This window comes from Paenibacillus sp. MABNR03 (assembly GCF_050455445.1).
In the GTDB taxonomy this organism is placed as follows: Bacteria; Bacillota; Bacilli; order Paenibacillales; family Paenibacillaceae; genus Paenibacillus; species Paenibacillus xylanilyticus.
In genome coordinates this window covers 1-115,343 of record NZ_JBCIYR010000009.1, presented here as the reverse complement: position 1 = coordinate 115,343, position 115,343 = coordinate 1, and the positions used below count along the sequence as shown (strand labels likewise).

The following is a 115,343-nucleotide window of genomic DNA, read 5'->3' as shown; positions in this document are numbered from 1 at the left end:
AATGGACTGCAGCCGAACAGACTCTGGATGGAGAACAATACGTTTTTCCTGGAGCCGGGCAATATCCATCAGATCATTCAGCAATGTGGACATGCGCCTGCCGATCTGGACCAACAACCTCATATCCTGTACACTGGCCTCTTGTAGGGTTGCCTTCTCGTTACTGATTATGGTTTCTGCAATATTGATTATGCCATGCAGTGGTGTACGCAGCTCGTGGGAGGTATTGGCCAGGAATTCATCCTTCATCTTGTCACTAAGTTCCAACTGAAGAGCATAACGTTCATTTTCCATGGTATGGCGGAAGTACTTTTTGAACCAGTAGGATGAGAAGCAGATAATGGCTGCAATCATATCCATAGGATAAAATGTCGCAGGCAATCCGGCTGCATGCTGTACGATGCCCCAGACGCAGCTGGACAGTATGGCCAGAGCGGCCAAAATCAAAAACAGGCCATCGGGCAGCCTTTGAATTTTTATTTTGATAATCATCCATAAGGCTACAGCTAACTGCAGGTTGAATATGGCATAAAATACCCCTGCTGATTGTGTAACTGCCGGGAAAGGCATAAGAATCAGACTGCAAATATATACAGCACCGACCGCGTAGAGTACCCTGCAAACTTTGGTATGCTGTTTGAAGAAGCTGTGCGTCAGGCTAAGAATCAATGTGGACAGAAGAATATAAGCAGCTAGCCGGATTTTGACTGTCCACGCGTAGCTGAACGGCAGCCACTGAGCGAACAGGTTATCATTGTCTGTTGAGATCGATATGGCTGCGACAAGCAGCAGCAGCGCGAATTTCAAGAATTCTCTTTGGCCTGGTTTGAATAGGAAAAGAATAAAGGCATATATCATATGCAGCAGCATAATGACGATTGTAAACAACTGGAATCCAATGGAATACCAGCGTTTGGTATCTATCGCAGCCTGAGTACCGAACTGAACGGAAGAGACAATTCCTCCATGAACCTGCTCTGCAAAAGGCCGGATCTCCACGAAAAGTTCAATTTCCGAAATACCGTGAACATTCTCAGGCGCAACGTAGGAGGCCGTATATGTACTGAACTCCGGATGACCAAAGGAACGTGGGACATAGGCAGGATCAAATTGCCCAAATTCGGCGGCTACCTTGCCGTTAATGGTGACCCGGGAGGCAGATTGAATCTTGTTGAACCAAAATGTGTATACCTCATCTGGCTTAAGATTAACAAGCATTCGCAATCTATAAGTACCCGGCTCGGAGGCACTTCTTTCCTTGTAGACATCTTGCTTTTTCCAGTCCCCTGGTACTTGTATGGATTGCGGTTTTTTGAATAATTCCGGGGAGGTTCCTATGTCCGCTTGTCCCGGATAAAAATCCCATTCTCCATCCAGGGTAATAGGTTTCGAAGAACTAAGATCCAATGAAGACAGATCCAAAACGCCTTTATCAATCATCGGCCGCTCAGCGGGCTGTGAGTAGTCAAACCACACTAGTCTGAGGGCGGTGAGGATAACGATAAAAGAAATCAGGAGCATTATACTTCTCGGTTTTAAAACAAATGTTGTCCTTTTCATAACTTCTCATATTCGACAAATTTCCCGAAAAACCTTTATAAAAACATGTATTGCATTCGGCAGCCTTTCAGTTGAATTTAACGGTATGAACGCTTCCACGCCAAAGGAAATTGCCAACGCAACGACGGGCAGTAATGGTCGATTCGATATTTGAATATAATGGTTGGTATAGTCTTTGTGCGACCATTTCCCTTCGCAAATTGAGGGGATATAAAAAAACCTCCCGGATCCTTAACAAGGGGTCCAGCAGGTTTTTTAGGTTGTTGATGCTAGGCTTTATTCAAGGGTTAAACCATGTCTCCTCTCCGAAACGGCACGTTTCCTATAGTAGACCGCAATAGTCATGAGGACAAGCATCTCAGAGAGCGGTACAGCAAGCCATACACCAGTTACACCCCAGAATGATGGAAGGACTGCGATTAATGCAATCATGATGATCATTTCACGTGCAACTGTAATCCAGATTGCCATTTTAGCATTTCCAACCGATTGGAAGTAGGTGCTCATAACAAAGTTAATCCCCATAAACAAGTAGGCAAAAGTAAATATTCTTAACCCGTATACAGCGCTATCGGTGACACTGGTACTAAAGTTTCCGAAGATTTGCACAAAATAAGGCGCTCCCCATTGGACGACAAGCAGCAGAATGACACCACAGGCCAGAGCCGTTCGGGAGGCTATGCGAATGGTTTGCTTTTCGCGTACCAGCTGTTTCGCCCCGTGATAGTAACTGATCAGCGGCTGTGCAGCAGATGCCAGACCCAGAAATGCCAGCAAGACTACTCCGTGGATATAATTCAGTACTGTAAAGGATGCCACGCCATCCGTACCCGCAATGCGGTCCAGTGAAATGTTGTGTGAAACGGAGAAGACAGACATGCCGAGTTCCGCAAGAAAGCTGGGAAAACCAATAAGGACAATGGTGCCCAGCAGTTTGTTATTCCATCTGAACCGGGTGAAGGTAAGGTTATTCGATTTTTTGAAAAAGTGAGACAGCAGGACAAGCAGGGCAAGAGACGCCGAGACGATTGTACCGATGGCAACACCTTGCACTCCCCATTCGAGCACATATAGAGTCACATAATTGAGAACGATATTGGCTACAGCAAATGTAATCTGTGCATACATGGAGGTATTGGGATCACCGTCGTTACGAACAAAAATGGTAAGTGCATTCTCAATGGTGAAAACAAACCCGAACAGCAGCATGATGTTCATATAGTCAGCGGCATATGGGAATGTTTCGGCATTGGCGCCCAAGGCATAGACCAACTGATCCTTGAAGGTAAACGCAGTATATCCTATAGCTATCGTAATCAGCAGAATAATCGTTATGGATTTCGTAAATATTTGTTTGGCCGTGGTGATATCCCTTTTGCCCATATAGGTTGAATACAGGGTTGCCCCGCCCATGCCAATCCACAGCGACATGGCAACGAAGAGGGTGTATACCGGTGAAGCAATGCCAATTCCGGCGAGCGCTGTAGATCCAAGTTTGTGTCCAACCATGATGCCATCGATAATAAAGTTAAAAGCTACGACCAGCATCCCCAGTATGGATGGCACAAGATAACTTACAAAAGCTTTTCCAACGGATTGCTTTTCCAGGGGATGCGTCCAATTCGTATTCATAATGACCTCCGTTTAGTAAACTGAATGTTCGTTTTATAATAAATAATACTGAACGTTCGTTCTGTATAATAACACGTGTTGAATTTGCTTGGCAACTTTTCCTGAGAACCATCGTTTAGATAATAGAGTTAATCAGCGTTAATGCAGTTTTATCGATAAAGAAAAGAGGGAACTGTGATATGAAGCAAAATAAATATGATGAAGCTGAGTTTTTCAGCGAATATAGCCAGATGGCTCGTTCCACTCAAGGGCTGAAGGCTGCAGGTGAGTGGCATGAGCTTCAAATGATGCTGCCCGAGCTGAAGAACAAAAACGTGTTGGATCTGGGATGCGGCTTCGGATGGCACTGTCGGTACGCACGAGAGCAGCAGGCAAAATCAGTTATTGGGGTGGATTTGTCTGAGAAGATGCTGGATCGTGCACGGGAGATGACGGATGATTCGCAGATCGAGTTTAGGCAAATGGCGATTGAGGATATTGAGTTTGAGCCTGAACAATTTGATGTGGTGATTAGCTCACTTGCACTGCACTACATTGAACGTTTGGACCAGGTATATGCTCGAATCAATACATCCCTCGTCCAGGGTGGTACATTTGTATGTTCAGTGGAACATCCGATCTTTACAGCCCGTGCTGCTCAAGACTGGCATTATGGTCCCCAAGGCGAAATTATGCACTGGCCCGTGGATGATTATCATCAGGAAGGCGAGCGCATTGCCAATTTCCTGAATCATGACGTGGTTAAATACCACAGAACATGGGCGACCCACCTGAATGAACTGATTAAGGCAGGATTTGTGATTCAGCAGGTGGCCGAATCCAAACCTTCGCCTGAGATGATGAACCAATATCCTGGCATGCGAGACGAGAATCGTCGTCCCATGTTTCTTATGATTGCTGCGGTCAAGGCTTGAGATGTCTGCACGATTGATTCGAAAAGTTAGTCCCAAGCGGCATAGCTTGGATATGGATTGACCAGTATGGTTCGGCTCGTTGGAACCCTGCTGGTTTATTTTTATTTAGAAAGAGAAATGAGAGAAAATGATCAGACCGGGAACCAAACTGGAAATGAACCAGTCTTATTAAGTGAGGTGAACATCCGTTGGACTATCAATTTCTGGCCCAGGCCCAGACGATCGACAATTACACACTCAGCAGCATGATGGATGACTATGGGAATGATGTGTGGAACTATGCTTACTTTTTGACCAGAAGTACAGAGCAGGCAGACGAAATATCACAGCAAGTATTTATTCAGGCATATTCCGGGATTAAACACTTTCGCGGGGAGTGTTCCCTGAAAACCTGGTTGCTCACCATTACCAGAAATACGACATTTACATACCGGAAATCGAGGTTTTTTCGCAGCAGTTTATGGGGGGAGACACTACCGATTGAATCAGAACAGGGTCCTTCACATATTCATGAGATGACGCCTGCACAATATGCCCATCCCTCAGCTGAAGCCGAGGTAATAAGTAGGGAGCATGTACATGAAATATGGGACATCGTCATGGCTCTGCCGGATAAGTTTCGTGAGATCTTGTTGCTGCATCTAAAATACGAGCTCACCATGAACGAAATTGCTGAAATGCTGAGAATCAGTACAGGCACGGTGAAATCGAGGTTATCACGGGGCAAAGATAAAGTGCGGAAGCAATGGGAGGAGAGAAATAGATGAGGTTCAAGGATGAGGACTGGGAAAAAGAAATCCGCAAGGAGCCATTTGCATCGTCTCCTTTTCAAGACCAGCACAAGCAGAATGTACTTCGTCAGGTGGAATGGATGAAAACGGGTGAGGAACATGTCAATGATGCTCCAGATCACAAACAGAAACAACATATTATGAAGCGGAACCGTCGAACTGCTCGTTCACGTCCCCGGAAAGTTGTTGTAGTGACGACAGTTGCGGCAGTAGCTGCAGCAGCTATCTTATGGAATGGACAGGTTCTGGAACCCATTGTAGAGAGGGTGTATCCTCTATCTGCTCTGCAGCTCTCGGATGACCCTAGCATGAACCTGCTAACAAGTGAGATGAAGCAAACTGTGGCTATGTCGATGAGAGACTATCTAGGTAAACAACTGGAAGTCCATTATGCTAAGAAAGGGCCAATTACTGGCTGGGTATATATCGAGGCTGGCGACGTGAATAAATCAGAGTATGCCAAGATGTGGCTGGATGGGAAGACTGGAGCACTGGTGGAAGCCGATATGCGAAGTGAGATGTCTGGCAACGAGCTGGAGCACCGATTTTTGCGTCAAGTCCCTGGTCTTCTTAAAGGAATTAACAGTGATCCAACGTTGAAGCCGATCTCAGCCAGACGTTATGTGAAGATGAAGCAGGGTCAGGAGAAGCCTGTATGGTTCACCACATTATTTTTGGAGAACGGGAAGGGCAGTGGCAGCATTGAGTGGACACGGGATGAAGCAGTTTCGGTTTCTGGTACGGTGAGTAGCGACACAGTATCCACAGATCTGATAACCAATGCGAGAAGCTCGATTGAAGCCTTGTCTGGTGAGCCAGCACCAGCTTTGAAAAGTGTAACGTTTACTCAAAATGATAAGCAGCTTGAAGAAACAACGGCCCTCTATTTTGGTGATCGGTATTTGGTAAGGAGTGTTGGTGGGAGATATAGCAATGAATATACTGTAATGGATTTTCAGAGGGGCGTTCCAGAACTCGTCACCATAGAGGATCAAGAGCAATATATTGAGAAATTACTTACCTTGGACGAAAAAATAATCAGGCAGAATGCAGAACCCATAATCCAAAAAATGTTCGGTATTGATCTTGATAAATATGTCTTTGAGCGGAATACAAACAATATTGGCATGGCAACATTCCGCTTGGAAGAGATGGCCAATACGATTCAAGTTCGTTATGAAGAAGATGCACGCATTACCATGATTACAATATCAGATCTATAAGTTTAATCCGTATGGTACAATCCTAATAGCTGAGGAATTGAACATAAGGAGAGCATAATGAAATATTTGGTGAGTTCATGTCTGGCAGGAGTAGCTTGCCGTTACAACGGAACAGCGAGTCTGGATGAGAAGATTCAGGAGCTCGTAGCGCAAGAGCAGGCCATGATGGTCTGTCCGGAACTGCTCGGTGGATTCTCCACCCCGCGGGAACCGGCAGAAATTATCGGAGGTACAGGTAAGGATGTGCTCGCAGGCACAGCCCAGGTGATTGAGAGAGGTGGCAGGGACGTTACAGATCTGTATATTAAGGGAGCCTATCAAACGCTGGAATGGGCCAAAAGACTGGATGTTACTTGTGTAGTGTTGAAGGAATTCAGTCCTTCCTGCGGCACACAAGCCATCTATGATGGTAACTTCGCTAATCACAAGGTACAAGGTGAAGGCGTCACATCCGCTCTGCTTCGGCAAGAAGGCTATGAAGTCATTTCGGAAATTGAATTCATGGAACAATTGTAAACTGTACAGCGTAAGGAACAAGCCGCCCAGGAGAATAATCAACTTCGAAGTGGCTTTTTTCTTTGTAACAACACAATACTTACTTTTAAATACTGAGAAACAATAATGTGCGTACTTTTAATTTGTGGTTATAGATTCTAAACTAATACTTAAGCAAATGATGAAAATAATGAAGACACCGAGAGTCAGCATACCATTCAATAATAAAAGAGAAGGAAGTGGAGTTTCATGGAGCCTACAACACAAGCAATGAAAAAGGAAGAAATTTTGAACGCGTATCATTTCCGGCATGCAACGAAGGTATTTGACGATTCACGCAAAATTTCGGATGAGGATTTTGAATTTATTCTGGAAACAGGAAGGTTATCACCGAGTTCGATCGGATTCGAGCCATGGAAGTTCTTGATCGTGCAAAAACCGGAGCTCCGCCAGCGCTTGTCTGAAGTATCCTCCGGGGCTCAGAAGCAATTGGCGACGGCAAGCCACTTTGTGATTATCCTGGCCCGTTCGGACGCAAGTTATAATTCCCCCTATGCGGAGTACATGCTCAAGGAAATTAAGGGCATGCCGGATGACGTATTTGAGTTAACAAGTGCGGCATATGGAAATTTTCAAAACAACCAGCGTCTGCTTGAGAACCCAAAAACTCTATTCGATTGGGCATCCAAACAGACTTACATTGCACTCGGCAACATGATGACCTCGGCAGCTCTTATTGGCATCGATTCTTGCCCGATTGAAGGTTTCAGCTACCAGGATGTGCATCGTATTCTCGAAGAAGAAGGTTTGCTGGAAGATGGAGCATGGGATATCTCCATGATGGCGGCCTTTGGCTATCGAGCAGAGGATCCCAAACGTGAGAAGTCTCGGCAGCCCATGGACAAGATTGCACAATGGATTGAGTAAATAACTTCGTATAAAGTAGGCCTCTGTTATCTCCCGTCACGTCAAGGAGGTATCAGGGGCCACTTTTGTAATGGCCTACGATTAGATAAAACTCTACACTTAAAAAAATCTTGCATATACATAGATGTCTATGTATAATGAGAGCATGCCAAAATACAATGCATTCGCACTAATCGCAAGGATCAGGGATCATGTGAACAAACGAATTATTCAGGAACTGGAGCAACACGATATTACAGGCATTGTTCCATCCCACGGAGATATTCTGATGTTTCTGTACCTTGAAGATTCACTATCCATTAAGATGCTGGCTGAACGCGTTCATCGTACACAGCCAACGGTGACTGTCCTGGTGAACAAGCTGGAGAAGCTCGGCTATGTGGAACGCAGCAAGAGTCCGGAAGACAGCCGGGTGAAGTTTATTCGTCTCACAGAGCAAGGACGGCAGTTAAAGCCCATTTTTGAACAAGTATCGGAGACGATTCGTGACATGGTCTATGGCGATATGACGGATGAGCAAGCAGAACAGCTGGAGAGTCTATTGATTGGAATCGTCCATAGACTATAAAAAAGAGAAAAAATTTTTTTGGGTAAAAACATAGATATCTATGTATAAAGTTGTGTACCATTGGAGTCCATATGAAGCAACATAATATAACACCAATCTGGAGGGATTTTATTCATGAAACATCTTATCGTATATGCACATCCACACGCAGACAGCTTCAATCGCGCCATTCTGAATACAGCAGTAGAGGCACTTGAAGGCCAAGGCCATGATGTTGTTGTTCGTGATCTGTACGCCTTGGAATTTCAGCCGGTATTAAGCGCAGCTGATACGGCTTCCATGCGTGCGGGACAGATTCCACAGGATATTGCTGCTGAACAGCAGTATGTCACGGATGCCGATGCAATTACGTTTATCTACCCAATCTGGTGGACTGGGCTGCCGGCAATTTTGAAAGGGTACGTTGACCGGGTATTTGCTTATGGCTTTGCTTATGCTTCAGGCGAAGCAGGAATCGAGAAGCTGTTAACAGGCAAAAAAGGACTGATCATCAATACACACGGTACACCTAGTGACATATATGACCAGATTGGCATGACTGCTGGTATGAAAATGACTTCCAATGTCGGAATCTTTGATTTCGTAGGAATTGAGTCCGTGGATCATTTGTTCTTTGGCAGTATCGGATATCTGGATGATGCGGCCTATCAGTCCATGCTGGAGCAAGTGAAGCAAACGGTAAGCACCAAATTCTAACGAATACTAATGCAACAATTGGCAGGTCGATTCGCACGATGAATCGACCTGTTTGGTTTGCAAAATAGAAGAAAGGGGGTATAATCGTACCCATGGAACCTTTACTCATATTTAAAGCTTTGTCCAACGAGACACGCAGGCAGATACTGTCATGGCTCAAAGATCCGGAGCAGCATTTCTCACCTCTGGAATTGTCCCAGCATCCCGATGGAGGGAAGAGCGGGATCTGTGTCGGAACCATTCAGATGAAGGCTGGATTGGCTCAATCCGTCATATCCAGTTATTTGCTGACCATGCTCAAAGCCGGGCTGCTGCTCTCCGAGCGCAGGGGCCAGTGGACGTATTATCGCCGCAACGAAGAAACCATTCGTCAATTTGCCGAGTATGTACAGCACGAGTTATAAAGCCGGACGCCAGGACGGAAGCAAGAATGCAGCAGCAGGCGGGGATTCCGTCCGGATGTAAACGGCGAAGAACAATGCTGTTACTCCTATTTTTATGTGTTTTTACATCTATATATCTGGATATACAAAAATATATCTCACCAAAGGAGAACTTCTCATAATGACTACTGATAACCAAGTTTCATCCCATAAACAACATATTAGCGACGTTAAGCTGTCCATCCTGGATCTGGCTCCTGTCGTTGTGGGTGCTACACCTGCAGATGCGCTCCGGAACAGTCTGGATCTGGCACAGCATGCGGAGCGTTGGGGATACCATCGCTACTGGGTGGCTGAGCATCATAATATGCCCGGTATTGCCTCTTCCGCTACATCGGTAGTCATTGGATACCTGGCAAGTGGCACGAACACCATCCGTCTTGGTTCCGGTGGCATCATGCTTCCCAACCATGCACCACTCGTTATTGCCGAGCAGTTCGGTACACTGGAATCGCTGTACCCGGGCCGCATCGATCTGGGACTGGGGCGTGCACCAGGGAGTGACCGCCGCACATCACTAGCATTGCGCAAAGACCTCAACAGCGGAGAAGATTTCCCGGAATTGCTGGCTGAGCTTAGAGCATACTTTGATGCTTCTGCCACTTCCTATCATGCACCTGTTCGCGCGGTGCCAGGTGAAGGGCTGAACATCCCGATCTACCTGCTCGGTTCCAGTGATTTCAGTGCACGTTTGGCAGGGCAGCTCGGATTGCCATTTGCTTTTGCCAGCCACTTCTCGCCGGATTACACCCGCATAGCGCTTGAAACATATCGAAGCAGTTTCCAGCCTTCTGACACGCTGAAGGAGCCGCATGTTATTGTAGGTGTGAACGCGGTTGTTGCAGATACGGACGAAGAAGCCGCATGGCTGGGTACAACCATGCAGCAGCAGTTCCTGAACATCATCCGCGGGACGACAGGACTGGTGCAGCCACCAGCCGACATGGAAGGCAAATGGACTGACCGGGAGAGAGCCGGTGTGGAGCAGACGCTGAAAGCAGCCGTCAAGGGCTCGCCTGAAACGGTACGTAGACAGCTTGAATCGTTCATTGCCCAGACACAAGCGGATGAGCTTATTATTACATCCATGATCTATGACCACCAGGCACGTCTGCATTCTTACGAATTGATCGCGCAATTGGCGGGCAAAGCTTAAGTTTGGCAGCATCTGTACAAAAGCTGAAATAACGGATTCATGAACGGTTCGTCTCGCAAGGAGGCGGGCCGTTTTTATATATAATGGGTACATTCCAATAGATATATGAGGCAGTCCTGATTTTTTAGGGTAAAATGACATTACGGTCTATTTTGAAACGGTTAAATGTGCCATGCGTATAAACCAAGAGCATTATACATATGTTGGCTTGTACAAGGTGCTTTATTCGCCATGAGAATGAAGCATCAGTTGGACAGCTTATTTTTTATCATGATCATGATACATAAGAGAGGAAGACATGCCATGGAGCAACCCGAACAACCCCGCATTTGGCCGGATCGGTTTAAGCGGTTTTTTCTAAACAACAAGTTTGTCCTGTTTTTGCTCATTCTGCTGCTGGTCGGATTGAACGTGATGGTGCTAACGAAGATATCCTTTGTTCTGCATCCGTTAGCAGTGCTGATCAAGACAATAGTACTGCCGATCATCCTGTCCGGTATCCTGTACTACCTGCTGAATCCGCTGGTTGATGTAATGGAAAAGTGGAAGATCAAGCGCGGGTGGTCGATTTTGATCCTTTACCTCGCGATTGGCGGCATTTTGACGGTAGTGGTACTGGCAGTCATTCCGGTGCTTCGCAATCAGATTATGGGACTTATCGCCAACTTCCCGATGTACAGTGAGAATGTCAGACAGCAGTTCGAGGAGCTGACAGGCAGTCAGCTGTTCGGTCAGGTCCAGGAAACGGTGAATCTGAACTGGCAGGATTGGTGGGGAACGATCTCCGAGAAAGCGACGGAAATTCTGAATACCACCTGGAACAAACTTGGCGGTTTTCTTGGTGCCTTTACCGAGACGGTGTTATCCATTGTAACGGTTCCGTTTATTCTGTTTTACCTGCTTAAGGACGGCAAGAAGCTTCCGGAGAAAATCCTGTCGTTTTTGCCGATCAAGAGCCGTACCGGTGCCATGGACGTACTTCACGATATTAACCACCAGATCAGCTCGTTCATCCGTGGACAAATTATTGTAAGCTTCTGTATCGGTATCCTGCTCTATATCGGCTATATGATCATCGGTCTGGATTATGCACTGATCCTGGCGATTATCGCTTCCTTTACCAGCGTGGTGCCGTATTTGGGGCCAGCAATCGCAATCACGCCTGCACTGATTGTGGCTCTGGTCACTTCTCCAGTTATGCTGCTGAAAATGGTGGCTGTATGGACGATTGTGCAGCTGATTGAAGGAAAATTCATCTCTCCGCAGATTATGGGCAAAACGCTCAAAATCCATCCGATCACGATTATCTTTGTCATTCTGACATCAGGAAATCTGTTTGGTGTGGTGGGCATTCTGCTGGCCGTTCCGGGTTATGCGGTGCTCAAGGTTTGCGTATCCCATATCTTCAACTGGTTCAAAAGCCGTTCCGGCCTGTATGATCCGAATAACAACAACCTGCTGTAAGTGCGCTTATATATGGAAAACGGTGCCCTTATTTAAACAAAACCCCCGCCTATCGGCTAGAAGCCGAGGGACGGGGGTTTTGTTTGATGAATAGGCTGGCCATAGCCTAGCCATGTTTAATATGCTGGAGCGTTTGCAGGAAGATCTGCTCAATATGCGTATCATCCAGGGAGTAATACACCGTCTTGCCTTCCTTGCGCCGCTTGACGATCCGCATGTTACGAAGTGATCGCAGCTGGTGTGAAATGGCCGACTGTCCCATATCGAGCAGCACCGTCAGATCATGAACACATAATTCCTTTTGCAGCAGCGCATCAATAATACGTAGACGTGTTGGGTCGCTGAACGCCTTGAACCAATCTGCCATCTCGGAAGAAGTCTCCCGATCTATAAGTGAAGTGCGAATGGACTGCACGTCCGCTTCCGTTCCCGAGCAGGCTGCATCACATTCACCTGGCGCTTTAACCGGTTGTTCCATTTCCTATCACCGCCTATGTTAACTCAACATTTTTTGCATATCAGGAATTGATGCATGATTACAACTATACGCCTATTATATCGAAAAACCGTCTAAAGCGAAATGATTACTATTAGCATATTCTGTATGAAAAATATCACCCTCCATTGTTGACACTAAAGTTTTAAGGTGCATATAATAGGGGTAACAACACATATGAATGAATGCTCATATATTAACTTTATCCAATACGAGTCAGTTATAATCTTGTTTTCGTACTGCAAAGGGGAGAATTCACATGGGAACCGGACAGGAACAAGTGAAAAGGGAACTGCTGCTGGATGGATTGGACTGTGCCAATTGTGCGCTGAAGATTGAAAATGGTGTCAAAAAAATCAAGGGAATAACGGATTGCTCCGTTAATTTCGTAACCAAAACCTTGTCGATGCATACAACTTCCGATATGGATGAGCAGGTTGTGGAAGAAGCTAAGCGCAAGGTCCTGCGGCTGGAGCCGCATATTCGCATCTCGGAAAAGGGGAAACCATCGATTGGCAATCATGCTTCTGCCGAGGCGGTAAGCCGTTTAAACGGCCATAGGCACGTACAGGCAGGCACCGAAACCGAAGCCGATGGACAGGATCACGATCATGCGGGTCATTCTCACGACCATGAACATCATCATGGAACACATTATCATGGCGTTCAGGATCACGCGCATGACCCTGGCAAGCATGAAGGTCATACCCACAGCCATTCACACGGTCATGAACATGACGCGCATGCAGGGCACTCGCATGAACATGGTTCAGGACAGACGAAAGTACTGCTTGCACGGCTTGCTGCAGGTTCCGCACTGGTTGCTGCTGCGATCTGGTCCCCGCTGGAAGGTTGGGCACAGCTCGCGCTCTATGTGGTCGCTTATCTGATCGCAGGGGGAGATATCGTTCTCCAGGCGTTTAAAAATATCATCAGAGGCCAGGTATTTGATGAATACTTCCTGATGTCGGTGGCCACGATTGGTGCCTTTGCCATTGGGGAATATCCGGAAGGGGTAGCGGTCATGCTCTTCTATCAGCTCGGGGAGCTGTTTCAGGGTATGGCGGTTAACCGATCACGCAAGTCGATTGAGTCACTTATGGATATTCGTCCGGACTATGCCAATATTCTGACCGGATCTGGCGACGAGACCAAACGCGTCTCTCCGGAAGAAGTGCGCATCGGTGATCGAATTGTTGTCCGAGCAGGCGAGAAGGTTCCACTCGATGGAATCGTGAAGGCAGGTCGGTCCATGGTGGACACGTCTGCTCTGACTGGTGAATCTGTGCCTCGTGAATTGGAACCCGGAAGCGATGTATTGAGCGGGTTTGTGAATAAGAACGGTATGCTGACGATTGAAGTGACCAAAACATTTGGTGAATCGACGGTATCCAAAATTCTGGACCTGGTGCAAAATGCAAGCAGCCGCAAGGCAAAGACGGAGCATTTTATAAGTAAGTTCGCCCGTTACTACACGCCAGTTGTTGTTATTCTTGCAGCATTGATTGCATTCGTTCCGCCGCTGGTGCTTAGTGGTGCAACGTTTGCCGATTGGATCTATCGTGCACTGGTCTTTCTGGTCATTTCCTGTCCGTGTGCGCTGGTGGTCTCCATTCCGCTTGGATTCTTCGGCGGGATCGGGGCGGCTTCACGTAACGGGATTCTCGTGAAGGGCAGCAACTACCTTGAAGCATTGAATGATGTGAAAGTGGTTGTTTTCGATAAAACGGGTACACTAACCAAAGGTGTATTTAAAGTCACAGCTATTCGCCCTGAGGGCGGTCGTACGGAAGATGAATTGATGGAGCTTGCCGCAATGGCCGAAGCCCAGTCCAATCATCCAATTGCTGAATCCATTCGCGCAGCGTGGGCGAAACATATTCGTACACAGGGTGTAGAAGATTATGACGAAGTTGCCGGACACGGGATCAGAGTCAGTGTGGATGGCCGTGAAGTACTTGCGGGTAATGCCAAAATGATGGATCAGGCGGGTATTCTCTACACCAAGCCAGAAACGGTGGGCACCGTCATACATGTTGCTGAAGCAGGTGTATATGCCGGTCATCTGATCATTTCGGATGAAGTGAAGGAGGACGCAGCAGCAGCCATTCAGGCACTGAAGAAACTTGGCATCCGCAAAACAGTGATGTTAACGGGTGACGCCAAAGCTGTTGGGGAGGCTGTTGGTCGTGAGCTGGGTGTGGATGAAGTCTACGCTGAACTACTGCCGCAGCACAAAGTCGAACGGTTGGAACAATTGGAAGCTGCCAAGTCTCCGAAGGAGAAGATGGTTTTTGTCGGGGATGGCATTAATGATACACCGGTGCTGGCACGTGCGGATGTAGGTGTGGCAATGGGTGGACTCGGTTCGGATGCGGCCATTGAAGCAGCAGATGTGGTCATCATGACCGATGAACCATCCAGACTGGCAAGTGCGATACGCATTGCGAAGCGTACACGAAGAATTGTATGGCAAAATATCGGGTTCGCATTGGGTGTCAAAGCCATCTTCCTGCTGCTGGGTGTGTTCGGCATTGCTACCATGTGGGAAGCGGTATTCTCCGATGTGGGTGTTACGGTCCTGGCTGTACTGAACGCCATGCGTGTGCTGCGTGTGAAGAACATCTAAGTTTCCGAAACGAACGACACGGCTCTTCGTATATACGTAGAGCCGTTTTTTTATTTTTATGGCTGCATGAGGTTTACAGGGAAGTTTGATGAGAAGGGGAGAGCATTTTGGCAGGAGCAATTGTAGGATTAATTTGCGGAGTATGCTATTTCGTGCTGGGCATCATGTTGTTTAAGAAACCACCGAAAAAGATTAATGGCATATATGGTTATCGTACCCCGCGCGCAATGAGTGATCCTGAATTATGGGACGAAGCGCAGCGTTATAGTGCCAATCTGATGATGCAGTTTGGTGTCATTATTACGGTGTTTGGAATTCTCGGGTTCTGGTTTACGGACGTGCAGGCACTGGTACTCAGTCTGTTTGCAGTGGCATTCTATACCATCAGACTGTTTACCAAAGTTGAAGGACGCTTAAAGGAATTGCAGCATGCTCAGCAGCGGAAGCAGAATGAGCAAGGCGCGTAAAGGGATGCCGACATATTTTATATGATCTGAACCGAAGATCCGCGAAAGCGGGTCTTTTTGCGTTCGGGTAAAATGTGTTGATTTTCCATGTATAAAATCTAACGTTGACGTTAACGTTATAATTATATATAATTATGTACATAACATTATAGACATATAAAAGTGAGGTGAAGGAAATGAGTTTGTACAAAATCGACGACGTGGCCAAGGAATGTGGTTTGACGAAGCGCACCATTCGGTATTACGAGGAGATTGGTGTCATGCCTTCACCTCAGCGGACGGACGGTGGCACGCGGCTGTATACGAGAGAGGATATTGATTATCTGAAAAAGGTCGTGCGTGCCAAGGAAGTACTTGGCTTCTCGCTTCAGGAACTGCATACGTATATTGCAACGGCAGATGTACTAAATGAGCAGCGGTTTGATTACCAGCAGACAACCGAAGTCAGGGAACGGATTGAGAAACTCACCAGGATGGAAGACACGCTGGATGGTCAGCTTCAGCTGATCGAACAGAAACTCCAGAGCATTCACGCCGTACAGGAGGAACTGAAAGAACTGCGTGAACGGGTACAGAGCGGGATTCAGCGATTACAGAGTCATGAAGCTGCAGGCCAACCGGAAGGCGGATAAGGAAGTTGGGTCATTTTATACTCAATAAAACAAATCGTACATGCACCGGCGATCCGGTGTCATTTTGTGCCGTTTTGTTTCATCCACTTTTGAAAAGGGAATGAAAATTTCATTATTTACAATTCAAGCTGATAATTAACCAGGAGGTATCATGTATGAAAAGAGAACCATCATTACCTGACGAACTGCCGTCATCACGTGGAGGCTTACTGTCCCAACCAAGAGCCGTATGGGCTGTAGCCTTCGCGTGTATTATTTCGTTTATGGGACTGGGATTGGTTGACCCCATCCTGCCAGCCATTGCAGATCAGCTGCATGCATCCAAAAGCCAGGTTTCATTGCTGTTTACAAGCTATAACGCCGTTACGGGGATTGCCATGTTGATTACAGGCGTTGTATCCAGCCGGATCGGCGTCAAATGGACTTTGTTAAGCGGGATATTGCTTATCATTATTTTCTCCTTTCTGGGCGGGACCTCAGACACCGTAGGTGCACTGGTGGGTTACCGTGGCGGTTGGGGGCTGGGTAATGCCCTGTTTATCGCAACGGCGTTGTCAGCCATTGTTGGTTTGTCCACTTCAGGGACAGCCAAAGCAATTATTTTGTACGAAGCAGCGCTTGGTCTTGGTATCGCCGTAGGTCCATTGCTTGGTGGTGAACTGGGTTCCATCTCATGGCGCGGCCCGTTCTACGGTGTTGCTGTTCTGATGGCAATTGCCTTCATCAGCATTACGTTTATGCTGCCCAAAATGGCCAAACCGAAAACGCGCAGTTCCTTGTCCGATCCGTTTAAGGCGCTGAGTTATCCATCCCTGAAAACACTGGCGATTACCGCCTTCCTGTATAACTTTGGATTCTTCACATTGATGGCTTATTCACCTTATGTTATGGACCTGGATGAGCACGGACTCGGTTATGTGTTCTTCGGCTGGGGTCTGATGCTGGCAATTACATCCGTATTTGTAGCTCCAAGACTGCAGCGCCGATTTGGATCAGTACCTTCCATGAGTGTTATGCTTACTCTGTTTGCCATTGACCTGGTTGTCATGGCTGTGGGTACCGTGATGGGATCATCCACTACGGTTATTGTTGCGGTTATCGTTGCAGGGATATTCCTCGGAATCAACAACACGTTAATTACGACAGCCGTCATGGAAGCTGCGCCTGTAGAACGCTCAGTAGCTTCGGCTGCATACAGCTTCGTTCGTTTCCTTGGCGGTGCGCTGGCACCGTGGCTTGCAGGTAAATTGTCGGAATGGTTCCTGCCGGAAACGCCGTTTTATTTTGGCGCATTGATGGTACTCATTGGTGTTGTCGTTCTGTTGGTACGTCGAAGACATTTGCGTGATATCGATGCAGCCATTACACATTAATATATGGGGGGAATTAAAATGCTGGAACAAATACTAGTCGCTGTCGATGGGTCGGATCATGCACATAAGGCGCTGCAAACCGCTGTTGAATTAGCTGAAAGTTTGAAGCATTCCGCCAAGTTAATTATCGTGCATGTGAATCCTTCCATATCACTGAATGAGCCGGCTTTGGGAGTGGATCTCGAGGCACGAATTGCAGAAGAAGGGCAGCATATTATCGCACCCGTAACAGAGCTGATGTCCGGACGTTCAATCCCTTATGAGACGCTGTTGATTGCAGGAGATCCGGTGAATGAGATCTGCCGCGTCTCGCGGGACAGGAAATGCAACCTGATTGTCATGGGGACAGGCGGTAAAAGCGTGCTGGCGGAAATCGCCGCTCCCAGTGTCAGCCATGGTGTATTGAAACATGCAGAGTGCTCAGTATTAACAGTTAAATAAGAACTCTACAGAATATGGGCTGGGTTGATGACATCACTGTAGTGTATAAATAGATGAGGGATGAAAGCGATTTGGAAGGTTGTTTCCTATCGTCATGACGACCCATTGAATTCATTAGTCAGTTCGCAGCAATTGTGGAATGGGAGGATCAATAATGAAAAAACAGCATCTGTTTATTGGTGGCAAACCCACAGCATCATTAGAATATAAAGCCCTTCAGGCTCCGTACTCCGGAGAAACCTTGGCAGACGTGTCATCCGCTTCAGCAGAGGAAGCGAAGACTGCAATTGAAGCTGCTGTTCAGGCTGGCAAGGAGATGCGCTTCATGCCTGCTCACCGCCGTGCAGACATCTTGTACAAGCTCTCCGCCCTGCTGGAAGAGCGGAAGGAAGAAGCGGCGCGGGTCATTGCGCTGGAGGCGGCCAAGCCGATTACGGCTGCACTTGCGGAAGTGGATCGTACAGTGGAAACATACCGTTTTGCCGCAGAAGAAGCGAAGCGATTGACAGGGGAGACCGTTCCCCTGGATGCAGCCAAGGGGGGTGAGGGACGCATCGGGTATACCATGCGCCAGCCTCTGGGCGTCATTGGGGCGATAACTCCATTTAATTTTCCGATGAATCTGGTGGCCCATAAGGTTGGACCTGCACTGGCAGCAGGCAATACCATTGTGCTGAAACCAGCTGAGCAGACGCCGTTGTCTGCCTACTATATTGCCAGTCTGCTTCAGGAAGCCGGATTACCGGATGGTGCATTGAACGTAGTGAGCGGGGATGGCAAAACGATTGGTGATGTGCTCGTGGCTGACCCCCGCGTAGCCCATATTACATTTACGGGCAGTCCGGCAGTCGGGACGAGCATTCGCAGTAAGGCCGGATTGAAACGGGTGACCTTGGAACTCGGATCGAATGCTGCTGTTATTGTGGACCGGGATGCAAATCTCGACAAAGTGATCCCTCGGTGTGTGACCGGAGCATTTACGTATCAGGGACAGGTATGTATCTCTCTGCAGCGTATTTATGTGCACAGCGCTATTGCAGATGAGTTTACACGCCGCTTCGCTGAAGCCGCAAAACAGGTTGTGACAGGAGATCCAATGAACCCGGAAACCGTTGTTTCTGCACTCATTACAGCCAAGGATGTACAGCGGACACTGGAGTGGATTGATGAAGCGAAGCAGGCAGGCGCTACGGTAGCAGCAGGAGGAGAAGCAGAAGGAGGCGTGCTGCGTCCAACCGTGCTCGTTAACGTGCCGCATGATGCCAAGGTGTCTTGTCAGGAGGTCTTTGCTCCCATCGTCGTGATTAACACCATAGATTCGGCCCAAGAAGGCATTGAGCGCGTGAATGATTCCATCTACGGCCTTCAGGCGGGTGTGTTTACAAACGATATTCATACGGCACTCCATGCAGCTGATCACATTGAAGCCGGAGGCGTAATGATTAACGACATTCCCACGTTCCGTGTGGATCACATGCCGTACGGTGGCGTAAAGCAGAGCGGAATGGGCCGTGAAGGTGTTAAATATGCAGTCGAGGAAATGACGGAACTCAAGTTTGTTATGTTTAATAAAAATTAAAGATGTTTCTGAAAGTCAGCTGATATCTGATCTAACATATCTAACATGCAGTAATTAAAAAAGGTCCTGTACCAATGAAAATCGGTGCAGGATTCTTTCTTATCATTATCAAAAAAAATTGAAGAAATGTCTTTAAATTCTCTACTGACCCCAGGTTCACTTTGAATGAGAAGGGTATAAATACTTTACATACCGCAAATCTAACCAATATTGCTGTTTATAGTACAAAAGCATGTGTCTCCTTCTCCCTTAGACGAAGGGGCATAGCATTGCTGAAAGTATATTGTCACTAACTTATTTCACATAAAAAGCAGTATGAATTAAAACTTAGCAGGCCAGACAGGAGGTGTTTTGAATGGCGTATACAATGGCTGATGTATCCGGCATGTCCGGTATAAGCTTGAATGAGCTGGGACAGTATGTGAAATCGGGTTGGCTGACGCCTGCATTTGTGGGTAAAGACACGAATGACGTTTATGTTGAGCAACCGGAACTGTTGAAACTCCAGCAGATTTTGTTCTGTAAGGAACTGGGGGTAGAGCAGGAAGAAATCGGTTCAATGCTTCAGGAGGATCCTCGTGATATCATTCATATGATGCAGCAGCAGCGCATTCAATTGCTGGAGAAGACGCTCCATCTTCATGGTTTGATCCAGACTCTGGACAAAACGATCTCCCATTTGCAGGGAGAGCAGGAGCTTGAGGTTCGCGATCTATATCAGGGTTTTGTTAAAAAAGGACATCACAGCATGCTGCCGGAGTCACCAACCAATGAGTCGGTTGCCACCCAAGGATGGCATCGTGCAGAATCCGAGTCAGCCATGTCGTATGATGGTGAAATCAAAACAAAAGAAGATTACCTGGATTCTCAGGAGAAAATAGACCGAATCAACCGTGACTTGCAGCAGGCGATTGAAGATGGCCTGAGACCTGAAAGTCCGGAGGTCCAGCAGATTATTGGCAGACATCTGGAATGGATTAAGGGTTATTACACACCTACTGCCGAGATTTATCGGGATTTGGGCAATCTGTATGTTGAGCATCAAAATTTTCGCCAGATGTACGATGGTTACCATCCGAAGCTGGCCGAATTTCTGCGAGATGGAATGATGATCAAAGCGGAACAGGATTTAGCCTGATTGCATAAAGTAACCATGGGCGAGCAGAACATGGATGTGTATGGCATAACGAAAAGCACAGACCTATTAGGTCTGTGCTTTTCGTTTATAAGCAGGCCCGGATTGTTGTAACATCCTGTTTATTTGGATACGAGACCTCTGGCAAGTGTTTATAGCTGCTCTGTGAGCAGTTTCACTGCCTGTTCCAGGAAGAGGCGGTCTTCGTCATCGAAACGGTTCTTGATCGGGCTGTCGATATCGAGCACCCCGTACAATTCGCCGTTTTTGATAATGGGCACGACAATTTCACTGTTCGATGCGGCATCACAGGCGATATGGCCTGGGAAGGCATGAACATCGTCAACAACGAGCGTACGCCGCTCCGCAGCAGAAGTGCCGCATACTCCGCGTCCAAGCGGAATACGGATGCAGGCAGGCAGTCCCTGGAACGGACCAAGTACAAGTTCTTTTCCATCATACAGATAGAAGCCGACCCAATTGGTATCGGTCAAAAATACGTTGAGCAGCGCCGCAGCGTTTGCCAGATTGGCAATGGCGCTTGGTTCATCGCGGATCAGAGCACTTAACTGTCCCAGGACGGCGGTGTGCTGCTCGCTTCGTGTTCCTTCATAGGAAACAGCTTGAAACATGATGAATCACCCTCCCGAGCAAAAATGGTACTTATTTTTTAAGATAGTGCAGTGCTTGCCTTTAGTCAAGCGGAGGAATTCGGCAAAATTTTTACTTATAAAAGAAAACCCATGTAAATACATCCTGTTTCTCAGCTTCTCGCACGGGGTAATTACTTAGCAATCACGGAGGGCTATAACCCTGGAAGGAGCTTGGATTATGCACGCAGAGGTACAGAATCTTTTTGTACGGATTCATCTTCTCTATTTGGCCCAAAATCAGGATTTAACCGTTGGTGACGCACTGCCTTTATTGGAAGAGCGCGGTTATCGCGTCGGCGAGCGAGAGATCAAGCAGGAGCTTGAGCATCTGACTCAGGAGAACTTCCTGACCGCCCATGGGGACCAGTGGAGCCTGACAGGGACAGGCATTGAGGAGTTTAAGGAGATTACGGCTGTACTGGGCCGGGTTAGCGATGAGCTGCTGGCGGTGGATGAGAAGGCTTCAACCGCCTGAGGATGATTCTCTGGCAGGACAAGCTATGGCTGGACATGCTCGATTGAATCATACGTACAACAAGACCGGGACCCCATGCGGCCCGGTTTTTTTGACGTCAAACGGATGATTGAATGGTTGCCATTCGGCGCAGGTTATGTTTAGATGACTATTGAATCTTATGGTCTACAGAGATGGATCGGATCGGAGTGTCTTTTCATGTATAAATCCAAAGGGAGAATTCCCGAACTCGAGACAACACGTCTCCGTTTGCGCAAGATGCGCCGCCGGGATGCGGCTCAGATGTTCGCATACTGGTCAGACCGGGAGGTGACCCGCTATATGAATCTGGCACCGATGATCGGGACAAGTGAAGCTGCGGATATGATTGGATTGCTTAACCATATGGCAGGGGAAGAGGAGGCGATTCGCTGGGGCATTGAACTTAAGGAAACAGGCCGGCTCATAGGAAGCTGTGGGTACAATACCTGGCAGCTTGAAGGCGCATTCCGCGGGGAGATCGGTTATGAGCTGGGGCGTGATTATTGGCGGCATGGCTATATGACTGAGGTTTTTTCGGTGATGCTGCCCTTCGGGTATGAGACCATGGGGCTCAATCGGATTGAGGCGCTGGTGGATCCACGGAATGCCGCTTCAGGAGAGTTCCTGATCAACAACGGCTTCACGCAGGAAGGTCTGCTTCGTCAGGTACAGCATACGTCTACCGGATTTAAGGATATGGTGATGTATTCCCTGCTGTACGATGAGTGGCAGCGCAAGCATCGTAAATAAACAGAGAACGAAGAGAGAAGGGTTTGTGTGAATACAACCGGAGGTTTGAAACGCAGTTTCATCTTGGCGGGATTGTTGCTGGCAACCTTTTTGTCAGCGATAGAAGGTACGGTCATTGGTCCAGCGGGACCGACCATTGTCAGTGAACTGGGAAGTGTTCAGCTGCTTAGCTGGATCTTTACCGCGTATCTGCTCACGATGGCTGTCAGCACACCGATTTTTGGCAAAATCAGTGACCTGTACGGCCGAAAGCCTGTGTTCCTGATTGGCTGCGCGCTGTTTTTGCTCGGCTCACTGCTCTGCTGTTTGTCACAGAACATGGAGCAGCTGATTATTTACCGTGCAATTCAGGGGATTGGGGCAGGGGCGGTAGTGCCTGTTACATTTACGATTATTGGAGACATCTACCGTATTGAAGAACGAGGCAAGATTCAAGGCTGGATCAGTTCGGTATGGGGCATATCTTCCCTGGCAGGGCCGCTGCTTGGCGGTTACTTCGTCGATAATCTCGGCTGGCAGTGGATTTTTGGATTCAATGTGCCATTTGGCTTGCTTGCCATGTGGTTTGTGTTTCGTTATTTGAAAGAGGACGTATCCCCACGTACCGCCAAAATCGACTATGTGGGTGCGTTAACATTTACTGTTGGCATAACCGCATTGCTCTTTGTATTGTCGGCAGGTGGACAGTATTACGCATGGAGTTCTCCGCTCATTATGGGACTGAGTGCGGTGGCCGTTGTGTTCATGATCTTGTTTTTCGTTGTGGAAAAAAGAGCCCAGGCTCCGATGGTTCCCCTGCATCTGTTCCGTATTCGGGATATCCGTGTCGCTAATATTGCCGGACTGCTGACCAGTACGTTAATGATCGGCCTGACCAGTTATTTGCCGCTATGGGTGCAGGGGGTTCGGGGAGGCAATGCAACTGAATCCGGGCTGCTGCTGGCACCGATGTCTGTAGGCTGGTTAATCGGAAGCGTGCTGGCGGGTCGTCTCCTCATGAAGATTGGTTCACGCTTAACTGCTCTCATTGGATTAACCGGAATTGCCATCGGCTCAGGAGGACTTTTCCTGGTAGGAGGAACATCGCCGCAGGCCGTGCTGTTTATTTTAACCTTTATCTATGGGCTTGGCTTTGGCTTTGCGTTTACGATATTCACCATTATTGCACAGTCCTCCGTCGGATATCAGGAACGTGGTTCTTCAACAGCACTGCATACGTTCATGCGTACACTGGGCCAAACCATTGGTGCAGCCGTTTTCGGCACATGGTTGAATTACCGAATTTCGAAGTTGTCCAGTGAACAGAACTTGGCTGATGCCGGCATTTCTGATCGTGACCTGAATGAGCTGCTCGCACCGCATACGGATGCCGCCCTGTCTGGTGAAAAGTGGGCACTGCTCCGAAATGTGTTGGAAGGCAGTCTGCATTCCCTGTTTGTCATCATGTTTGTCATCGCAATTGTATCGTGGTTAACGACAGTAGCATTACGCAAACGTCTCATTGTACCGGAAGAGGGAGAGGTAAATATGCCGAAGCCGAAGCAGGCCCAGGTTGCTGGAAAATGAGCGTACAACACCGTGCGGTACATATCAAAGTTCTATCAACTGGTTAACTCATCTAGATAACAGAATGAATTTTCACGTCAAAGCAGCTGGTAATCAGCTGCTTTTTTGGTTATTTCCAGAAATGAATTTGATATAATTACAAGAAGTTATTATGTATTAATGAATTTATTTAAAATACTCATTTCTATAGATGGGGGGCCGGTATATTGAATAAGCCATGGACTCGATCTGTTTGGTTCGTTCCATTTCCCATTAAAATACTCGCAGCGATGCTGAGCGGAATATCCATTTCCCTGTATGTTGGAATCTCAAGATATGTAAAATTGGCGGACCGGGTTGAAGATACATATTACTATCCATTGTGGTATACATCGGTCATAAGCCTGCTTATTAACGCAGCCACAATTCTATTCCTGATTATGCCGTTCTCCTTGTTCGTAGACGGTTTGCTTGCTGCAAGAAAGAAGAGGGGACTGGAGATAAGGGCGATGGATGTGATCGTTTCTTATTTTCTGCTGGGTGTGGGATGTGGACTTGTATTTTCGATATTTGTATATAAGATGAGTGCTTTTCAGTATTTCGGTCCGTATTTATATGTACTGACCACTACGTTTGTCTTTTTGGTGTGGCAAACCAGTCTAGGATGGATATTCAAGCCCCGGAAGCACGGAAGAGAATAATACAGGATATGATGTTAAAATATAGGAAATCAATTGGTGAAGGAGGTGGGGATTTTGTTTCCCAATAATCTGAATTCGGCCAAGGAAGATGAAGCCAGGCATAAGTACGAAGAGACGCTTAGGGAGATTGAAGGCCACAGTGAGTCCAGCATGTCCAGATACATTGTACATTTGCTGATTGCAGGAGGACTTGTCATTGCAGCCCTCGCGGTATTGATGTGGATTCTATATAGTTGATTCAACAGGAATAACCGGTTGCGCCGCAGGATGGCGAACCGGTTATTTTACTTTCCATATTCATCAAGGTGTCCTTCAACCATTCGCAGATAAACGGTCTGCGCTATGCGCGAGCCTTTCCAACAACTCAGACAGCAACGTTTTGTCCCCCTCGCTCAGATCACTGACTGCACGATCAATCTTGTGTGCATACCCAGGGTAGATATCATCCATGGTTCGGTGGCCTTCCTCTGTCAGTTCCACAAATATAATCCGTCTGTCCTGTGGACAGTGTTTGCGATGTAAAAGTCCTTTTTGTTCCAGCTTATCAATGACATAGGTCACATTCCCACTCTGCAGCAGAAGCTGTGCGCCTACCTGTTGAATCGGCTGTGCTCCCTTGATATACAGTACTTCCAATACTCCGTATGCTGTTGGGTTGAAGCCATGCACTTTGCTACCGGATACAGCGTGTTCATTCAAGCTCTTGAATGTTTTGGCCAAGGTGCGGTACAGATGAAGTGAACGTTCGGTTCCGATTTCTTGTAATTCCAGCATGCTGATCCCGCCTTTTCAGATTAGTGATATAAGTTGAAATGAGTAGGGTTACGTTTGACGATTCAGAATGTCGCCATGTCCTTATTGTAAGCCTCTGTTTCCACGAAAAACATGCGATATGTCACAAGATTTGCATTTTTAGCATTTAAAATTTAATCATTTGCCTCCGGCCCAGGCAGCCTGTCCTGGAAATATCATCCTTCAGATACGGCCTCCTCTCCGTCTCTGGAAGGAGGCTGGGACAAGTACTGCTTTCTATAATTAAATACATATCAATATTCCGGTAAGGGTGGAGGAGAAGCAAAATGGAAATGACAATAAAGGGACAACATGAATTGAAGAATAACCGTCCTTTTGTAACACTGATGGTGGCACAGGCCGTCTCCAATCTGGGCGATTGGTTGCATCTGTTGGCCATTTTGACGTTGGTTGGCATCCGTTGGAATGCAACGCCATGGGAAATTACATTTACAACACTTTGTGCGGCTTTACCTGTACTGCTTACGGGTCCTTTTGCAGGTGCGCTGGCGGATCGGCTAAACCGAAAATGGTTGATGATTGTTGCGGACGGCGCACGAATTGTTATTGTAGCCGGGTTTATTTTTGCCGATCAGATCTGGCATGTGTATGTGCTGCTGATTCTCAAATCCTTGTTCGACGTTGTATTCTCACCCGCGAAGAACGGGAAGCTGAAGGAGATCGTGCCGCATGGCCAGCTGGCTCAAGCTGTTTCCATTAGTTCGGTTATCGAACAGATGTCCAAAATTATCGGCCCTGCGCTTGGAGGGCTGCTGGTAGCGGCCTTTGGGATCACCTGGTGTTTTGTTCTGGATTCAGTCTCGTTCCTGCTTTCGGGTATTATTCTGCTGTGGATTCCTGGCTCGCGGATGATCCAATCGGCCACACAGATCGTACAAGAAGGTAAGGATGATTCAGAAGGGGATATTGAGACCCGCCAAAATGGTACATTTTTAAACGATACATTGGAAGGCATTCGTATGCTTGCTTCTCTTCCACAGGTAGGCACTTCTCTCGTTCTGCTTGCATCTGCCATTCTGTTTCTGCAATTTGCGGACTCCCAGACGGTTGTCCTGTTCAGGCAGCTTCCCGGGATTTCAAGTGATTTACTGGGATGGTGCGTTGCAGCCAGTGGTGTTGGGACGTTAATCGCTGCGATGAGTGTGCGGAAATGGAAAAGAGCAGGACATGTGCTCAAAATGGGGCTCGGTACGTCGGTAACGGGGCTCGTTATTGGCGTAGCAGGAATGGTTGTCGGATTTTGGCCGCATGCTGGTCTGGCTGCTAATCTGCTGCTGGTGTCACTGTTTGCTCTAGCGGGGATCGGAATTGGGTTCGCTGTGGTACCCTTCCAGATTCTGCTGCAGGAACGGACTCCTGAAGCGATGACAGGACGTGTGTTTGGGACTGTAGGCAGCGTCATGACAGCAAGCAATATTATGGGCCCGGTTGTCGGTGGTTTTCTGGTCTCCTCTTTTGGTGTTATCCCGGCTTTTGTATGCTCTGGCATTTTGCTGACACTGCTCGGATTGATTTATGTATTGAAACGCAAACAGAGTAAGATCGATGGAAAGCTGGTGACTGAAGCGGTAACTGCAGGAGAATAATTAATGAGGAGCAGGCAAAAATTCCCTTAATTTTTACTAATCCGAAGGGGGAAATCATGAGATTTCACTCTAATTATAAAAAGCAGGGGCTTCGGAACCCCTGCTTTTTTGTGCGTAGTTATAGATATTTTTTTACCTTTCTAAATGGTCCCATAAAAACTTATCTATAATTCGATAGAAATGCTTAGATTGATCAAACCATTCAGCCAGCAACTCGATTACAATAAATGAAACAAACCAAAACAAGTGACCTGATCGGACAGGGAGTGAAAAATATGGAAATGGAAAACGAGGATACCGCATTGAAGCAGTCCATATTGGACGTACATATAACAGAGGCTGGATATGAATCCGGTCATTCGACGATACGAAGCATCCGAATCCAGGTGTACCCAGGTGAACTGGTGGGGATTATTGGTCCGAATGGTGCGGGCAAAAGCACGACCATCAAAACGATGCTTGGCTTGCTGGAGCACGCCGAGTATGAGATTGAAATCGGTGGAAAGGGCAGATATGCCTATATCCCTGAGCAACCGGTCTTTTACGAATATATGACGCTATGGGAACATCTTGATCTGGCCGCAGCCGCGTATGAAATGGAGGAAGAGGACTTTGTCGCGAGAGCGGAGGAGTTACTGGTTCGTTTCGGCATGGATCATGTGCGCGATGATCTTCCGGCCAGTTTTTCCAAAGGCATGCGTCAGAAAATGATGCTGATGATCGGATTTCTAGCCTCTCCTGATGTCTATATTGTAGACGAGCCGTTTATTGGACTGGATCCGCGGGCAACCAAGGATTTTCTGCAGCTGCTCGATGGTGAACGCCGGCGCGGGGCGGGTGTATTAATGTCCACGCATGTGCTCGATACGGCGGAACGAATCTGTGACCGATTTATATTGATTGCCGCCGGCAGATCCGCCGCTGAAGGGACACTGGAAGAGATCCGTGCTGTGGCCGAACTGCCCAATGCATCCTTATTCGACTGTTTTGATATATTGACATCCTGATCGGAGAGGAGAGAGAACATGGGAAAGGCCGATAGATATACGCCACTTGGTTTATATAGACGCAGGAGCAGGGAGCATTTTTACGAGCAGTTGAAGAATTTGAAACTGGCGGTTGACTGGACAGTATGGGTGTATCTGCTCGTTCCAGGACTGCTGTATCTGAGCGGGTGGTATTTGAGTTTATGGACCAAATCGCTGCCAACATGGGCGACTGAACTATCTTTGCCTATGCTGACAGGTCTGATTGACATCGTTATGCTTTCAGGCGGTGTACTGATCTTTGTGGAGGAAGCGGATGTACTGTTTTTGAAATCGAGACCGTTATGGATGCGGACTTTGATGAAGCAGGGGATTATCCGGGCTTGTATACAGCATCTGGGCAAAATGATTGTGATTACGGCCTTGATCGCTCCCCTGTTGTCACGTGTTTACGGTATGTCGCTCACCGATATGGTGCTCATTGCGCTCTGGTTCGGCGTGGTTGCTTCATTACAAGCTATGGCGCTGCACATAGTCAAGGTTCGATATACCGGATGGAGACGCTGGATTCAATTAACCTCTGCCGCAATTGCTATGGGGCTGTTTACAATTCATGCAACGACCTGGATGCACGGGGATATCTGGAGACAGCTTGCGGGAATCTTTGCCGCAATCCTTCTGCTTGTAACTTTGGCTCAAATGAGGTTAGTAATGAAAGGGACATTTGAAGGGGATGTACGAGAGGATTTACGTGGCAGATTGAAACTGACAGCACTTATGCTAAGTCGGTCTGTTTCCAAGCCAAAGGCGCCTCAAACACGAACGTTGATTTTCCGAAAACGGCGCAGGCTGCTGCGTAATCGTTCCATCTCCAATCGGACAGCCGAAACAGCTTTCAAGGCCTTCTTTCGAGATTCATCCACGATGAAATTGTATTTGCAGCTCGGTAGTCTCTCCACGGTAGCCGTAATGCTACCCCCTTTTCCCGTCAATGTTATTGTTTGCGGCTTATTGATCGTAATGCTGACCTTGCTGTTCTTCCGTTCATGGGATATTTTTGCGACTTCGGAATATGTTCAGCTCGTATCCTATGACCCGACAGCTTTGCACCGTGCAGGGTTGATGATGGTTCGGATGCTGTTTATCCCGCTGGGCATCCTCATGGGTCTTGCATTGGGAATAACCTGGCTCGGCTGGTTGGCAAGTGTCGTTGTTGCGGCAGCTGTTGTGGTCTTCGGACTCTTTTGTCTATATGTGGGGGGCTGGATTCGATTGACCCGTTCGGCTTGAAGTATTTCCTTTCAGAAGTTATCGCATATCGTTTCTCATAACTGACCATGCTATAGAAGATAGATCTCATGGATAAGAAAGCCAGGGATCAGCTGTAGCGAGGAGGAAGAGAACGAATGATGGATGATAGTGAACTGCAGGTACATTTTTCAGACGCTTCAGCATTGCTTGCTGCCGAAGACACGCTGAAGGAGCTCGGATATAAGCCGTATCAATCCGGGCCGCTGGAACTCTACATTCCGACCGATCGCCAGGACACACAGTCCGCGGTGGAGATTGTACAGTCACACGGAGGTAGCGCCGTATTCCTGTCGGAAACAGACGGGCTGGATCAATTTCAGGATATATCCATACCGGCTCATATTGTGAATGAGGACTGGCAGGAAGGTTATGCGAACGGAAACCAGGGTGGTGGGCTCCAACAGGGATTGCATAATCGGGATGATGACCCCACATTTGATGATTCAGTCGATGGATTTTCCGGCAGTGTCAAAGCGTAATCAAGAAGAAGAAAAACCTCGAGTTCCATATCACGTGGATTCGAGGTTTTTTGCTGATTATGGTCCGGTGCGGACGCTATATACTGTCATTTTTGTACTCAGCCGCGTGCATGCCAGCCGTGTATCCGGTAGAGAATGCAGCCGTGATGTTATATCCTCCCGTGTAACCATGAATGTCCAAAACCTCTCCGCAAAAGAATAGACCATGCAGCAGCTTGGATTCCATTGTTTTTGGGTATATTTCCTTTAAGTGCACACCTCCGCCAGTGACGAAAGCTTCTTTGAGAGAACGTGTCCCATCCACGCGGAAGGTAAAAGCCTTCATTAGTCCGCACAGCGTGCTGAGCATGCCTTTGGGAAAATGGTGGAACGTCAGATCTTCGCTAATCTCGGCACGTTTCATCAATAATGGAATCATGCGTTCAGGCACCCATGTTTTCAAAATATTCTTAACCGCCTTGCGTGACTCCTGTTCCAGCACCTGCTGAACCTTTGTTTCCAGTGCAGCTGGTGACAGGTCAGGAAACAGATCAATACTCATCATGACCTGCGAGTTGCCTGATTTCATCTGTACCTTGCGAATGAACTGGCTGCAGCGCAGCGCAATGGGCCCGGATACACCGAAATGCGTGAAGATCATGTCGCCACGATGCGAAATCACGGTTTTGCCTTTGGCGTCCAGTACGGATAACCCCACATCCCGCAAAGACAACCCCTGCAGTTCTCTGGATTGGATCCAGCTCTCACCGGAAACAATAGGTACCTCCGTCGGGTACAGTTCCGTAATCGTATGCCCGGCTGATTCAGCCCAAGGATAACCATCCCCAGTTGAGCCGGTTTGAGGTACGGATTTGCCTCCGGTAGCTATAATGACCGCATGCGCCATAACGGTTTTCCCCGAAGCGAGTTTAACACCCTGAACGTGCTGCCCATTATGAATGAGCTGTTTCACGGGCTCTTTGGTTCGAATCTCCACACCAAGGGAAACCACCTTGCCTACCAGAGCATCAACCACCGTTTTGGCTTTATCTGTAACAGGGAACATTCTTCCGTTATCTTCTTCTTTCAGGGCAATTCCCAGGTTTTCAAAAAAACGCATGATGCCCTGATTGTCCAGGTTTTGAAAGGAGCTATATAAGAAACGCCCATTACCGGGAATATGCCTAATCAATTCATCCGTTTCTTTGGCATTGGTCACATTGCAGCGACCACCACCGGAAATCCCGAGTTTGCGGCCGAGTTGATCTCCTTTATCCAGCAGAAGCACAGAGGCTCCATGCTCGGCAGCAGCAACACAGGCCATCAATCCTGCGGAACCGCCACCAATTACAATGACATCATACATATTTTATTACCCTCTTTTTTTATTGATTTTGTCTGTTTAATTATTCTACATCCAACCCTGACAAATGGGACTAAATAAACCATATATAGATACCCAGGATAGTGCTTCTCTATATGTTGTACATAAAATCGAAATATGCAGGATTATGGCTTAAATGGTCCATATTTTTGACCATTTATGATGAAGCAACTGTTCTATTATGCGGTCTCAAGGGATATATTGTAATATACTGTCGCCTATGTTTTAATCAGAAATACATGAGGGAATGTGCGGGCGAGGAGGGAGATGGCATGGTGGTTGCATTGAAGGACATTCTTTTACAGGTACTGCTTGCAGGTTCTGCGGTATTCCTGATTCCCTTATTTTATCTGGGGCTCAGTAGACAGGCAGCTGCCAAGGTTGAACGTAATGGCGTAATGCTCACCAGCCTAGCATTGACCAGTGCGGCGAGCATGCTGCTTTGTTTGCTGTTTGTCCATTATGCAGGTCCTGTGGATGTTCCCATATCTTTAGGGATTGTACCGCTTACGCTCGTCATACTGTACTGCAGGCCCGTCATAGGCCTTACGCTTACCCTTCTCCATGTGCTATTCTATTTTCTCTTAGCGCACCCCTACAACATGTACGAATTTCTCCTTCAAACGGGCATTCTTCTCTATCCTATTGTATGGTTGTCGGCCAGTCGATTCAAGCATTATACGCGTTCACGCAAAACAACAGTCGTCATCTCACTGATTACAGCGGAATTGATGCTTTCCGGTCTGCTATGCATTCCCTTATTGGATGATGGTACCGCACTCTCCTTATTTCAATGGATTACCATCACACTAGGATACACGATCGGTGCAATTTTCGCAGGCAGTTTTAGTATGCTCTGGATTGAGCATATGCATCATCATCAGGGGCTTGAACAACATTTGTCTGAAGTCCACCACAGATACATAACCGAGACGGAAAAACTTCATCAGATCCTGAACGCAGTTCCGCTATCCATTGCTACGGTGGACCCTGAAGGGACGGTGCAGTTTGTTAATGATACGATGGAACAAACGGCAAGAAATCAATTGCCTTGTACGACCACTTCCAATCTGATCGGTCTTCCTGCCAGCCAGTTTGTCGAACAAGGTCAGGCAGACAAGCTGGAGAACAGTATCCGCAGGGCTGTTGTCCATGGGGAGATCAACGGCATGACCGTACGCTACGGCTCCTATGTGTTTCAATCGCGGACCGTGCCGATTTACTCGCTTTCACTCGACCAGACAAGAGAGGTCACGGGAGCGATGCTGATTATTCAGGATATTACTGAGCTGGAAATGCTGCGAAGCGAACTGGACAATGTGGATCGTCTTAGCCTGGTGGGGCAAATGGCTGCTAGCATAACCCACGAAGTGCGAAATCCGATGGCCGTTGTACGTGGTTTTCTTCAATTGATGCAAGAGAAGAGTCCGCAGTCGCTGGATCACTATTATCGCATCGTACTGGAGGAGCTCGACCGGGCAAACAGCATCATCAATGATTTTCTCTCCCTCGCCCAGAACCGAATCTCAGAGAAAGAGGAGTCCCAGCTGCATGACATTATCCATGAACTGAGCCCCTTGTTATGGGCGGATGCGAATCTGCGTGGACAGAGCATTGAGCTCATGCTGGACCATAATGTGCCGAAGCTGCACCTGAATTCGAAAGAAATCAAGCAGGTGGTGCTCAATCTGGCTCGCAACGGTATGGAAGCCATGCCGGAGAAAGGGGTGCTGACGCTTGAAACGCGGATGGTGGATGATAAGGTAGAGCTATGTGTGCACGATACGGGTTTGGGCATACCTCGTTTGAAGCAGGAGAAATTGTTCGAACCTTTTTATACGACCAAGGCCAAAGGAACCGGGCTGGGCTTATCCATGTGTCGCAGCATTGTGGAACGGCACAACGGAACTATTACGGTAGAGTCACAAGAAGGTGAGGGAACGACCTTCAAAGTTTCGTTTCCGCGATAAGCGTTCAGCATATTTTGCCAGGGTACAAGACATACTATTATGAAAGAAGCCTTACCGCAGGCGGTGTCTCATCCTTGCTTTCATTGCTTGGGGATGTATAATAGGGATAGCAACATCATCAAAATCCATGTTTTGTATGCTGATAGCGATGATGAATGCGGATTACCCAGGTCTTTACATTTTCCCCAAAATAATAGAACAACCATTCATAAGGAGTGAAACAAATGTCGATGTCATTTGATCAATACATGAAAGATATGGTTCAACCGATGCGGGATGAGCTGACTCGTCTGGGTATTCAGGAATTGCGTACCCCTGAGGAAGTTGAGGCAAGTCTGCCGGATGCAAAAGGTACAGCACTGGTTGTCATTAACTCGGTGTGTGGATGCGCAGCAGGGCAATGTCGTCCAGGTGTATCCCAAGCACTTCAGCACGATATTACACCGGATCACCTGTACACGGTATTTGCCGGACAGGACAAAGAAGCTACAGCAAAAGCGCGTGAGTATTTTGCACCGTATCCTCCATCTTCACCTTCCATCGCTCTGATGAAAGATGGTGAACTCGTTCACTTTATCGAGCGTCACCAAGTGGAAGATCGTTCTGCGGAGGAAATCGCGGCTGAGCTCACCAATGCGTTTGACCGTTACTGCCGTTAAGCAGCTCAAAGCGCCCCGCCCTTCGGATGACCGATGCCGGGGCGTTTCATTTTGAAAAAATAAGGTTATTGAACCATTCGGACCTTTCAAGCTGGACATCAAATTTCATTATTATTAGAAACGGGGTGTGTTGAACGATGAGTTTGCAACAACAGATCATCGCTGAGTTGAAGGTTAAGCCTAGCATTAATGAAGAAGAGGAAGTCCGCAAACGCGTTGACTTTCTGAAATCGTATGTGAAAAACTCGGGCACCAAGGGACTGCTCATTGCCATCAGTGGCGGAATTGATAGTGCGGTAGCTGCAGCGCTGTGCAAAAAGGCAACAGACGAGCTTACGGCCGAAAATAACCAGGAATACAAAACACTGGGTGTGTTCCAGCCATACGGTGAACAATCCGATATTGATCACAGCTATGCGGTAGCAAAAGCGTTCGACCTGAAACATGTGGTGGAAACCAACATTGAAGATGCGGTTAACGAGATCGCACTGGAAGTGGAACAGGGTTTCAAATCGATGGGCAGCCCCCGTCATATGACTCCGCAGGGTAAAGGGAACGTCAAAGCAAGAACACGCATGGTGATGCAATATGCGCTTTCTTTTGAAGAAAACCTCTTGGTAGTGGGCACGGATCATGCATCTGAAGCAATCACTGGCTTTTACACGAAGTGGGGCGATGGAGCCGTTGACATTACACCGCTGAGCAGCCTGAACAAACGTCAGGTTCGTCAGCTTGCTGCTTATTTAGGTGTACCACAGGAGATTTTGGACAAAGCACCATCGGCAGGATTATGGGAAGGCCAAACAGATGAGAAGGAACTGGGCATCTCCTATGACGATAACAGTGACTATCTGGAAGGCAAGCAAATTAACCCTGCTGCGCAGGAACGTCTTGAAGCTTTCTATACACGCACTCACCACAAACGTAATGCCATCCCAGGCATCTAAAATGTGGCTGCTAAATTTACATGATGAATGGTTAAGTATGTGAACGAAAAAGAGTCACTGCGTCAGGCAGCGACTCTTTTTGCTGTATTATAAACGGCATTCATACAAGATGTGCTCCGGATTCTTATTTGAACATAAATGGTAATGTCGGCGAGGTACTCGCTTCTGGATGCACCTCCTGCTACAATAGAATACGTGTTCGGATTAGCAGCGGATTATAGAGACAATTAAAGATTCAATACAGCATAAAAGATTAAGCGGGTGAATCGTTAATGATATATGGAATTGGAAACGATGTGCTGGAGATTGGACGCATGCACAAGCTGCTGTCCGGTCGTCATGCCGAAGCATTTTTGAAACGAATTTTGACTCCGGCTGAGCGGAAACTGGCAGCTGAACGAGGGAGAAGGATAACTGAATTTGTGTCTGGCCGGTTTGCAGCAAAAGAAGCCGTATCCAAGGCATTTGGCTGCGGCATCGGTAGTGTTATGAGTTTTACGGACATCGAAGTGCTGCCTGACGAAAAGGGCCGTCCGGTTGCCACGTTGTCGAGCCAGGCATGGGAACGGCTTCAATTACCGTATGATCAACAGTATGATATTCATCTTAGCATTACGCATCAGACAGAGCTTGCAGCGGCGTTTGCCATTGTGGAGAAGACGGACAAGTAGACCGGAAGACGGGAGTTCATGAATAGGTAGGTAACAGGAGAGGACGGAAATATGGGTTTAATGGAACAAAAGCAACATTTCAGTGTAAATTTGCTGGATTGGTACATGATCAATAGACGGGACTTGCCTTGGCGTCGTCATCATAATCCCTATTTTACGTGGGTATCGGAAATTATGCTTCAGCAGACTCGGGTGGATACAGTTATACCGTACTTTAACCGTTTTATCGCCAATTTCCCGACAGTTCAGGCATTGGCTGAAGCGCCGGAAGAGGATGTATTGAAAAACTGGGAGGGCCTGGGCTATTATTCCCGTGCACGCAATCTCCAGGCGGCTGCTAGACAGGTAATGGAGCTGCATGGGGGAGAAATGCCGCAGGACAAACAGGCGGTATTTGCGTTAAAAGGAGTGGGCCCGTACACAGCCGGGGCCATTCTCAGCATTGCCTTCAACCAGCCGCAGCCTGCGGTAGATGGCAATGTCATGCGGGTACTGTCCCGATACTTCCTCATTGATGAGGACATTATGAAGGGCAGCACCCGGGTGTTGATGGAAGAGCTCGCAGGGGAGCTCATTCCGGAGGGGCAGGCGCGTGATTTCAATCAGGCGCTAATGGAACTTGGTGCGCTGGTGTGCACGCCAAAAGCGCCGCACTGCCTGACTTGCCCGGTCATGGAGCAATGTTCCGGACGCATCGCCGGACGGGAGCTTACGCTGCCGGTCAAGACCAAGGCGAAGCCGCCGCGCCCTGAGCAGCGGCTGGTCGCCCTGGTGGAGGGCCGCGGCAAGCATCGCGGCCAAGTGCTTGTGCGCCAGCGCCCAGCGACGGGCTTGTTAGCCCGCATGTGGGAGCTGCCGCATGTGCTGGCGGCGCCCGCCGCAGCCGGCAAGGCGGCGGGGCCGCTGGCCGATGAGCCGGCCATGGCATTGCTGGCCGGCAGTCTGTGGGCGGAGGGCTTCGCCGCCCGCCCGGAGGGGCTGGCTACTCATGCGGAGCATGTGTTCAGCCACATTGTATGGAACCTGCAGGTGTACAAGTGCACCGAGCAGGACCAGGGCAGTGATGAGCTTCCGCTGATCGCTGCGGAAGCCAGAGCCGCCTACGAGGTACAGGCGGCAACCAAGGAGATGGCTGCTTCCGTGCTTGATGCTGCTCGTTCAGCATCGGATCTGGACGGGGAAATACTTCCGGAAGCTGCCGAAGCATCCATCAACTCTGCCCTGACTCATACAGGCAAGAGGGACGGGCTCATCTATCGCTGGATCGGGCCCAAGGATATGGAGAAGCTGGCATTTCCTAATGTCTTTCTGAAGCTGCTCAGCAGTTATTTTTCTGGCGCCTATGATGAAGTGAGTGAATGATTGCTTAACTTAACTTAACTTAACTTGCCTCAACTACAACAAGAAATATATAGATCGTAAACTATAAAAGCAAACCACAAAACAAAAGAGCCTGATTCAGTCGCAATGACTGAATCAGGCTCTTCTTATAGGCAGGCAGTCTTATTTCGCTGCTGCGTAACGTTTGTTTACTTCATCCCAGTTGATTACATTCCAGAAAGCGCCAATGTAGTCAGGGCGTTTGTTTTGATATTTCAGGTAGTAAGCGTGCTCCCATACGTCCAGACCCAGAACCGGAGTCAGACCTTCGAAGAGCGGGCTGTCTTGGTTAGGTGTGCTGGTGATGGACAGTTTGCCGTCTTTACCAACAACGAGCCAAGCCCAACCGGAACCGAAACGAGTTGTAGCTGCTTTTGCAAAGTCTTCTTTGAATTTGTCAAAGCCGCCCAGTTCGCTGTCAATTGCAGCTGCGATCTCGCCAGTAGGAGCGCCGCCACCGTTAGGTCCGATGATTTCCCAGAACAGGCTGTGGTTAGCATGCCCACCACCATTGTTGCGAACCGCTGTGCGGATGCTTTCTGGTACGCTGTCAAGGTTAGCAATCAGATCTTCCAAGCTTTTTTCTTGCAGTTCAGGAGCGCTTTCCAGAGCTGCGTTAAGGTTAGTTACATAAGTATTGTGATGGCGATCGTGGTGGATTTCCATCGTTTGTGCATCGATATGTGGTTCCAGTGCGTCGTTAGCGTAAGGAAGTGCCGGTAATTGAAAAGCCATAGTGAAAATACCTCCTGAGATTTTAAATTTTTAAGTCAGCATTTTGCATAATTCGTTTCAAACCGCTCCCGGGTACAAGATGGAGACAAATAGAATCATTTCGATCTATATCTTGCTGATTGGAAGTCGCTCATTTGGATTTATGCAAATTGCCCAGGTACATATGTAATAATACCCTTGCCACTAATATTAAACCGCATTCGGGCTAATTAAGCAACATTTTTGTTTATTAAGTCCCCTGAGGCGTTGATCAAATGCATGACTCGAGATAACAAACATATTTTACCCATTATGAATATATTTATGTGGTTTCCAGTGAATTAATAGGCAAAAAGATTAATATTCGGATGTAAACGGTTACAATTAAGCGCTTTCAAAAGAAAATGCGTGTTTTATGGCGGAAAGTATGGTTTAATTGACGGAGAAGCGGTATTTTCTCGTTTTTTGTCATTATTCGAACATTGGGTTTTTGGTAAAAAGGGGTTCCCCTTTTTGTAAAACCTCATCTAAGCTAACGAAAAGGGAGATTTAAGACATGCACGTTCGTTCCTTTCAGTTGAGTGATGCAAGCCAGATGACGGAGCTTCTCCAGGTTGCACTATCGGAAGAGTGTTATGAGAACACGATGGGCCCGTTTGCCCGTCAATTGTCATGGGATTCTGACCTGATTATGGTTGCGGAAGAAGAGGGAGACCTCGTCGGCGCCTTGATCGGTACGATTGATCACAACCAGGGATGCATCTACCGTATTGCGGTCCATCCAGACTATCGTCGCCGTGGAGTCGGTAAAAAACTTGTCGAGGCCATGGAGCAACGTTTCCAGCAACGGAAAGTCAGCCAAATATGGGTCGCGGGTGATGAGCACAACAAAGCAGCCATGCCTCTGTATGAAGCTATGGGTTACGGTGCCAATCGGATATTAAGTGCTTTTCAGAAGCTTAGTATTTTGTCCAAAGCTTAGGTTTGAATGATTAAAAAAAGAAATAAAACAGATTTTCATTTTATATTAGGCATATCCTTTCAACGTAACCACGTGGGGATATGCCTTTCTATTTGTATGACGGTACTCTGCCAATTATGACTCAGGTATTGGTGTTCATAACCAATTGTTTCACTCTCGCAAATGAGATAGACTTAGAGGGAGTATTTTCGCCTTATTTGGAACAAAATTGATAAACGAGGTGTCCCTTTTGAACTCCAATATACCTTCTACAGAGCATATGAATGTCGAAGACCGCAGTGATAAGACAGGGTCTGAACAGCCGGGCAAGTCCTGGGCAGCAGAGCTGTGGGACTGGGTGAAGACCATCGTTATTGCTTTTGTGATTATGATGCTGCTCAACCTGTTTGTGTTTAATCTGTCGATGGTCAAGGGTCAGTCCATGCAGCCGACACTGGTCGAGCGTGACCGTTTGTTTGTGAACAAGATTGTATATGACTTTGGAAAACCATCCCGGTTTGATGTCATTGTGCTGCGGGACCCCAGTGAGGGTGTGGAGAAAAAGGATTTTTTGGTCAAAAGAATTGTTGGACTTCCGGGGGATACGGTTGAAGTTCGTGATCACCATTTGTACGTGAATGGAGAACAGCAGGCAGAGACGTATACGGATACCGAGGTGCAGGACCCTGATTTTGGACCGATCACGCTTGAGGACGATCATTATTTTGTGATGGGGGATAACCGTCATGAAGGCAAAAGCAAGGACAGTCGTGTATTTGGGAGCATCACGTCCAGTGAGATTGTTGGGAGAGCCGAGTTTATTTTCTGGCCGTTTTCTGAAATCAAGAAACTGTAAAATGTTGGGATGGGGAAACTTTGGACTGCATTTTGCGTCAAATATATTGCCCCTTATCCATTTAAATAGGGTATACGCGGATCGTATATCGATATAAACGCCTGTCCTCCCGAGTGAGGCGGGCGTTCACTGTTTAGTAAATAAGAGTGGAGAAGAAGAGAGGGAAGAGAACATGACGAGCGTACAGACCGGGGCGGCTCAGGCTGGTTCTGTGTGGGAACAGTTGAAACAGGAGATCAAGGCAGCTGCTCCCGGACTGGGCATTGATGATGTCGGTTTTGCTTCAGCAGAGCCCTTTGTGTCATTAAAATCACTGCTGGAGCAGCATCGGGCTAACGGTTATGAGTCTGGATTTGAAGAGCCGGATATTGAGAAAAGGGTGCGTCCTGCTTTGAAGGAAGGCGAGCCGGCCTCACTCATTGCGATAGCTGTGGCATATCCATCGAAGATGATCAATCCACCGAAGTCGGAGCCTGGCGCGTATCGTGGCATTTTGGCCCGTTCGGCATGGGGCCGGGATTATCACCATGTGCTGCGCGAAGCGATGGACAAACTGGTGAATTTTATACGTGAACGGGTACCGGAGGCCATGATTGAGAGCATGGTGGATACAGGGGCACTAGTTGACCGTGCAGTCTCCCAGCGAGCGGGCATTGGTTTCAGCGCCAAAAACTGCTCCATCATTTCACCCAAGTTTGGGTCATGGATCTATCTTGGTGAACTGGTGACCAACATTCCCTTCCAGCCGGATACACCGGTGACGGAAGATTGCGGGGAATGTACGAAATGCATCGATGCCTGTCCGACTGGAGCGTTGGTGGGTCCGGGGCAATTGAATGCACAGCGGTGTATTTCTTTTGTAACCCAGACGAAAGGGTTCGTGGATGAAGAGTTTATGTTAAAAATAGGCAACCGTCTGTACGGTTGTGATACATGTCAGATCGTCTGTCCGAAGAATCGGGGCAAAAACTGGGATCACCATCCCGATCTGCAGCCCGATCCGGAGATTGTGAAGCCGCTGCTGCTGCCACTGTTGGATATCGGCAACCGGGAGTTCAAGGAACGATTCGGTCAGAGCTCCGCCGCCTGGCGGGGCAAGAAGCCGATTCAACGCAACGCAGTCATCGCACTTGGCAATTTCAAAGACAAAAGCGCTGTGCCGAAGCTGTCGGAGGTACTGAAGCGTGATCCGCGTCCTGAGCTGCGGGGAACCGCAGCCTGGGCGCTGAGCAGAATTGGAGGAGAAGACGCAATGAGAGCAATTGGGGAAGCTGCCGCTAACGAACAAGATGGGAACGTACTAAGCATGCTGCAGAAGGCCAAGGAGCGACTCCGTTCGTCCGGGTCCTTACCCGATAAGCCCCAGGTTGGGCTAGTAAGTGACAAGCAGCAAGAAGAACAGAAGAATGAACCGGCTGATACGGATTTCAATCCGTCCGGGCAACCGAAAAAACAGGAGGCCGCTGCGTGGAAGCCTTCAGCCGTCACCGGACTTCATGGCACGCCGGTATATTATGATGAAGTGCTGACACCGATTGGTACACTTACCCTGTGTGCTACGGATAAAGGCCTGTGTCATATTGATTTTGGAGCATTTCATGTGCGTGAGGCTCACCTGCAGCAATGGGCCCGAACCTGGATTGGCGAGTATCGGTATGAGAAAAATGAAGAGAAGCTGAGCGAAGCTGCGAAGCAGCTTCAGCAGTATTTTGCCGGAGAACGAAAATCCTTCGAATTACAGCTGGATTTGCTTGGAACACCGTTCCAGCTACAAGTCTGGCAAGTCCTGTCCGATATATCTTATGGAGAGGCCTCATCACACCAGCAGGTTGCGGAAACGATCGGAAGGCCCAAAGCTGTTCGCGCAGTTCTGGATGCCATTAGCAAAAATCCGATTCCGATTATTATTCCCTGTCACCGCATCAGCGGAAAAGACGGTACCCTGGTAGGTTATGTAGGCGGTCTGCAAACCAAGGAGCAATTGCTCGCATTGGAGCAGCAATCGTAAGAGCGGGGGACGTTCATGAAGTATGTAAACGTGGAAAGTGTGGAGGCGGGTGAGTGTCTGGGCAAAACCGTGTATTCAGGCAATGGAACAGTCTTGTTGTCTGCGGGAGTCCAGCTCACCGTATTTATGGTTAATACGTTGAAGCGTATTGGCGTAACCATGCTGTACATCCAGGATGAAACGTATAAAGATGTGGAGACAGAAGACATTCTGGATGAAGCCACGAAGCGGGCCATTATCAACGAAATGAGCGTGACGCTGGAAGCGGTACGTTCCGGGAAGGACTGGAGCCCGAAAAAGGTTACCCTTAGCATAGACAAGCTGCTGAACGATGTTTTAAACGGGCGGGAACTGCTTGTCCAACTGACGGATATTCGAACTAAGGATAACGCCCAGTATGTACATGCCATGAATGTATGCTTGCTGTCCTCTGTCATAGGGCTGAATTTGGGCTTGAACTACAATCAGCTGAAGGATCTGGCGGTGGGTGCACTGCTTCATGATATCGGCAAAGTTGGAGAGCCTCCGGGCAGCGTATCTGCAGCCAATGCTTCTCTTCACCATACGTGGCGGGGGTTTGAAGTGATCAAGTCCAAACGGGAATTCAATCTTTTGGTGGCACATACCGCCCTTCAGCATCACGAGCATATGGACGGCACAGGTCTGCCAAGAGGTATTATGGGCAAGGACATTCATTTATTTGCCAAAATTGTTGCCGCCGCCAATATATATGACAATCTGATCAACGGCTCATCCGGCCGAAGCATGCTGCCGCATGAGGCTTGTGAAGAGATGATGGCGATGTCCGGCACGAAGCTGGATCGGGAAATTCTGATAGAATTTAACCGGAGCGTGTCCGTGTATCCGAATGGAACAGCTGTCCGGCTGTCCACCAAAGAGACTGGCGTAATTGTTCGGCAGCATCGGGGATTACCGGGCAGGCCTGTCATTCGGGTTGCCCGCGGCAGCACGCGTTATGATCTGGATGTTATCGAAGTGGATCTTGCCAAGGAAACAACCGTTTTCATCGAGACTGTAATGACCTAGGTGTCCATGGATCTTCCTGAAAGGCATAATCCATGTTGAGCTAAAGTTTTTGTCATCACAAATTTAACTATTAGCTGGAAAATCCGTTTGCTCCATTCGTGCGGAAATGCTATGATAATTTTCAGGAAATCCGGTCCGTGACACGTGTACAACCAGGCAAGTGAACATCAGGGGCTGACACGGATTATTAGGCTTTTTAGATTGCATACAGAGGTGTCTAAGAGATGGAAATAGCAATACCGATTATTACATTGATTGTAGGTCTGGTCGGGGGATTTTTCATCGGGGTGTACTACTTGCGTAAACAACTCGAGAAAATGCAAAGTGATCCCGATATGCTTCAGAAAATGGCGAAGCAAATGGGTTATAACCTGAATGGCAAGCAAATGCAGCGCGCCCAGCAGATGATGAAGAACCAGCAGCCTGGCGCGAAGATGCCTCAGCCGCAGCAGCATCCTGCGCGTAAAAACTCGGGCCGCCGAAAATAATAGTTGTAAGCAAGCAATTTGCATAATCGAATTATGCATAATGCTGTGGTGTAGAATGCTTACACCAAGGGGTTCGAAAGGAGGCGTTCGGCAGTGGCTGGCGTTAAAGATTATTTGAATTCAAAAGTATCCGACAATCGGGAGAAGATCGAGTACCATGTGGAACAGATCCTCAAGCTGATCGGAGAAGATAGCACGCGGGAAGGGCTGCTTGAGACGCCTGCACGCGTAACCCGGATGTATGAAGAGATTTTTGGCGGGTATGAAGTGGACCCGCGCGATGTACTCGGTGTGACGTTTGACGAGAATCATGAAGAGCTAGTCATTGTGAAGGACATTGTCTACTACAGCCAGTGTGAACATCACATGGCACCCTTCTTCGGCAAAGTACACATTGGTTATGTACCCAGCGGCAAGATTGTCGGTTTGAGCAAGATGGCCCGTTTGGTGGAGGCAGTTACCCGTCGTCTGCAGGTTCAGGAGCGTATTACTTCACAGATTGCCGACATTTTGAATGAGGCCGTTGAACCGCATGGTGTCATGGTTGTCGTGGAAGGTGAGCATTTGTGCATGTGTTCCCGCGGCGTGAAGAAGCCTGGCAGCAAAACGGTAACCTCCGCGGTCCGCGGCTCTTTCCGGGACAATACGGCACAGCGTGCCGAGTTTCTGTCACTGGTTAAGGACTAAGATTCAAACTGGACAAGCGATGTCCAATCATTGAAAATGGTTACCAATAAGCCGTGTTCCCTGGGAACCGGCTTATTTATATGAGTATGTTAAATAGATTCAGTGAGTTGAAACGAATCATGCAGCATGCTGATATAATAATTGTAAGTAAAGATGTATGGCAGAAGAGACGTACATACACATGACAACGATGGTTTGAACTCATCCTGTTTCAGATTCGGTTAGTCGGAGGCTATCTTATATGAGTGTACCGTTCAATTCAGAACAACCTGGGCAGTCGGGAGCAGTGCAACCGATTCCTTCCGATCCGTCATCTGGGCTGCATCGTTTACAGATTTGGGAAACGCCATTATTGCGGCACGGAAGCAGTGTGCTAGAAGCATTTGCATGGGAAGAGGTGATGTGCCGCCGAGTGGGCGAAGGCCATTTGCCGGTAGCTCATATTTGGCGCCATCCAGATGCCTTTGTAGCGGGTCTGCGGGATCGACGGCTGCCAGAGGCTGTGGAGGCGATGGAACGCATGAGAAGACGGGGAACAGCTGTCTGTGTTCGTCCCTCGGGTGGTGCTGCTGTTCCTCTTCATCCGGGCGTGGTTAACGTTTCTTTGATTTTGCCTAATCCGGGTCGGGCTATCAATATTCACGATGATTTTCGCGAGATGGCCTCGCTTATTGCCGAGTCGTTAACGCCGTGGTCGACTAAAGCACAGACCGGAGAGATCGAAGGAGCATTTTGTCCGGGGGATTATGATGTCAGTGTCGGCGGACTGAAATTTTGCGGAATTGCCCAGCGCAGACAGGCGAAGGCTTACATCATTACGGCTTTTATCATTGTGGAAGGGCACGGGGATAAACTGGCAGCGGATGTACGCAAGTTTTATCAGGATGCAGCAGGCGATTTGAAGGAAGGTTATCCCGATGTCCGGCCAGGCACGATGGCTAGTCTGCAGGAGCTGGCAGGCGTTCCTTCTGCCGCGGCTTATACCGCTTCCCTGGTTCGTACACTTCGTAATCGGTATCCCCTGGCGGAAACTGGACGGGTGTTGTCCCTGGACCGTGAGACAGTAAGACAGACGGCAGAACAGATGAAGCTCCGCTACGATTAGTATCGTGCGAGGACACTTGGAATTGGTTAATAGAGATGATATGATGTGATTTCGGAAGGAGAGTGCCAAGATGGAAACATTAAGATATACATTCGAATATGAGGTTGTATCTTCAGGCGAAAAGTCTGAATTCAGCCAAATGGCAACAAGCAAGGAAGAGGCTGCAGCGCTAATCGTTGCGCGGATTGCCGACCTGGAGTTCACAGGCGAAGAAGATATCAAACTGGGCGATCTGATTGCTATCAGCAAACAGGTTGGGGACAACTATGTTGCATGCGAGGGCTGTGCTTCCTAGTAGAGCGCGTCAGGGGACCTATCCAAATACAGCAAGTCTTCCGGAATCGGGAGGCTTGCTTTTTCATTGCTAATAAAAAGAGATATCTGGCAGTCTTCAGGCTGGAGATATCTCTTTTTTTATATTCCCGATTCAGATCTAGTAGGGCGGCCATAACAGCTTGCGTGCCGTTTCATAACGTTCAGCCACCGCAGGCCAGTAGACCACATTCCACCAGTCCTCAATATATTTCTTGCGCTCATTCTGATGTTTCAGATAGTAGGCATGCTCCCATACATCCAGCGGCAGGAGCGGCACGATGTCGGACTGGGACAGGTTCTGGTGCTTCTCTGCCTGTAAGATCTCCAAACGATGTGCCCGCGGGCTCCAGACAAGCAAGGCCCAGCCACCGCCCTCCACTTTGTTGGCGGCTTCGGTGAACTGATTTTTGAACGCCTCGTAACTGCCGAAATCCCGTTTGATCTGTTCCGCAAGCATGCCTGAAGGTTTGCCGCCGCCCCTAGGATTCATGATCGTCCAAAAGATGGTATGCAGGTAATGACCTGCACCGTTGAAGGCTAGTTCGCGTTCCCAATGTTTGACGAGTTCAAAGTTATTCTTTTTCCGCGATTCAGCCAGTTTCTTCTCGGCCACATTAAGTCCGTCCACATAGGATTGATGGTGCTTGTCATGATGAATGCGCATCGTCATTTCGTCAATATGCGGCTCGAGTGCATTGTATGCATAGGGAAGAGGCGGCAGGGTGTGTCCTCCAATGGGGACGGGCTTCTCTTTCACAGGAGGCGCAGACGGTAAAGTCATGCTCTCTGTGGCACCGGAAGAAGGCGATTGAACAGGGACGGCTGAAGACTGTGCCTGTGATGGAGGCGATGAAGGATTGGCTTTACCGACTACGGAAGCCGGCTCTTCCGCTGTTTCTTCCTCGGAGCGTCCTGTCCATTGAAGATACTGTTCCAGTGAGAAGTTCTCTTCATTTGCCGCATCCCGAATGACACCTGGCTGATTCAACGTATCCAGCACGCCGAGGAAATACTCCGATTCACGGATAAAGTGCAGAATGACAGCCTTGGCAAGCGGTACAGCCTGCACAGCAGCACTTTGCTCGAGCAGCACATACAACTGTCTGATGAACTCCCGCGATTGGGAACGTGCAGAGGCCACAAGCTGTTCCACACAGCGGATCATATAAGGGGCAGGTGGGTGGGTTCCGGGCAAAAGCTGTTTCAACAGCTGATTGGCCACTTTCTCACTATTTTCAAAAGTCGCCGCCCATTCCTCAAGCAGCTTTACATAAGAGGGCTCAAGTTCGGGAACCAGTGCCCGAATGACGAGCGTATGCTCTTTCTCCTGCTCTTTCCAGAATCGGATCTCCTCCAGAATACGCAGAGGCAGCAAGGGTCCATATGTAGACCAATTCATATACGGTGGACCTCCTTCAAGTGAAATTTTAGAAATCAGCCCATCAAGGAATGTCAGGCTCAAACCATTTATAATCGTCCCAAAAGTATATTCTTCAGCCATGTTGTCCTATGTGTACACAAAAAAAAGAGCCCCGCTGGGGCTCTTGAATCACCGGAAGGTAACTATTCTCCGGTATTGGTATTCTCCACATCATCGCTGCTTGTCTTCGTCACATGACTCAGGAACATAGAGACACGGCGAAGGTACTCCTTCGGATGTTCCCGGAAGATCAACTCATGATGCGCATCCTGTACAATCCATTCTTCCGAGTAGGTGTTGGTTTGGTTGGCGGCAAGGAGCTCCGCGATTGGATAGGGAGCCTTCTCATCTTCCGTACCGTGAATGAAGAAGATCGGGAACGGATAGTCTTTCTTTTTGACTTCCTGATACGGGATTTGCTGCAATCCGGTGCCGTTCAGAACCGGGAATAACAGATTCATGATCTGTAGGGTCGGCTGGCGCGGCAGATCGATCTGGTTATGGATGTTGTGATACAGCGTATCCGGCTCCAGCAGGAAGGTGCTGTCGAGAATCATGGCATCCACGTTCTCCGTCAACAGACCAGTCTGTAATGCGGTACCTGCGCCCATGGAGAAGCCCCAGACGACAAGCTCCTGAGCACCGCGCTGCTTGGCAAACTGAATCGCACCAAGCAATTGCTGGGACTCGGCTTTGCCGCCCGTGGCGACCGCCTTGTTCACCTGTGAGGCGAATCCGTAATCAAACATCACTACATTGAAACCGAGCTGGTGGGCGTAATGAGCCAGGTCATACATCGGTACCCAGGTTTCCTCCCGGTTGGCACCATATCCGTGACTGAAGATAATGGTTTTGTTGACTTCGGTGTCTGCGGGAATGTACCAGCCCTGCATCGTCCGGCTGCCGTCTGCTGCCGGGAACGTGATGTCTTCGTACTTCATATTCTTGGCCTGCATCGGGTTGGAGAATACAGGGGCTACGGTTGGATTGGATAAGACCCAGGCGATATAGCCGTGTAGTGCAATAAAACAAAAGAGCAGAAAAAATACAACGGAGAGCAGCAACGCTACGATAATATGTTTGAACCGGATCAGCCTCGGTGATAACGAAGAGGGCAGATCGGACACTTTCGTTTGCAGCGGGGCTTCGCTCTGGGATGTCGGAAACATGATTGCCCCTCCTTATTAAGATCAATTGAAGATAACAACGAGTTCAGATCGGGTAAAATGTCTTTTTATCCTTACAAGCATGTGCAGCAAAATCTTGTCTTTATATATCTTTATCGTATGTTTCCCTATAGTTAAAGTCAATTGATTGGAGGCATTTGTTACGCAATTGTTATATAGTTCGAAAGATATATGGGTAACATTTCCTGATGGTGCAGATTGCAGGGGATTTAGGCTTATAAAAAGAAAATATTTACACCTTATCCGGTTGTGTTTTGGCGCTTTTTGGTTTACAGATGAGATTGTTTCTCATATAATTTATGTAACCAAGTTTCATGTGATGAAACATGAGGAGGGCATTATGCCATGGAAGACCGCAAATTAACCGTCCGTGCTGTGGAACGGGCGCTGGATATATTATTGTGTTTTACCACCCGCAGTGATCTGGGACTCACGGAAATTGCCAGCCAGATTGGTTTGCACAAAAGTACAGTTCACCGTCTGATGGCTACACTGGAGGAGCGGGGATTCGTTATTCGTGATGCTGCCACAGAGAAATACCGACTCGGTATTCGAATCTGGGAGCTGTCTGCCCATATGTCCCGCAGTGATGATCCGGCCATATTGCTGCTTCCTGCGATGGAGCGGCTCAGAGATCGTCTGGGAGAGACCGTCAGTCTGTATCTTCGGGATGGCAGTGAACGGATACGAATTCAGGCCGTCCAGAGTGATCAGGCAATCCGCCGTGTGGCTCCGGTCGGCGTGCGGCTTCCCTTATCTGTAGGAGCATCCAGCAAGGTGCTAATGGCATTTGCGACGGAGGAGGACCGGGAGGAATTGATGAATAGCCCGGAATGGCCGGTATTTATCGATCCTGAGGTTTATCTGGCCCAGATGGGAGATATTCGGGAGAATGGATATGCAACCAGCTACGAGGAACGGGAGCCTGGAGCGGCTGCAGTATCCGTACCGATTATGGACCGTAAGGGAAATATCGCTGCTGCACTTTCGGTATCCGGACCCGTTAGCCGTCTGTCCCAGGAAACTTTGCATGAATATGCACCTGTGCTGAAGGAAGCGGCTGCGCAGATGGGCCTCATGTTGTCCTGATTTTGAATACAGTGGAAGATAAAGGGTTGTTTTTCTGATGGACTTGCGCTAGTCTGTAATGGACGGCCCGGCGGGGCTGGAATGATGAATTGAATATGGAACTGCGGTACGTATACCGCAACTTGTTAACGTTACTGGGGGAGTCCGAATTGTCCGGACTGAGACGGAATCGCATGAGATTCCGGACCCTTTGCACCTGATCTGGATCATACCAGCGTAGGGAAGTAATCGGCGATATAACCACGAACACCTGCATAATACTGCCTTTGGCATGTCTCCACTTGAGGGAGCATGGCATCAGGCTTGTTATGGGTGATGGACATGAGCCGGTTCCCTCGGGAACCGGCTTTTTTTATATACAGTGAACAGGCGAACGTCCGCTGCAAAGAAGGATTACATCTCCTGATGTGCGGGCCTGCGAGAATGGGGTTTAGTCCAGTCATTCAATAGCCTGTCAGCTTAATCTGCTGTAATGTCCTCTTTTCCGAAGTGTGGTCGCTCTTTCTTACCTATGCGTGGATGATTGGGCTGGGTGCGCAAGCCAACAAACGGACTAATCAATCCATGGGACCACCAACGAGGAGGAAGAGGTAGCGATGAGTACGGACAACAGAACAACGGGACAGAACCATTCAGAGCATATGTTGGAAAAGGAAACAGGGGCGGCCGGGCGGGTTCAGCCATTTCCCGGCAGCCGCAAAGTGTACATTCAGGGCTCACGTCCGGACATTGCTGTACCGGAGCGTGAAATTGCCCTTCATGACACGAATACTCCCCAAGGGGTGGAGCATAACGAGCCGCTGCGTGTCTACGATACGAGCGGCCCCATGACCGATCCCGGATTCCATGCGGATATCCGGGCAGGTCTGCCAGCTCTGCGTACACGCTGGATTACAGAGCGGAATGACGTTGAGGCATACCAGGGACGCACCGTCAAACCGGAGGATAACGGTTTGAAACCTGGAGGGAAGAGAGCCGGAGCTGAAGAGTACCCGGGCTTGCGCGGCAAACCGCTGCGTGCACAATCCGGACGATGTGTCACCCAGATGCACTATGCGAGAAAGGGCATCATTACACCGGAGATGGAATTTGCAGCCATTCGTGAGGGAGTGGAGCCGGAATTTGTGCGGCAGGAGCTGGCGAGCGGCAGAGCCATTTTGCCGTCAAATATTAATCATCCCGAGAGTGAGCCGATGCTGATCGGGCGCCATTTTCACGTAAAGATCAACGCGAATATCGGCAATTCGGCCGTTTCCTCTTCGATCGAAGAAGAGGTGGAGAAGATGACCTGGGCGGTTCGCTGGGGATCGGACACGGTGATGGATCTCTCTACGGGCAAGGACATTCATACCACCCGGGAATGGATCATCCGCAATTCGCCTGTACCGATTGGAACAGTGCCGCTCTATCAGGCGCTGGAGAAGGTGAATGGCGAAGCCGAGGCCCTGACCTGGGAACTTTATCGTGACACGCTTATTGAGCAGGCAGAGCAGGGAGTGGATTACTTTACGATCCACGCAGGCGTGCTGCTGCGTTATATCCCGATGACGGCCAAACGGATGACAGGGATTGTTTCCAGAGGCGGCTCCATTATGGCGGCATGGTGCCTTGCACATCATCAGGAGAATTTTTTGTACACCCACTTTGAAGAAATCTGTGAAATCATGAAAAGGTATGATGTGGCCTTCTCTCTCGGAGATGGACTCCGCCCAGGCAGCATTTATGATGCCAATGACGAAGCGCAGATGGCTGAACTTGCTACGCTCGGTGAACTGACGCAGATCGCGTGGAAGCATGATGTGCAGGTGATGATTGAAGGGCCGGGACATGTGCCGATGCACAAGATCAAGGAGAATGTCGACCTCCAGATGGAGATCTGCAAGGAGGCGCCGTTCTATACACTCGGACCGCTGACGACAGATATCGCACCGGGCTATGACCATATTACCTCAGCCATTGGGGCGGCGATGATCGGCTGGTTTGGAACGTCCATGCTCTGCTATGTGACGCCCAAGGAACATCTGGGCCTGCCGAACAAGGATGATGTGCGGGAGGGAGTTATTGCCTATAAGATTGCTGCACATGCCGCGGATCTGGCCAAAGGCCATCCCCGTGCACAGCGCCGGGATGACGCACTGTCGAAGGCCCGCTTTGAATTCCGCTGGCGGGACCAGTTCAACCTGTCACTGGATCCGGAGCGTGCGCTGTCCTACCATGATGAGACGCTGCCGGCTGAAGGGGCCAAGGAAGCCCATTTCTGTTCCATGTGTGGACCGAAGTTTTGCAGCATGCGCATCACCCAGGATATTCGTGCCTTTGCCGCAGACAAAGGGCTGTCCGAGAATGAGGCTGTGGCGGCTGGAATGCAGGAGAAGGCTGTGGAATACCGAACCCGATCCTAGGCGACGTTACAGCGCAATCTGGGCGGTCTAGAATGTATAAAAGCCGTTCTCTCCGCTATTGGGAGAAGAACGGCTTTTAGTTATGGAACCAGTTTGCTTCGCTGAAGAAGTAGATAGAGGGTCAAAATACAGGATATTTCTATCCGTTATAGGTTGATTGTCTCACAGATGTTTAATAAAATGAGTATAAGTAAAGACAAATAAGAGTAGCCAGGCCAATGGCTACTCCTGCACAGCATTTGCGGCAGGTATTCCTCCGAGTGCAGCTTAGCTCAGATGAAGTGACCCGTCAGGCCTGTCAACCTGTGGCGGGTCACTTCTTTTTCCGTTCGATGTATGTCAGGAGCGCAATAATTAACATTGCGAACACGATTACGTCGTTGAAAGAGAAGTTCATAGGATCACCTCCCACTGGAGGCAAGCCTATTCCCCACCACAAATTGGCTGTACATATGGATTATACCATTTGAAAGACTCTCATTCGAGAGTCTTTTTATCATGAAACAAAAGTACTTCACAGCTGAAGCTCTACATGTCAAAACTAACGATGAACGATGTTCAGGTGCTGCTCCAAATAGGTTGCAAGCGATGCCAGGGGACTGTAAATCTCCGTACCTGCATTTGCTGTTGCGCGAGCTGCTGCGGGAGCCATGGACAACTGAGCGGCAACCACCATTTTGTCTGGCGACTGAGCAGCCAATTGCTGCAAGCCCGTACTGACTGCCTCAAGATAGCCGTCCTTATCGCCCCGCATAATCAACTCAAATGTACCGGGAATTAACACGGCCTCTATTCTTGATGTATCCGCAACCTGCTGCCCGCTTGTTTCACCTTGCTGCAATGCTTTATTCACCCGCGTCATCGTTCCTTCAACGGTTGCCGGGTTGGTAAAAGCAAGGATGTATTCTTGGGAAGTCTGCTGCAGCTTCTGCAACAGTGGATCATCGATGCCGATGACGGGTATGGAAACATGCTGTGCTGCCTGCGCCAGTTCCGCAGCAAATAGGGTACAAGTGACCAGGATGGCATCTGCATGACATTGGGCAATCCATTGTAACGTCTGAGATACCTTCTCTTGCGTGACAGCTTCAGAGAAGTTGGCATCATGTTTGCGGCGATCCAGACCCGGATCGACATAATGCACAAGTTCTACTTCATAGGAGGCGAGTGTCTCTTCAATCAGTGCGATGTTGGAATAGTGAGCGTGAAAACAGCCGATCGTGATCATGGTGACATCCCCTTTACCAATGCTTTTAACCTGTGAGTGCAACAGATATTTAACTCATTATAGAAATGCAATTGGAAACTGTACAGATTTTTATGCCAAACGCCAATAACCGTCTCCCCGCCAAACGGCGGAAGGACGGCTCTATAATCAGGTTCGAATATGATCAGATGTACATTTTAGCGCATGGAAGGCGATGCATTCTTTTGTGCCATTTTTTGCTGCAAAATCTCATGAAAGGATAGACCTTGAGTGTTCTCATTCTCCTTTTTGGGAGCAGTGGTCGCCGTGTTGCGTGGATATTGGTGGTGGTACGGGATCATTTGCTGAATAGGCATGCGGATCATCTTGGTTCCTCCTTTGGTGCATGTTCGAATATGCACTCGTTATTGTTTTCTTATTTAAGGTTATGTATTTCCGATAGGCCCAGTTCCTCGTGCACAAATAGGTATATGTGACTTGTTAGACGAAACCGGGAAGTTATGACGTAATTCCAATTGGATTGTAGTGATTTTACCCCGTATTGAGAAGATGTAAACGGTTTGAGGGAAATTCAGGAATAAAGAACCTGATATAAATGGTTTGATATGGGAGGATGGAATCGGTTGTTAAGTGAATAGTCCCATTTTCGCGAATGTCAATTGAGCCCTTAAATAAGACAAATTGTCCGGAGAGTAGGTATCATTGAAGCTAACTAACTTGGTACCATAGTCGGTTGTCTTGGGTGTGAAGGGGAATGTTTTACACGTTTTCACACGTGAGACAAGGGAGATATACCAAACAAGCCGTCCGGAGAACCGGACGGCTTGTTGTTCATCAAACAGGAAGAGAAATAATGTTCATTACTGATCTGCACTTGGTTTAGCTTGTTTAACTGCAATATAGAGATCTACTTGGACATTGGCAGGGTCCATACTCCGCTCATCGTATAACTCGAAATCACCGGTAAACGTTCGCTCGTGCTGATGGTTCCAGGCCCATACGGCGCCCCATGCTTCACCTACAACTTCTGCCATTGGACCCTTTCTGGAGGTGAACACGGCGTATGTCGCAGGAGGTAATTCGATCGAGTTCATACCATCAGGCAGCGTTTCATCTGCAGCCACCTCATGACCTACGAGTATGGTGTATTCCCCGTGGATACCATCGGTATAATCCGCATAACAGCCATATCGGGCTGCCTCGGGAGCGGGGAGCGGCCCTGACGTGAAGTAACGATCCCACAATCCCTGAATGCAACCTTTACCGCTCATCTCAATGGCATTGGTCGTTCTGGCCGAAACACCAGCCAGGCGTTTCCCAGGAAGCGTAATATACCGAACGGGTTCAACGGAGTTCCTTTTTTCATTCCTTTCAGAAGTGGATCTATTCCATCGTTTCAAAAAAGGAAGCTGATTGCGCAGCATCGAGCGGGCCGATTCCTCGTCCGTACCTTCTTCCTTGAGGATCGCGGTGCACATCTCAATCATGCCTTCCAGCGTAATGTTGGGCTGTTGGAACATGCCTTCTTTATAACAATAGATGCAGTATTCGCGGGTTGCATTTCCATCTGCTTCCGTTCCGAATTGGGCAGGGGTGGTTAGCGGCATTCCGCAGCTCTGGCATACAGTGACGTTCATTAACAATTCCTCCTCGTTATGTACAGCTTGAATATAGATGAAGTATAACGGGAGGAACTGGACAGCTGTCTGTCAGGTTTGCGGAGGGGCTGTATAATTTTGCACGATTTGTTCTGCGATTTGGCGGATCTCGTCACGAATATGAAGAGGCTCCAATACTTCGGCATCTGCTCCAAAGCCAAGAATGAATCCGTACAGCCAGCTATCCTCCGGAAATGCCACCTGGCTAATGTAATATCCCTGGCTATCGGGGATCACATTCTCTATGCCAAACCACTCCTCGGCAATATGACGGACACGGGCGTGGAATCTCATCGTCATGGCAACCGTGTTCCCGGGAGTTGCCCATTCCTGCTGCCAGGGCTTGTCCTGCGGATTGACCGGTTTGCGTTCGAAGTGACCTTCGGCAAGTGTAACGTCCTGCATCCGGACCAGCTTGAACATCCGAAACTCATTGCGCGCATGACAGAACGCATAGAGGTACCAGGAGTGCTTTTTAAGAACAAGGGTATGAGGATCAACAGTTCTGTGAGTGTGGGCTCCTTCGGCACTGCAATAGGTAAAGGTGACAGGGCGCAGCTGATCCAGTCCCTGTTCGATGATTTGCAGTTTGTTCTGCAGCGCTTCAGGATGGGTCCACATCGAGTAATCAACAATAAAGCGGTTTGTGTCAGCCTGGAAGTCCTCGTTTTTCGCTTCCGGCACGATGCTGCTAAGTTTCTCCATCAGCAGCTCCCGTGCTACATTGGTATGAGAAGTGGAGACGCTGCGCAGTGCGGTGACGATGGAGGCCAAATCCCGGTCAGTCAGCACATTTCGGTCCAGACGATAACCCTCTGCAAGGCCAATGCCGCCGCTCATGCCCTGGTATGTCACCACAGGAATGCCTGCCTGGCCCAGGGTGTCAATGTCACGGTAGATTGTACGAATGGAAACTTCAAACGTATCTGCCAGATCCTTGGCCTGCACACGGCCGCGATTGATCAGCAGCACAACGATGGCTAATAAACGGTCCAGTTTCATATATTGGATTCCTTTCAATCATTTATAAGTTGGATTCAGATATGTTATATTGTTGAGCATCACATATAGGAGTGGAATAAGCAATGAAGCGAATTACCATTTTGATCGCGGACGATGAAGTTGAGATCGCTGATCTGGTTGCATTGCATTTACAAAAGGAAGGGTATCACACCGTTAAGGCATTCGATGGAAAGTCGGCGCTGCAAGCTGTTCAGACGCAAGCCATAGACTTGGCGATCCTGGACATTATGATGCCTGGGATGGATGGGTACGAGGTGACTCGCAAAATTCGGGAGCAGCATCATTTGCCGATTATTTTTCTTAGTGCCAAAACGTCGGACATGGATAAAATTACGGGCCTTGTGATGGGAGCGGACGATTATATGACCAAGCCGTTCAATCCGATGGAGCTTGTTGCCCGGGTGAACTCCCAGCTGCGCCGTTCATTGCAATTCAGCCAGTCTGCGCCAGTCCAGCGCTCCATTCTGGAGAAGGGCGGACTTATCATCTCGCCAGACCAACATAGCGTTACACTCTACGGCAAACCAGTGGAACTAACACCGAAGGAGTTCGATATTCTGTATCTGCTCGCCAGCCACCCCAAGCAGGTGTTCAGTGCGGAAAGCATTTTTGAACAGGTTTGGGGAGAGGCCTATTATGAGAGCGGCAATACAGTCATGGTCCATATTCGCACCCTGCGCAAAAAGCTCGGGGAAGATGTGGACAAGAACAAGTTTATCAAAACGATCTGGGGTGTGGGGTACACGTTTAATGACTAAACGAAGAAGTTTTCGGACGACCATGATTATGCTGCTGGGATTAAGCATGCTTGCCTCTGGTGCGATCACCTATGGGGTTTACAAACTTTTGCAATATTACTATTCGGGTGTCCGTGCAGAAGATCAGCTCGCTGAATATCGCCATTTTATGAAAAGCATTGGAGATATCTATTTTTTCCTGCTCCTGTTCATCCCGCTCGCCATTTTATTCTTCTTTTGGTTTACCAAGCCCTACGTGACCTATTTCAAAGACATTTCTACAGGAATCAGTCATTTGGCCAATGGCGACTTTCAGCATCGTGTGCAGATTTCCTCGAAGGATGAATTAGGTACGATCGCGGAGGATGTGAATCTGGCGAGTGAGAAGCTGAGGGAGGCGGTGAAACGGGGGGATTTTGCCGAAAATAGCAAGGACCAGCTTGTCGTGAATCTGGCGCATGACCTGCGGACGCCGCTCACCTCTGTACTTGGCTATTTGGATCTGCTCATGAAGGATGATCAGCTGACGGAGGAGCAGGTACGGCACTTTACGTCGATTGCATTCACCAAATCGCAGCGTTTGGAGAAGCTGGTTGATGATTTGTTTGAAATTACCCGGATGAACTATGGCATGCTGCCCTTACAGAAAGCACGGCTCGATCTTAGCGAGCTGCTGAAGCAGATGAATGAAGAGCTCTATCCTGTGTTTGAGAAAAATCGTCTGGTCACCCGATTAAATATTGACCCTGAGCTCACCATCTCTGGAGATGGCGAGCTGCTGGCTCGTGTGTTTGAGAACCTGCTGATTAACGCTGCACGTCATGGCAAGGATGGCATCTACGTGGATATTAACGGCTATTGCGAAGCGGAGCAGGTCATCATTCAGGTGACCAACTATGGGGGACATATTCATCCAGAGGATTTGCCGCATATCTTCGATATGTATTACACCGGAGATCGTGCCCGGACCCAACAGGAGGGTGGGACAGGCCTTGGCCTGTTTATTGCCCGGAATATTGTGGAGCAGCATGAAGGCACCATCTCTGCCCAGAGTGATGTGGTACGGACCATATTTGAGGTTCGCCTGCCGGTTCTCCAATGAGGTTTGTATTTAAATTTAAGAAAAACTTTAATTTTGCCCTGCTTTTTCTTTAACTAGTTTTCTCTATCCTGGATGTTAAGAGGTAAAGGAGGAACAAGGATGAAGAAGTGGGGCTTTTTGATTTGCATCATTTTGCTTGGATATGTGGTTACGAGATCGCCGGGATCTTTTCAGCAAAAGGATGAGATGATTATCGAAATTCAGGATACGCGTGAAAACCGTGCAGCAAATACCGTATCCATTACCGGAAATATCCGGGATCAGGTACATAAGGGCAACTTGCTGCTTGTTAATTCAACATATCCAATTCATCCGGAAGGCGTTCAAACCGATATTGTAAATGTGGCCGAGCAGGACGATTTGGTTCGTGGATACGGTTTGCTGGATCAGAATATCATGCTGTCACGGCAGGTAGCGCAAGCGTTTCAGAAGATGGTCGAAGCAGCGGGGGAAGAGGGAGTACGATATTTTCTCATTAGCAGCGGATACCGGGACTTGGCGAAACAGGAGGAACTTTATCAGGAAAAAGGGTCAGACTACGCACTTCCTGCGGGTCACAGTGAGCATAATCTAGGATTATCCATGGATATCGGTTCCTCGCTGACCACCATGAATGAAGCACCAGAGGGTGCCTGGCTGGAGAAAAATGCATGGAAATACGGATTCATTCTACGTTACCCGAAGGACAAGGTGAGCATCACGGGTATTCAATATGAACCATGGCATTTTCGATATGTGGGCCTGCCGCATAGTGCTGTCATGTATAAGAATAATCTGGTGCTGGAGCAGTATCTGGATTTGCTAAAAGAGAAGGAGAATATTACTGTTGAGGTGGAGGGTGAGAAATATCATATCCGCTATTATCAGGTCACCCGAGATACGACCGTTTACATACCTGAGCATGGCCAATATGAAATATCGGGAGATAATATGGATGGAGTCATTGTCACAGTAAAGGAATAACAGGGCTGCACAAAGGAGGTTCATCAACATGAGGCAGAAAAAGTTCACGCATAAAATCCTTTGGATTGCCACGTTAATGATTTATCTGTATCTACTAACCAAGCTGATTCTGTTTAAAGGAGGTTCAGTCGACTTCGAAATCGTGAGGGTCCAGCTCATGGCTTTCCTTCACCAACCGGATCTGATTCAGACGCGAACCGTCAATCTGACGCCATTTCAGGAAATTTCAAGAGATTGGAACAGCCTATCTTTACATCGTCCGGGGACTGCAATTCATCTGGTGGGCAACGTATTGGCCTTTATCCCAATGGGTGTATTCATTCCCGTGCTTATGGGCAACAAATGGTTGTCAGGGGCAAACGTATTCCTGCTGTCTCTGCTTTTAAGCCTTGGCTATGAAGTGACACAGCTGTTAACTGGCATGGGCATATTCGATGTGGACGATCTGATGTTGAATACCTTGGGTGGGTTGATTGGATATATTATGTTCACCATGGTTATCGGCATGAAACAGTTGTTGGTGGGAGGAGAATCCCGCGTGGCGAAGAAAAATTATAATGCTAAGGAGAGTCACGTTTAAGGGGGGGATTGCATGATTTTCGTGACAGCTGTAATGATAGGTACAGGCATCATGTTTTTGGTTGGTCCACGGTATGTAACACATTCTTCGCATAGACAGATTACCAATCGAGAAACCTCAAGGTGGATTGGGTACTCGCTGCTCACGATGTCAGCCCTCTTCCTTTTTATGGGTGCATTGCAGCTGCTGGATGAAGCTTCACATCATATTGGACATTAGAGAAAGATATCACTTTTAAGTGAAACACATTCTTCACAAACCATCAAAAAAAGCTCCCCATCACATGCCGTTTGGCACAAGATGGGGAGCTTTCGTATTGATCAATCGCATTAAAGGTTAATGCAATTAAGCTTTTTTCATCATTTGACGCAGTACAGTTTGCAGGATACCACCGTTATGGTAGTAGTCCACGTCCACCATACTGTCCAGACGAGCGATAACAGGGAAGTCGAACTTGGTGCCGTCCTCACGAGTTACGGTAACCGTCAGTTCTTGACCCGGTTTCACATCATTGCTCAGACCTGTGATGTCGTACGTTTCACGACCATTCAGACCGAGGCTGGACCAGCCATGACCTTCCTGGAATTGCAATGGCATTACGCCCATGCCTACCAGGTTACTGCGGTGAATACGCTCAAAGCTTTCGGCGATAACGGCTTTGACGCCAAGCAGGAATGTCCCTTTTGCTGCCCAGTCACGGGAGCTTCCTGTACCATACTCTTTACCTGCAATAACGATCAGGTTCTGTCCTTCGTCCTGATACTTCATGGAAGCATCGTAGATGGACATTTCTTCGTCCGTTGGCAGGTATTTCGTGATACCACCCTCAGTACCTGGAGCCACTTGGTTACGGATACGAATGTTTGCAAACGTACCGCGCATCATGACCTCATGGTTACCACGACGGGAGCCGTAGGAGTTGAAGTCTTTGCGTTCTACGCCATGCTCTTTCAGGTACAATCCAGCTGGACTGGATGGAGCAATGTTACCGGCTGGCGAGATGTGATCCGTTGTTACGGAGTCAGCAAGCAGTGCCATGACGCGTGCAGAGCGAATATCTGCGATATCGGTCAGTTTGTCGCCGAGGTTTTGGAAGAACGGAGGGTTTTGAATGTATGTGGAGTTTGGATCCCACTCATACAGTTCACCTTCCGGTACAGGGATGTTATTCCAGCGCTCGTTGGCAGTAAATACGTTCTCGTATTTGTTGCGGAACATCTGAGCATTCAGTGAGCTTGCAATGGCATCCTTGATTTCCTCGGAGCTAGGCCAGAGGTCTTTCAGGAAGACTGGCTCGTTGTTCGTATCATAACCGATTGGATCGGTAGCAAAATCAATATTGACCGTACCCGCGAGAGCGTAAGCTACCACGAGTGGTGGAGAAGCCAGATAGTTGGCTTTTACCTGAGCATGCACACGACCTTCGAAGTTACGGTTACCGGACAATACAGCCGCTACAGTCATATCGTTCTCGGCAATCGCTTCGCTTACTTCGTCTGGCAGTGGGCCGGAGTTACCGATACAAGTTGCACAGCCGTAACCGGCAACGTTAAATCCGAGCTGGTCGAGGTATACGTTCAGGCCTGATTTTTCGAGATACTCGGTAACAACGAGGGAACCTGGAGTCAAGCTGCTCTTCACGTAGCCTGGTTTGGTCAGACCGCGCTCAACCGCTTTTTTCGCAAGTAGACCTGCTCCGAGCATAACGCTTGGGTTGGATGTGTTGGTGCAGCTTGTGATGGCCGCAATGACAACCGCACCTGCTTTTAGTTCACTAGTGGAACCGTCAGGGTGCTTCACAGGCACTGTTTCTTCAATCTTCTCATCGCTCAGTCCGTATCCGCCTTTATCGACCGGAGTACGAATGATGCTGTTGAAGCTTTCTTTCATTTGCGTCAGTTCGATGCGATCCTGTGGACGCTTAGGACCTGCGAGACTTGGTACCACGGAAGCGAGATCCAGCTCAATTACATCTGTGAATTCTGGATCAACCGTGCTGGAAGTCCGGAACATGCCTTGTGCTTTGTAATAAGCTTCAACCAGATCCACTTGCTCGTCAGTACGTCCCGTACTGCGCATGTAGTTCAACGTCTCACTATCGACAGGGAAGAAACCAATCGTAGCGCCATATTCCGGTGCCATGTTGGCAACTGTTGCACGGTCAGCCAGACTGATGTTAGCAAGCCCTGGGCCGTAGAACTCGACAAATTTGCCGACTACGCCTTTTTTACGAAGCATTTGAGTGACAGTGAGTGCCAGATCCGTTGCTGTAGCGCCTTCGCTCAGGCTGCCTGTCAATTTGAAACCGATAACGTCCGGTGTTACAAAATAGAGCGGTTGGCCCAGCATGCCTGCTTCGGCCTCGATTCCGCCAACACCCCAGCCAACAACGCCGAGTCCGTTGATCATGGTGGTGTGGGAGTCCGTACCTACGAGGGAATCCGGGAACACAACCGTTTCGCCGTCAATCGTTTTGGTTGCAGCCACGGAAGCCAGATACTCCAGGTTGACCTGGTGAACGATCCCTGTGGATGGCGGAACAGCACGGAAGTTGTTGAATGCCGTTTGCGCCCAGCGCAGGAAGCGGTAACGCTCTTCGTTACGCTCGAATTCAACCTTGATATTGTAGTCGAGTGCATCGTTGGTTCCGAATGCATCAACCATAACGGAGTGGTCGATAACGAGATCGACTGGCACGAGCGGGTTGATCTGTTTTGGATCACCGCCTGCCTTTTTCACGGTATCACGCATCGCGGCAAGATCCACGACAACCGGTACGCCAGTGAAATCCTGCAGGACGATACGTGCAGGGATAAATGGAATTTCCTTGTTATTGTCACGGCCTTCTGCCCAGCCGGTAAGTTGTTTCACGTGTTCTTCGGTAATCGCGCGTCCGTCGAACTGACGAACTGCTGCTTCGAGCAGCACTTTAATGGAGAAGGGAAGCTTGGAAAGGTCGCCGTAGCCGCCTTCCTGAAGAGCATCGAGACTGTAGTAGCGGTAAGACTTGCCTCCGACCTCAAGACTGCGGGCTGCGGAGAAATGGTTCTTGGCTGACATACATGTACCTCCTTAAAATGTGTCGGTGAGATGAAGATAAAGTTCATTTAGGTAAAAGAACAGGCCTTCATCGTTCCGTGTCCTTGTTCACTAGTTTCATCAGATGAAACGTAATTTCATAATTGCAACTTTAGTTATAAGTATACCGTTTTCACCTCCGTACGTAAAGGGCTTTTTGCCTGTCGAAACAAGCTTTGAGAACAATGAAGGCGTTTTCGTGAATACTTGTTGAACATGGCACTTTCTGTCCCCCGAGTCTCCGAATTTCGACCTGTGATCCCTGACCGGAACACATACAACCGATAAACTCCTCATATGAATAGAAGTAGTTTGCACGCACTGAATTTTCCAGACAGAATTTAAAGCCAAAGGGGGACACAGGCTTGGAACGGGAATGGAAGAGTGCCTTATACACCTATGTGAACCAGTACAATCGCTGTGAGATCGACTATCGTCCACAAACGACCGAGCGGATTGTCACAGATCCGGAATTTGTGCTGGAGCGGGGAGAACGTATGGCCAGACTGGACGAATGGTATCGTAAACGGCGTGCAGTGCCTCTTCGCAGCGAGACCAGTGCCAAGCTTGTGCGTACGGTAACGGAAGGTCCTGAAGAATCGGTGGTGGATGTTCAACTGTACAGCAGGCTTTTCTATGAGAAAAGCGGGATTACCCACCGGGAAGACCGGATTGAGCGGGAGCGGCTTACCTTTTTGCGGCAGAACGGGTCATGGATCATTGGACGGGTGGAAAGGGAAGTTCCGGAGCGTCGTCCCGCAGGGGAAGGGAGACCTTTTCAGCAAGCGGATTTTGTACAGGCGATCAATCGGCCGCTGCTAAACAGGGAAGTACTTGGTCAAGGAAGAAGTTCAAGACAGCAGCTATATCGGCGAGACCTGGCGGTCGCTTATGCGGATCGTTGGTGGAATGCGGGCAACCCGGCATTTGAAGAATTCGAGGTAGACTGCACCAATTACATCTCTCAATGTCTCTTTGCAGGGGGAGCACCCATCCACTATACTGGTAGAAGAGAAGCGGGCTGGTGGTACAAGGGCTACGTGAATGGCGCCGAAATGTGGAGTTATAGCTGGGCCGTTTCCAATAGTCTGGAGCGGTATCTGGCGAGCAGCAGCTGGGGCTTAACGGCAACCGAAGTGGATCGCCCGGAGCAGCTGATGCTCGGAGATGTCATTTTCTATGATTGGGACGGTGACGGCAGGTTCCAGCATAGTACGGTTGTGACGGCCTTTGACGCAGGAGGCATGCCGCTTGTAAATGCGCACACGGTGAGCAGCCGCCACCGCTATTGGGATTACCGGGATTCTTACGCTTGGACGGAGCGGACGGTGTACCGGCTTTTTCATATTGCAGATGAGTTCTAATGAAGTTGATATTAAGGGATTTGGTGACGGGGATATTCAGTTCCGTGTAAAATGAGTCCTAAGACAAGAATAAAATTGATGCTGAACATGCAGTTATGAAGGCATCATGCACAGATAATCGGAGGTTACACATGAGTATGGATAAATTGACAGTTGGCGTCGTTTACGGCGGGAAGTCAGGTGAACATGAAGTATCGCTGCAAACGGCGTTTGCTGTAACGAACGCTTTTGATTATGAGAAATATGAGCTGGTTCCTTTTTATATCTCCAAGCAGGGGACGTGGAAAAAGGGTTCAGTAATGCACGCGCCATTTGCGCAGATCGATGATTTGAAACTGGAACAGGCAGCAGGTGGAACCCAGGAAGCGCTGAACACCCTGTTTGCACGTTTATATGGCGGAGAAGAGGCGCTGGACGTTATGTTCCCGCTACTGCACGGTACGTTCGGTGAGGATGGCACGATCCAGGGTATGTTTGAGATGGCGGATATGCCTTATGTGGGAGCAGGTGTACTCGCTTCGGCAGGCGGCATGGACAAAGTGGTCATGAAGAAGCTGTTTGCACAAGCCGGAATCGACCAATGTGCCTTTACGTATTTTAATGCTACCCAGTGGAAGCAGACTGAACACGAGATGATTCTGCAAGTGGAGGAACAGCTGGGTTATCCGTGTTTTATTAAACCCGCCAATCTTGGTTCCAGTGTTGGAATCTCAAAAGCACGCAACCGTGATGAACTGAAGACAGCTGTTGAATTTGCGCTGCGGTATGATACGAAGGTTGTCATCGAGGAATTCGTTGAAGCACGCGAAGTGGAAGTCAGTGTGCTTGGTAATGACGAGCCCATGGCATCGGTGCCAGGAGAAATCGTATCCTCTGGTGAATATTATGACTATGCAGCCAAGTACATTGATGGTCAATCACAGATGCTGATCCCCGCTCGGCTGGATCCTGAAGCCGCTGATCGCATCCGCGAGGCAGCTTTGCAGGCGTTCCGTGCGATTGAAGGCAACGGCATTTCCCGGGCTGACTTTTTCATCCGCAAATCGGATGGGGCATTACTTATTAATGAAGTAAACACAATGCCTGGCTTCACTCCGTACAGCATGTACCCATTGCTGTGGCGCGAGACAGGTGTATCGTATGCCGAGCTGCTGGATCGCATGATTGAGCTGGCCTTGGAGCGTTACAGCCGCAAACAGGCGCTGAATTACGAGAACGGCGTACAGGCGTAGGAGACAGTATAAGGAGGGGTATGAATGGGATTTCAGACTGAATTCAATTCCGTGTGCAAATTCAAGAGCGAGCAGGAGCTGTTCGAACTGCTGGAATACGGCCGCGGCAAAATGGTGAAACAGGGCTTCCGGGTATTTCCAACCGGACAGAAGGTTATTGCCTATACACCTGACAACGTGGCTGTAGCCATCGTGAAGATCGTTGCCTCCATTGCAGAGATTAATTTTCAGGGTCAGGAAGTGACGGAAGTGGAGATGCTGCTCATCCGCAAGCTGAATGAAGAAGAATCTCGTGTTCAGACCGCTCTGGCGGACGAAATGTTTTTTGGTGAACAGGCGCAAGGCTAAACTGTGATTTCTGAAGTGGGACCAATGGACGGAATTGTCCGGCAAGCGATTATGGTCGTTCTTTTAGGGTAAAACTTGGTTATATACCGTGACGGGAAAACTTGACTGTGCTCATGTTCAGACAGGAATTCCACCCTAACAGAGAGGAAGAACATCATGCTTGTACGTTTTGGTTATGTGGCGATGTCTGTGCTGGTAGAGAATGCTTCACCTTCCCGCACGATGACCATGGCCAGCTTCAAGAAAATTGATGACAGGGATGCAGCCATCCGCAAGCTGGAACGGATTGCAGCCGAGAATTTGCATAATACGTTACGTTTGCTGAGGCACAACAAAGGCAGCCACATTCATGTATATCGTTTCTCCTCCAAATTAATTCCACTGGCAACACATGAAGATCTGAGTGATTGGGATCCGTTCCCGGCACTTCAGTCGGATTTTGAAGCCATTGGTGATTTTGTGAAGGAGAACGGGATGCGTGTATCCTTTCACCCGGATCATTTTACCGTTCTTAGCACGCCGAGGGAAGAAGTGCTCCGGAACTCCATGCGTGACCTTCGTCATCATGTTCGGATGCTGGATGCCATGGGTCTGAATGCCACTGCCAAGAACAATATACATATTGGTGGTGCATACGGGGACAAGCCTAGTGCTGCACTCCGCTTTGAAGAAAACTTTCTGAAACTTGATCGGGATATTCAGGAACGACTGACCCTTGAAAATGACGACAAAACATTCAACGTACCCGAGACATTGGCTGTATGTCAGCATTTGGGACTGCCAATGGTGCTGGATATTCACCATCAGTGGGTTAATAATGAAGGTGAACAGCCATGGGACTTGTGGCCTGACATATGGAAGACTTGGCAGTCCCCGCTGGCTCAGGCGGATTCCCCGGCAGATCGGCCGTTGCCGCCGAAAATTCACGTGTCCAGCCCGAAGAGCGAAAAGGATATCCGAGGGCATGCGGATGGCGTTGAAGTGGAGCCGCTGCTTTCCTTTTTGCGTCATATCGCTGCAGATACGCCGGAACTGGATGTCATGATTGAGGCCAAGCGCAAGGATGAAGCACTGGTGCAGCTCATGCAGAAGCTGGCATTCTATCACGAGGAAGGCGTGGAATGGGTGGACGAGTCTACTGTAATCATTCATCCATAGAGCCAAAAGGGGCCTGGGCAGCAAGAAACTTTACAACATGTGAGGCGTATACTTTTAACAAGTATTTTATATTTTCGTAGATTGATATAGAAAGTAGAGTGAACGCTTTGAATGAGAAGGAAAAAATACCTTATGTCGTGACAAGCAAAAGCTATACTGCCGTTGCCATCAATGCGGCTTCCAAAGCGGGTGAATGGATCAAGAGTCGTCTTGGAACCATAGGCGAACCTGGAACCAAATATTCTCCGCAGGACCTTGTAACCGAAGTGGACAAGGGAGCAGAGCAGATGATCCGCCGCCTGATTCTGACCCATTTTCCCGACCATGCCATTCTCGGTGAAGAGGGAGTTGAGCCGGGACCTGAAGCTTCGGCCAAAGCACTAAAAGAGGCACAGGAAGAAGAGTTCCTCTGGATCGTGGATCCTGTGGACGGAACAACAAATTTTGTACATGGATTCCCGTTTTATTCCGTATCGATTGCCCTGGCTCATCATGGTGAAGTGATTGTAGGCGTGATTTACGATCCTTCGAGAGACGAACTGTTTGTAGCTGAAAAGGGCAAAGGGGCCTATGTCCATGGAAATCGGATGGCGGTGTCTAGTGAACAGGGGCTGGCTCAGAGCCTGGTCGCAGTAGGCTTCCCAGCAGATACCACCTATGCACTCCCAATCAATATGGCTGCTGTGCAGGCTCTTGCGCCGCAAGTACGGAGCCTGCGTGCAGGTGGATCGGCAGCTCTGCATTTGGCTTATGTTGCTGCGGGTCGCCTCAGCGCATACACCGAAGTTGGACTGAAACCGTGGGATATCGCTGCAGGTGCACTGCTCGTGGAGGAATCCGGCGGCAAGGTCACGGATACGATTGGTACACCTTATCAATTGTCTGTCAGCCATGTAGTTGCCACCAATGGCAAGATTCATGATGTACTGACGGATGTACTCAAGGAAGCCAAAGCAACCGGCTTGGAGTGAGCATATTAATTTCTTAATGGATTGAACAAACTTATATTGTACATGAACGAGGGGCAGAAAAAATCTGGAGAAGCGAAGCGTTCGCCTTTATCTTCGAATTTTTCCCTTTGAAAAGTAAACAAGAAAATTTGGGGATAACAGCGATCGGAAGATTGTTCTGTCCTTCGAAGTTTAGGTGCAATAGTATCTGCTCGTGCATTTATGAACTTAATTAAAGGAGCGATGAACGATGGATGAATCCAAGGAACTGGAACGACGTTTGAGTGATATGCTGACTGAAGGGGAGATGGAGGAGTCCGGCGACACGGACAAGCGTGAGCGCCAGCTGATTCCTCCCAAATATGAGGTGCGCATTCAGGCGGAACGAGACCCGATTGCCCAGGAAACGTTGCTGTACCGGAATATGGCGCGTGAAGTGGATGATCGATACGATCGTTATCTTGAGCGCTCTGCCGGTAAACTCAACTCAACAGAGAGTGAAGCAAAAGACAAATGAATCGCGGATGCAGCAAGCCAATACATGGCTTCGGTCATAGGTGAACAGACTTCCTGTACAGGGGAGTCTGTTATTTTTGTGAGCAGGCAGAAGTCCAAACACATCCCTAATTTTTAATGGTAGAATAGGGATATGTGAACTTCTTCCACCGGAGATCAACCGTGTAATTAAGTTCAAGTTATCATCTTATAGATATGAGAAAAGGAGTGTTACCACGAATGAAGCGTACACGTAGATGGAGTAACACAGCGGCTGGATTAACAGCCGGCATGCTGGCCGGAATGATGCTGTTTGCATCAACTTCGCTGCCTGCACATGCTGCAGATATGACCACCGGCTCGCTACCTGCAGGCACAACAGAGGCATCCACCCCTGCGAAGAAGGATGCTGCAGCCGTGACGAAGGAATTCCGAATCGTCACATTGGGAGATTCCATCACAGTAGGATACGAGCCGAATGCGAAAGGACTGCCTTATGGTTACGTAGAGCGCTTGCAGGAGCAAGGTCTGCTTCACGGCCGTACTCAGGTGGATAACTACGGTATTGCCGGGTTGAAGAGCATTGGCTTGAAGAACTTCATCTCTGCGATTAATGAGGGGAAGACCCTTACCTCGGAAGCGATTCAGCCGAGTTTGCCAGATCCAAGAGCAGGGCAGATGGGAGCCAACATCGCTGCAATTCGCGAGAGCGTGGCGGCTGCCAATCTTGTAGCGATCACCATTGGGGGGAATGATGTATCCGAACTGCTCGGTACGGCAGATAAACTCAGTGATGCGGAATTGGAAGCAAAAGTGAAGGAACTGCTGACAACGTATACGGCCAATGTCAGCGAAGCGATTAGTAACATTCAGGCAATTAATCCCGATGCCAAGATTGTCATTGCCGATCAATATCAGCCTATGCCTGAAGTAGCCGGCAAAGCATTGTATGCCAAACTCATGGAGGCATCCCAGGGTTTCACAGCAACAATTGACGGGATTTCAGCCCAATTCACCGCTCATGGCATGGATGTAAAAGTGGCGCATGTAGCCAAGGAATTTGTTGGCGGCGAGGGAACAATGACACATATGATCAAGGATCGGGATTTCCACCCGAACCAGTTTGGTTATGAAGCGATTGCCAAGGTATTTGCAGAAACGATCTGGGGTGATTACACGAAACTGAGCACACCTGCAGCAGGTGAACCGATGAACATCATCGTCAGCGGAAAAACGCTGGATACACCTTATAAGCCAATCATTCGCAGTGGGAAGAACTTTGTGGCGATTCAGGATATTGTAAATGCTGTAGGGGCTACCACCGTCTGGGATAATAAAACCTCCACGGCAACCATTACATACGGAGACCGCAAAGTAGCCGTGAAGATCGGTGCCAGTGCGGTTCAGGTGAACGGAGCATCCGTGACCGTGGATACACCCGCGTTCCTGAACAAGGTAGGCAAAGAGTCCAAAACGTATGTGCCACTGGCCATGGTAGCCGAAGGTCTTGGCTTTGATGTGCAGTATGTAGCGAAGCTCAAAACCGTATTTGTTAATCCATAAGTTGTAACGTTAAAACTATCTTCACCAAGAAGCCAGGTTGATCTGACGATCAATCCGGCTTCTTTTTTCATTACCTTCTAATCGGACCCTATATGTTGCATAATTATGACTTGTCATCTGCCCATGGATGTGTAAATATGAAAATAACTTACAGTAGAACGAGACTCTCACACCTGCCTGCACCCTTCTCGGGGCCAAAGGAGCGCTTTGGATGAGGAAAATTAAGAACGCTTTCACAACCCTTCCGATCCATCACAAAACCATTCTTCTCATCGGACTTTTGATGCTGATCAGCTTTACGTTTTACGTGTCTATCCTTGGATACGTGTTCCGAATCTATGATCGCCAAATCTATGAAAAATCATCGCAGGTACTTAACATGTCTTCCGTGGGCATTGAGAACCAGCTGCGCGAAATTTCCAATCTTTCCTTCAAGGTCATGTCCGACGAGCCGCTCCAGCAGTATCTTCTTCAGCTGGATAAGGCTGAATCGGGATATGAGAAAAATGGTCTGCTCAAAAAAATAACGAACAGGCTTGTCGCGTATGCGGGGTCTGAGAAGTACGTCTATTCCATGATATTTATCGATAATGATAATAATGTTATGGCTGCAGGGAACCGGGAGGGAATATCGGAATCCATGCAGACGGAACTGGTTGCACTGGGACAGCAATATTCAGGCTCCAATGCATGGTATACAAGTGGAGATCAGCAAGCCAGACTTTTATCCGTAAGACAGGTCAAGTCCTTCACAGGCGGGGCTTTCACCCTGGAGAAGCTGGGAACGCTGATTATCCGTGTACGACTGGACCGTATTGTTCAGGATCAGATGCAGCATCCTGCAGAGGACTCGCAGCTGTTGATAACGGATGGACGGGAAGTCATCTATCCCACGCAATCCACAGTTAGTGATGCCGAACTTGAATCGGAACTGAAGCGTACCCAGCCATACGGGATTGCGATGTTCGAACAGGGGAGAAATTTTGTTGCCCGCGCCCATTCGTCATATACGGATTGGGTGTACCTTTATATGACTCCGTTTGACCAGATGTTCAAGCAGATTCAATTTGTCAAACAATTGGTGACGGTCATTTTCTTTATGATCTTGCTGGTCGCGCTTGTGTTTGGAGCCAAGCTTTCCCGCAGCATCACACAGCCGATTGCCCAGTTGATCAAGAAGATGCGTAATATTGAAAAAGGGGATCTGGATAAACTGGAGGAAGCCGCGCTTGGCAACGTTCCGGTGTCTTCCCAAAATGAAGTTGGTCTGCTCCATCGCACCTTTAAAATGATGCTTCAGCGCATCCGGGAACTGATAGATGAGAATTATGCGAAGCAGCTGGTCATTCGGGAGACCGAGTTGAAAGCGCTTCAGGCACAGATAAATCCACACTTCCTCTACAACACATTAGAGTCGATTAACTGGCTTGCCAAAGTACAGAAGCAGCGTCAAATTTCTGAAATGGTCGAGGCACTTGGATTCCTGCTGCGCAGTTCAGTGAGCATGTCCGAGAAGTGGATTACGCTGGAAAGGGAGCTGGATATCGTTCGCAGTTATGTTACGATTCAGCGCACGCGGTTTGAGGAAAGACTTGATTTTGATATGGAGATTGCCCCTGAGGTGGGGAATGCACGCATTCCGAAGTTGACGCTGCAGCCTTTGGTGGAGAATGCCATTCACTATGCCCTTGAACCGAGTATCGACCCATGTAAAATTCGGATTCGTGCACGGGCAGAAGGTGACAAGGTCGTCATTGAAGTGGAGGATGACGGTCCGGGCATGACCCCGGAGTTTCTGCAGCAATTACAGGAAGGGCGAATTCAGACAAGAGGGCAGGGAATAGGTTTATCCAACATCCAGGAACGAATCAGACTGACCTTCGGTGACGAGGGCAGTATGATCATGAGCAGCAAACCCGGTGCCGGGACAGTAGTATCGATCAGCATACCTTGGATCAGAGAGGACGATGACGATGTACAAAGTGATGCTCGTAGATGACGAACGTGTGATTTTGGAGGGGATCTCCCAAGTAGTGGATTGGGCGGCAGCCGGAACAGAATTGGTGGATACCGCCAGAAATGGAATTGAGGCTTTGGACAAAATCGGGCATTCCAGACCTGATATTATCATTACGGATATTTCAATGCCGGGGTTAGATGGTCTTGGACTGATCGAAAAAGCATCCGAAGCTTATCCCGGACTTCGTTTTATCATGCTGTCCGGTTACAAGGAGTTTGAATATGCACGCCGGGCCATGCAGTACGGTGTGAAGCATTACTTGCTTAAGCCCTGTAATGAAAACCAGATTCATGATGCCCTGTCCGAGCTGCTTCAGGAGCATCAGGATGCACAGGTGAAAGAACATGTGGCCGGGGAGATGAAACAGCGGCTGCAGCGAGTACTTCCCCATGTGAAGGAACAGTTTTTGCTTGAATTTATGACCAATCGCACGTACGGGCCGGTTGATCTGGAATATTATCAGGAGCTGTTTGATCTGAAGCTTGAAGCCAATCGAGTCCGCCTGTTATTGTTCCGGATCTCGGACGAACATGATTACAGCCATTTATTTGCCATTAAGAACATTGCCAGCGATCTGCTGCCGCATGTTCTGTTAAGCACAACCATTGAAGGCAAGCTGCTGATTCTGCTGGAAGATGCAGCGGACCCTGCACACTTGAGGGAGCGAATTGAGGAAGTGCGGGCAGCATTCACCAGACTCTATAAGTTGCAAGTGACGGCTGCGCTCAGTGAAGCCGATCACATGGTCCAGTCACGGCGTTTGTATCGCGAGGCATTGCAATGCCTGAACCATCGCTTCTTCATCGGGGAAGGCAAGCTGATCACCAAGAATGATGTTGCGATTGCCGGTGAATGTGAAGGTGTTCATGCCGAGCAGGATGCAGAACAGTTATGCCAGCTAATCAAGTCGGGCAGCACAGAGGAAGCTGGGGCTGAGGTTGACCGTCTGTTTGAGCGCTTATCCGGTCAACAGCTTGATATTGAGGTAACCCGTTCCTATGTCGTTCAGCTGTATTCGGCCATGATCCATGTCTGTCCGCCTGAGGAGGCAACAGAGTTCACTCAGCGGATGGCGGAGCTGCCTCATATGGATACGCTGTCTGAGCTGAAAACGTTTGTGGCCAACAGCGCAGCCAATTTGACCTCCGGGTATTACAAAAATTATATTAGCCGTCAGTCCTCAGCCGTGGAGAAAATGATGGATATTGTAGATAAACATTATGGGGAGGCGGATCTTTCATTGAATGGCGTTGCCCATCAGATGCTGTATATGAACCCGGACTACCTGGGCAAAATTTTCAAAAAGGTGACAGGAGAAAACTTCTCCAACTACCTGAATCGTTTGCGCATCGAGCGCGCATGTGAGCACATTCGCCGGAGCGGGGATGTGAAGGTGTTTGAGCTTGCGGAGCTGTTTGGTTTCGGCGGCAATTCACAATATTTCAGTCAGGTGTTCAAAAAATGGACCGGCATGACTCCGACGGAATATCGAAGATCCGGCATATAACAATTGGTCAGCGCTCCTGGGCCAATGGATGAGGGGGACGAACAGCACCGTAAGAGGTGATGTTCTCCTCCTCTGTTTTTTGAACCAACAAGACGGATTTGTGTATTCAACTCTGGTCGTACATTTGCGAAAATGACAATATCAAGTTTGTGAAAGCGTTATCAGAAAGATGCAGATAACCCATTCACATAACCATATCAACACAAAAAAGGGGAGATTGGCATGGTGAAAAAGGCAATATTCCTGATGATGGCTGTGCTGCTAGTATTCACGGCGGCATGCAGTTCAGATGGAGGATCGGGAGGAACATCCGCAGATGGCTCAGTTACACTGCGTATCGCGTGGTGGGGCTCGGATGCACGTCACGAATACACTCAGAAGGTCATTGACCTGTACAAAGAGAAAAACCCGAATGTCAAAATTGACGTCGAGTATGCCTCGTTTGATGACTACTGGAAAAAGCTTGCTCCACAAGCTGCAGCAAATCAGTTGCCTGACATTGTTCAGATGGATATTTCCTACATCAGCCAATATGCGCAGAATGGTCAGCTGGAGGATCTGGCGCCATATCTTGGCAATCAGATCAAGGTGGATGATGTTTCCGAAAACGTCATCAGCACTGGTGTGATCAACGGTAAACAATATGGTGTACCTGCCGGGGTTAACGTACTGGGTTTCCATTATGATCCGGCTCTGCTCAAAAAAGCGGGGGTAGACACGTTCCCGGAAAACCTGACTTGGGAATCGTACGAAGCGTTGGGTAAACAAACCGCAGAGAAAGGCCTGTTTTTGGATGGCGGGGTAGCCCCGGATATTTTCTTCCACTACTTCCTGCGGACGAAAGGTTTGTCCCTCTACAATGCTGAAGGAACAGGTCTTGGATATGACGATGATAAATTGTTTGTCGAGTTTTTCGGATTGATGCGTCGAATGATCGAGCAAGGTGCGGCCCCTACACCGGATCTGGCAAACCAAACGAAGGGGATTATCGAGGAATCCGATCTGGTCAAGGGTAAAGGTATCGGTATCTGGCAATGGTCCAACCAGTTTGTAGCCGTACAGCAAGTCGCTGACCGTCCACTGGAATTTGCTCCTATGCCTGGACCGGACATGGAGAAGGGTCTTTACATGCAGCCGAGTATGTACTGGGCAGTAACTTCAAACTCAAAAGTGAAGGAAGAAGCGGCCAAGTTCATTGATTTCTGGGTGAATGATGTAGAAGCCAACAAACTGATCAAGGGAGAGCGCGGCGTGCCAATCTCCGGTGCAATCAAGGAAGCTATTGCTCCTGAACTGAGTGAGCCAACGAAGCAGGTATTTGACTTTGTAGCTGAAATGGAGCCAAAGGCTTCGCCAATGAGCCCGCCGCCACCAGTCGGATCACCTGAGGTCATTGCAGCTCTGGCGGATGTCGTCGAGGAACTGAACTTTGGCAGAATTACACCGGAACAGGCAGCAGAGACGTTCCGCAAAAACGCCGAAGCGGTTCTGGCCAACAATAAGTAACACTTGAATGATTGCTTGCTCATCCCACCACCGGGATGGCCGGGAATGGGGCTGCTCGCATACCGCGGGGGCCTTTCCCCGTCCAATCGTTAGTTCCAGGCTGTGGGAAGCAGGCAGATCTATAAAGGAGGTTCGTTCCGTTGAGGCAGTATTCGTCGTTGCGTAGAAACCTGACCGGGTATGCGTTTATTAGTCCCTTTATTATCGGTTTCCTGGGCTTTACGCTAATTCCGATGTTTGTATCCCTATACATGTCGTTTACGAGTTATAACCTGTTCACTTCCCCGCGGTGGATCGGGATGGACAACTACACCAAAATGTTTTTTGAGGATCCGAAGTATTGGAATTCGGTTAAAGTAACATTCCTGTATGTATTCATTGGTGTGCCGCTAAGGCTGGTTTTTGCACTCTTCGTAGCCATGATCCTGAATACGGGCTCCCGTATGGTGGGAACTTATCGTACCTTGTACTATCTGCCATCCATTATCGGTGGTAGTGTGGCTGTTTCGATTATGTGGCGTAATCTTTTTAGTAATGAAGGGGTCATCAACAGTGCGTTAACGGCAATCGGCATTGGACCTATAAGCTGGTTCGGTGATCCGGATGCGTCTCTGGTCATGTTGATTTCACTGTCCGTCTGGCAGTTCGGATCGTCCATGCTTATCTTCCTGGCAGGTCTCAAAAATATCTCTCCCGAGATGTATGAGGCGGCCGGTGTGGATGGAGCAAACCCGGTACGCAAATTTTTCAGTATCACCTTGCCGCTGCTTAGCCCGATCATCCTGTTCAACCTGATCATGCAAACCATCGGTGCATTTATGACCTTCGTACCTGCATACATCATCTCCAAAGGAGAGGGCGGCCCAATGGATGGTACAATGCTCTACTCGCTGTACCTGTTCCGTCAGGCATTTATGTTTAACAACATGGGTTACGCTTCGGCAATGGCCTGGATCATGCTTATTATGATCGGCATACTCACAGTCGCTGTGTTCCTGACATCCAAGTTCTGGGTATTCTACGAATCTGAAGGAGGGAAGTAACGATGGTCTGGAGAAATGTAAAGTGGCCCATTTATCATCTGTTCGTTGCAGCTTTGGCCCTCCTGATGCTGTATCCGGTGCTCTGGATGTTGTTCAGTTCCTTCAAGGAAAGCCGCACCATCTTCGTTACGGCAGAGTCCCTTTTTCCTGCCGAATGGATCTGGAGCAACTATGTGGATGGCTGGAAAGGTGCGGGCGGAAGACCATTTATGGATTACATCACCAACTCACTCGTCATCGTGGTCATCTCGACCATTGGTGCAGTGTTATCCTCGTCATTGATTGCCTTCGGTTTTGCCAGACTCAACTTCAAAGGACGCAGCTTCTGGTTTTCCCTTATGATGCTGACTCTGATGCTGCCGCATGACGTGGTATTAGTTCCTCAATATATTATTTTTACCAAACTGGGCTGGTTGAACACGATTCTCCCCATTGTAGTACCTACATTTTTCGGTATGCCTTTCTTCATCTTCCTGATGGTACAGTTCATTCGTACGATTCCGAAAGAGCTGGACGAAGCGGCAACCATCGATGGCTGTAACAAATTCAGACTATACATTCAGATCATCATGCCGCTGATCAAGTCTTCATTGGCGACTGCAGCGATTTTCTCCTTCTACTGGAGATGGGAGGACCTGCTGGGTCCGGTACTGTATCTGAATTCACCTGATAAATATACGGTGTCGATGGCGCTCAAAATGTTCCTGGATAGCGAGTCTGCCTCCAACTGGGGAGCGATGTTCGCGATGTCCATCGTCAGTCTCATTCCGGTTGTAGCTGTATTCTTCATATTCCAGAAACAAATTGTACAGGGCATGAGCACCAGCGGATTGAAAGGATAAACCATATTCACCGGATCTATAGTTGATCCGATCGCTGAACAAGGAGGTTGTTTCTATTGGATAAAGCTCTGGCCAGTCAGGCCGTTGCCACCAAGGTAGCGGTGGACGGAGATGAGACGGTTACCCATTGGAAATTCGACTTTGGTCCTGGTACCGGGGTTGAAGGGTACAGGAAGGTGTCAGCCAACAGCACCTATGAAGCTATAACCGGTTATGGATTTGAGCGAAATTCCCTTGTTTACGAGAAACAACGGATCAGTGAGGACGAAGAATGGAATAACGTGCAGGATAATCATGAAAATTCGGGGCAGGCCAATGTGTCTGCCCGATTGCGTTCAAGCTTTTGTATTCCCCTAAAGGCATCGTTCATTGTCAATATGCCGGACGGTACCTATCAAGTACTGCTCATTGCCGGAGATGAATTGGCCGAAACGGTCACCAAGGTCAAGGCAGGTGAGGGCCGATTGATGCTGCCCACGATTCACACCCTGCCTGGACAATATGCGGAAGTCAGATTCTCGGTTGTAGTAAGAGGAGGGAAACTTCGCCTGTCCTTCTCCGGGCCTGCACCACGGATCAATGCTCTGGAAATTACGCTTGCCAATCAGACGATGACCGTATTTCTGGCGGGTGACTCCACTGTAACCGATCAACCAGAGAGCGGGTATCCATACTGTGGTTGGGGACAGCTGCTGCCAGCCCAATTCAAGCATGATGTAGCGGTTGATAACCATGCACAGTCGGGACGAAGTTCGCGCAGCTTTATCCATGAAGGTCGGCTTGATGCGATTATGGAGCATATCAAACCAGAGGACTTCTTGTTCATTCAATTCGGACATAATGATGAGAAACCGGGCCCGGAGCGGGGGACGGAACCTTTCACAACATATAAGGAATATTTGAAAAAGTATATCGATGCAGCCCGCGGAGCCGGTGCCCGCCCAGTACTGATAACGCCCGTGCATCGGCGTTATTTCACCGATGATGGTACGCTGACCGACACGCATGGCGATTATATTGTCGCTGTGCGGGAGCTGGCACAAGAGGAAAACGTTCCGCTGATCGATCTGGCTGAGCGCAGCCGTATTCTGTTCGAGCAGGCGGGGGTTGAAGGCAGCAAGGAAGACTTCATGTGGGTGCTGCCAGGGGAGTATTTGAATTTCCCGGCAGGCGTGGAGGATAACACGCACTTTCAGGAGCGTGGTGCGCGGCGTCTCGCTGCACAGGTGGCGGAAGCCATCCGTGAGCTGCGACTTCAGCCGCTGCAAATGTATTTACGCTAGGCAGGCGCCTGCCATGCAAGCGTCCAACGTTTTTTTATAGAGGAGGAGCACCTAATGACAAGAGAGCATACAGAAGCAGGGACTTTGGGAAAGAGCACGGCACCAGCAGCAACAGGTCACACCTATTGGGTCATTCCAGACGGTTACATACCACCAGATAGTCGGGGCTCCCTGGAGAGTCATGAGAGCATCTGTGTTCTGAATACCGGTCTGGAGGATGCGAAGCTCGATATAACGATCTTCTTTGAAGACAGGGAGCCGATAGAGAACATTGAAGCTAGCGTGCCTGGGAGAAGAACTAAACACATTCGAACAGCATCACTGCATTCCGGAGATCAGTTTATTCCTGCTGGTGTTCCTTATGCAATCACGGTTACCAGCAATGTCCCTGTCATCATCCAGTACAGTCGGCTGGATACCACCCAGCCTGAACTTGCCCTGATGAGTGTCATGGCTTTTCCGCTGACTTAAATGCTCAAGGCAAAGACGACCAGCCACCTGCATCCACTGCAGGTGGCTGGTCTTTTGTGCATTACTCTGTGTATTTGTATGTGCTGGCATTGAGAATTTTCACATGAACTTTCACTGTTCCAAGTTTGATTCGTTTGATTGGATCTGCCCGATTCTGAACGTGTTCTATCCACAGATCGTGGTCATGACGATACAGATGCTCCACAAGACCATAGGAATCAATCTTGCGTGATTTGTTTTTTTCGAACGTTTTGCGGATTTCAGACTCGATCTGTTTCTCCGCTGCTTTCTCCATCGTTTGTGGAGGTTGATGAGAGCCCTGTTCCTCGATGATGATGCCTTTAACCGAAGTAACCAGGTCAAATGCGACTTCGCTCCCGTCCTTCCTTGCTGAGATTTTGGTATGCGGGTCATGGAGCCTGAGAGTCAGATCAGGCATCTTGCCCCCATTTTTGTAAACGTACAATGGATACTGGTAGACATGGTTATAATTCACGAACCGGGTTCCATTTGCGTCCTCGCCTGCCACCTTGCCTTGATTGGCACCGTTCGAAATGACAAAGAATCCGTCTGTTTGGATCAGGGGAGGAGTTCCTTTTCCATTAAACCAGGTTTGATTCCTGTTCGTTATAGATGGCAATAAAACAACCGAAGAAGGCTCACGTAAACCATCCAGAAGCTGATGAAGACGAATCGGCTCAAAGGCAGAATGCTGTTTATACAGCTTGATCGGTTCGAATAACTCAATGGTTTGCGTAGATTGGTTTAACAGGGCAGAGGGGGCAAGCACATCGGGTATGTCTTGTTCCGTACCGTAAATCCAAGGTGTATACCTTAGCTCGCCCGAATGCAGGAGTGTATTAAAAATGTCCTTTAGCCTGCCGTTCAGGGCGTTTTTCGATAAGACGATTGCTTTTACATGGGTCCACAGTGTCTGCTGCTGCGAAGTTTGATAGAGATCGCTAATAGCCATGCTTAGTGTTGTGCCTTCGCCTCGGCCGATCCAAATATCACTTGCTTGCCGTGAAGTGGGACCTTCCTGCTTGGCAATACTTGAGAAATCGATCAGTTGGGCGTAAGCAATATATTTATTATCATCGTAATCTATCCCGATTCCCGTGATAAAGTTAATGCTCTGGACCTCTTTGGAATCCCAGCAACCTGTCATCAGGACCAGGCAGCTTATAAGCAAGCCCCCCAGGAAGATCCATCTGTTCACGAACCTTTCCTCCGACGGGTTGAGTCCTGAGTATGGAGTGCGGCCGGACGTTTGGTCCTCTTCAGGGAAGGGCGCATGGATACGGATTGGGTGAAGTCACCGGGAATATAGGGAGAGACGGGGGACAAATAGGATACACCATAACACTCCAGGGAAACGAGATGAACCAGTAAAGCAAATAGTCCAATCATGAAACCGAACAATCCCAGGAGGGACGACATAACAAGCATCGCGATTCGAACTTGGGCTGTGGCTCCACTGAGTACCGTATTCACCAAAATATAGCTGGAGATGACAGAAATGGCCACGGATACAATGATGGTGGGGGAAGTAATTCCGGCACGAATGGCTGCATCTCCAATAATGAGCCCGCCTACCACGCTGACAGTCTGGCCCAGTGCACGCGGCAGTCTGCGGCCAGCTTCATTGAATAATTCAAACATGAAGATCATCAGAAATGCCTCCAGTGTCACTGGCAAGGGCAAGCCCATACGTGTTCCGGCAATTGTCGCCAGAAGAGGTAGAGGGATCTGCTCCACATTGAAACTGGTCAAACCAATATAGAAGGCTGGGAAAAAGCAGGCGATCAGCAAACCGGAAATCCTCAAAATCCGTTCAAAAGTTACAATGAAAAAAGGGGTACTCTCATCTTCCGGCGATTTCAACTGATTGAACAGCGTAGTTGGTGCAATAACGGCTACAGGTGAACCCTCGATTAGAACAGCGAAACGCCCATTTAAGAGTGAGTCCACGACATAATCGGGCCGCTCTGTATTATCGGTAAGCGGGAAGATACTGCGGATGCCTCCCATAATCGAACGTTCCATAACAGAAGTCCCGAGAATGCCATCGATTTCAATCTTGTCCAGATTTTTGCGAGCTTCTTTCAGGATCTCCGGATTAATAATGTCCTTTACATACAATAGACCAATCGAGGTCTGGGTACGACCACCTTTTACATATTTTTCATAACACATGGAAGAGGTTTTCATTCGTTTACGAATGAGTGCAATATTTACGTTTAATTCTTCGGTGAATCCATCACGAGGACCTTTTACGGATGACTCAATAGCTGATTCCTCAGGATTTCTGCCTGGGATGCTTGCAATATCCAAACTGCAGGACTGATCACCATTTCCGAAAATGAGCAGCAATTGTCCACTGAAAATCAACAGGTTTAGATTCTCCGTATCTGTAAGGTCTTTCACCGGATTTAAGGTTAAGCCCAATTCTTTGGGGTGTTCTTCTTCGATAATTAGAGAATGCTGTTCCAGGCGGGGAATAATAAACTGATTGAGTTGTTTGCCATCGACTAATCCGTCGCAATAGAGCATGATGACCGGCAATTCGGTTTCGTCTTTGGCAAGAAAGGTCTGGATCACAACATCCGCGCATGGATTGAACTGCTCTTGCAGAGAAGCAAGCAGTGTTTCATGGGACGTGGTGTCAATCGCTTGGTGCTCCATGATGTTTCCTCCTCTGATGGCGTGAACTGATGAATGCAACGGTCGTTGCAATAACTGCGAGCACGCTAAGATAGATGAGATTGAACGGGAATATGTAGTCGACAAGCAGCTTTTCGAATGTCATATCATCCAGACGGTACAGCATGGAGAGAATAAATATAACAGCGATCGAGACCATGCTAATCATCCTTCTGGAGGCGCTCTTAATATTCCAAATTTCTACCACAATATACATGGCGAGACTGATTCGGGTGAACGCGCCGGCAAGCCACTGATAGATGGAAAAGAAATCCGTCTGTGCAATGTATTTGCCCAAGGAGGCAATCCGCCACTCCTCAAAAGCGGGATATCGCATTTTGGCAGCTTCAAAAGGATTGAATTCCACAATAGCCCCAATGAGCGGGCCAAGTGTCAGGCCGAGAATAATAAAGGCGAGCATGACGTACTGCCATACACGTATCCGTTTGACCAAATGGGGCTGGATATACCACATAAACAGTAGCTCAAACATGCCTGAAAGGCTGTAAATCATGCCATGAAAAATGGGATGCCAGCCTTGTTCAAGTACAGGGAGCAGACGGCTGTAATCCTTGTATTGGGTATTTACAATCGCGACATAGAAGCCGAGAAGCACAACGAGAGGCAGTACAAGCCCTGCTGTAAATGCGAGCGAACGAATCCCTTTATAGGCCGCATAGGCACAAAGTGACATAAGGGCAATGCTGGTTACCAATATGGGTGTCTCTGTCAGGTAATTGGTCTTGGCCCACGTGGTGGTATCGTGCAGGGTAAAGTAGATTATAGACAGGAAAAAGAGGCTGTTTCCTACCCGAAATAACAAGCCGAGGGGCTTGCCCAGATGGGAAGTCAGCCATTCATGCAGCGTTTGATGCTGAAGAAAACGAGAGACGTAGGCAAGCATGAGCGCAAAAACAAGATAGGGTCCTGCGGATAGCAGGACGGAAATCCAGGAATCCCTTTTAGCCGCACTCAATAAGGCAGGAATAATCAGAACGTGGCTGATCAGGCCGACGGATAACATAATTAACATCATGGCTTGCAAAAAAGAAGGTTGTCTAGGTTTCATGCTGAGGGGGCTCCTTTTCCCGATAGACTGTCCTCAGCATTGTTAACGTCATTTGTACGCTTCATACAGGTAAGCCTGAGCAGATATTATGGGCGACTCATCCTGATGATTAAATCAACATAGTTCATCCTAGAACCTAGAGGTCAAAATAACGAATACCCATGGCTTCTCGCACTTCAAGCATCGTTTCCCGTGCGACTTGGCGAGCCTGGCGGGTACCCTCGACAAGAATTTCCTTCACATCATCTCTTCGCTGCTCATATGCATTGCGGCGTTCACGAAAAGGTGCCAGAAGATCATTAATCGCATGGCCTGCGATCCGCTTGCAATCTCTGCATCCGATTGAACCCTGGCTGCAGCTGGCATGAATCTCCTCTGCGTGCTCCTTCCGGAATAATTGATGGTAGGCAAATACCGGGCAGATGTCGGGGTGACCTGGATCGGTACGATGGATACGGGCAGGATCGGTCTTCGCTTTGGTCAGTTTGGCATGTACATCCTCGGGACTCGCATTTAATGAGATGGCGTTGCCCATGCTTTTGCTCATTTTGCCGATGCCATCCAGTCCACCGAGCCGGTCTCCGGTCAACATGCGTGGTTCAGGCAGAACCGGGGCATATAATTCGTTGAATCGCCGGACCAGCTTCCGGGCTGTTTCAATATGTGGTATCTGGTCCTCGCCTGCCGGAACTAGGGTTGCCTTACAGAATGCAATATCAGCAGCCTGACTAACCGGATAGCCCAAGAAACCATAATAGAGATCCGTATATCCCCGATCACGTGCTTCGGTTTTGATGGTTGGATTGTGCCGAAGACTATTCACGGTGACAAACATGGAGAAGATCACAGTGAGTTCCGCAATCTCCGGAATCATGGATTGGATAAACAGCGTGGCCTTGTCCGGATCAATACCAACGGCCAGATAATCGAGAGTCACTTGATGAACACTATCCGCAATCAGGGCCGGCTGATCATAATGCGTGGTTAGCGCTTGAACATCCGCCAGTAAAATATAAGTCTTGTATTCGTTCTGCAACTGCACCCGGCTGCGCAGGCTGCCCACGTAATGGCCGAGATGAAGCTGTCCTGTCGTCCGGTCTCCGGTTAATATAATATCTTTTGTATTGTTCATGGTTCGTTCTCCTTTGATTGTGTGATGGGTTAATCTTTATATGCTGACGCCACCAGCCATCTTCCACGACCATCACCCCCTTTCAGCCTGCTCCAAGGTTTGAGTATCAAAATAAAAAAAGCTCCGTCCTTCATCCTGATTCCCGGTGAGGAACAGAATAGAAGGACGAAGCTAATGCTTCGCGGTGCCACCTTAATTGGCCGCTGGTTGCGGCCCGCTTGAGGGATACGGATCAAGGCTTCTTGCCTTCCGTTGAGAAACCCAACAGGAGCCGGTCGTACCTTAATCGATATCCTGTCCATGGGTAACGGCTGGACATGCCGCCTTGCCTACTGAACGTCTGGGTTCCTGATTTGCAGGAGACAGACGATGTTCAACTCGGAACTCCGAAGCCCACTTCCACACGACCGATGCACCGGCTCCCACCATCCGCCGGCTCTCTGGAGCGCCCTGCCGCATGTACTTCTCTTCATCATCGCTGCTAACGTCCGTTTACAATTTTTCACATTGTATCACGCTTTGGCCTGGCTGACCAGCCCGTGTTTTCTGCCGCTCATATTAGTCCCGAGCACACCCGCAATAATCAGGATGGCACCGATGAAGTGGTACCCACTTACCGGTTCATGCAGTATCCAGGCGCCGCCAGCGATGGAAATTAAGGTGGACAAGTTGCTGAATACACTCATCTTCGAAGCTTCCAGATGGGTTAACGCGTAACTGGACAGCAGGGTCGAGATCATGGTGGAGAGGATGGCAAGATAGACCAATGCACCCAGATAAGCTGTGTCTCCAAAGGGCTTTACATAATCGCTGATGGTACCGCTGGATAAATGACGGATGAGTGCGGACGCGTTAAAGACGATGCAGCCGACTACCAGGGTAACCCACGTTAATTCCATCGGTTTATACTTCTGGGTCAGTGGTCTGGCAAGCACGCCATATCCTGCAAAACAGACCGTGGAAAGCAGCAGCAGGATAACACCCTTGAAGTTGCCCAAAGTCATTCCGCTGCCTTTCATCACGAAGATAAAGATGACTCCGGTAACAGAGAGAAGCAGGAACAGCTTTTGCAGTACAGTTGTCCGTTCTTTCAGGAACATCGAAGCGAGAATGAGTGTGAAGACAGGGGCCATGGCCTGAATGATACCGGCTTCCGATGAATTGGATGATACAAGCCCGAATGCCTGAAAGGCGAAAAATAAAACCGGAGAGAGCAGACCCAGCGGTATGATCCGCCATAGATCCCGCAGTGTAAGCCGGATTTTGATCCATCCCAGAATGACAGGGATACTGACAACGAGCGTTGACAGGGCAAAGCGATGTGCCAGCACATCCATGGGGTGGGCCACATCGACGGTCATTTTTACAAATAAAAAAGATAAACCGATAATAGCCGCATACATCACGGCTGCAGTATAGGCATATGCCCGGGTACGTGTCTTGTTCATGTCGTTCCTCCAATTAGCCGTTTATCCCGATCGACCCGGCGAACATAAGATTACCTCATGTTGTAAGGTCCTTTTCCAATATACTGCCAGGTAAACCGTGGTACAATACTTCAATATATGAACTGTACCGGTACAATTGAGAGGGAGGACAGATGATCTTTATGAAAAAATATGAAATGATTGCCGAGTCGCTGAAGCAGTGGATACTCGAACAGCTGCAGCAGCGGGGTAATCGGCAAAGGATGGATAAGGGGATCAAACTTCCTGCGGTGCGTGTGCTGGCGAAACAATATCAATGCAGTATCAGCACGGTGATTCGTGCATATGAATGGCTGGAGCAGCGACATCTGGTGTACGCTGTCCCTCAATCCGGATATTACGCTGTACAGAACGGAGTGGGCGCAGAGGACGGTGATTGGGAAGGGCCGCTGGATTTCGCCTCGGCTGCTCCCGATCCGCGGGTATTTCCGTATTCGGATTTTCGTCATTGTGTGGATCAGGCGATGGAGAACAATCAGGCGGAGTTATTTCTTTACGGGACAGAGCGAGGGCTGCCTTCACTGATTGAATTGCTGCAAAAGCAATTTGCCGATTATCAGGTGTTTGCCCATTCAAGGCAATTCTTTATCACCTCCGGGGTGCAGCAGGCACTCGCTGTGCTGGCCCTGATGGCATTTCCCAATGGCAAGAGCCGGGTCCTGCTTGAACTTCCAGGCTATCACAATATGCCGTCGCTACTGGAAGGACTGAATGTACCCATTGCTGGAGTAAGACGCACATTGAAAGGAATGGACTGGGAAACACTGGAGCAGCAATTTGGTGAAGGTGACATTAAATTCTTTTACGTCATGCCGCGTTTTCACAACCCCCTTGGAACATCGTTGACTGCGACCGAGAAGAAGAGATTAATCAGGCTGGCAGAGCGATATGATGTCTACTTGGTGGAGGACGATTATTTGGCCGATCTGGAGGATAACACGAAGCAGGACCCGTTATTTTCTTACGATACCGGGGGAAGGGTCATCTATTTGAAAAGCTACTCCAAAATTCTGTTTCCCGGCCTGCGTATTGGTGTCGCTGTTTTGCCCACTCCTCTTGCCCACTCATTCGGGGGGCATAAAAAAATGCTGGATATCGACACCTCCGTACTGTCTCAGGCTGCACTGGAGGTTTACATACGCAATGGCATGTTTGCACATCACGGAAAGGTCATTCGCAGCCGCTATGCTGCCCGGATGCAGAAAGTTCATGAGCAGCTCGATTCATTCCCCGACTTCGGCCCTTTTGCGAACGCACCGCGTACAGGAGGGGAGCATACCGTTTTGCCATTGGCCGACAATATACCACTGAGTGTGCTCTTATCCCGGCTGGAGAAACGAGGAGTTATTGCCAACACGACGGAGCGATATTTTCCGGAGGGAACGCAGCAGGACAAAATGCTCAGGCTGAATATATCCAATGTTCCGAAGCTGCGGATCGAAGAGGGGATGCAGATTATTCGAGAAGAGATATTGAAACTGCAGAGGGGGAAACCGCTAAAGATATTCTAAGTAGACGGATAGCATAAAAGGCGTGCACACAAGCTGACCATCCAGCCTGTATGCACGCCTTTGTTGTGTTGTTATGATCTTATTCCTGGGCCATGGCCTTGAAGGACGCTTCCGCTGCTTCCAGTGTTGCTTGCACATCCTCATCGGTATGGGCAGTCGTCAGGAACCAGGCTTCATACTTCGATGGAGCCAGATTAATACCGCGGTTCAGCATATGACGGAAGAAGGAGGCAAACCGTTCGCCATCCGTATCCTGAGCCTCATCATAGTTCGTTACCGGGTGATCACAGAAGTGTGTGGAAAATGCACCACGAATCCGGTTGATTGTTAACGCAATTCCATGACGATCTGCAGAAGCCTGCAGACCTGTAGTCAGATCAATGGCCAGTCGTTCCATTTCTTCGTACACGCCTTCGCCCTGAAGAACTTCAAGGCAAGCGATACCCGCAGAGATGGAAGCAGGGTTGCCAGCCATGGTGCCGGCTTGATAGGCAGGTCCGAGCGGAGCCACCTGTTCCATGACATGCTTGCGCCCGCCATAGGCTCCGATTGGCAATCCACCACCGATAATTTTGCCAAGTGCAGTCAGATCCGGTTCAATCTCGGCATGATTGGCAAGGCCTGCGTAAGTTTGTGTTGAACCGTAGTGGAAACGGAAAGCCGTGATGACTTCATCATAGATAACGAGCGAGCCGTTGGCCCGTGTCATGGCACAGAGTCCTTCCAGGAAGCCTGGCTCCGGCATGACCATACCGAAGTTGCCGACAATCGGTTCAACCATCACCGCGGCAACATCATCACCCCAGCGCTCCAGTGCCTCTTTCAGGCCATCCAGATCATTGTAAGGAACCGTGATGACTTCATGCGCAATGCTGGTTGGAATCCCTGCACTATCCGGGATACCGAGTGTGGAAGGGCCAGAACCGGCAGCCACAAGGACCAGATCGGAGTGACCATGATAACATCCGGCGAATTTTACAATCTTGTTGCGTTTGGTATAAGCACGGGCCACACGAATCGTGGTCATGACCGCCTCGGTACCGGAATTGACGAAGCGCACCTTGTCCATGGACGGAATGGCTTCCTTCAGCATTTTGGCCAGCTTGATTTCAAGCTCGGTTGGTGTGCCATACAAAACACCGTTTGCTGCGGCTTCACTAATCGCCTGGGTGATATGGGGATGGGCATGTCCTGTTACAATTGGGCCATACGCGGCCAGATAATCAATGTAACGGTTGTCGTCAACATCCCAGAAATGCGCGCCTTGTGCCCTTTTCATAAATACGGGTGCACCGCCTCCAACGGCTTTGAACGAGCGGGAAGGACTATTAACGCCACCTACAATATGCTCAAGTGCCTCTTCATACAAGGCTTCGGAACGGGAACGGGATGAAAATGAGTTCATGGGATTACTTCCTTTCGGCTATGGAGTGAATTGCGATTTTCATAACAACACAGCTAGAGGGCAGCGTAAATGGCTGCCCTCTAGCTGTTTATTTACATTACTGAGCCGGTTGCTCCGACGTTTGGTCTTCACCACTTGCTGTTTTATCTTCGGTTCCGGTCGTGCTGTCTTCCGGTTCAGCAGGTGGATGAATGATATCCTGAATATGCTGCTTCAATTTCTCTTCATTGGTGACCGTCAGGACTTGAGCTCCACCTGCGGTCCGCTCTTCCTTCAGCATGTTCATCGGCGGGATCTGCTCACTGCCGTTCATACTGCTCTGGTATCCCAATCCACCCAATTTCCACATATCCGAGAGGGTCAGGTTGGTATCCACATAAGGGCTAACCTGTTCCAGAATGGTCGGGAGCTTGGCAATCGTAGTCGTGGATTGCATCTTCGCTGCTACGGCCTTCAGGAATTCCCGCTGGCGCTCGGAACGAGCGAAGTCGGACATCGCATCATGTCGGAAACGCACGTACATGAGTGCTGTTTCTCCATCCAGATGCTGATAACCTTTTTTGAGATCAATATCATACTCGTTATTGTCTGCCTTGCTTGTATAGTGCATGTCCTTCTCTACGTCAAAATCCACACCGCCAACGGCATCCACCAATTTGATGAATCCCTGGAAATCGGTATACACATAATACTGGACAGGGATCCCCAGCAGGTCGCCAGCCGCTTGCATTGCTGCATTGGGACCATGAGTAATCGCGGTGTTAATCCGCTCCTTGCCGTATCCGTCTATATTGACGTAAGTGTCTCGCAGAATGGAGAACAAATTAATTTTTTTGGTGAGGGGATCGAGCGACACGACCATCATGCTGTCCGAACGGGGAATTTCCCCTTCTTCCAGGCCACGCGCATCAACACCCATAACCAGTATATTTACGGTTTCAGTGCCTTCCCATTTCGGAGGGTCTGGTGTATTTACCTTTTCAATATTTTCGATACTGGCGAACGGAGATTCGTCGCCTTCCTTTTGCAAGCCATTCAACTGATTGAGAATAGAACCGAAATAAAATGCCGCTGCGCCTCCAACAATCAGCACGAAGGCGGCAAGAGAAATCCAGATGGTTCTCTTCGTCTTTCTGGTCATGCTAGCTCTCCTTTGTATTTGAGATAAAATAAAAAAACGAGTTCGGGTTGCCTTAATAACGTAGCCGGAGCTTTCCGTGCACGTCTCTTCCAAAGCAGGCAGAGGACGCAGCTCCAAACTATTTTTAAAAGCTTGCTGAATTTTGACTGATACCATTATAATTTCTTTTTGGGCTACAAGCAATTTCAACAAAATCCAAGTGAGGTATAATCATGCTGGCGATTGATGTCAAAGATTTGCGCAAGTCGTTTAGCGTTCAGAAAAGCCGAGGTGGGCTTAAGGGCGCGTTTCAGGATCTGTTTGCACGTCAATACCAAGAAGTATTGGCCGTGAACGATATTTCATTTCAGATTCCGCAGGGCGAAATATGTGGATATATTGGAGAGAATGGTGCCGGTAAATCAACAACGATCAAGATGTTGACCGGCATTTTGGTGCCTACTTCAGGGCACATATCGGTTGGTGGATATGTTCCGCATCAGGAACGGGAGAAGTTTGTTAAAAATATTGGCGTTGTTTTTGGTCAACGGAGTCAGCTGTGGTGGGACATTGGTGTGATTGAATCATTCCATCTGCTGCGCAAAGTATACCGTGTGGATGAATCCGATTTTCGCAAACGTCTGGATGAATTGGTCGAGCGGCTGCAGCTTCAGGACTTGTTAAACCGTCCGGTACGCAAACTCAGTCTCGGTCAGCGCATGCGCTGTGAGCTGGTTGCTGCACTTCTGCACAATCCAAGTATTGTTTTTCTGGATGAACCAACCATTGGTCTGGATATCGTCGTCAAGTCGGAGATTCGTGAATTCCTGAAAGACATGAATAAGGAACACGGAACAACCATTTTGCTGACCACTCATGATTTGCAGGACATTGAGGCACTCTGTTCCAGAGTTATTATGCTTGATGCCGGAAATATCATCTATGATGGCGGTCTGGATCACCTGAAATCCCAATGGGGGAAGGAACGGGAAATCCGCTTCAAGTTCGGTACGGGTCACACGATAAAACAAATGCAGGAATGGACTGCCGCCATGCCGGTACGCTGGACTGTAGAGAACGAGTTGTCCGCATCCGTCTGGATTCCACTGGAGCTTAACGTGTCGGATGTTCTTGGACGTGTCGTTGGACAAGCCGATATTACCGATATTCAGATTATTGAGATTAATACGGATGAGATCGTACGCAGTATTTACCAATCCGGTTCCGCCGAGCGCCCCGAGATTGTGGGAGCAGGGAACGGAACGGTAGGTGCATCTTAGATGAATAGTGCATTTCTTGATTTTATGCGGATCCGGTTTCTCACGATGCTGGCGTACCGGGTGAATTATTATTCCGGCATTTTGATATATACGCTGAATATCGGCGTGTATTACTTTACCTGGCAGGCTATTTACGGAGGCAGCGGAGAAATAGGAGGCTTTACGGCCGCCCAGATGACAACGTATGTGGCGGTGTCATGGATGGCACGTGCGTTTTATTTTAATAACCTGGACCGGGAGATCGCCACGGACATTCGGGACGGCTCCATCGCGATTCAGTTCATCAGGCCAATTAACTATGTAATGGTCAAGATGATGCAGGGTCTTGGCGAAGGCATCTTCCGCTTCCTGCTTCTCATGATTCCGGGCATGCTCATTGCGATCCTGTTATTCCCTGTCGAGCTGCCTACAGCGCCTTCGGCGTGGATTGGCTTTCTCGTCATGCTGTTCTTCAGTTTCCTCATTAACTCCCAGATTAATGTCATCACGGGACTGGCAGCATTTTTTGTGGAAAACAATGAAGGCATGATGCGCATGAAGCGCGTTGTGGTGGATCTGTTTTCCGGTCTGATCATACCAATCAGTCTTTATCCAGGCTGGCTGGCGGCCATCATGAAGGTGCTGCCTTTTCAGGCCATTACGTATTTGCCTGGTTCGGTCTTCACCGGAAGAGTCGAAGGCACCGGAATTTGGAGCGTCCTTGGCATTCAGGTGTTCTGGTTTGCCATCCTGCTCATTCCAATGATGCTGATCTGGCGTCAGGCGCGCAAGCGTCTGTTCGTGCAAGGGGGTTAACAGCATGTACTACATCGGATTAATCTGGGAATATTTGAAAAACTACATGAAAACACGTCTTACGTATCGTGCCGACTTCTGGGTGGAGATTATTTCAGATCTGTTGTTCCAGGCAACGAATCTGATCTTTATCTTTGTGGTTTTCCGTCATACGGATAATCTGGGCGGCTGGAGTGAAAGTGAAGTACTCTTTGTATACGGTTATTTTATGGTGCCTTACGGCATCTTCAGCTGTTTTATCAATCTGTGGGGATTCAGCGAACGGTATATCGTCAAAGGCGAGATGGACCGTATCCTGACGCGCCCTGCGCATAACCTTTTTCAGATTTTACTTGAGAATGTAGACCCACCAGCACTCGTGGGTTCATTGATCGGCCTGATTATTATGATCTTCAGCGGAGCGGAGATGGGACTTGTCCTGGAATGGTGGCATATTCCGGCGTTAATTATTTTGGCGATCAGCTCCGTATTAATCTACGCGGGAATCTATACCACACTGACTTCCCTGTCCTTTTATTCGGATGCACCGACCGGTATTCTTCCGCTGATGTACAACATTCAGGGCTATGGGCGTTACCCGGTGACGATCTACAATCGTGCCATTCAGGTGCTGTTAACCTGGATCATTCCGTTTGCCTTTGTCGGGATCTATCCGGCAGCACTGTTTCTGGAGCGATCGGAGATGCACCGCATGGCACTGCTGACACCGGTAATGGGTCTGGTCTTTGGAGCCATCGGACTTACACTGTGGAATTACGGAGTAAAACGCTACCGTGGTGCTGGATCGTAAAGCGAGAAACCCATACAGATTTAGGATGGATGAAGGAGGAAGAGAGATGACATTAACTGAAGGGATGCAAGCCCCGGACTTTGAGCTGCCGTCGAGTACAGGGGAGGCGATAAAGCTCTCGGATTACCGCGGACAGCGGGTCCTGATCTACTTTTACCCGAAGGACATGACCTCGGCATGTACACAGCAGGCATGTGACTTTCGTGATCGTCATGAGGAGTTTCAGGGGTTAAACACGGTTATATTGGGTATTAGCACTGACCCGATGAATCGGCATGATAAATTTATAGCCAAATACGGGTTGCCGTTCACCCTGTTATCGGATGAAGAACATCAGGTTGCCGAGCAATACGGGGTATGGCAGCTCAAGAAGCTGTATGGCAAGGAATATATGGGCATTGTCCGTTCCACGTTCCTTATTGATGAAGAGGGAAAGCTGCTCAAGGAATGGTCCATAGTTAAGGTCAAAGGGCATATTGAAGCAGCACTGGAGGCATTGAAGGAACTGTAATTTCGTCTGTTTCCATGAAAATAATCGGTCATATCAAGAAAAGGCTGTGCTTGCGGAAATATCCGTGAACACGGCCTTTTTATGTGGATGACTTTGTGCTGGACTGGTTTTTGCCATATCGAATTTGATGAACCAACAACAGGATCAGGGGAATAATAAAACTGGACGTAATATCCCAATCGACCCATGCTGGCATGATGGTGTTGGTGTAAAAAAGGACATTCGGAGCAATCAGGATGGCTAAGCCAAATATCAGCATGGCAGAAGGCAGGACAAGAAGCTTATATGTTTTTAAACCAAACATCTGGGCCATACCAGCTACAAAAGCGAAGATGTATAACTGACTCTTGGCGTAGGTTGCAATGAGCCAGGCGATAGCCATGAGGGCCTCAATTCGTTCGAAAAAGTTACCCACATTAATTTTCTGGGAAAGGGTATATGAGATATAGATTTCATGCTGGGTCAGAAAAGGTCCGAAAATCATCAGCGACATCATCAAAAGAACACTTAACAGCAATCCACCAATGAAAGTGGCAAGCAGCAGATCACGTTTGATATGAGCCCCTGACACAACATAGGGAAGAACCATGCTGAGAACGATCAGTTCTCCAAAAGAAGTAAACGCCGCACGGATTACCCCCTCAACCAGACTAAACCAGGGCGTATTCAGAAAAGGCTGCAGTTTGGATATTTCTGCTTGTGGCAATAGACCCAGAAATAATAGGATCATGAACACGACCACGATGGGTGTGAGCAATTCAATCGTTTTTCCCATTGTACTTAATCCATTGAATAGCCCCCAGATCAACGGACAGATAAACATGATCAGAATGACCCGGATGGGAGTCTGCAGATAGATCTGGGTGGTCATGAAATCACCAACTTCGCGGATACAGATGGCAGCACCAATGGCAAAATAGAAGAGGTATGCAAAGGATAAGGCAGAGCCTGCCCATCGGCCAAGTAGCTTTTGACTAATCTCAATCAGGGACAAATTGGGATGTGTCTGATGAAGTTTATAGAGAACCCACATTATGAACATACCCAGAGGCTGACTGAGAAGTGAGCATAGCCACGCATCCTGTTTCCCAAATGCTGTGACAAGTGACGGATAGATCAGAATCATGTCTCCGACCATGACCAGGAAGGTGAGTAGCGCAAATTGGCGTATGGTTATTTTCTCCTGAATCAACATGCATTCCTCACTCCCTCAATGTAATCCAAACGTTCATGATGCGTTCTTGTGCCCGCCTTGCTTGCAGCTCTCTCATATTTCTAATTAATATAATCGAATCTAGTTTGATTTCCGTTTGAATGATTTGCACCAATGAATCAGGAGGAGCATGCCAGGAAGGAGGATGCCCAATGTAATATCCCAATCTATCCAATAGGGCACGACGGTAATGACGATAAAGGTAACGCTTGGTGATACGAGATTGGCTATGCCATATACAAGAAGCATGGCAGGCATGATAAGCACCTGGTATTGTTTCAGTTTGAACAATTCGGCACACCCAAGAACAAAGGCATATAAATACACCGTTGCTTTGAAATAGGTGGAGATGAGCCAGGATGAAGCCATGACTGCTTCAATGCGCTGAAAAAAATTCCCGATGTTAATTTTCTGGGACAGAACAAAGGAAGTGTAGATATTGTGTTGGGTAAGGAACGCCCCCAGCACAAGCAACGAAATCGTAACAAGCGTTGCCAGCAACAGGTTGCCAAATCCTACAGCGATCAGCATGTCACGTGTTTGATTGGCAAGCCTGGCCGTATAAGGAAGAATCATCAGAATCGGAATGACTTCACCTACCGGATAGATGATACTTACCAAAATTCCTTGCAAAATGGACACCACGCTCGTGTCGGTTATAGGCTTCAGGTTTTTGATATCCACTTGTGGCAGCAGACAGAAGGTTAGTACCAGTATGAATACAATAACAATGGGCATAAGCAATTCACTGGTTCGAGCGACGCTCTCGATTCCCTTGTGCACTCCCCAGCCAATGGTAATGACGAACATCAGGATGAGGACTCGAATGGGGGTATACTGGAGTATCTGACCTGTCATAAAATCTCCGACTTCACGCGTGTGGGTCGATGCACCTACAATAAAAAAGAACAGATAGAAGCAGGATAAGAGGCTGCCCGGCCAAAATCCCAAAATGCTTCGAGAGATCTGAATGAGATTTTGATCGGGATAATGGTTGGCCAGCTTCAGGAACATGGCCATTAGAGCCATCCCGAGAGGAATGCCAACCAGAGCGCAGATCCAGGCGTCTTGTTTGGCATAGGAAGAGATAACTGAAGGATAGATCAGCATCATATCACCGACCACGATCATGAAAGTTAGGACTGCTACCTGTCGTGTTCCAAGACGCCCTTGTTCTAACATGGTCGCACCCTCCTTTTTCTACGTTCCGGTTAGGTTTGCCAAAAACTGATTCACAGGTTCATAGATCCACATGATAATGTAGAGTGGGCTTGGAAACTCCCACAAATTAGCCGCGATGACACTGAATCCGGTTCCTGTGAGCAGCATTACACTGTATACCGCAGTTTCCTTCCATTCCTTCCTACGAATAAGACTCGGCAGATCAATCCAGCCTACAATGCCCCCGATGACAATAACGGTAATGGTCATTAACATGGTGCTTCACTCCTTCATCTCGCCCTTGAATGAATCATCCAGCGTACCTACACGCTTAATCTGGACATTGGCCTTATATCGGATATCCAGATTTTCAAAGTGTTTGTCCCAGTCTTTTTCCATGGTTTTGAACAGTTTGGGATCGGCATGGTAAAGCTCCTGTCCAAATCCAAAAATATCAACATGAAATTTCCGACGTACGGAATCGACGGACTCTTGCATCAGTTCCACCAGTTTTTCCTCACTGTCTCTTTCCAGTTCTCGGATGGTTTTCATCGAACCAATGTGAATATCACACTCCACCGCACCAATGGAAGAAACATTTTTGAGGCTAACATTGACGATGGGCAGTCCGTTAACCACTTTTGCTTCCCGTTTTGTCTTTGTTCGAAGTGCTTTGAATGTCACCTCTCCGGAATTTCGGCAAGGCAGATGGCTAACCGTTGACACCACGTTGTCCCGGATGTAGTTGTACCCTTTGGATTCATCTTCAGTAAGCCAGCCAATTAGTTTGTCTTGTCGAAATACGCTCAATCCCGTTGTATTCAGTTTGGCTGGTGTTGAAATGGAGGAAATGTTATCTTTGCTGCCGCTTTTCTTCGTATCTCCAACGATTTCTATACCTGTAATGGCGGGCTGGATACCTGGGGTCAATATGTGATTCAATAATTCATCCCCGGTAATGGCCGTCGTAGGTGACCATGTTTTGAATGAAACATCCAGAGAGCTGAATAACTTCTCGGCTGGAATATTATCTAATGGGGTGAGGACATCAAGCACTTTGGAGGCTGTAGTATTACGTGCAACCATGACGTAATAGTCCGGGCGAGCAGAAGGCTCTCGCATCAGGGCTTCCATCACATCATAGATGCCTACTTTGCGTGCGTATTCTTCTCCAAATACAAGGATTCGAATATGGGCCATGAAGATGCGGCGTGGGCTGGTCTCCGTTAGTTTCTGGATCGCTTCAAAGAGGGTGTCGGCGGAAGCCTGATATTGCGTAACAGGCGTTCCTTGTCCTCCCCCTGATTTGGACGATACTTCATTTGGAACGACTACCTGGGCACTGACCCTGACCATATCTCCATCCTTGTCCACACCGAGTCCAAGCATGATACCGAGTTCATTGAGCTCCCGGCGGTCCCAGCATCCAGTAAGGAGAGGAAGCAGAACGGAGAGGCACAAAATCAATCGTAGACATTTGTTCATACCTTGTTCTCCTTAACTCATTAGCGTTTTGTTTTTTTGGTGGACTGTCTGACTTCGTCAGCTGTACCTGTGGACAGGGGGCGTGTCTTCATTCGGGCCCAGGGCACACGAAAGATCGTATCCTTCAGATCCTGCTGGATTAAAGGTGCAAAAGGTGACATGTACGATACACCAAATGAACGCAGGCTGCAGAGATGAGTGACGGTAATTAGCAGAATCATCAGGATGCCATAGAATCCAAAGGCGGCAGCCAGAATCATTAACACAAAGCGAAGAATCCGTACAGAAATGGACAATCCGTTTTCAGGGATGACATAGCTGGATATGGCTGTGATGGATACGATAATGACCATTGCCGCAGATACCACTCCTGCATCTACTGCAGCTTGACCAATTACAAGCGTGCCCACAATGGAAACGGCTTGACCGACTGTTTTCGGTATGCGAATGCCAGCCTCCCGCAGAATTTCATAAGTCAGTTCCATCAAAATGGCTTCGATAAACGCGGGAAAAGGAACTCCTTCACGCTGGGCTGCGAGACTAATGAGCAAATTCGTTGGCAGCATCTCCTGATGAAAGGTAGTGATCGCAATATAAAAGGAGGGGGCAAGTAGAGCGATAAAAAAGGCCAGATAACGAATCATGCGAATTAGTGAACTGATATCAGCCCGTTGATAATAATCCTCGGGAGATTGAAAGAAATGCACAAAAAGAGCAGGAACGAGCAGTACGAAAGGAGTTCCGTCCACAATAATGGCGACCCTGCCTTCAAGCAAAGCGGCAGAAACCGTATCCGGTCGTTCACTGTTGTAGACTGTAGGGAAAATTGTCCGTGTTTTATCCTGCACAAGTTCTTCAATATATCCACTTTCGAGAATACTGTCGATATCAATCTGATCAAGTCTTCGCCGGAGTTCGCTGACCACCTCAGGGTCAACGATGTGTTTCAGGTACAATACGGCGACTCGGGTTTTGGTGACCCGGCCTACCTTCCTTTCTTCAATCCACAAATGAGGATCGCGAATACGTTTGCGGATCAGGGCTGTGTTGGTACGCAAATTTTCATTGAAACCTTCCATTGGGCCGCGAACAACCGTTTGCGTGACCGGTTCCCCTACAGAACGATCCTCCCATCCTGCTGCACCTATTCTCAGACCACGTTTTGATCCTTCAAGCAGCAAAATGGCCGAGCCTGAGAGCAGGGCATTGAGCACATCCTGCATGTCATCAATTAACAACACTTCACTGGCTGCCAGGATGTCATTCTGGAGGTAACTCAAATGTTCGCCATCTGCCGAAAAATCGGGAAGCTCATGGGTTTGCAGTAACGATTCCAGAATGGCCTGATTGATAATACTTACATCGACCATGCCATCAATATACAGCAACACAGAAGGCCACTTGTGCAAGCATTGCAGTGGACGAATCATCAAGTCATTGCTGTGCCCCATGACATGTTTGCAGTACTCTGTGTTATCGCTCAGATTCGGAGAAATAGGTCTGGAATTATCATTCTGCTCCACTGCTTCCATGCGTTCACCCCCATATATCCTATATTTGCAAGTTAGTATGACCTGGATGAGTTCAACTTATGAAAAAAAGAAATGATGCGAAAAACATTACAAATACAAAAGTAGATTGCTAAATTCAAACGATTAGAATAATATCTAATTAGATTATAATCTAAATTATAAAACGGGGTAATATCATGTCATTCAGTTTATTTTCTAAACGTCTACTATTGCAGGCAGAACCGGAATACAGGCGACTCTTCATCGCAGGATTGGTAAATGGGATTGGAGATCGATTCAGTCAGGTAGCCATGCTCGCCTTGATTCTCAGTACAACCGGCTCAGGTGTTGCCGTAGGACTCGCGCTCGGATTACGAGTATTTCCTTTTCTTCTTCTGGCTCCGCTTGGAGGTATATTGACGCTGTATTTTAGCCGGCGAACGATTATGGTGGTTACCAATCTCTTAAGAACGCCGCTGGCTTTAAGTTATCTGCTTGTGCACAGTGCAGATGACTTATGGATTCTGTATACAGCAAGTACGCTGCTGGCTTGTGCAGAAGCGGTCTATGCACCTGTCCGCAAGTCGGGAATCCCCTTGCTTGTTCAATCGGATAATCTGCACAAGATGAATGGGCTTGAACAGGTCATGAACGGTTCTGTCCTCATAGTAGGGGCTTTTCTGGGGGGACTCGTTTCATCCATAATGGGCCCTCAGGCAGCTTTTGCAACGAATGCACTCGCTTTCTTGATTGCCGCTGCCTTGATTCGTAAGATTTCGTTTCCACCCATCAGCACGGATCGGTCAGATGGAATGATGGAGAGGCCGCCAGCAAAAAAGGAAGCTGGAGTGACTCATGTGTTGTGGCAGTTAATTATCTCATCTGTCCCTCTGCAGATCATCGTAGCCTTTGAGTTATGGGTCCCTGTCATAAACGGGATTGATAATGTACTGATCAGTGTATACGCGATTGAAGTATTTAAACTTGGTGACTGGGGTGTGGGACTGTTTTACGCATCACTTGGGATTGGACTTGTGCTCAGCAGTTGGGGTTCTCGTTACTTGCAGCACTGGCTGCTCCCCGGAGTTGTTGCATGTTTGTTGATAGAAGGATGTTTGTTAATGCTGTTAAGTGAGACCAGGTACGCGGCAATTGCTGCTTTAATATATATTTTGCTCGCTTTTATGTCAGGTATAGGGAATGCCTGTCTGGATACGTTGCTCATGCGAGAAACACCTGAGCGATACCGCGGGCTTATCTATGGTTTGGTGACAGCATGCAGCAGTTCCATGCTTGGACTCTCCATGTTTGGTACAGGTATGCTGCTGGAAGTGACGGAACCGCGGAGGCTTGGATTTGCAGGGGGATTGGGATTTGCGGTGATTGCTCTCTTGCTTGCAGCTTACGCGTGGATTCGCGTTCGAGATGTTTTCACAAAAAGATAAAACAAAAAAAGAGTCGCAATTATCGCGACCCGTGAAGATGCTTCATTCTGCATTCTGTTTCTGTCTTATAGGCGAGGACGACTTGCGAATGGAGCGTTGTCCCCACGCTTTCCGATAGCGGTACAGCACGGCTGCGATCAGCAGCAGTCCAATGGCTGCAACGATATATGCTGCATATTGATGCGCCAGATGGAACACTGCGTTCCATTGTGGACCGAAAACTTTTCCTATACCCAAAAATAACACGACCCAGAATAAGGCACCCGAGTACGCATACAAAGCGAATTTGCGAAAAGGAACAGCGGCTATACCTGCGAAATATCCAGTGAAATGTCGTACACCAGGTATGAAATACCCGATGAAAATCAGAGCATTGCCGTATTTGGCAAACCACTTTTGCGTTTTATCCAGCTTGTCCTGTTTGAACAGAAACCATTTTCCGTAACGGACAATGAAGGGTAAGCCTGCTTTGGCCCCAATGAAATAAGTGATGGTCATACCGATCGTCGTTCCCAGAAAAGCAAGGATGGCGAGAATCCCGAAGTCCAGTTGTCCCTTGTACGATAGATATCCCGCGTAAGCCATTGTTGTCTCTCCCGGGAAGGGAAGAGCGATAAACTCCAGCAGTAATCCAAAAAACAAAACGCTGTATCCGTAGGATCCAAACAGATGCTGGACCTTTTCAAGCAATTCCAATAGATTTCACTCTCCTGAAGACAGGGGAATCGGCTGACTCTCCATGCTGTCCTGTATACGATGTCTGCAACGATCCGGCATATGCACGCTTACGGTGGCTTATCCCTGTCACAGCAGTGGTTCCGGTGATATGTGCCTGCTCATTATGCTACCCAATCCCAGGCAAAGAATCAATCATGAGCTACAAAAAAATGTGAAAAATATAAAACAGAAATGCGTCTTTTTTCCGCGGAGCCTCCATATAATTCTAACAAATCTGCTAAAGTCTATCAGCAGAATTACTAGAGACGTTGGAGGATGATTCGTAAATGGTGCAGAGAGCGGAATTCGTAATGGTGGATAATGAGCAGCAATCCGCAAAAATTAAACCCGTACATAAACATGTATTCCCTAAATGGTCGGTATATCTGCTTCGTCTTGCAGTGATGGTATGTGTATTTGTTTCTTATGTTTGGGCAGCATACCCTTCTTACGCCGCTGGCGCTGAAGCTGTTGGTTCCCAGAAAGAGAGTAACAAGGAAAAGGTAGTCTATCTGAGTTTTGACGACGGACCGGGCAAGCATACCCGTGAAGTATTGGATATTTTGCACGAAGAACAGGTTCAGGCTACATTCTTCGTGCTTGGAGAGCAGGCAGAACGATATCCTGAACTGATTCAGGCAGCTGTGGAAGAGGGACATGCACTCGGCAATCATACATATAACCATCATTATGATGAACTGTATCGTGATTTTAAAACGTTCTGGAAACAGGTTAAACAGACTGAAGAAATTGTAAACCGTATTGCAGGGTTCCGTCCCAATCTGGTGCGGGCACCTGGCGGGACGTATGGACATTTTGATCAAAGCTACTTCGATCTGCTCGAGTTGGGTGGGTATACCGTGATGGATTGGAACGTAGACAGTGGTGATTCGAAGCGCAAGGGTGTCCCTGCCAAAGAAATTTTGCGTAATGCAACCAAGGTGCCTGCCGGAACCAGCTCAGTGATTGTGTTAATGCACGATGGAGGTGCGCATGCGGAGACGGTAAAGGCGCTGCCGGAAGTCATCCAATACTACCGCGATCATGGATATCGTTTTGACACAATGAAGGCGGAGGATCAACCTGTGCAATTCCGTGTTCATCCCGAAGGGAAATATAAATCTCGCAAAGCACCGGGGACCGAATGGATAGAGGATCATGTGAAAGCAAACAGTAACCTGTGGTTGACCGGCAAGGAACTGAAAGTCGAGATTGGTCTTGCGGCAGCCACATTGAAACAAGGCGAGTTTCGCGTGGAAGATCAGCGGATCATGGTGCCACTGCGACCTTTTATGAAAAAGTTTGGCGGCAGCACCCGCTGGGACGTGGAATCCAGAACGGCAACCGCAGTATGGAAGGATAGAGTTATTCAGGCTGACAGTGTCAGCGGGGAACTGAAAACCACATCGACGAGTCTATTGCATGACAGGACCATTCAGGGAGGGGTGCAGAGCCAGGGAGGAACCATCTGGGTTCCGCTGCGGGAATTACTGGAGATGATGGGACTGAATCTATCTTCATTACATGCAAATGACTCGGAGTGGGTTGTGAAAGCCAATATGCCCCTTGCAGCAGCATTAAGCATCTATTTGCACCGAACAATCTGAATAAACTGCTTCAGGCAGGACTAATCTCTCTACTTCCGGGCAACAATGAATCATAGATTACTATGACTCTGGGAATGCCGATGGATGGAAGGAGAATGAGGGATATGTCGTATATTCGAATGGAACATGAACATGCGGTCGAACTGTTGAACAGGGTTACCAAACGGGTCGAAAGTGTGATTATTGGCAAAAAACAAGAGATTCAATATGTTCTTACTGCGATGCTCAGTGGGGGTCACGTGCTTCTGGAAGATGTACCGGGGACGGGGAAAACAATGCTGGTTCGTGCTGTCGCTTCTTCACTGAACTGCTCCATGGGCCGTATTCAATTCACATCCGATGTCATGCCTGCAGATGTAACGGGTACGTCCATGTATCATCCACACACAAGTGAGTTTACATTTCGGCCCGGCCCAGTCATGTCCAACATTGTACTGGCAGATGAAATTAATCGTGCTTCACCTCGAACTCAGTCTGCCCTGCTTGAAGCCATGGAAGAAAGGCGTATTACGGTAGACGGTATAACACATGCTTTGCCAAGGCCATTCTTCTTGCTGGCTACACAGAATCCTCTGCAGTTTGAAGGCACCTATCGTTTGCCTGAGGCTCAGCTGGACCGTTTCCTTATGCGAATTGGGCTCGGTTATCCTGAGCCGGAACAGGAAGTGGAGCTGCTAACCAGAGTGCACAGCAGAGAATTGCTGGATGAACTCCGTCCGGTCGTGCTTGCTGAAGAAGTGGTTGCGATGCAGCGTGAGATCAGGCATGTGCATGTTGATCCCGTGGTCAAACAATATTTGGTTGCTGTCGCTGTTGCCACTCGAATTCATCCAGCCGTCAGACTTGGCATTAGCCCGCGCGGAACATTGGCCTGGATGGCTGCCACACAGGCATATGCCTACCTGCAGGGGCGCAGCTATGTCATTCCGGATGACGTGAAAGAGATGGCACTTCCGGTTCTTGCCCATCGGATTGGGCTGAAAGCCCAGAACAGAACAGAAGCATTCCAGGGGCAGGAACAGGTCATTCAGGATGCACTATCATCTGTTCCCGTACCTGTGCAGATGACAGCTCAGGGAAGGGGCCGGCGGTGATGACAGCGCCTGTTCAATGGCTGTTCCATGCTGTTCTGGTGTCAGCTTTCGCTTCCTTATATATATGGCATGGGGGGAAGGCTGCACTATTTCTGTCCATTATGATGTCCCTCATCCTGATCAGTGGTCTGATCATTCATTTGTTAGGGCCTAAACGGATTCGCATTCGCCGGCAAATGAACTCGGAACGGATTATGGTTGGGGAAATAGTGCGGGTTCGGGTGGAAGTGGAATTTGAATGCCGCATCCCACTGCTGTGGATGGTGCTCTGTGAAGATACTCCTGCTGGTGTGCATCGCAAATTATTTTTTCCGGGAAACAGGCGCAAATTTGCCTATCAATATCAAATGTCCGGTTTGCGAAGAGGCCTGTATCAATGGGGTGCAGGACAATTGTACTGGGGGGATGCGTTTGGCTGGAATACGGTCGCTGCAGAGACAGCGGGCAGTACATCCCTTGTTGTTGTTCCATCCGGATCAACGTACGCAGATTGTGAGTCTGCATCATTCGCGAATACAGATGAAGGGGTTCCTATTGAACGGATAACGGGTCAGGGAAGCCGGAGTCCCGAGTTCCGTGAGTATCAGCCGGGAGATCCGATGGGACGCATTCATTGGAAAAGCACGGCCAAGACAGGCAAGCTTCAAACCTTTTTGCCCGAAATATCAGAATCAACGTCATTAGGCATAGTAGTGTACGAAGGCAAGACAGGATATGGACGTCGAACTCAGGAGGCGAAGGAGCATCCTGCTTTTGAACGTGCGGTTAACATGGCTGCCCGCTGGGTGTTTACAGCTGTTCGGGATCATGTACCCTACCTGCTGTGGAGGACAGGTGAAGATACGGGTTCGAACGGGGAAACGTATTGGTTAAGTGACTTAATCCATGCGGAGCATGTAAATCTCTCACTGGATAGACTGGCCCAAGCGAACATAGCAAGTGCTGCCTCATCCGTCTCATCCCTGTTGGAACCAACGATGCTGGACGAATGGCCAACCGGTACACGCGTCGTCGTCCTGACCGGCAGGTTGGATGCCGTGCTGACTGAATGGATACTCGGCGCTGCTGAGCGGGGACATGAGATAGAAGTACAGTTAACCGAGACACCTTTTGATGAGGAAAAAGTGACAATGAATGCTGTACCCGAAGGGGCGGAGCACCCATCAGTACAGTGGACGGACCAGCTTCGTCTCAGCGGGGTGAGGATCAGTACAATCGCAGACAGTACAGTGCCTTCCGCGGGAAAGGCAGGTGTCTCGGATGTGGGAGCGTAGTTACAGGAATACATCGACGTCGGGCTTGAAATCTGCGGAAGAGATTTCAAGCCTCGGTTTGGATGCCAAAGCCAACCCTTCCAAGAAAGAGCCTGCCGTTTACAGTATAAGCATTTCTGCCATTTTGCTGCTCCTGTCCCTGGAGTGGATCTATCCGATCACTTCTTCGGGACAACAGGGAAGCGAGCGTTTTCTGGCAGTGATGGCGGGCCTAACAGGTGCCCTCCTTATCGCAGGATTGCTGCGTGTGGGGTGGATCATGGGGATACTGCTCCGCCTGTGCATGGCTCTGACGGCTCTATGCCTGATGTATGGAGGCAGTGATCCTGCCGGGTGGGCTCTGGAATATCCGGGAACATGGATGGAGGATATCCGTTCATTTATGGAGAGCAGGCGTTTTTATTCCATCAGTACAGAGACAAGAGGGCTACTGATGATGTGTGGCTGGAGCATGCTCATGGCTTCCGTACAATCCCTTGTATTGATGCGGCGAAGTGTCATGCTGTTTGGCGGTGCTACCCTGCTCTACTTGCTGCTCTTGGAAACATTGGCCGGGCTGGATGTGTATGCCTCCGTTGTCCGGTCTGTTCTATGGATTTTGCTGATCCAGGCCATACTGCAATTGCTCCGTCTGCTTGAAGGAGTTACGGCGCCAACCTTCCGCCGATATCCCTTTGGTCGCTGGTGTGCGGTGGCTGTTGCTGCCGCAGTGGGGATGGTGCTGATCTCTGTTGTGCCGGGCCGAGTTGCCACCGTCCCTGGGCCGGAACGATTATCCCTGGACCAAATGGGGGAACGTCTTGCTCGCTGGGCAGGTTATACACCAAACAGCAGCATCCCTGCTTCAGCATCGATCACGGGGTACAGCACGGTGGATGCGCCAATGGGATCCCCGTTGGTCCAAGGGGACGCCATCTTTTTTACAGCGAGAAGTCCTGAAGTTACGTATTGGCGTGGAGAGACTCGTTCATATTATAACGGCAGTACATGGAGTGATCCTGGGCAAGGCTTCCAAGAGGCCAGTCCGGCAGCTCTTTTCCGTACCGATGGTTGGGAGAATCAAGCCTACTGGACTCGCATTCGTCAAACGGTCACGCTGAAGCGGGCTTGGAGAGGGCCGAATCCTCTCTTTACTGGCGGAGTACCCTTAAACCTGTCCTTTCAAGATGAGAATGATTCTAACGAGAAAAGCAGGTTTTCCCTGCTCTCCAATGCAGATTCGGCTACGCTATGGCTCGCAGGTTCAAGCAATCGTGAACCAATCAAGACCTATACAACAGATGTCATGATTCCCACCGCAACGCCGGAACAGCTTCGTCTATTAGGGAAGGCGAGCAGTACGAGCCAAGATCCGGCAAAAATCCGCAGAACCTATCTCCAGCTACCGGCATCTCTGCCTGAGCGGGTACGCTCACTTGCAAGCGACATTATCCAGGGGAGCGAAACGCGTTATGACGCGGTCCAGGCGGTGCGGACTTATCTGGAAGAGCATGCGGAATACACCTTGGACACTCGCATGCCGCCCCGCGGGACAGATTTTGTGGATGATTTTCTGTTTGTCACGGGAGAGGGGTATTGTAACCACTTCTCAACAGCAATGGTCGTTCTGCTGCGCGCGGAAGGTATTCCTGCACGCTGGGTGAAGGGATTCGGAGCCGGGGTACCGGATCCAGAGGTGTCGGGACAGTACATCATTACCCAGGGGGATGCCCATTCCTGGGTGGAAGTGTATTTTCCCGGCGCAGGCTGGATGCCGTTTGAGGCTACGCCGGGCTTCGCGATGCCGCAAGGCGAAGGCACAGACGCCGCAGCGGCCGCCGAGGCGCAGCCCGGCGAGTTGAACCCACCGCAGTCTGGCGGTGGGTTGGAGAGTGCGGGCGCCTGGCTGCTGGCGCCCGCACGAGCCCTTGCCGCAGAGCCATGGCTCGCGGCAGCTCTTGCAGCGGCGGCTCTGCTGGCCGCTGCCGGGACCGTGCGCATGCGGCGGCTTCGCCCCGCGCTGCGGATAAGGCTGCTGCTGGCTTGGCCGCGCAGCAGCTTTCCAGACCGCGAGCGGCTGCTCAGCGCCGCCGCTCCGGTCTGGGCCGCGCTCGCGCGCCGGTACGGCCCGCGGCCGCCGGGGATGACGCTGCGTGAATATGCAGCGTCACCCGCCTTGGCCGCAGGCACGGACAGCGCGGACATCGCGCGGTTTGCAGCCGACTGGGAACGGCTGCTGTATGGGCCAGACCGTCCGCTGCGCGTGGACAGTCTCGATTTCCTGCGCCGGGCACTTCGTCTGGCCCGGCGCCTGCAGGCACCGTAACATCGTCCAGGGACGCCTTCCTCGCTGTAGTGCGAGCGAGGCGTCTTTCGACGATTTTTCCGGTGTGGTGCCTGTCTTTTTTTCTCATTAAATTGGCATGAATAACTTCTTCGGGAATGAATTGAATGGAAGTGGGAATTCTGTAGGAAAACTCGCAATAAAGGGGCCTTCATATCAAATGTTCAAACCGTCCACAAAAAGGAGTTTCGTCTTTCCTTGACGGTATGTTTTGTCGTTGCGTATAATTAGTTTCATTAATTAAGGGAGGCACGGTAATGAATAAGCAAAATGAAATTGTGGTTGTCCTTGACTTTGGGGGCCAATACAACCAGTTAATCGCCAGAAGAATCCGGGATCTTGGCGTATACAGCGAGCTTTTGCCGTATAACACACCGGCTGAGAAGATCGCAGAATTGTCACCAAAAGGAATCGTATTCTCCGGAGGCCCATCCAGCGTATACGCTGAGAATGCTCCGCACGTGGATCCGGGTGTTTATGACCTAGGACTTCCGATCTTCGGAATTTGCTACGGTATGCAGCTTATGGCGCAGCAGCTTGAAGGTAAAGTAGAACGTTCCGAGAAACGCGAATACGGTAAGGCAGATATCGAGTTTGCACCAGGTGCTGCTCTTGCAAAAGGCATCGAAGGTGAACACACGGTATGGATGAGTCACGGTGATCACGTGGTTTCTCTTCCGCAAGGATTCAAACTGGATGCAGGCACGGAAAGTGCGCCGATCGCTGCGATGAGCAACGACGAGCGCAAATTGTATGCTGTTCAGTTCCATCCGGAAGTACGTCACTCCGTTCGTGGTAACGATATGATTAGCAACTTCCTGTTCGACATCTGTGGTTGCGAAGGCAACTGGAGCATGGAGACGTTTATCGATGATACGATCAAAGATATTCGTGAAAAAGTGGGCGACGGTAAAGTGCTGTGCGCACTGAGCGGTGGTGTGGATTCTTCCGTTGTTGCTGCACTGCTTCACAAAGCGATCGGTGATCAATTGACATGTATGTTTATCGACCATGGTCTGCTGCGCAAAGGCGAAGCGGAGAGCGTAATGGAGACGTTTGTCGGCAAATTCGACATGAAAGTTGTCAAAATCGATGCACAAGAGCGCTTTATGTCCAAGCTGGCTGGTGTGGATGATCCGGAACAAAAACGTAAAATCATCGGTAACGAGTTTATTTACGTATTTGACGAAGAGTCCAAGCAGTTTGATGACTTTGAATTCCTGGCGCAAGGTACACTCTACACGGACATCGTGGAAAGTGGTACAGCGACAGCTCAAACGATCAAATCTCACCACAACGTGGGTGGATTGCCTGAAGATATGAACTTTAAGCTGATCGAACCACTGAGCACCTTGTTCAAAGATGAAGTGCGCAAAGTGGGCACCGAGTGCGGTCTGCCAGACGAAATCGTACACCGTCAACCTTTCCCGGGTCCGGGTCTTGCGATCCGTGTTCTTGGTGAAGTTACGGAAGAGAAGCTTAAAATCGTGCGTGATTCAGATTACATCCTGCGCGAGGAGATTGGCAAAGCGGGTCTGGACCGCGAAATCTGGCAATACTTCACGGCTCTGCCGAACATGAAGAGCGTAGGCGTTATGGGTGATGCCCGTACGTATTCCTACACTGTAGGTATTCGTGCCGTAACATCCATTGACGGTATGACCGCCGACTGGGCGCGTATCCCTTGGGATGTGCTGGAGAAAATCTCCGTACGTATCGTTAATGAAGTCGATAACGTTAACCGGATCGTGTACGACGTAACATCCAAACCACCAGCAACGATCGAGTGGGAATAGATTTACGTTCAAACGGTAAATAACTAAAAAACTCCCTTTAAACATGTTTCGCACATGTTAAAGGGAGTTTTTTTCGGTTAGAGATACCTAACTCCGAAGTACTGATTGGGACAGCATAACTTCAGAAAAGTATGACGTGTGGCGTAAGCATCCTGCTTGCAAAACCTCAGCGTTTTTATTCAGGTTTTTCATTATTCTGTGTGTAGTACAAACGGAAAATAATGTCCTGGTTATGGTTACCGAATCCTTGTCCGAATACGGTCACGCCACCAATGTGCTCTGCATCCTCCTTGACAGCAATGCGAAGAGACCAATAACTGTTGCGAATGCCGATATCATCGATGGTTACATCAGACAATTTTACGCCATCCATGAACGTGCCTTCCTTTTTGATAATCAGATGCTTCAGCAAACCATACTGGTTTACGCTCTCGAACCACCAGGGCGGATTCAGCTTGCCTCTTCCTCCGAAGTCACCCGGGCTCGTCCACATCCCTACCTCAACATCATTGACGATAAAGGATATATCGGAAGGCCAGTTGTTGTTGGTCAGTGGGGCCTCCGAGGAAATTTCCATCGAAATTTCCAGCTCCTCGGGATTCTCATCTCCCATTAGATAATTCGGTACTTTGTACTCAATGTAACCTTGTCCAAACCACAATATTTTTGCCTTCAGTCGATCAGGGTCCAGGAAATAACGGGGATCATCAAAAATTCCGATAATGGAATCCCTTGTACATATGCCACAAGTTGGTTTGATCTGCAGATCAGTAAAATGTCCTACAGATATTTCAGTTTTGTGAATTTCCCGTTGAATGACGTCCTTGGTTGGGAATGCGATTTCAAGAGTATCCATGCGAAGAGAGCAGACCTTTTGGGCAGCTCCGCCTTTACCCGGCGCCATGTTGGATTCAATGACACCAGCCTTTTCCAGCTTTTTAACATGCATGGTCATAATGGCGCTGCTCAGTCCAAGGGCTTCGGCCAATTCTTTTATATTCATAGAGTTCTTGGACAGCAGATGAACGATCTGAATACGTACACTGCTGGATAGGGCTTCGAAGATATGCAGGTTTTTTTCGTTCAGGTCGATTTTCAATGTAATTCCTCCGAAAGAAATGAAATATTAACATTTATGTGAATGGTAAACGTAGAATATTATAATATCGGATTCTGAATATAATCACAACGGATTTAGATAAATAATACCAAAAATATAACACAAAAACAAAGTAATTCAGAAAAATGTAAAAACAAACCATGAAATAACCAAAAAAATCCTGCTCAAATATTGACACACGATGCTCTGTATCTTAATATTTAGGTGAATTAATAACATATTTACGAATTTATGAACAAAAGCATTAACTATTCATTGCAGAACAGGAGATGACAGCGTGAGTACAGTTTCAAAGAAGGAATCATTTGTTAATCCGATTATACCGCAACGAGCCGATCCGTGGGTATATAAACATGCTGACGGCTATTATTACTTTACAGGTTCAGTACCTGAATATGACCGGATCGAGGTCAGAAGAGCCCGTACGGTTCAGGAGCTGGATAGCGCAGAGCCCGTTGTGATTTGGCGTAAGTATGATGAGGGACCGATGAGTGCCAACATCTGGGCACCGGAAATTCATTATGTCCACGGTAAATGGTACATCTATTTCGCTGCAGCGCGTACAACGGATACGGTGGAAGGACTTTTTGACCATCGCATGTTCGTGTTGGAGAATGCATCGGCCAATCCGCTTGAAGGCGTATGGGAAGAAAAGGGGCAAATCAAGACGAAGTGGGAAAGTTTCGCACTTGATGCAACCTCATTCTTGCATAAAGATGTTCAATATCTCGTATGGGCACAAAAGGATCCAGATATCGTTGGCAATTCCAACCTGTATATAGCATCAATGGAAAATCCGTGGACACTGGCTTCCGAGCAGGTCATGATCGCCGAACCAACACATGATTGGGAGAAAATCGGATTCCTGGTCAATGAAGGTGCAGCTGTCCTGAATAGAAATGGCAAAATTTTTATTTCGTTCTCTGCGAGTGCTACAGACCACAATTATTGTATGGGTCTGTTGTATGCCGAGGAAGGTAGTGACCTGTTGTCACCCGAGAGCTGGACGAAGCTGCCTGCACCTGTATTCCAAACGGATGAAGAGTCGGGACAATACGGCCCTGGGCATAACAGCTTTACCGTATCGCCGGACGGAAGTCAGGACATTTTGGTCTATCATGCCCGGAATTACAAGGAAATCGAGGGAGACCCACTGTATGACCCCAACCGCCATATGCGAGCGCAGGTTTTTGGCTGGGATGAGCATGGATTTCCGCACTTCGGCAGACCCGTTCCGGATAGTCGACAGGTGAATGCGTAATAAAAAGTTGAACTTTCGCTAAAAAAAAGGAACAAAGTGGTTGACAAATGTAAGCGCTATGAATTACGATAAATTCACATAAACATTAATGATTAATTTATACATTAATGTTTGGAAGAAGGATGAAGGGAGTGCTCCTAGGCAAGCTTCCTTCAGCAAGTTCTACATTGTAAGCAGGGCCGGTTTCCAAGGAGAAAATTGCAGTGCCCTGTGATTTTCTCGATTAATTGAATGCGTTTACAGATATGCTTAGGATTGATCATTCTAGGGGGGTTCTTGTGTGAAGCGTACAAAAAAAGGTTTTGTAACCATGGTATCTATGCTGCTCCTGCTGGTCACTGTACTGTCGGGTTGCAGCTCGGACGACAAAAATACGATTACGTTCTGGACGCCACTGACTGGAGAGGATGGCGCCTATATGGACCAGTTAGTTAAAGAATATAACGCCACCGAACCAGAAATCAAATTAAAACATGTGATCACCTCTGATATGTATACCAAGCTGTCAACGGTAATCAACTCTGGCAAGGGTGTTCCTGATCTGGCTATTATCCATGCTGACCGTGTACCGGGCTTTGTGAAACAAGACGTGCTTGAGCCAATGACGGCGATGCTGGCTGCGCAGCCAGAGATTAAGGAAGAGAACTATCTGCCGCAAGCATGGTCAACGGGAACCATTGATGGAACGCAATATACTGTGCCTCTCGATATTCATAGTAATGTCATGTACTACAACGAGGATTTGCTGAAAAAGTATAACGCGGAATCTTTCCTGGACGATGATGTTGTTACAATTGATGAGATGCTTTCTTTACAGGGCAAGCTCGACGAAGGAGACTTTGTTGTCAATGACGCTTTGCTCGGATGGGTTATCCTTGGCCAGCTGCAAAATGTGGGCGGTGATGTGCAGAAGGATGGAAAGCCGGCGCTGAACACGCCTGAGATGAAGGCCGCTTTTGAAAGTGTCAAAAAGATTGCAGATGCGGGTCTCATGACCCCGTTCGGTGAAGATGGTTACTTGATGTTCCAATCCGGTAACGTACTGTTTTCCACAGATGGTACATGGAGCTCAACTGCACATGCGACTGTTGAAGGGCTAAATTTCGGTGTAACGAATGTATACTCATCTACTGCTGATAAGTTTACAAACCGTTCTTCCTCTCACCTGTTTGCGATGTTAAAGAATGAGGCCAGAACAGATGAAAAGGAACAGGGGATTGGTAAATTCCTGGAGTTTATCCGCCAAAATTCAATGGAATGGGCCAAAGCAGGGCAGACCGTTGCGAGTAGACAGGTCATTGAGAGCCCGGAATACAAGGATTACATGCAGTCATTCTTCACGTCCAACGAGAAGGAGATTGAATCCCTCTACATCTATACTTACGAGCACTATCCTTATGTAGCTGAAGCGGTTGACAAATACGCGGCAGATATCGTGCGCGGCAATGTTGAGCTGGATGCGACACTGCAGACCATGCAAAAAGAGGTTGAGGACAAAATTGCTCAAGGAAGCAGTGGAGCCCAGTAACATTTAAATCGCATAAAACGGATGTGCTGCACATCCCGCCATTCTACTGTAATAGAAGCAATGTGTCGCATGGGTGGCACATTGCTTTTCCCAAAGGAGAAATGAAAGGATATGAATAAACGATCATTTGCACCGTTCCTGTTTGTTGGTCCTCATCTGATCCTGTTTCTGGTGTTTATACTTCTGCCAACGATCTACGGAATATATGCCTCATTTACGAGATGGAATTTGATAAACGATCCGGTATGGGTCGGATTTGAAAATTATAGAACCATCTTATTCGACCAGGATTCCTCATTTCATTTTCAATTCTTTAATGGTTTAAAGAATACGTTGATCTTCGTGGCGCTGAGTGTCCCACCGTTAATCATCATTCCATTGCTTGTAGCCGTGGCTCTTGAACATAAAAAAGTGAAATTCAAAGGGTTCATGCAGGCGATTATCTACATTCCAGGCATGATTTCCATTTCAGCGGCAGCGTTGATTTGGTCTCTTATTTTCAATAAACAGCTTGGTATCACCGGTAATGTATTCGGATCAGAGGTATCGTGGGCAGCCAATCAACCGTATGCCTGGATCATTATTATTGTGATATCGGTGTGGGGAGCTGTCGGAGGAAACATGATTATTTATCGTGCTTCCATTAATGGGGTTCCCAGTGATCTGTATGAAGCAGCCGAAATGGATGGTGCTGGACCTGTACGCCGATTTTTCAGTATTACGCTGCCTTCCATCCGTTTCCCGCTGATTTTTACGTTTGTCATGACAACAGCTGGTGCGTTCAACGTTTTCGGTCAGCCTTTGATGATGACCGATGGTGGACCGCAGCAGACTACTCATGTTCTCATGATGTATATTCGCCAGCTTGCGTTCGGCTCCGGTGAGTCAGTGGCAGGTATGGCTTCCGCCATGGCTGTGCTGTTAGGACTGGTTATTCTGGTCATCTCCGCATTGCAGTATTACGTGATGAACCGGAATGCCAATTAAAGGAGCAGGATCGAACGTGGATCGGGAAGGAGCAGGTATATCAACATGTTCAAAAAAATAAGTATATCCAAATATATATCGTATCTATTTTTGGTATCCATTTGTGTCATTTGGGTGGTCCCCGTTATTTTCGGGATTACGACTTCATTTCGCTCACAGGCAGAAGTGGTGTCGGCTGGCTTCCGCCTATTTCCTAAAGAATGGGACTTTAACAACTACGTTGCCATACTGGAAAACACGTCAACCGCTCCGATTTTGAGATGGTTGAGCAATTCACTGATCATTGCGGTCTCTCATACATTGCTTGTCGTTTTTATTATCTCTCTTACAGGCTACGGATACACAAGGTTGAAGTTCAAAGGGAGAGACGCCTTGTTCTTCACGCTTCTCGGTATTTCGTTTTTCCCAGGTGTCGTTAACCTGATCCCTTCCTATAAAATCATTGAAGCACTTGGGTGGGTCAATACTGCATGGGCAATGATCATTCCCGGACTGGCAGGTATGGGCAATATCTTCCTCGTTCGTCAGTTCATGAAGGGGATACCGGGGGAACTGGATGAGTCTGCGAAGGTAGACGGTGCAAGCGACTTCCGAATCTATTACTCCATCATTTTACCGCTGGTGAAACCGGTGTTGATCGTGTGTGGACTGTTTTCGTTCATCGGGTCCTGGAATGATTTCCTATGGCCTGTCATCGTCTACACAGACGTCGAGAAAATGCCAATCACCGCCGGACTGCTGTTGCTGCAGGATATTTACGGCAATTACCGGATGATTGGACAGCTGATGGGGTCGGCTATTCTGGCGATCATTCCAACGCTCGTTCTGTTTATTTTTGCACAAAAGTATTTCCTGCAATCCATTAACTTGAATTCGGGGATTAAAGGATAACGCTGTATTACTCTTGATTAGGCTCAAGTGAAGGTTTAGGGAAGCATCACATTATATCTTAATACATCAGCTGCCGTGATTTACGGTGGCTTTTTTACGTTTATGCTTTGGTCTCTGTTCGAACACGAACGTTTCCATAGACTTACATGCAAAACATTCGTTTTTACCATTGACAGAAACGGGTCACGCTTCTAAAATAGTGATGGGAAACAAACAAATAGCGCATACTACTTCGTATAATCCTGGGGATTGGCCCGGGAGTCTCTACGAGATCACCCTAATGATCTGGCTACGAACAGGAGAAGCTAAGCACATAAATTCTACATGACTGCGTGATTACAATACTGGACGCACATTAGAATTTTTTTTGTTCTTAGCGAAAGGCTAAGCCTCTCCTTATAGCTAACCCTGGGTGGAGCAAGAACACCAGGGTCTTTTGTCGTTTTTCAATATGGCTTCAACATCTCTAAGGGGGAGTTAGTGAATTATGGATCGTTTCTTTAAACTAAAAGAAAACGGAACAAATGTTAGAACGGAGATTGTTGCGGGTCTCACTACCTTTATGACAATGGCGTACATTCTTTTTGTCAACACATTGTTCCTCGGGTCTGCCGGGGCTGGGATGTCGGATAACGCAGTATTTTTTGCAACAGCCGTAGGCGCTGGTCTAATGACCATCATTATGGGATTGTTCGTTAATATCCCGATTGCTCTTGCGCCGGGTATGGGATTGAACGCCTACTTCATGACTGTGGTATTGAGCTCTAATGGTGCAATCACCTGGCAAGCCGCTCTCGGAGCGGTATTCATTTCGGGTATCGTGTTTATTATTTTGACCGTGACCAAGATTCGTCAGATGCTGCTTGTTGCCGTTCCGCAAACGTTAAAAATGGCCATCACGGTCGGTATCGGTCTCTTTATTACTATTGTAGGTTTCAAACTGGCCAATCTCGTTGCTGTCACAGTAAATGTTGCGCCTGATGCGGATCTGAGCCAACCGATTCCGGGCAGCAGCTTCAATCTGTCCCTGGGTAACTTCGTAACACATCATGACGCATTGCTGGCTCTGATTGGGTTGATCCTTATCGCGATACTGATGGTTATGCGCGTTAAGGGTGCGTTGCTCATTGGTATCGTTGCTACTACTCTGATCGGTATTCCGATGGGTGTTACGGATCTCAGTGGACTGTCCGGTGCAAGCTGGCTGCCTAACTTCAGTGATCTGGCTGTTGGACAGCTTGACCTGAAAGGTGCTATTAGTCTCGGATTGTTCGAAATTATCTTTATCTTTACCTTCGTTGAACTGTTCGACACGTTTGGTACGATGGTGGGAACTGCGACACGGATGGGAATTATGAATGACAAGAAAAAAGGCGAGAAAACAATCGGTAAAGCGATGTTCGTCGATGCAGTGGGTGTCAGTGCGGGTGCGGCATTGGGTACAAGCACAATTACTGCTTTCGTAGAAAGTGCATCGGGCGTTGAAGCAGGTGGACGTACAGGTCTGACTTCGATAACAACAGGGGTCTTGTTCATTCTGGCTCTGTTCATCGCGCCGCTTGCACTGGTTGTTCCGTCCGCTGCTACAGCTCCGGCACTGATCATCGTAGGCGTATTGATGATGAGCCAAGTGCGAAGCATTGAGTGGGATGATTTCCTTCAGGCTTTCCCTGCATTCCTTACAATTGTACTGATGCCTTTTACAGGCGGGATAGCAAACGGAATTTCGGCAGGTATCCTGTCTTATGTCATTCTGGCTGTATTCAGTAACCTGGTTACGGATCGCAAAGTGAAAATTCACTGGTTGATGTGGATTCTCGCAATCATTGTTCTATGCCGCTACGTCTTTATGGGCGGAGAGTAGTTCAGTCATCTATTAAAAAGAAAGAACGGGAGCTTCTGGACTTTACCAGAGCTTTCGTTCTTTTTTTATCTATAAGGCGAGACTTTATAAAACGGTGTGCTAAGAACTTTATTCTACTAATATAGAAAGAAAATTTTTTTTCTACTAATATAGAAAGAAAATTTTTTTTTCTATTATATAGGAAGTGCTGACAATGAGTTGTGATCTAATGGTTTTTGACCAGAAAAACCTCCGTACATCGAGAGGAGTTTTATGATTTGGTACGAGAAATAGACAGGGTGGTCAGAAGATCACTCGTATTTTGATATTGCAGTGACTTCAGGAAAGTTGCAAAAAAATTATGTGGACCTTGTTCAGAGTTATCCTTCAATGGATGTATATGATGATATGTAATTTAAGTTATGGAGGAAGCGGTGGCGGATATTCGTTTGATAGGGTACTTTATTGGAGGGTATAGTATTTATGCTCATTTGCATGGTCTGTTGCAGAAGAAGTGTATAGTACAGTTCGCCAACTGGCTGCGAAGCACAAAAATAGATCTTACGATGTGAGTGGTTCGGATGGTGAAATCGTGCAGGTGCTCTTGAAGTATTAATATGAATATATAATAGAAGAGATTAATGGAATAGGTGATCCTTTGTGTTTTGAATAATTTATTCGAAAAAAGTACTTGCATAAAAAATCTGTACATGGTATATTCTAATTCCGGCCAAGAAAACACGAGAAACACGGTGCGTAAGCAAACAAAATAAGCTTCGAAAGAAACTTAAAAAAGTGCTTGCTAAATTGGTTTGGATGTGATAAGATATAAAAGTTGCTGAAGAGAACAACACTCGGACGCAAACGAAGTTTGATCTTTGAAAACTGAACAACGAGTGAGTAACGATCTTGCTTGCAAGATCAAAATTGAGATTTTTAATCTC

At 48.4% G+C, this 115,343-nt stretch carries 105 protein-coding genes, 2 riboswitches and 1 other annotated feature (1 of these 108 running past the window's edge); of the genes, 77 read left to right on the top strand and 28 right to left on the bottom strand.

Translation table 11 applies throughout. From position 1 onward, the window contains the following. On the bottom strand, window positions 1–1,521 hold the start of the coding sequence (locus AAIH57_RS27505; RefSeq protein WP_430023741.1) for a hybrid sensor histidine kinase/response regulator. Its footprint begins 1,578 nt before the window's first position; only the first 1,521 of its 3,099 coding nucleotides appear in the window; it begins with the start codon at window positions 1,519–1,521; the stop codon falls past the left edge of the window. Between the two features lie 315 nt (window positions 1,522–1,836). Further along, a complete protein-coding gene (locus AAIH57_RS27500; protein WP_430023740.1) occupies window positions 1,837–3,192 on the bottom strand; it encodes an MATE family efflux transporter in 1,356 nt (451 codons plus the stop codon). Window positions 3,193–3,371: 179 nt separating this feature from the next. Between AAIH57_RS27500 and AAIH57_RS27495 the strand changes: the two genes are divergently transcribed. The 10 genes from AAIH57_RS27495 to AAIH57_RS27450 all read left to right on the top strand — a co-directional run bounded on the left by AAIH57_RS27495 (window position 3,372) and on the right by AAIH57_RS27450 (window position 11,869). Beyond that, window positions 3,372–4,106, top strand: coding sequence for a class I SAM-dependent methyltransferase (locus AAIH57_RS27495; RefSeq protein WP_430023739.1), 735 nt, complete (start codon window positions 3,372–3,374; stop codon window positions 4,104–4,106). Between the two features lie 188 nt (window positions 4,107–4,294). Further along, the gene (locus tag AAIH57_RS27490) at window positions 4,295–4,873 is read left to right on the top strand and encodes an RNA polymerase sigma factor (protein WP_430023738.1); all 579 of its coding nucleotides are present in this window, start codon (window positions 4,295–4,297) and stop codon (window positions 4,871–4,873) included. Next, the gene (locus AAIH57_RS27485) at window positions 4,870–6,120 is read left to right on the top strand and encodes a hypothetical protein (RefSeq protein WP_175395470.1); all 1,251 of its coding nucleotides are present in this window, start codon (window positions 4,870–4,872) and stop codon (window positions 6,118–6,120) included. The genes AAIH57_RS27490 and AAIH57_RS27485 overlap by 4 nt, the downstream gene beginning before the upstream one ends. A gap of 57 nt (window positions 6,121–6,177) precedes the next feature. Further along, the gene (locus AAIH57_RS27480) at window positions 6,178–6,636 is read left to right on the top strand and encodes a DUF523 domain-containing protein (protein ID WP_430023737.1); all 459 of its coding nucleotides are present in this window, start codon (window positions 6,178–6,180) and stop codon (window positions 6,634–6,636) included. 228 nt (window positions 6,637–6,864) lie between these two features. After that, on the top strand, window positions 6,865–7,542 hold the full coding sequence (locus tag AAIH57_RS27475) for an NAD(P)H-dependent oxidoreductase (protein ID WP_430023736.1): 678 nt from the start codon (window positions 6,865–6,867) through the stop codon (window positions 7,540–7,542). A gap of 193 nt (window positions 7,543–7,735) precedes the next feature. Continuing rightward, complete coding sequence (locus AAIH57_RS27470; protein ID WP_430023735.1) at window positions 7,736–8,110, top strand: MarR family winged helix-turn-helix transcriptional regulator; 375 nt, start codon at window positions 7,736–7,738, stop codon at window positions 8,108–8,110. A 114-nt stretch (window positions 8,111–8,224) separates the two neighbouring features. Further along, window positions 8,225–8,806 carry an NAD(P)H-dependent oxidoreductase gene (locus AAIH57_RS27465; RefSeq protein WP_430023734.1) on the top strand — a complete coding sequence of 194 codons (582 nt, stop codon included), beginning with the start codon at window positions 8,225–8,227 and terminating at the stop codon, window positions 8,804–8,806. Between the two features lie 92 nt (window positions 8,807–8,898). After that, a complete protein-coding gene (locus AAIH57_RS27460; RefSeq protein ID WP_127540805.1) occupies window positions 8,899–9,210 on the top strand; it encodes an ArsR/SmtB family transcription factor in 312 nt (103 codons plus the stop codon). A 160-nt stretch (window positions 9,211–9,370) separates the two neighbouring features. After that, on the top strand, window positions 9,371–10,405 hold the full coding sequence (locus AAIH57_RS27455; RefSeq protein WP_430023733.1) for an LLM class flavin-dependent oxidoreductase: 1,035 nt from the start codon (window positions 9,371–9,373) through the stop codon (window positions 10,403–10,405). Window positions 10,406–10,708: 303 nt separating this feature from the next. Next, window positions 10,709–11,869 (top strand): AI-2E family transporter, encoded by a 1,161-nt coding sequence (locus tag AAIH57_RS27450; protein WP_175395464.1) that lies wholly within the window; start codon window positions 10,709–10,711, stop codon window positions 11,867–11,869. 106 nt (window positions 11,870–11,975) lie between these two features. Here AAIH57_RS27450 and AAIH57_RS27445 read toward each other — a convergent pair whose 3' ends face one another. Next, a complete protein-coding gene (locus tag AAIH57_RS27445) occupies window positions 11,976–12,347 on the bottom strand; it encodes an ArsR/SmtB family transcription factor (protein ID WP_175395463.1) in 372 nt (123 codons plus the stop codon). A 277-nt stretch (window positions 12,348–12,624) separates the two neighbouring features. Here AAIH57_RS27445 and AAIH57_RS27440 point away from each other — a divergent pair, with 277 nt between their 5' ends. The 7 genes from AAIH57_RS27440 (at window position 12,625) to AAIH57_RS27410 (ending at window position 20,624) form a co-directional block, all read left to right on the top strand. Then, a complete protein-coding gene (locus tag AAIH57_RS27440) occupies window positions 12,625–14,994 on the top strand; it encodes a heavy metal translocating P-type ATPase (protein ID WP_430023732.1) in 2,370 nt (789 codons plus the stop codon). 107 nt (window positions 14,995–15,101) lie between these two features. Beyond that, on the top strand, window positions 15,102–15,461 hold the full coding sequence (locus AAIH57_RS27435) for an SdpI family protein (protein WP_413037482.1): 360 nt from the start codon (window positions 15,102–15,104) through the stop codon (window positions 15,459–15,461). 176 nt (window positions 15,462–15,637) lie between these two features. Beyond that, window positions 15,638–16,093, top strand: a complete 456-nt coding sequence (locus tag AAIH57_RS27430; protein WP_175395460.1) for a MerR family transcriptional regulator — start codon at window positions 15,638–15,640, stop codon at window positions 16,091–16,093. 155 nt (window positions 16,094–16,248) lie between these two features. Beyond that, a complete protein-coding gene (locus AAIH57_RS27425; RefSeq protein ID WP_430023731.1) occupies window positions 16,249–17,466 on the top strand; it encodes an MFS transporter in 1,218 nt (405 codons plus the stop codon). A gap of 18 nt (window positions 17,467–17,484) precedes the next feature. Continuing rightward, on the top strand, window positions 17,485–17,907 hold the full coding sequence (locus AAIH57_RS27420) for a universal stress protein (protein WP_175395458.1): 423 nt from the start codon (window positions 17,485–17,487) through the stop codon (window positions 17,905–17,907). 154 nt (window positions 17,908–18,061) lie between these two features. Beyond that, window positions 18,062–19,486, top strand: a complete 1,425-nt coding sequence (locus AAIH57_RS27415; protein WP_430023730.1) for an aldehyde dehydrogenase family protein — start codon at window positions 18,062–18,064, stop codon at window positions 19,484–19,486. 355 nt (window positions 19,487–19,841) lie between these two features. After that, the gene (locus AAIH57_RS27410) at window positions 19,842–20,624 is read left to right on the top strand and encodes a MerR family transcriptional regulator (protein WP_430023729.1); all 783 of its coding nucleotides are present in this window, start codon (window positions 19,842–19,844) and stop codon (window positions 20,622–20,624) included. A gap of 149 nt (window positions 20,625–20,773) precedes the next feature. On the opposite strand, the gene AAIH57_RS27405 is transcribed toward AAIH57_RS27410, so the two are convergent. Next, complete coding sequence (locus AAIH57_RS27405) at window positions 20,774–21,253, bottom strand: GAF domain-containing protein (RefSeq protein ID WP_175395455.1); 480 nt, start codon at window positions 21,251–21,253, stop codon at window positions 20,774–20,776. Between the two features lie 199 nt (window positions 21,254–21,452). On the opposite strand from AAIH57_RS27405, the gene AAIH57_RS27400 reads away from it, so the two are divergent. The 5 genes from AAIH57_RS27400 (at window position 21,453) to AAIH57_RS27380 (ending at window position 25,003) form a co-directional block, all read left to right on the top strand. Then, entirely contained in the window at window positions 21,453–21,749 is a 297-nt protein-coding gene (locus tag AAIH57_RS27400; protein ID WP_175395454.1) for a hypothetical protein, read from the top strand. A gap of 198 nt (window positions 21,750–21,947) precedes the next feature. Further along, window positions 21,948–22,520, top strand: a complete 573-nt coding sequence (locus AAIH57_RS27395; RefSeq protein WP_175395453.1) for a GNAT family N-acetyltransferase — start codon at window positions 21,948–21,950, stop codon at window positions 22,518–22,520. Between the two features lie 45 nt (window positions 22,521–22,565). Next, window positions 22,566–24,086 (top strand): MDR family MFS transporter, encoded by a 1,521-nt coding sequence (locus AAIH57_RS27390; RefSeq protein ID WP_217506378.1) that lies wholly within the window; start codon window positions 22,566–22,568, stop codon window positions 24,084–24,086. 206 nt (window positions 24,087–24,292) lie between these two features. Continuing rightward, a complete protein-coding gene (locus AAIH57_RS27385) occupies window positions 24,293–24,766 on the top strand; it encodes a hypothetical protein (RefSeq protein WP_175395451.1) in 474 nt (157 codons plus the stop codon). A gap of 54 nt (window positions 24,767–24,820) precedes the next feature. Next, window positions 24,821–25,003, top strand: a complete 183-nt coding sequence (locus AAIH57_RS27380; protein ID WP_175395450.1) for a hypothetical protein — start codon at window positions 24,821–24,823, stop codon at window positions 25,001–25,003. A gap of 75 nt (window positions 25,004–25,078) precedes the next feature. On the opposite strand, the gene AAIH57_RS27375 is transcribed toward AAIH57_RS27380, so the two are convergent. Next, window positions 25,079–25,540, bottom strand: coding sequence for a MarR family winged helix-turn-helix transcriptional regulator (locus AAIH57_RS27375; protein ID WP_430023728.1), 462 nt, complete (start codon window positions 25,538–25,540; stop codon window positions 25,079–25,081). Window positions 25,541–25,845: 305 nt separating this feature from the next. On the opposite strand from AAIH57_RS27375, the gene AAIH57_RS27370 reads away from it, so the two are divergent. The 4 genes from AAIH57_RS27370 (at window position 25,846) to AAIH57_RS27355 (ending at window position 29,941) form a co-directional block, all read left to right on the top strand. After that, a complete protein-coding gene (locus AAIH57_RS27370; RefSeq protein ID WP_430023727.1) occupies window positions 25,846–27,165 on the top strand; it encodes an MFS transporter in 1,320 nt (439 codons plus the stop codon). A 275-nt stretch (window positions 27,166–27,440) separates the two neighbouring features. Beyond that, window positions 27,441–28,172, top strand: coding sequence for an ABC transporter ATP-binding protein (locus tag AAIH57_RS27365; RefSeq protein ID WP_430023726.1), 732 nt, complete (start codon window positions 27,441–27,443; stop codon window positions 28,170–28,172). Window positions 28,173–28,190: 18 nt separating this feature from the next. Next, the gene (locus tag AAIH57_RS27360; protein WP_430023725.1) at window positions 28,191–29,441 is read left to right on the top strand and encodes an ABC transporter permease; all 1,251 of its coding nucleotides are present in this window, start codon (window positions 28,191–28,193) and stop codon (window positions 29,439–29,441) included. Between the two features lie 116 nt (window positions 29,442–29,557). Further along, complete coding sequence (locus AAIH57_RS27355; protein WP_175395445.1) at window positions 29,558–29,941, top strand: hypothetical protein; 384 nt, start codon at window positions 29,558–29,560, stop codon at window positions 29,939–29,941. 76 nt (window positions 29,942–30,017) lie between these two features. On the opposite strand, the gene AAIH57_RS27350 is transcribed toward AAIH57_RS27355, so the two are convergent. Continuing rightward, entirely contained in the window at window positions 30,018–31,286 is a 1,269-nt protein-coding gene (locus AAIH57_RS27350; RefSeq protein WP_175395444.1) for an NAD(P)/FAD-dependent oxidoreductase, read from the bottom strand. 290 nt (window positions 31,287–31,576) lie between these two features. Here AAIH57_RS27350 and AAIH57_RS27345 point away from each other — a divergent pair, with 290 nt between their 5' ends. The 5 genes from AAIH57_RS27345 (at window position 31,577) to mutY (ending at window position 36,913) form a co-directional block, all read left to right on the top strand. Next, the gene (locus tag AAIH57_RS27345; protein WP_430023724.1) at window positions 31,577–33,274 is read left to right on the top strand and encodes a two-component system sensor histidine kinase NtrB; all 1,698 of its coding nucleotides are present in this window, start codon (window positions 31,577–31,579) and stop codon (window positions 33,272–33,274) included. 224 nt (window positions 33,275–33,498) lie between these two features. Further along, window positions 33,499–33,933: a BrxA/BrxB family bacilliredoxin gene (locus AAIH57_RS27340; protein WP_175395442.1), complete on the top strand. Its 435-nt coding sequence runs from the start codon at window positions 33,499–33,501 to the stop codon at window positions 33,931–33,933. 137 nt (window positions 33,934–34,070) lie between these two features. Beyond that, window positions 34,071–34,880 carry an ammonia-dependent NAD(+) synthetase gene (gene nadE / locus AAIH57_RS27335; RefSeq protein ID WP_175395441.1) on the top strand — a complete coding sequence of 270 codons (810 nt, stop codon included), beginning with the start codon at window positions 34,071–34,073 and terminating at the stop codon, window positions 34,878–34,880. A gap of 272 nt (window positions 34,881–35,152) precedes the next feature. Continuing rightward, window positions 35,153–35,551 (top strand): holo-ACP synthase, encoded by a 399-nt coding sequence (gene acpS, locus AAIH57_RS27330; RefSeq protein ID WP_430023723.1) that lies wholly within the window; start codon window positions 35,153–35,155, stop codon window positions 35,549–35,551. A 51-nt stretch (window positions 35,552–35,602) separates the two neighbouring features. Continuing rightward, complete coding sequence (gene mutY / locus AAIH57_RS27325) at window positions 35,603–36,913, top strand: A/G-specific adenine glycosylase (protein WP_430023722.1); 1,311 nt, start codon at window positions 35,603–35,605, stop codon at window positions 36,911–36,913. Between the two features lie 141 nt (window positions 36,914–37,054). On the opposite strand, the gene AAIH57_RS27320 is transcribed toward mutY, so the two are convergent. After that, window positions 37,055–37,666 (bottom strand): superoxide dismutase, encoded by a 612-nt coding sequence (locus tag AAIH57_RS27320; protein WP_175395438.1) that lies wholly within the window; start codon window positions 37,664–37,666, stop codon window positions 37,055–37,057. A gap of 535 nt (window positions 37,667–38,201) precedes the next feature. Here AAIH57_RS27320 and AAIH57_RS27315 point away from each other — a divergent pair. From AAIH57_RS27315 to AAIH57_RS27280, 8 genes are all read left to right on the top strand, one after another. Continuing rightward, window positions 38,202–38,627 (top strand): GNAT family N-acetyltransferase, encoded by a 426-nt coding sequence (locus AAIH57_RS27315; RefSeq protein ID WP_175395437.1) that lies wholly within the window; start codon window positions 38,202–38,204, stop codon window positions 38,625–38,627. A 259-nt stretch (window positions 38,628–38,886) separates the two neighbouring features. Continuing rightward, a complete protein-coding gene (lepB, locus tag AAIH57_RS27310) occupies window positions 38,887–39,462 on the top strand; it encodes a signal peptidase I (protein WP_175395480.1) in 576 nt (191 codons plus the stop codon). A 172-nt stretch (window positions 39,463–39,634) separates the two neighbouring features. Then, window positions 39,635–41,470, top strand: coding sequence for a tRNA epoxyqueuosine(34) reductase QueG (queG, locus tag AAIH57_RS27305; protein WP_430023721.1), 1,836 nt, complete (start codon window positions 39,635–39,637; stop codon window positions 41,468–41,470). Window positions 41,471–41,485: 15 nt separating this feature from the next. After that, window positions 41,486–42,517, top strand: a complete 1,032-nt coding sequence (locus tag AAIH57_RS27300) for an HD-GYP domain-containing protein (RefSeq protein ID WP_430023720.1) — start codon at window positions 41,486–41,488, stop codon at window positions 42,515–42,517. Between the two features lie 224 nt (window positions 42,518–42,741). Beyond that, entirely contained in the window at window positions 42,742–43,005 is a 264-nt protein-coding gene (locus AAIH57_RS27295; protein ID WP_076290490.1) for a YneF family protein, read from the top strand. Window positions 43,006–43,098: 93 nt separating this feature from the next. After that, a complete protein-coding gene (gene folE, locus AAIH57_RS27290; protein ID WP_095293209.1) occupies window positions 43,099–43,692 on the top strand; it encodes a GTP cyclohydrolase I FolE in 594 nt (197 codons plus the stop codon). A 241-nt stretch (window positions 43,693–43,933) separates the two neighbouring features. After that, the gene (locus AAIH57_RS27285; protein ID WP_430023719.1) at window positions 43,934–44,797 is read left to right on the top strand and encodes a lipoate--protein ligase family protein; all 864 of its coding nucleotides are present in this window, start codon (window positions 43,934–43,936) and stop codon (window positions 44,795–44,797) included. 70 nt (window positions 44,798–44,867) lie between these two features. Further along, entirely contained in the window at window positions 44,868–45,092 is a 225-nt protein-coding gene (locus AAIH57_RS27280) for a hypothetical protein (protein ID WP_095293207.1), read from the top strand. Window positions 45,093–45,230: 138 nt separating this feature from the next. On the opposite strand, the gene AAIH57_RS27275 is transcribed toward AAIH57_RS27280, so the two are convergent. Together AAIH57_RS27275 and AAIH57_RS27270 are read right to left on the bottom strand one after the other, a co-directional pair. Further along, window positions 45,231–46,511 carry a Fe-Mn family superoxide dismutase gene (locus AAIH57_RS27275; RefSeq protein WP_430023718.1) on the bottom strand — a complete coding sequence of 427 codons (1,281 nt, stop codon included), beginning with the start codon at window positions 46,509–46,511 and terminating at the stop codon, window positions 45,231–45,233. 164 nt (window positions 46,512–46,675) lie between these two features. Continuing rightward, window positions 46,676–47,701 (bottom strand): alpha/beta hydrolase, encoded by a 1,026-nt coding sequence (locus tag AAIH57_RS27270; RefSeq protein ID WP_430023717.1) that lies wholly within the window; start codon window positions 47,699–47,701, stop codon window positions 46,676–46,678. A 363-nt stretch (window positions 47,702–48,064) separates the two neighbouring features. Here AAIH57_RS27270 and AAIH57_RS27265 point away from each other — a divergent pair, with 363 nt between their 5' ends. From AAIH57_RS27265 to AAIH57_RS27255, 3 genes are all read left to right on the top strand, one after another. Then, on the top strand, window positions 48,065–48,808 hold the full coding sequence (locus tag AAIH57_RS27265) for an IclR family transcriptional regulator (RefSeq protein WP_430023716.1): 744 nt from the start codon (window positions 48,065–48,067) through the stop codon (window positions 48,806–48,808). 126 nt (window positions 48,809–48,934) lie between these two features. Next, window positions 48,935–49,048, top strand: a riboswitch (TPP riboswitch). Between the two features lie 401 nt (window positions 49,049–49,449). Further along, the gene (thiC, locus tag AAIH57_RS27260) at window positions 49,450–51,210 is read left to right on the top strand and encodes a phosphomethylpyrimidine synthase ThiC (RefSeq protein ID WP_430023745.1); all 1,761 of its coding nucleotides are present in this window, start codon (window positions 49,450–49,452) and stop codon (window positions 51,208–51,210) included. Between the two features lie 218 nt (window positions 51,211–51,428). Further along, entirely contained in the window at window positions 51,429–51,680 is a 252-nt protein-coding gene (locus AAIH57_RS27255; protein WP_430023714.1) for a hypothetical protein, read from the top strand. Window positions 51,681–51,751: 71 nt separating this feature from the next. On the opposite strand, the gene AAIH57_RS27250 is transcribed toward AAIH57_RS27255, so the two are convergent. The 4 genes from AAIH57_RS27250 to AAIH57_RS27235 all read right to left on the bottom strand — a co-directional run bounded on the left by AAIH57_RS27250 (window position 51,752) and on the right by AAIH57_RS27235 (window position 55,077). Continuing rightward, on the bottom strand, window positions 51,752–52,438 hold the full coding sequence (locus AAIH57_RS27250) for a hypothetical protein (RefSeq protein WP_175395432.1): 687 nt from the start codon (window positions 52,436–52,438) through the stop codon (window positions 51,752–51,754). Window positions 52,439–52,614: 176 nt separating this feature from the next. Beyond that, the gene (locus AAIH57_RS27245; protein ID WP_164764361.1) at window positions 52,615–52,782 is read right to left on the bottom strand and encodes a hypothetical protein; all 168 of its coding nucleotides are present in this window, start codon (window positions 52,780–52,782) and stop codon (window positions 52,615–52,617) included. A 495-nt stretch (window positions 52,783–53,277) separates the two neighbouring features. Further along, the gene (locus AAIH57_RS27240; protein ID WP_430023712.1) at window positions 53,278–54,054 is read right to left on the bottom strand and encodes a zinc ribbon domain-containing protein; all 777 of its coding nucleotides are present in this window, start codon (window positions 54,052–54,054) and stop codon (window positions 53,278–53,280) included. A gap of 72 nt (window positions 54,055–54,126) precedes the next feature. Continuing rightward, window positions 54,127–55,077, bottom strand: coding sequence for a helix-turn-helix transcriptional regulator (locus AAIH57_RS27235; protein ID WP_430023711.1), 951 nt, complete (start codon window positions 55,075–55,077; stop codon window positions 54,127–54,129). 83 nt (window positions 55,078–55,160) lie between these two features. Between AAIH57_RS27235 and AAIH57_RS27230 the strand changes: the two genes are divergently transcribed. The 5 genes from AAIH57_RS27230 (at window position 55,161) to AAIH57_RS27210 (ending at window position 58,699) form a co-directional block, all read left to right on the top strand. Then, on the top strand, window positions 55,161–55,856 hold the full coding sequence (locus tag AAIH57_RS27230; protein WP_175395429.1) for a response regulator transcription factor: 696 nt from the start codon (window positions 55,161–55,163) through the stop codon (window positions 55,854–55,856). Further along, window positions 55,849–56,937 carry a HAMP domain-containing sensor histidine kinase gene (locus AAIH57_RS27225; RefSeq protein ID WP_175395428.1) on the top strand — a complete coding sequence of 363 codons (1,089 nt, stop codon included), beginning with the start codon at window positions 55,849–55,851 and terminating at the stop codon, window positions 56,935–56,937. The genes AAIH57_RS27230 and AAIH57_RS27225 overlap by 8 nt, the downstream gene beginning before the upstream one ends. A 99-nt stretch (window positions 56,938–57,036) precedes the next feature. After that, entirely contained in the window at window positions 57,037–57,900 is an 864-nt protein-coding gene (locus tag AAIH57_RS27220; RefSeq protein WP_430023710.1) for a M15 family metallopeptidase, read from the top strand. 28 nt (window positions 57,901–57,928) lie between these two features. Then, entirely contained in the window at window positions 57,929–58,480 is a 552-nt protein-coding gene (locus AAIH57_RS27215; protein ID WP_430023709.1) for a VanZ family protein, read from the top strand. Window positions 58,481–58,492: 12 nt separating this feature from the next. Next, complete coding sequence (locus AAIH57_RS27210; protein ID WP_175395425.1) at window positions 58,493–58,699, top strand: hypothetical protein; 207 nt, start codon at window positions 58,493–58,495, stop codon at window positions 58,697–58,699. Window positions 58,700–58,825: 126 nt separating this feature from the next. On the opposite strand, the gene acnA is transcribed toward AAIH57_RS27210, so the two are convergent. Next, a complete protein-coding gene (acnA, locus tag AAIH57_RS27205) occupies window positions 58,826–61,540 on the bottom strand; it encodes an aconitate hydratase AcnA (protein WP_430023707.1) in 2,715 nt (904 codons plus the stop codon). Between the two features lie 383 nt (window positions 61,541–61,923). On the opposite strand from acnA, the gene AAIH57_RS27200 reads away from it, so the two are divergent. From AAIH57_RS27200 to AAIH57_RS27135, 14 genes are all read left to right on the top strand, one after another. Next, window positions 61,924–62,922: an amidase domain-containing protein gene (locus AAIH57_RS27200; RefSeq protein WP_430023705.1), complete on the top strand. Its 999-nt coding sequence runs from the start codon at window positions 61,924–61,926 to the stop codon at window positions 62,920–62,922. A 131-nt stretch (window positions 62,923–63,053) separates the two neighbouring features. Then, on the top strand, window positions 63,054–64,154 hold the full coding sequence (locus AAIH57_RS27195) for a D-alanine--D-alanine ligase (protein ID WP_430023703.1): 1,101 nt from the start codon (window positions 63,054–63,056) through the stop codon (window positions 64,152–64,154). 24 nt (window positions 64,155–64,178) lie between these two features. Continuing rightward, window positions 64,179–64,502 carry a hypothetical protein gene (locus tag AAIH57_RS27190; protein ID WP_175395419.1) on the top strand — a complete coding sequence of 108 codons (324 nt, stop codon included), beginning with the start codon at window positions 64,179–64,181 and terminating at the stop codon, window positions 64,500–64,502. 156 nt (window positions 64,503–64,658) lie between these two features. After that, window positions 64,659–65,660, top strand: a complete 1,002-nt coding sequence (uvsE, locus tag AAIH57_RS27185; protein ID WP_175395418.1) for a UV DNA damage repair endonuclease UvsE — start codon at window positions 64,659–64,661, stop codon at window positions 65,658–65,660. A 107-nt stretch (window positions 65,661–65,767) separates the two neighbouring features. Then, window positions 65,768–66,631 (top strand): inositol monophosphatase family protein, encoded by an 864-nt coding sequence (locus tag AAIH57_RS27180; RefSeq protein ID WP_430023701.1) that lies wholly within the window; start codon window positions 65,768–65,770, stop codon window positions 66,629–66,631. 229 nt (window positions 66,632–66,860) lie between these two features. Continuing rightward, window positions 66,861–67,127, top strand: coding sequence for a hypothetical protein (locus tag AAIH57_RS27175; RefSeq protein WP_430023700.1), 267 nt, complete (start codon window positions 66,861–66,863; stop codon window positions 67,125–67,127). Window positions 67,128–67,345: 218 nt separating this feature from the next. Continuing rightward, on the top strand, window positions 67,346–68,668 hold the full coding sequence (locus AAIH57_RS27170; RefSeq protein WP_430023699.1) for a stalk domain-containing protein: 1,323 nt from the start codon (window positions 67,346–67,348) through the stop codon (window positions 68,666–68,668). A gap of 211 nt (window positions 68,669–68,879) precedes the next feature. Further along, window positions 68,880–70,667, top strand: coding sequence for a histidine kinase (locus AAIH57_RS27165; protein WP_430023698.1), 1,788 nt, complete (start codon window positions 68,880–68,882; stop codon window positions 70,665–70,667). Then, the gene (locus tag AAIH57_RS27160; RefSeq protein ID WP_430023697.1) at window positions 70,642–72,195 is read left to right on the top strand and encodes a response regulator transcription factor; all 1,554 of its coding nucleotides are present in this window, start codon (window positions 70,642–70,644) and stop codon (window positions 72,193–72,195) included. Before AAIH57_RS27165 ends, AAIH57_RS27160 begins: the two co-directional genes overlap by 26 nt. 222 nt (window positions 72,196–72,417) lie before the next feature. After that, a complete protein-coding gene (locus AAIH57_RS27155) occupies window positions 72,418–73,701 on the top strand; it encodes an ABC transporter substrate-binding protein (RefSeq protein ID WP_175395412.1) in 1,284 nt (427 codons plus the stop codon). 140 nt (window positions 73,702–73,841) lie between these two features. Further along, window positions 73,842–74,744, top strand: a complete 903-nt coding sequence (locus AAIH57_RS27150) for a carbohydrate ABC transporter permease (RefSeq protein WP_175395411.1) — start codon at window positions 73,842–73,844, stop codon at window positions 74,742–74,744. Between the two features lie 2 nt (window positions 74,745–74,746). Further along, entirely contained in the window at window positions 74,747–75,586 is an 840-nt protein-coding gene (locus AAIH57_RS27145) for a carbohydrate ABC transporter permease (protein WP_175395410.1), read from the top strand. Between the two features lie 101 nt (window positions 75,587–75,687). Continuing rightward, window positions 75,688–76,869 (top strand): rhamnogalacturonan acetylesterase, encoded by a 1,182-nt coding sequence (locus AAIH57_RS27140; RefSeq protein ID WP_430023744.1) that lies wholly within the window; start codon window positions 75,688–75,690, stop codon window positions 76,867–76,869. Window positions 76,870–76,923: 54 nt separating this feature from the next. Then, window positions 76,924–77,340: a sensory rhodopsin transducer gene (locus AAIH57_RS27135; RefSeq protein ID WP_430023696.1), complete on the top strand. Its 417-nt coding sequence runs from the start codon at window positions 76,924–76,926 to the stop codon at window positions 77,338–77,340. Between the two features lie 61 nt (window positions 77,341–77,401). On the opposite strand, the gene AAIH57_RS27130 is transcribed toward AAIH57_RS27135, so the two are convergent. From AAIH57_RS27130 to AAIH57_RS27110, 5 genes are all read right to left on the bottom strand, one after another. Continuing rightward, the gene (locus AAIH57_RS27130) at window positions 77,402–78,559 is read right to left on the bottom strand and encodes a Ger(x)C family spore germination protein (protein WP_430023695.1); all 1,158 of its coding nucleotides are present in this window, start codon (window positions 78,557–78,559) and stop codon (window positions 77,402–77,404) included. Then, window positions 78,556–80,025 carry a spore germination protein gene (locus AAIH57_RS27125; protein ID WP_175395406.1) on the bottom strand — a complete coding sequence of 490 codons (1,470 nt, stop codon included), beginning with the start codon at window positions 80,023–80,025 and terminating at the stop codon, window positions 78,556–78,558. Before AAIH57_RS27125 ends, AAIH57_RS27130 begins: the two co-directional genes overlap by 4 nt. Next, window positions 80,006–81,112 (bottom strand): GerAB/ArcD/ProY family transporter, encoded by a 1,107-nt coding sequence (locus tag AAIH57_RS27120; RefSeq protein ID WP_430023693.1) that lies wholly within the window; start codon window positions 81,110–81,112, stop codon window positions 80,006–80,008. The genes AAIH57_RS27125 and AAIH57_RS27120 overlap by 20 nt, the downstream gene beginning before the upstream one ends. Window positions 81,113–81,248: 136 nt before the next feature. Beyond that, on the bottom strand, window positions 81,249–82,244 hold the full coding sequence (gene trpS / locus AAIH57_RS27115) for a tryptophan--tRNA ligase (protein ID WP_430023691.1): 996 nt from the start codon (window positions 82,242–82,244) through the stop codon (window positions 81,249–81,251). A 158-nt stretch (window positions 82,245–82,402) separates the two neighbouring features. Continuing rightward, window positions 82,403–82,729: a binding site (T-box leader), on the bottom strand. Window positions 82,730–82,756: 27 nt separating this feature from the next. Then, window positions 82,757–83,692: a DMT family transporter gene (locus AAIH57_RS27110; RefSeq protein WP_430023690.1), complete on the bottom strand. Its 936-nt coding sequence runs from the start codon at window positions 83,690–83,692 to the stop codon at window positions 82,757–82,759. Between the two features lie 161 nt (window positions 83,693–83,853). Here AAIH57_RS27110 and AAIH57_RS27105 point away from each other — a divergent pair, with 161 nt between their 5' ends. Next, complete coding sequence (locus tag AAIH57_RS27105; protein ID WP_430023688.1) at window positions 83,854–85,242, top strand: PLP-dependent aminotransferase family protein; 1,389 nt, start codon at window positions 83,854–83,856, stop codon at window positions 85,240–85,242. 79 nt (window positions 85,243–85,321) lie between these two features. Here AAIH57_RS27105 and AAIH57_RS27100 read toward each other — a convergent pair whose 3' ends face one another. Both AAIH57_RS27100 and AAIH57_RS27095 read right to left on the bottom strand, forming a co-directional pair. After that, complete coding sequence (locus tag AAIH57_RS27100; protein ID WP_175395401.1) at window positions 85,322–86,647, bottom strand: glutamate-1-semialdehyde 2,1-aminomutase; 1,326 nt, start codon at window positions 86,645–86,647, stop codon at window positions 85,322–85,324. A 97-nt stretch (window positions 86,648–86,744) separates the two neighbouring features. Further along, window positions 86,745–87,788 carry an LCP family protein gene (locus AAIH57_RS27095; protein ID WP_430023687.1) on the bottom strand — a complete coding sequence of 348 codons (1,044 nt, stop codon included), beginning with the start codon at window positions 87,786–87,788 and terminating at the stop codon, window positions 86,745–86,747. A gap of 212 nt (window positions 87,789–88,000) precedes the next feature. Here AAIH57_RS27095 and AAIH57_RS27090 point away from each other — a divergent pair, with 212 nt between their 5' ends. The 4 genes from AAIH57_RS27090 to bcp are packed head-to-tail and all read left to right on the top strand — an operon-like array spanning window position 88,001 to window position 91,143. After that, window positions 88,001–89,047 (top strand): ABC transporter ATP-binding protein, encoded by a 1,047-nt coding sequence (locus tag AAIH57_RS27090; RefSeq protein ID WP_430023686.1) that lies wholly within the window; start codon window positions 88,001–88,003, stop codon window positions 89,045–89,047. Then, on the top strand, window positions 89,048–89,842 hold the full coding sequence (locus AAIH57_RS27085; RefSeq protein WP_175395398.1) for an ABC transporter permease: 795 nt from the start codon (window positions 89,048–89,050) through the stop codon (window positions 89,840–89,842). A gap of 4 nt (window positions 89,843–89,846) precedes the next feature. Further along, window positions 89,847–90,632: an ABC transporter permease gene (locus tag AAIH57_RS27080; RefSeq protein ID WP_175395397.1), complete on the top strand. Its 786-nt coding sequence runs from the start codon at window positions 89,847–89,849 to the stop codon at window positions 90,630–90,632. Between the two features lie 46 nt (window positions 90,633–90,678). Further along, on the top strand, window positions 90,679–91,143 hold the full coding sequence (gene bcp / locus AAIH57_RS27075) for a thioredoxin-dependent thiol peroxidase (protein WP_430023684.1): 465 nt from the start codon (window positions 90,679–90,681) through the stop codon (window positions 91,141–91,143). 79 nt (window positions 91,144–91,222) lie between these two features. On the opposite strand, the gene AAIH57_RS27070 is transcribed toward bcp, so the two are convergent. From AAIH57_RS27070 to AAIH57_RS27050, 5 genes are all read right to left on the bottom strand, one after another. Further along, window positions 91,223–92,338, bottom strand: coding sequence for a GerAB/ArcD/ProY family transporter (locus AAIH57_RS27070; RefSeq protein WP_430023683.1), 1,116 nt, complete (start codon window positions 92,336–92,338; stop codon window positions 91,223–91,225). Between the two features lie 99 nt (window positions 92,339–92,437). Beyond that, entirely contained in the window at window positions 92,438–93,538 is a 1,101-nt protein-coding gene (locus AAIH57_RS27065; RefSeq protein ID WP_430023682.1) for a GerAB/ArcD/ProY family transporter, read from the bottom strand. Between the two features lie 18 nt (window positions 93,539–93,556). After that, window positions 93,557–93,793, bottom strand: coding sequence for a hypothetical protein (locus AAIH57_RS27060; RefSeq protein ID WP_175395393.1), 237 nt, complete (start codon window positions 93,791–93,793; stop codon window positions 93,557–93,559). Window positions 93,794–93,799: 6 nt separating this feature from the next. Continuing rightward, the gene (locus AAIH57_RS27055; RefSeq protein ID WP_430023680.1) at window positions 93,800–95,002 is read right to left on the bottom strand and encodes a Ger(x)C family spore germination protein; all 1,203 of its coding nucleotides are present in this window, start codon (window positions 95,000–95,002) and stop codon (window positions 93,800–93,802) included. Window positions 95,003–95,022: 20 nt separating this feature from the next. After that, window positions 95,023–96,534, bottom strand: coding sequence for a spore germination protein (locus AAIH57_RS27050; RefSeq protein WP_430023679.1), 1,512 nt, complete (start codon window positions 96,532–96,534; stop codon window positions 95,023–95,025). A gap of 176 nt (window positions 96,535–96,710) precedes the next feature. Between AAIH57_RS27050 and AAIH57_RS27045 the strand changes: the two genes are divergently transcribed. Continuing rightward, complete coding sequence (locus tag AAIH57_RS27045; protein ID WP_430023678.1) at window positions 96,711–97,958, top strand: MFS transporter; 1,248 nt, start codon at window positions 96,711–96,713, stop codon at window positions 97,956–97,958. A 42-nt stretch (window positions 97,959–98,000) separates the two neighbouring features. Here AAIH57_RS27045 and AAIH57_RS27040 read toward each other — a convergent pair whose 3' ends face one another. After that, the gene (locus AAIH57_RS27040) at window positions 98,001–98,654 is read right to left on the bottom strand and encodes a DedA family protein (protein WP_430023676.1); all 654 of its coding nucleotides are present in this window, start codon (window positions 98,652–98,654) and stop codon (window positions 98,001–98,003) included. Window positions 98,655–98,962: 308 nt separating this feature from the next. On the opposite strand from AAIH57_RS27040, the gene AAIH57_RS27035 reads away from it, so the two are divergent. The 5 genes from AAIH57_RS27035 (at window position 98,963) to guaA (ending at window position 106,769) form a co-directional block, all read left to right on the top strand. Next, the gene (locus AAIH57_RS27035) at window positions 98,963–100,282 is read left to right on the top strand and encodes a polysaccharide deacetylase family protein (RefSeq protein WP_430023674.1); all 1,320 of its coding nucleotides are present in this window, start codon (window positions 98,963–98,965) and stop codon (window positions 100,280–100,282) included. 104 nt (window positions 100,283–100,386) lie between these two features. Continuing rightward, window positions 100,387–101,376, top strand: coding sequence for an AAA family ATPase (locus tag AAIH57_RS27030; protein WP_430023673.1), 990 nt, complete (start codon window positions 100,387–100,389; stop codon window positions 101,374–101,376). Continuing rightward, the gene (locus AAIH57_RS27025) at window positions 101,376–102,650 is read left to right on the top strand and encodes a DUF58 domain-containing protein (protein WP_430023672.1); all 1,275 of its coding nucleotides are present in this window, start codon (window positions 101,376–101,378) and stop codon (window positions 102,648–102,650) included. Before AAIH57_RS27030 ends, AAIH57_RS27025 begins: the two co-directional genes overlap by 1 nt. Further along, window positions 102,637–104,955, top strand: a complete 2,319-nt coding sequence (locus AAIH57_RS27020) for a DUF4129 domain-containing transglutaminase family protein (protein WP_430023671.1) — start codon at window positions 102,637–102,639, stop codon at window positions 104,953–104,955. Before AAIH57_RS27025 ends, AAIH57_RS27020 begins: the two co-directional genes overlap by 14 nt. A 275-nt stretch (window positions 104,956–105,230) precedes the next feature. Beyond that, window positions 105,231–106,769 carry a glutamine-hydrolyzing GMP synthase gene (guaA, locus tag AAIH57_RS27015; RefSeq protein ID WP_175395384.1) on the top strand — a complete coding sequence of 513 codons (1,539 nt, stop codon included), beginning with the start codon at window positions 105,231–105,233 and terminating at the stop codon, window positions 106,767–106,769. Between the two features lie 175 nt (window positions 106,770–106,944). Here guaA and AAIH57_RS27010 read toward each other — a convergent pair whose 3' ends face one another. After that, window positions 106,945–107,868 (bottom strand): ArsR/SmtB family transcription factor, encoded by a 924-nt coding sequence (locus AAIH57_RS27010; RefSeq protein ID WP_175395383.1) that lies wholly within the window; start codon window positions 107,866–107,868, stop codon window positions 106,945–106,947. Window positions 107,869–108,166: 298 nt separating this feature from the next. Here AAIH57_RS27010 and AAIH57_RS27005 point away from each other — a divergent pair, with 298 nt between their 5' ends. The 5 genes from AAIH57_RS27005 to AAIH57_RS26985 all read left to right on the top strand — a co-directional run bounded on the left by AAIH57_RS27005 (window position 108,167) and on the right by AAIH57_RS26985 (window position 114,420). Continuing rightward, window positions 108,167–109,150, top strand: coding sequence for a glycoside hydrolase family 43 protein (locus AAIH57_RS27005; protein ID WP_430023670.1), 984 nt, complete (start codon window positions 108,167–108,169; stop codon window positions 109,148–109,150). Between the two features lie 310 nt (window positions 109,151–109,460). Continuing rightward, window positions 109,461–110,678 carry an extracellular solute-binding protein gene (locus AAIH57_RS27000; RefSeq protein ID WP_430023743.1) on the top strand — a complete coding sequence of 406 codons (1,218 nt, stop codon included), beginning with the start codon at window positions 109,461–109,463 and terminating at the stop codon, window positions 110,676–110,678. Between the two features lie 111 nt (window positions 110,679–110,789). Next, window positions 110,790–111,665 carry a carbohydrate ABC transporter permease gene (locus AAIH57_RS26995; protein WP_175395381.1) on the top strand — a complete coding sequence of 292 codons (876 nt, stop codon included), beginning with the start codon at window positions 110,790–110,792 and terminating at the stop codon, window positions 111,663–111,665. A 45-nt stretch (window positions 111,666–111,710) separates the two neighbouring features. Next, window positions 111,711–112,556 (top strand): carbohydrate ABC transporter permease, encoded by an 846-nt coding sequence (locus AAIH57_RS26990; protein ID WP_430023669.1) that lies wholly within the window; start codon window positions 111,711–111,713, stop codon window positions 112,554–112,556. Window positions 112,557–112,768: 212 nt separating this feature from the next. Next, window positions 112,769–112,868, top strand: a riboswitch (purine riboswitch). Window positions 112,869–113,043: 175 nt separating this feature from the next. After that, on the top strand, window positions 113,044–114,420 hold the full coding sequence (locus tag AAIH57_RS26985) for an NCS2 family permease (RefSeq protein WP_175395379.1): 1,377 nt from the start codon (window positions 113,044–113,046) through the stop codon (window positions 114,418–114,420). Window positions 114,421–115,343: the final 923 nt, after the last annotated feature.

Coding starts and splice junctions, on each gene's coding strand:
- AAIH57_RS27345 (WP_430023724.1), top strand. CDS start 31,577: ATGGTGGTTGCATTGAAGGACATTCTTTTACAGGTACTGCTTGCAGGT.
- AAIH57_RS27175 (WP_430023700.1), top strand. CDS start 66,861: ATGGATGAATCCAAGGAACTGGAACGACGTTTGAGTGATATGCTGACT.
- AAIH57_RS27480 (WP_430023737.1), top strand. CDS start 6,178: ATGAAATATTTGGTGAGTTCATGTCTGGCAGGAGTAGCTTGCCGTTAC.
- AAIH57_RS26990 (WP_430023669.1), top strand. CDS start 111,711: ATGTTCAAAAAAATAAGTATATCCAAATATATATCGTATCTATTTTTG.
- AAIH57_RS27270 (WP_430023717.1), bottom strand. CDS start 47,701: ATGTTTCCGACATCCCAGAGCGAAGCCCCGCTGCAAACGAAAGTGTCC.
- AAIH57_RS27500 (WP_430023740.1), bottom strand. CDS start 3,192: ATGAATACGAATTGGACGCATCCCCTGGAAAAGCAATCCGTTGGAAAA.
- AAIH57_RS27320 (WP_175395438.1), bottom strand. CDS start 37,666: ATGGCTTTTCAATTACCGGCACTTCCTTACGCTAACGACGCACTGGAA.
- AAIH57_RS27065 (WP_430023682.1), bottom strand. CDS start 93,538: ATGTTAGAACAAGGGCGTCTTGGAACACGACAGGTAGCAGTCCTAACT.
- AAIH57_RS27460 (WP_127540805.1), top strand. CDS start 8,899: ATGGAACCTTTACTCATATTTAAAGCTTTGTCCAACGAGACACGCAGG.
- AAIH57_RS27170 (WP_430023699.1), top strand. CDS start 67,346: ATGAAGCGTACACGTAGATGGAGTAACACAGCGGCTGGATTAACAGCC.
- AAIH57_RS27135 (WP_430023696.1), top strand. CDS start 76,924: ATGACAAGAGAGCATACAGAAGCAGGGACTTTGGGAAAGAGCACGGCA.
- AAIH57_RS27400 (WP_175395454.1), top strand. CDS start 21,453: ATGCACGCAGAGGTACAGAATCTTTTTGTACGGATTCATCTTCTCTAT.
- lepB (WP_175395480.1), top strand. CDS start 38,887: ATGAATGTCGAAGACCGCAGTGATAAGACAGGGTCTGAACAGCCGGGC.
- AAIH57_RS27440 (WP_430023732.1), top strand. CDS start 12,625: ATGGGAACCGGACAGGAACAAGTGAAAAGGGAACTGCTGCTGGATGGA.
- AAIH57_RS27220 (WP_430023710.1), top strand. CDS start 57,037: ATGAAGAAGTGGGGCTTTTTGATTTGCATCATTTTGCTTGGATATGTG.
- AAIH57_RS27000 (WP_430023743.1), top strand. CDS start 109,461: ATGGTATCTATGCTGCTCCTGCTGGTCACTGTACTGTCGGGTTGCAGC.
- AAIH57_RS27235 (WP_430023711.1), bottom strand. CDS start 55,077: ATGAAACTGGACCGTTTATTAGCCATCGTTGTGCTGCTGATCAATCGC.
- thiC (WP_430023745.1), top strand. CDS start 49,450: ATGTTGGAAAAGGAAACAGGGGCGGCCGGGCGGGTTCAGCCATTTCCC.
- AAIH57_RS27095 (WP_430023687.1), bottom strand. CDS start 87,788: ATGACCAGAAAGACGAAGAGAACCATCTGGATTTCTCTTGCCGCCTTC.
- AAIH57_RS27105 (WP_430023688.1), top strand. CDS start 83,854: ATGAAAAAATATGAAATGATTGCCGAGTCGCTGAAGCAGTGGATACTC.
- AAIH57_RS27415 (WP_430023730.1), top strand. CDS start 18,062: ATGAAAAAACAGCATCTGTTTATTGGTGGCAAACCCACAGCATCATTA.
- AAIH57_RS27120 (WP_430023693.1), bottom strand. CDS start 81,112: ATGAAACCTAGACAACCTTCTTTTTTGCAAGCCATGATGTTAATTATG.
- AAIH57_RS27090 (WP_430023686.1), top strand. CDS start 88,001: ATGCTGGCGATTGATGTCAAAGATTTGCGCAAGTCGTTTAGCGTTCAG.
- AAIH57_RS27280 (WP_095293207.1), top strand. CDS start 44,868: ATGGAAACATTAAGATATACATTCGAATATGAGGTTGTATCTTCAGGC.
- AAIH57_RS27025 (WP_430023672.1), top strand. CDS start 101,376: ATGACAGCGCCTGTTCAATGGCTGTTCCATGCTGTTCTGGTGTCAGCT.
- AAIH57_RS27125 (WP_175395406.1), bottom strand. CDS start 80,025: ATGGAGCACCAAGCGATTGACACCACGTCCCATGAAACACTGCTTGCT.
- AAIH57_RS27300 (WP_430023720.1), top strand. CDS start 41,486: ATGAAGTATGTAAACGTGGAAAGTGTGGAGGCGGGTGAGTGTCTGGGC.
- AAIH57_RS27225 (WP_175395428.1), top strand. CDS start 55,849: ATGACTAAACGAAGAAGTTTTCGGACGACCATGATTATGCTGCTGGGA.
- acpS (WP_430023723.1), top strand. CDS start 35,153: ATGATATATGGAATTGGAAACGATGTGCTGGAGATTGGACGCATGCAC.
- AAIH57_RS27430 (WP_175395460.1), top strand. CDS start 15,638: ATGAGTTTGTACAAAATCGACGACGTGGCCAAGGAATGTGGTTTGACG.
- AAIH57_RS27195 (WP_430023703.1), top strand. CDS start 63,054: ATGAGTATGGATAAATTGACAGTTGGCGTCGTTTACGGCGGGAAGTCA.
- AAIH57_RS27315 (WP_175395437.1), top strand. CDS start 38,202: ATGCACGTTCGTTCCTTTCAGTTGAGTGATGCAAGCCAGATGACGGAG.
- AAIH57_RS27395 (WP_175395453.1), top strand. CDS start 21,948: ATGTATAAATCCAAAGGGAGAATTCCCGAACTCGAGACAACACGTCTC.
- AAIH57_RS27020 (WP_430023671.1), top strand. CDS start 102,637: ATGTGGGAGCGTAGTTACAGGAATACATCGACGTCGGGCTTGAAATCT.
- AAIH57_RS27350 (WP_175395444.1), bottom strand. CDS start 31,286: ATGTATGATGTCATTGTAATTGGTGGCGGTTCCGCAGGATTGATGGCC.
- AAIH57_RS27030 (WP_430023673.1), top strand. CDS start 100,387: ATGTCGTATATTCGAATGGAACATGAACATGCGGTCGAACTGTTGAAC.
- AAIH57_RS27365 (WP_430023726.1), top strand. CDS start 27,441: ATGGAAATGGAAAACGAGGATACCGCATTGAAGCAGTCCATATTGGAC.
- AAIH57_RS27455 (WP_430023733.1), top strand. CDS start 9,371: ATGACTACTGATAACCAAGTTTCATCCCATAAACAACATATTAGCGAC.
- AAIH57_RS27355 (WP_175395445.1), top strand. CDS start 29,558: ATGATGGATGATAGTGAACTGCAGGTACATTTTTCAGACGCTTCAGCA.
- AAIH57_RS27295 (WP_076290490.1), top strand. CDS start 42,742: ATGGAAATAGCAATACCGATTATTACATTGATTGTAGGTCTGGTCGGG.
- AAIH57_RS27085 (WP_175395398.1), top strand. CDS start 89,048: ATGAATAGTGCATTTCTTGATTTTATGCGGATCCGGTTTCTCACGATG.
- acnA (WP_430023707.1), bottom strand. CDS start 61,540: ATGTCAGCCAAGAACCATTTCTCCGCAGCCCGCAGTCTTGAGGTCGGA.
- AAIH57_RS27370 (WP_430023727.1), top strand. CDS start 25,846: ATGGAAATGACAATAAAGGGACAACATGAATTGAAGAATAACCGTCCT.
- AAIH57_RS27035 (WP_430023674.1), top strand. CDS start 98,963: ATGGTGCAGAGAGCGGAATTCGTAATGGTGGATAATGAGCAGCAATCC.
- AAIH57_RS27050 (WP_430023679.1), bottom strand. CDS start 96,534: ATGGAAGCAGTGGAGCAGAATGATAATTCCAGACCTATTTCTCCGAAT.
- AAIH57_RS27405 (WP_175395455.1), bottom strand. CDS start 21,253: ATGTTTCAAGCTGTTTCCTATGAAGGAACACGAAGCGAGCAGCACACC.
- AAIH57_RS27230 (WP_175395429.1), top strand. CDS start 55,161: ATGAAGCGAATTACCATTTTGATCGCGGACGATGAAGTTGAGATCGCT.
- AAIH57_RS27420 (WP_175395458.1), top strand. CDS start 17,485: ATGCTGGAACAAATACTAGTCGCTGTCGATGGGTCGGATCATGCACAT.
- AAIH57_RS27060 (WP_175395393.1), bottom strand. CDS start 93,793: ATGTTAATGACCATTACCGTTATTGTCATCGGGGGCATTGTAGGCTGG.
- AAIH57_RS27450 (WP_175395464.1), top strand. CDS start 10,709: ATGGAGCAACCCGAACAACCCCGCATTTGGCCGGATCGGTTTAAGCGG.
- AAIH57_RS27265 (WP_430023716.1), top strand. CDS start 48,065: ATGGAAGACCGCAAATTAACCGTCCGTGCTGTGGAACGGGCGCTGGAT.
- queG (WP_430023721.1), top strand. CDS start 39,635: ATGACGAGCGTACAGACCGGGGCGGCTCAGGCTGGTTCTGTGTGGGAA.
- AAIH57_RS26985 (WP_175395379.1), top strand. CDS start 113,044: ATGGATCGTTTCTTTAAACTAAAAGAAAACGGAACAAATGTTAGAACG.
- AAIH57_RS27055 (WP_430023680.1), bottom strand. CDS start 95,002: ATGAACAAATGTCTACGATTGATTTTGTGCCTCTCCGTTCTGCTTCCT.
- AAIH57_RS27360 (WP_430023725.1), top strand. CDS start 28,191: ATGGGAAAGGCCGATAGATATACGCCACTTGGTTTATATAGACGCAGG.
- AAIH57_RS27475 (WP_430023736.1), top strand. CDS start 6,865: ATGGAGCCTACAACACAAGCAATGAAAAAGGAAGAAATTTTGAACGCG.
- AAIH57_RS27240 (WP_430023712.1), bottom strand. CDS start 54,054: ATGAACGTCACTGTATGCCAGAGCTGCGGAATGCCGCTAACCACCCCT.
- mutY (WP_430023722.1), top strand. CDS start 35,603: ATGGGTTTAATGGAACAAAAGCAACATTTCAGTGTAAATTTGCTGGAT.
- guaA (WP_175395384.1), top strand. CDS start 105,231: ATGAATAAGCAAAATGAAATTGTGGTTGTCCTTGACTTTGGGGGCCAA.
- bcp (WP_430023684.1), top strand. CDS start 90,679: ATGACATTAACTGAAGGGATGCAAGCCCCGGACTTTGAGCTGCCGTCG.
- AAIH57_RS27465 (WP_430023734.1), top strand. CDS start 8,225: ATGAAACATCTTATCGTATATGCACATCCACACGCAGACAGCTTCAAT.
- AAIH57_RS27485 (WP_175395470.1), top strand. CDS start 4,870: ATGAGGTTCAAGGATGAGGACTGGGAAAAAGAAATCCGCAAGGAGCCA.
- trpS (WP_430023691.1), bottom strand. CDS start 82,244: ATGAACAATACAAAAGATATTATATTAACCGGAGACCGGACGACAGGA.
- uvsE (WP_175395418.1), top strand. CDS start 64,659: ATGCTTGTACGTTTTGGTTATGTGGCGATGTCTGTGCTGGTAGAGAAT.
- AAIH57_RS27410 (WP_430023729.1), top strand. CDS start 19,842: ATGGCGTATACAATGGCTGATGTATCCGGCATGTCCGGTATAAGCTTG.
- nadE (WP_175395441.1), top strand. CDS start 34,071: ATGAGTTTGCAACAACAGATCATCGCTGAGTTGAAGGTTAAGCCTAGC.
- AAIH57_RS27255 (WP_430023714.1), top strand. CDS start 51,429: ATGGCTACTCCTGCACAGCATTTGCGGCAGGTATTCCTCCGAGTGCAG.
- AAIH57_RS27215 (WP_430023709.1), top strand. CDS start 57,929: ATGAGGCAGAAAAAGTTCACGCATAAAATCCTTTGGATTGCCACGTTA.
- AAIH57_RS27210 (WP_175395425.1), top strand. CDS start 58,493: ATGATTTTCGTGACAGCTGTAATGATAGGTACAGGCATCATGTTTTTG.
- AAIH57_RS27100 (WP_175395401.1), bottom strand. CDS start 86,647: ATGAACTCATTTTCATCCCGTTCCCGTTCCGAAGCCTTGTATGAAGAG.
- AAIH57_RS27250 (WP_175395432.1), bottom strand. CDS start 52,438: ATGATCACGATCGGCTGTTTTCACGCTCACTATTCCAACATCGCACTG.
- AAIH57_RS27155 (WP_175395412.1), top strand. CDS start 72,418: ATGGTGAAAAAGGCAATATTCCTGATGATGGCTGTGCTGCTAGTATTC.
- AAIH57_RS27340 (WP_175395442.1), top strand. CDS start 33,499: ATGTCGATGTCATTTGATCAATACATGAAAGATATGGTTCAACCGATG.
- AAIH57_RS27245 (WP_164764361.1), bottom strand. CDS start 52,782: ATGATCCGCATGCCTATTCAGCAAATGATCCCGTACCACCACCAATAT.
- AAIH57_RS27285 (WP_430023719.1), top strand. CDS start 43,934: ATGAGTGTACCGTTCAATTCAGAACAACCTGGGCAGTCGGGAGCAGTG.
- AAIH57_RS27110 (WP_430023690.1), bottom strand. CDS start 83,692: ATGAACAAGACACGTACCCGGGCATATGCCTATACTGCAGCCGTGATG.
- AAIH57_RS27080 (WP_175395397.1), top strand. CDS start 89,847: ATGTACTACATCGGATTAATCTGGGAATATTTGAAAAACTACATGAAA.
- AAIH57_RS27425 (WP_430023731.1), top strand. CDS start 16,249: ATGAAAAGAGAACCATCATTACCTGACGAACTGCCGTCATCACGTGGA.
- AAIH57_RS27145 (WP_175395410.1), top strand. CDS start 74,747: ATGGTCTGGAGAAATGTAAAGTGGCCCATTTATCATCTGTTCGTTGCA.
- AAIH57_RS27160 (WP_430023697.1), top strand. CDS start 70,642: ATGTACAAAGTGATGCTCGTAGATGACGAACGTGTGATTTTGGAGGGG.
- AAIH57_RS27045 (WP_430023678.1), top strand. CDS start 96,711: ATGTCATTCAGTTTATTTTCTAAACGTCTACTATTGCAGGCAGAACCG.
- AAIH57_RS27165 (WP_430023698.1), top strand. CDS start 68,880: ATGAGGAAAATTAAGAACGCTTTCACAACCCTTCCGATCCATCACAAA.
- AAIH57_RS27495 (WP_430023739.1), top strand. CDS start 3,372: ATGAAGCAAAATAAATATGATGAAGCTGAGTTTTTCAGCGAATATAGC.
- AAIH57_RS27070 (WP_430023683.1), bottom strand. CDS start 92,338: ATGTTGATTCAGGAGAAAATAACCATACGCCAATTTGCGCTACTCACC.
- AAIH57_RS27445 (WP_175395463.1), bottom strand. CDS start 12,347: ATGGAACAACCGGTTAAAGCGCCAGGTGAATGTGATGCAGCCTGCTCG.
- AAIH57_RS27275 (WP_430023718.1), bottom strand. CDS start 46,511: ATGAATTGGTCTACATATGGACCCTTGCTGCCTCTGCGTATTCTGGAG.
- AAIH57_RS27190 (WP_175395419.1), top strand. CDS start 64,179: ATGGGATTTCAGACTGAATTCAATTCCGTGTGCAAATTCAAGAGCGAG.
- AAIH57_RS27375 (WP_430023728.1), bottom strand. CDS start 25,540: ATGCTGGAATTACAAGAAATCGGAACCGAACGTTCACTTCATCTGTAC.
- AAIH57_RS26995 (WP_175395381.1), top strand. CDS start 110,790: ATGAATAAACGATCATTTGCACCGTTCCTGTTTGTTGGTCCTCATCTG.